This is a genomic window from Streptomyces yunnanensis (assembly GCF_029011865.1).
Classification (GTDB): Bacteria; Actinomycetota; Actinomycetes; order Streptomycetales; family Streptomycetaceae; genus Streptomyces; species Streptomyces yunnanensis.
In genome coordinates this window covers 5,480,458-5,594,082 of record NZ_CP095749.1, presented here as the reverse complement: position 1 = coordinate 5,594,082, position 113,625 = coordinate 5,480,458, and the positions used below count along the sequence as shown (strand labels likewise).

At 73.1% G+C, this 113,625-nt stretch carries 95 protein-coding genes, 1 tRNA gene and 6 pseudogenes (2 of these 102 cut by a window edge); 51 read left to right on the top strand and 51 right to left on the bottom strand.

Features of this window, described 5'->3' with window-relative positions:
• A protein-coding gene (locus MOV08_RS24480; RefSeq protein WP_039635604.1) for an NAD(P)/FAD-dependent oxidoreductase crosses the window boundary here: on the top strand, positions 1–192 show its final stretch. 1,053 nt of this gene lie to the left of the window's left edge; 192 of the gene's 1,245 nt are visible here — the last part of the coding sequence; the start codon falls outside the window, past its left edge; its stop codon occupies positions 190–192.
• 104 nt (positions 193–296) lie between these two features.
• Here MOV08_RS24480 and MOV08_RS24475 read toward each other — a convergent pair whose 3' ends face one another.
• Both MOV08_RS24475 and MOV08_RS24470 read right to left on the bottom strand, forming a co-directional pair.
• Positions 297–1,397 (bottom strand): MerR family transcriptional regulator, encoded by a 1,101-nt coding sequence (locus tag MOV08_RS24475; protein ID WP_275311872.1) that lies wholly within the window; start codon positions 1,395–1,397, stop codon positions 297–299.
• Between the two features lie 234 nt (positions 1,398–1,631).
• On the bottom strand, positions 1,632–2,885 hold the full coding sequence (locus MOV08_RS24470) for an amidohydrolase (RefSeq protein ID WP_039635599.1): 1,254 nt from the start codon (positions 2,883–2,885) through the stop codon (positions 1,632–1,634).
• A gap of 261 nt (positions 2,886–3,146) precedes the next feature.
• Between MOV08_RS24470 and MOV08_RS24465 the strand changes: the two genes are divergently transcribed.
• From MOV08_RS24465 to MOV08_RS24450, 4 genes are all read left to right on the top strand, one after another.
• Positions 3,147–4,178, top strand: a complete 1,032-nt coding sequence (locus tag MOV08_RS24465; protein WP_039635597.1) for a methyltransferase — start codon at positions 3,147–3,149, stop codon at positions 4,176–4,178.
• Between the two features lie 119 nt (positions 4,179–4,297).
• Positions 4,298–5,446, top strand: coding sequence for a low temperature requirement protein A (locus MOV08_RS24460; RefSeq protein ID WP_052286855.1), 1,149 nt, complete (start codon positions 4,298–4,300; stop codon positions 5,444–5,446).
• Positions 5,447–5,911: 465 nt separating this feature from the next.
• Positions 5,912–6,727 carry a L,D-transpeptidase family protein gene (locus tag MOV08_RS24455; protein WP_039635593.1) on the top strand — a complete coding sequence of 272 codons (816 nt, stop codon included), beginning with the start codon at positions 5,912–5,914 and terminating at the stop codon, positions 6,725–6,727.
• Positions 6,728–6,774: 47 nt separating this feature from the next.
• A complete protein-coding gene (locus MOV08_RS24450; protein ID WP_275308828.1) occupies positions 6,775–7,911 on the top strand; it encodes a P1 family peptidase in 1,137 nt (378 codons plus the stop codon).
• Between the two features lie 39 nt (positions 7,912–7,950).
• Here MOV08_RS24450 and MOV08_RS24445 read toward each other — a convergent pair whose 3' ends face one another.
• Positions 7,951–8,667, bottom strand: coding sequence for a VIT1/CCC1 transporter family protein (locus MOV08_RS24445; protein ID WP_039635588.1), 717 nt, complete (start codon positions 8,665–8,667; stop codon positions 7,951–7,953).
• Between the two features lie 190 nt (positions 8,668–8,857).
• Here MOV08_RS24445 and MOV08_RS24440 point away from each other — a divergent pair, with 190 nt between their 5' ends.
• Complete coding sequence (locus MOV08_RS24440; protein WP_275311871.1) at positions 8,858–9,454, top strand: Yip1 family protein; 597 nt, start codon at positions 8,858–8,860, stop codon at positions 9,452–9,454.
• Positions 9,455–9,499: 45 nt separating this feature from the next.
• Here the strand turns inward: MOV08_RS24440 and MOV08_RS24435 are convergent, their stop codons facing one another.
• Positions 9,500–9,775 (bottom strand): hypothetical protein, encoded by a 276-nt coding sequence (locus MOV08_RS24435; RefSeq protein ID WP_275308827.1) that lies wholly within the window; start codon positions 9,773–9,775, stop codon positions 9,500–9,502.
• 309 nt (positions 9,776–10,084) lie between these two features.
• Here MOV08_RS24435 and MOV08_RS24430 point away from each other — a divergent pair, with 309 nt between their 5' ends.
• Together MOV08_RS24430 and MOV08_RS24425 are read left to right on the top strand one after the other, a co-directional pair.
• Entirely contained in the window at positions 10,085–11,275 is a 1,191-nt protein-coding gene (locus MOV08_RS24430; RefSeq protein ID WP_275308826.1) for a CaiB/BaiF CoA transferase family protein, read from the top strand.
• A gap of 81 nt (positions 11,276–11,356) precedes the next feature.
• Complete coding sequence (locus MOV08_RS24425; RefSeq protein ID WP_039635582.1) at positions 11,357–12,685, top strand: L,D-transpeptidase; 1,329 nt, start codon at positions 11,357–11,359, stop codon at positions 12,683–12,685.
• An 89-nt stretch (positions 12,686–12,774) separates the two neighbouring features.
• Here the strand turns inward: MOV08_RS24425 and MOV08_RS24420 are convergent, their stop codons facing one another.
• Together MOV08_RS24420 and MOV08_RS24415 are read right to left on the bottom strand one after the other, a co-directional pair.
• A complete protein-coding gene (locus tag MOV08_RS24420; RefSeq protein WP_275298620.1) occupies positions 12,775–13,695 on the bottom strand; it encodes an NAD(P)-dependent oxidoreductase in 921 nt (306 codons plus the stop codon).
• A 188-nt stretch (positions 13,696–13,883) separates the two neighbouring features.
• Positions 13,884–14,144, bottom strand: a pseudogene (locus tag MOV08_RS24415) (hypothetical protein); the annotation flags it as partial.
• Between the two features lie 156 nt (positions 14,145–14,300).
• Here MOV08_RS24415 and MOV08_RS24410 point away from each other — a divergent pair.
• Positions 14,301–14,726, top strand: a complete 426-nt coding sequence (locus tag MOV08_RS24410) for a hypothetical protein (RefSeq protein WP_275308825.1) — start codon at positions 14,301–14,303, stop codon at positions 14,724–14,726.
• Between the two features lie 192 nt (positions 14,727–14,918).
• Here MOV08_RS24410 and MOV08_RS24405 read toward each other — a convergent pair whose 3' ends face one another.
• Both MOV08_RS24405 and MOV08_RS24400 read right to left on the bottom strand, forming a co-directional pair.
• The gene (locus MOV08_RS24405) at positions 14,919–15,107 is read right to left on the bottom strand and encodes a DUF397 domain-containing protein (protein WP_039635577.1); all 189 of its coding nucleotides are present in this window, start codon (positions 15,105–15,107) and stop codon (positions 14,919–14,921) included.
• A pseudogene (locus MOV08_RS24400) lies at positions 15,104–15,787 on the bottom strand (DUF5753 domain-containing protein); the annotation flags it as partial. The pseudogene MOV08_RS24400 and the gene MOV08_RS24405, both read right to left, overlap by 4 nt.
• A 403-nt stretch (positions 15,788–16,190) precedes the next feature.
• On the opposite strand from MOV08_RS24400, the gene MOV08_RS24395 reads away from it, so the two are divergent.
• The 3 genes from MOV08_RS24395 (at position 16,191) to MOV08_RS24385 (ending at position 17,632) form a co-directional block, all read left to right on the top strand.
• Positions 16,191–16,508, top strand: coding sequence for a hypothetical protein (locus MOV08_RS24395; RefSeq protein WP_275308824.1), 318 nt, complete (start codon positions 16,191–16,193; stop codon positions 16,506–16,508).
• 256 nt (positions 16,509–16,764) lie between these two features.
• The gene (locus MOV08_RS24390; RefSeq protein ID WP_159030880.1) at positions 16,765–17,070 is read left to right on the top strand and encodes a hypothetical protein; all 306 of its coding nucleotides are present in this window, start codon (positions 16,765–16,767) and stop codon (positions 17,068–17,070) included.
• A gap of 403 nt (positions 17,071–17,473) precedes the next feature.
• A complete protein-coding gene (locus MOV08_RS24385) occupies positions 17,474–17,632 on the top strand; it encodes a hypothetical protein (RefSeq protein ID WP_159030879.1) in 159 nt (52 codons plus the stop codon).
• A 754-nt stretch (positions 17,633–18,386) separates the two neighbouring features.
• Here the strand turns inward: MOV08_RS24385 and MOV08_RS24380 are convergent.
• From MOV08_RS24380 to MOV08_RS24365, 4 genes are all read right to left on the bottom strand, one after another.
• A complete protein-coding gene (locus MOV08_RS24380) occupies positions 18,387–20,039 on the bottom strand; it encodes a PTS fructose transporter subunit IIABC (RefSeq protein WP_420834205.1) in 1,653 nt (550 codons plus the stop codon).
• Positions 20,032–21,045 (bottom strand): 1-phosphofructokinase, encoded by a 1,014-nt coding sequence (pfkB, locus tag MOV08_RS24375; protein WP_275311870.1) that lies wholly within the window; start codon positions 21,043–21,045, stop codon positions 20,032–20,034. The genes MOV08_RS24380 and pfkB overlap by 8 nt, the downstream gene beginning before the upstream one ends.
• 133 nt (positions 21,046–21,178) lie before the next feature.
• Positions 21,179–21,949 carry a DeoR/GlpR family DNA-binding transcription regulator gene (locus MOV08_RS24370; RefSeq protein WP_039635574.1) on the bottom strand — a complete coding sequence of 257 codons (771 nt, stop codon included), beginning with the start codon at positions 21,947–21,949 and terminating at the stop codon, positions 21,179–21,181.
• Positions 21,950–22,281: 332 nt separating this feature from the next.
• Positions 22,282–23,283 carry a sigma-70 family RNA polymerase sigma factor gene (locus MOV08_RS24365; RefSeq protein WP_039635573.1) on the bottom strand — a complete coding sequence of 334 codons (1,002 nt, stop codon included), beginning with the start codon at positions 23,281–23,283 and terminating at the stop codon, positions 22,282–22,284.
• A gap of 186 nt (positions 23,284–23,469) precedes the next feature.
• Between MOV08_RS24365 and MOV08_RS24360 the strand changes: the two genes are divergently transcribed.
• Entirely contained in the window at positions 23,470–23,988 is a 519-nt protein-coding gene (locus MOV08_RS24360; RefSeq protein ID WP_039635572.1) for a GNAT family N-acetyltransferase, read from the top strand.
• Positions 23,989–24,125: 137 nt separating this feature from the next.
• Positions 24,126–24,698, top strand: coding sequence for a hypothetical protein (locus MOV08_RS24355; RefSeq protein ID WP_275308823.1), 573 nt, complete (start codon positions 24,126–24,128; stop codon positions 24,696–24,698).
• A gap of 121 nt (positions 24,699–24,819) precedes the next feature.
• On the opposite strand, the gene MOV08_RS24350 is transcribed toward MOV08_RS24355, so the two are convergent.
• A complete protein-coding gene (locus tag MOV08_RS24350) occupies positions 24,820–25,341 on the bottom strand; it encodes a pyridoxamine 5'-phosphate oxidase family protein (RefSeq protein WP_275311869.1) in 522 nt (173 codons plus the stop codon).
• Between the two features lie 310 nt (positions 25,342–25,651).
• On the opposite strand from MOV08_RS24350, the gene MOV08_RS24345 reads away from it, so the two are divergent.
• The gene (locus MOV08_RS24345; RefSeq protein WP_275308822.1) at positions 25,652–26,704 is read left to right on the top strand and encodes a questin oxidase family protein; all 1,053 of its coding nucleotides are present in this window, start codon (positions 25,652–25,654) and stop codon (positions 26,702–26,704) included.
• A gap of 418 nt (positions 26,705–27,122) precedes the next feature.
• A complete protein-coding gene (locus MOV08_RS24340; protein WP_039635569.1) occupies positions 27,123–27,620 on the top strand; it encodes a MarR family winged helix-turn-helix transcriptional regulator in 498 nt (165 codons plus the stop codon).
• 250 nt (positions 27,621–27,870) lie between these two features.
• Here MOV08_RS24340 and MOV08_RS24335 read toward each other — a convergent pair whose 3' ends face one another.
• Together MOV08_RS24335 and MOV08_RS24330 are read right to left on the bottom strand one after the other, a co-directional pair.
• Positions 27,871–29,412, bottom strand: a complete 1,542-nt coding sequence (locus MOV08_RS24335) for an MFS transporter (RefSeq protein WP_275308821.1) — start codon at positions 29,410–29,412, stop codon at positions 27,871–27,873.
• A gap of 367 nt (positions 29,413–29,779) precedes the next feature.
• On the bottom strand, positions 29,780–30,406 hold the full coding sequence (locus MOV08_RS24330) for a TetR/AcrR family transcriptional regulator (protein WP_235093572.1): 627 nt from the start codon (positions 30,404–30,406) through the stop codon (positions 29,780–29,782).
• A gap of 350 nt (positions 30,407–30,756) precedes the next feature.
• Here MOV08_RS24330 and MOV08_RS24325 point away from each other — a divergent pair, with 350 nt between their 5' ends.
• On the top strand, positions 30,757–32,175 hold the full coding sequence (locus tag MOV08_RS24325) for a M6 family metalloprotease domain-containing protein (protein ID WP_275308820.1): 1,419 nt from the start codon (positions 30,757–30,759) through the stop codon (positions 32,173–32,175).
• Positions 32,176–32,214: 39 nt separating this feature from the next.
• Here the strand turns inward: MOV08_RS24325 and MOV08_RS24320 are convergent, their stop codons facing one another.
• A complete protein-coding gene (locus MOV08_RS24320; RefSeq protein ID WP_275308819.1) occupies positions 32,215–32,856 on the bottom strand; it encodes a TetR family transcriptional regulator in 642 nt (213 codons plus the stop codon).
• 158 nt (positions 32,857–33,014) lie between these two features.
• Between MOV08_RS24320 and MOV08_RS24315 the strand changes: the two genes are divergently transcribed.
• The 5 genes from MOV08_RS24315 to recQ all read left to right on the top strand — a co-directional run bounded on the left by MOV08_RS24315 (position 33,015) and on the right by recQ (position 36,138).
• Entirely contained in the window at positions 33,015–33,179 is a 165-nt protein-coding gene (locus MOV08_RS24315) for a small hydrophobic membrane protein (RefSeq protein WP_039635563.1), read from the top strand.
• The gene (locus MOV08_RS24310) at positions 33,176–33,487 is read left to right on the top strand and encodes a hypothetical protein (RefSeq protein ID WP_275308818.1); all 312 of its coding nucleotides are present in this window, start codon (positions 33,176–33,178) and stop codon (positions 33,485–33,487) included. The genes MOV08_RS24315 and MOV08_RS24310 overlap by 4 nt, the downstream gene beginning before the upstream one ends.
• A gap of 97 nt (positions 33,488–33,584) precedes the next feature.
• Positions 33,585–33,657 (top strand) — tRNA-Arg (locus tag MOV08_RS24305).
• Between the two features lie 115 nt (positions 33,658–33,772).
• Positions 33,773–33,997 (top strand): cold shock domain-containing protein, encoded by a 225-nt coding sequence (locus tag MOV08_RS24300; RefSeq protein ID WP_275308817.1) that lies wholly within the window; start codon positions 33,773–33,775, stop codon positions 33,995–33,997.
• A 122-nt stretch (positions 33,998–34,119) separates the two neighbouring features.
• Positions 34,120–36,138 carry a DNA helicase RecQ gene (recQ, locus tag MOV08_RS24295; RefSeq protein WP_275308816.1) on the top strand — a complete coding sequence of 673 codons (2,019 nt, stop codon included), beginning with the start codon at positions 34,120–34,122 and terminating at the stop codon, positions 36,136–36,138.
• A gap of 23 nt (positions 36,139–36,161) precedes the next feature.
• Here the strand turns inward: recQ and MOV08_RS24290 are convergent, their stop codons facing one another.
• Positions 36,162–37,445: a sensor histidine kinase gene (locus MOV08_RS24290; RefSeq protein WP_275308815.1), complete on the bottom strand. Its 1,284-nt coding sequence runs from the start codon at positions 37,443–37,445 to the stop codon at positions 36,162–36,164.
• Positions 37,442–38,203: a hypothetical protein gene (locus MOV08_RS24285; RefSeq protein WP_239010123.1), complete on the bottom strand. Its 762-nt coding sequence runs from the start codon at positions 38,201–38,203 to the stop codon at positions 37,442–37,444. Before MOV08_RS24285 ends, MOV08_RS24290 begins: the two co-directional genes overlap by 4 nt.
• A 353-nt stretch (positions 38,204–38,556) precedes the next feature.
• Here MOV08_RS24285 and MOV08_RS24280 point away from each other — a divergent pair, with 353 nt between their 5' ends.
• Positions 38,557–38,841 carry a hypothetical protein gene (locus MOV08_RS24280; protein WP_275308814.1) on the top strand — a complete coding sequence of 95 codons (285 nt, stop codon included), beginning with the start codon at positions 38,557–38,559 and terminating at the stop codon, positions 38,839–38,841.
• A gap of 70 nt (positions 38,842–38,911) precedes the next feature.
• Here the strand turns inward: MOV08_RS24280 and MOV08_RS24275 are convergent, their stop codons facing one another.
• Positions 38,912–39,916: an isocitrate lyase/PEP mutase family protein gene (locus tag MOV08_RS24275; protein WP_078875864.1), complete on the bottom strand. Its 1,005-nt coding sequence runs from the start codon at positions 39,914–39,916 to the stop codon at positions 38,912–38,914.
• Positions 39,917–39,979: 63 nt separating this feature from the next.
• Between MOV08_RS24275 and MOV08_RS24270 the strand changes: the two genes are divergently transcribed.
• Positions 39,980–40,822 carry an ArsR/SmtB family transcription factor gene (locus MOV08_RS24270; protein ID WP_275308813.1) on the top strand — a complete coding sequence of 281 codons (843 nt, stop codon included), beginning with the start codon at positions 39,980–39,982 and terminating at the stop codon, positions 40,820–40,822.
• A 43-nt stretch (positions 40,823–40,865) separates the two neighbouring features.
• Here the strand turns inward: MOV08_RS24270 and MOV08_RS24265 are convergent, their stop codons facing one another.
• Positions 40,866–42,314, bottom strand: coding sequence for a glycosyltransferase family 39 protein (locus MOV08_RS24265; RefSeq protein WP_039635554.1), 1,449 nt, complete (start codon positions 42,312–42,314; stop codon positions 40,866–40,868).
• Between the two features lie 297 nt (positions 42,315–42,611).
• Positions 42,612–45,359, bottom strand: a complete 2,748-nt coding sequence (locus MOV08_RS24260; RefSeq protein WP_275308812.1) for a D-alanyl-D-alanine carboxypeptidase family protein — start codon at positions 45,357–45,359, stop codon at positions 42,612–42,614.
• A 262-nt stretch (positions 45,360–45,621) separates the two neighbouring features.
• On the opposite strand from MOV08_RS24260, the gene MOV08_RS24255 reads away from it, so the two are divergent.
• The 3 genes from MOV08_RS24255 (at position 45,622) to MOV08_RS24245 (ending at position 47,988) form a co-directional block, all read left to right on the top strand.
• Positions 45,622–46,386 carry a GOLPH3/VPS74 family protein gene (locus MOV08_RS24255; protein WP_275308811.1) on the top strand — a complete coding sequence of 255 codons (765 nt, stop codon included), beginning with the start codon at positions 45,622–45,624 and terminating at the stop codon, positions 46,384–46,386.
• A gap of 302 nt (positions 46,387–46,688) precedes the next feature.
• Positions 46,689–47,555, top strand: a complete 867-nt coding sequence (locus tag MOV08_RS24250) for a helix-turn-helix domain-containing protein (RefSeq protein WP_039635548.1) — start codon at positions 46,689–46,691, stop codon at positions 47,553–47,555.
• A 226-nt stretch (positions 47,556–47,781) separates the two neighbouring features.
• Positions 47,782–47,988: a DUF397 domain-containing protein gene (locus MOV08_RS24245; protein ID WP_039635546.1), complete on the top strand. Its 207-nt coding sequence runs from the start codon at positions 47,782–47,784 to the stop codon at positions 47,986–47,988.
• A gap of 148 nt (positions 47,989–48,136) precedes the next feature.
• Here the strand turns inward: MOV08_RS24245 and MOV08_RS24240 are convergent.
• Positions 48,137–48,574, bottom strand: a pseudogene (locus MOV08_RS24240) (hypothetical protein).
• 174 nt (positions 48,575–48,748) lie between these two features.
• Between MOV08_RS24240 and MOV08_RS24235 the strand changes: the two are divergent.
• From MOV08_RS24235 to MOV08_RS24220, 4 genes and pseudogenes are all read left to right on the top strand, one after another.
• Complete coding sequence (locus tag MOV08_RS24235) at positions 48,749–49,972, top strand: aminotransferase-like domain-containing protein (RefSeq protein WP_275308810.1); 1,224 nt, start codon at positions 48,749–48,751, stop codon at positions 49,970–49,972.
• 144 nt (positions 49,973–50,116) lie between these two features.
• A complete protein-coding gene (locus tag MOV08_RS24230) occupies positions 50,117–50,722 on the top strand; it encodes a DUF2690 domain-containing protein (protein ID WP_052286849.1) in 606 nt (201 codons plus the stop codon).
• A 131-nt stretch (positions 50,723–50,853) separates the two neighbouring features.
• A pseudogene (locus tag MOV08_RS24225) lies at positions 50,854–51,296 on the top strand (SDR family oxidoreductase).
• Between the two features lie 286 nt (positions 51,297–51,582).
• Positions 51,583–53,106 carry a sodium:solute symporter family protein gene (locus MOV08_RS24220; protein ID WP_275308809.1) on the top strand — a complete coding sequence of 508 codons (1,524 nt, stop codon included), beginning with the start codon at positions 51,583–51,585 and terminating at the stop codon, positions 53,104–53,106.
• 16 nt (positions 53,107–53,122) lie between these two features.
• On the opposite strand, the gene MOV08_RS24215 is transcribed toward MOV08_RS24220, so the two are convergent.
• The gene (locus MOV08_RS24215) at positions 53,123–54,244 is read right to left on the bottom strand and encodes an ADP-ribosylglycohydrolase family protein (protein WP_275308808.1); all 1,122 of its coding nucleotides are present in this window, start codon (positions 54,242–54,244) and stop codon (positions 53,123–53,125) included.
• Positions 54,245–54,475: 231 nt separating this feature from the next.
• Here MOV08_RS24215 and MOV08_RS24210 point away from each other — a divergent pair, with 231 nt between their 5' ends.
• Complete coding sequence (locus MOV08_RS24210) at positions 54,476–54,730, top strand: hypothetical protein (protein ID WP_039635538.1); 255 nt, start codon at positions 54,476–54,478, stop codon at positions 54,728–54,730.
• Positions 54,731–54,791: 61 nt separating this feature from the next.
• On the opposite strand, the gene MOV08_RS24205 is transcribed toward MOV08_RS24210, so the two are convergent.
• From MOV08_RS24205 to MOV08_RS24195, 3 genes are all read right to left on the bottom strand, one after another.
• A complete protein-coding gene (locus MOV08_RS24205; protein ID WP_275308807.1) occupies positions 54,792–57,455 on the bottom strand; it encodes a bifunctional FO biosynthesis protein CofGH in 2,664 nt (887 codons plus the stop codon).
• Positions 57,456–57,683: 228 nt separating this feature from the next.
• The gene (locus MOV08_RS24200) at positions 57,684–58,085 is read right to left on the bottom strand and encodes a VOC family protein (RefSeq protein WP_039635534.1); all 402 of its coding nucleotides are present in this window, start codon (positions 58,083–58,085) and stop codon (positions 57,684–57,686) included.
• Positions 58,086–58,345: 260 nt separating this feature from the next.
• Complete coding sequence (locus MOV08_RS24195) at positions 58,346–59,170, bottom strand: TIGR03619 family F420-dependent LLM class oxidoreductase (RefSeq protein ID WP_275308806.1); 825 nt, start codon at positions 59,168–59,170, stop codon at positions 58,346–58,348.
• 256 nt (positions 59,171–59,426) lie between these two features.
• Between MOV08_RS24195 and MOV08_RS24190 the strand changes: the two genes are divergently transcribed.
• A complete protein-coding gene (locus MOV08_RS24190) occupies positions 59,427–60,944 on the top strand; it encodes a CehA/McbA family metallohydrolase (protein ID WP_275308805.1) in 1,518 nt (505 codons plus the stop codon).
• A gap of 311 nt (positions 60,945–61,255) precedes the next feature.
• On the opposite strand, the gene MOV08_RS24185 is transcribed toward MOV08_RS24190, so the two are convergent.
• The 7 genes from MOV08_RS24185 to MOV08_RS24155 form a co-directional block, all read right to left on the bottom strand.
• Positions 61,256–62,842 carry an APC family permease gene (locus MOV08_RS24185; RefSeq protein WP_275308804.1) on the bottom strand — a complete coding sequence of 529 codons (1,587 nt, stop codon included), beginning with the start codon at positions 62,840–62,842 and terminating at the stop codon, positions 61,256–61,258.
• Between the two features lie 310 nt (positions 62,843–63,152).
• Complete coding sequence (locus MOV08_RS24180) at positions 63,153–64,634, bottom strand: aldehyde dehydrogenase family protein (RefSeq protein WP_275308803.1); 1,482 nt, start codon at positions 64,632–64,634, stop codon at positions 63,153–63,155.
• On the bottom strand, positions 64,631–66,370 hold the full coding sequence (locus tag MOV08_RS24175; RefSeq protein WP_275308802.1) for an N-acyl-D-amino-acid deacylase family protein: 1,740 nt from the start codon (positions 66,368–66,370) through the stop codon (positions 64,631–64,633). Before MOV08_RS24175 ends, MOV08_RS24180 begins: the two co-directional genes overlap by 4 nt.
• Positions 66,371–66,438: 68 nt before the next feature.
• Entirely contained in the window at positions 66,439–67,575 is a 1,137-nt protein-coding gene (locus MOV08_RS24170; RefSeq protein ID WP_275308801.1) for an LLM class flavin-dependent oxidoreductase, read from the bottom strand.
• A gap of 160 nt (positions 67,576–67,735) precedes the next feature.
• The gene (locus MOV08_RS24165) at positions 67,736–68,521 is read right to left on the bottom strand and encodes an SDR family NAD(P)-dependent oxidoreductase (RefSeq protein ID WP_039635522.1); all 786 of its coding nucleotides are present in this window, start codon (positions 68,519–68,521) and stop codon (positions 67,736–67,738) included.
• A gap of 114 nt (positions 68,522–68,635) precedes the next feature.
• Positions 68,636–69,586 carry a TIGR03619 family F420-dependent LLM class oxidoreductase gene (locus tag MOV08_RS24160; protein WP_275308800.1) on the bottom strand — a complete coding sequence of 317 codons (951 nt, stop codon included), beginning with the start codon at positions 69,584–69,586 and terminating at the stop codon, positions 68,636–68,638.
• A gap of 164 nt (positions 69,587–69,750) precedes the next feature.
• On the bottom strand, positions 69,751–71,046 hold the full coding sequence (locus MOV08_RS24155) for an amidohydrolase family protein (protein WP_052286848.1): 1,296 nt from the start codon (positions 71,044–71,046) through the stop codon (positions 69,751–69,753).
• Positions 71,047–71,590: 544 nt separating this feature from the next.
• On the opposite strand from MOV08_RS24155, the gene afsR reads away from it, so the two are divergent.
• From afsR to MOV08_RS24130, 5 genes are all read left to right on the top strand, one after another.
• Entirely contained in the window at positions 71,591–74,527 is a 2,937-nt protein-coding gene (gene afsR, locus MOV08_RS24150) for an SARP-family global regulator AfsR (RefSeq protein ID WP_275308799.1), read from the top strand.
• A gap of 212 nt (positions 74,528–74,739) precedes the next feature.
• On the top strand, positions 74,740–74,907 hold the full coding sequence (locus MOV08_RS24145; RefSeq protein ID WP_167739064.1) for a hypothetical protein: 168 nt from the start codon (positions 74,740–74,742) through the stop codon (positions 74,905–74,907).
• A 211-nt stretch (positions 74,908–75,118) separates the two neighbouring features.
• The gene (locus MOV08_RS24140; protein ID WP_275308798.1) at positions 75,119–75,283 is read left to right on the top strand and encodes a hypothetical protein; all 165 of its coding nucleotides are present in this window, start codon (positions 75,119–75,121) and stop codon (positions 75,281–75,283) included.
• A 167-nt stretch (positions 75,284–75,450) separates the two neighbouring features.
• Positions 75,451–77,031, top strand: coding sequence for a class I adenylate-forming enzyme family protein (locus tag MOV08_RS24135; RefSeq protein ID WP_275308797.1), 1,581 nt, complete (start codon positions 75,451–75,453; stop codon positions 77,029–77,031).
• Between the two features lie 130 nt (positions 77,032–77,161).
• Complete coding sequence (locus MOV08_RS24130; RefSeq protein WP_275308796.1) at positions 77,162–78,097, top strand: TIGR03619 family F420-dependent LLM class oxidoreductase; 936 nt, start codon at positions 77,162–77,164, stop codon at positions 78,095–78,097.
• Between the two features lie 157 nt (positions 78,098–78,254).
• On the opposite strand, the gene MOV08_RS24125 is transcribed toward MOV08_RS24130, so the two are convergent.
• Together MOV08_RS24125 and MOV08_RS24120 are read right to left on the bottom strand one after the other, a co-directional pair.
• Positions 78,255–78,995 carry a DUF4232 domain-containing protein gene (locus MOV08_RS24125; RefSeq protein WP_275308795.1) on the bottom strand — a complete coding sequence of 247 codons (741 nt, stop codon included), beginning with the start codon at positions 78,993–78,995 and terminating at the stop codon, positions 78,255–78,257.
• Between the two features lie 183 nt (positions 78,996–79,178).
• Positions 79,179–80,825: a FadD3 family acyl-CoA ligase gene (locus MOV08_RS24120; protein ID WP_275308794.1), complete on the bottom strand. Its 1,647-nt coding sequence runs from the start codon at positions 80,823–80,825 to the stop codon at positions 79,179–79,181.
• 112 nt (positions 80,826–80,937) lie between these two features.
• Between MOV08_RS24120 and MOV08_RS24115 the strand changes: the two genes are divergently transcribed.
• Genes MOV08_RS24115 through MOV08_RS24105 form a run of 3 tightly spaced genes read left to right on the top strand, consistent with a single transcriptional unit; the run spans position 80,938 to position 83,441 of the window.
• Positions 80,938–82,089 (top strand): lipid-transfer protein, encoded by a 1,152-nt coding sequence (locus MOV08_RS24115; RefSeq protein WP_275308793.1) that lies wholly within the window; start codon positions 80,938–80,940, stop codon positions 82,087–82,089.
• A gap of 6 nt (positions 82,090–82,095) precedes the next feature.
• Positions 82,096–82,656: a Zn-ribbon domain-containing OB-fold protein gene (locus MOV08_RS24110; protein WP_420834204.1), complete on the top strand. Its 561-nt coding sequence runs from the start codon at positions 82,096–82,098 to the stop codon at positions 82,654–82,656.
• On the top strand, positions 82,653–83,441 hold the full coding sequence (locus MOV08_RS24105) for an enoyl-CoA hydratase/isomerase family protein (RefSeq protein ID WP_275308792.1): 789 nt from the start codon (positions 82,653–82,655) through the stop codon (positions 83,439–83,441). The genes MOV08_RS24110 and MOV08_RS24105 overlap by 4 nt, the downstream gene beginning before the upstream one ends.
• A 36-nt stretch (positions 83,442–83,477) precedes the next feature.
• Here MOV08_RS24105 and MOV08_RS24100 read toward each other — a convergent pair whose 3' ends face one another.
• A complete protein-coding gene (locus tag MOV08_RS24100; RefSeq protein ID WP_275308791.1) occupies positions 83,478–84,050 on the bottom strand; it encodes a hypothetical protein in 573 nt (190 codons plus the stop codon).
• A 210-nt stretch (positions 84,051–84,260) separates the two neighbouring features.
• Between MOV08_RS24100 and MOV08_RS24095 the strand changes: the two genes are divergently transcribed.
• A complete protein-coding gene (locus MOV08_RS24095) occupies positions 84,261–84,992 on the top strand; it encodes a hypothetical protein (RefSeq protein WP_275308790.1) in 732 nt (243 codons plus the stop codon).
• 31 nt (positions 84,993–85,023) lie between these two features.
• Here MOV08_RS24095 and afsK read toward each other — a convergent pair.
• Positions 85,024–87,533 (bottom strand): annotated as a pseudogene (gene afsK, locus MOV08_RS24090) (protein serine/threonine kinase AfsK).
• A gap of 812 nt (positions 87,534–88,345) precedes the next feature.
• Here afsK and MOV08_RS24085 point away from each other — a divergent pair.
• Entirely contained in the window at positions 88,346–88,993 is a 648-nt protein-coding gene (locus MOV08_RS24085) for a TetR family transcriptional regulator (RefSeq protein ID WP_039635501.1), read from the top strand.
• Positions 88,994–89,322: 329 nt separating this feature from the next.
• Here the strand turns inward: MOV08_RS24085 and MOV08_RS24080 are convergent, their stop codons facing one another.
• Together MOV08_RS24080 and MOV08_RS24075 are read right to left on the bottom strand one after the other, a co-directional pair.
• On the bottom strand, positions 89,323–89,799 hold the full coding sequence (locus MOV08_RS24080) for a nitroreductase family deazaflavin-dependent oxidoreductase (RefSeq protein ID WP_275308789.1): 477 nt from the start codon (positions 89,797–89,799) through the stop codon (positions 89,323–89,325).
• Positions 89,799–91,133, bottom strand: coding sequence for an acyl-CoA dehydrogenase family protein (locus MOV08_RS24075; RefSeq protein WP_275308788.1), 1,335 nt, complete (start codon positions 91,131–91,133; stop codon positions 89,799–89,801). The genes MOV08_RS24080 and MOV08_RS24075 overlap by 1 nt, the downstream gene beginning before the upstream one ends.
• Before the next feature lie 158 nt (positions 91,134–91,291).
• Between MOV08_RS24075 and MOV08_RS24070 the strand changes: the two genes are divergently transcribed.
• From MOV08_RS24070 to MOV08_RS24060, 3 genes are all read left to right on the top strand, one after another.
• Positions 91,292–92,482: a thiolase C-terminal domain-containing protein gene (locus MOV08_RS24070; RefSeq protein WP_275308787.1), complete on the top strand. Its 1,191-nt coding sequence runs from the start codon at positions 91,292–91,294 to the stop codon at positions 92,480–92,482.
• 186 nt (positions 92,483–92,668) lie between these two features.
• Positions 92,669–92,857 carry a hypothetical protein gene (locus tag MOV08_RS24065; RefSeq protein WP_275308786.1) on the top strand — a complete coding sequence of 63 codons (189 nt, stop codon included), beginning with the start codon at positions 92,669–92,671 and terminating at the stop codon, positions 92,855–92,857.
• Between the two features lies 1 nt (position 92,858).
• Entirely contained in the window at positions 92,859–93,635 is a 777-nt protein-coding gene (locus MOV08_RS24060) for a pyridoxine/pyridoxamine 5'-phosphate oxidase (RefSeq protein WP_275308785.1), read from the top strand.
• Between the two features lie 94 nt (positions 93,636–93,729).
• Here the strand turns inward: MOV08_RS24060 and MOV08_RS24055 are convergent.
• Positions 93,730–94,207: pseudogene (locus MOV08_RS24055) on the bottom strand (N-acetyltransferase family protein).
• A 64-nt stretch (positions 94,208–94,271) separates the two neighbouring features.
• Positions 94,272–94,787: a Zn-ribbon domain-containing OB-fold protein gene (locus MOV08_RS24050; RefSeq protein WP_275308784.1), complete on the bottom strand. Its 516-nt coding sequence runs from the start codon at positions 94,785–94,787 to the stop codon at positions 94,272–94,274.
• 258 nt (positions 94,788–95,045) lie between these two features.
• Here MOV08_RS24050 and MOV08_RS24045 point away from each other — a divergent pair, with 258 nt between their 5' ends.
• Together MOV08_RS24045 and MOV08_RS24040 are read left to right on the top strand one after the other, a co-directional pair.
• Positions 95,046–97,316: an acetate--CoA ligase family protein gene (locus MOV08_RS24045; protein ID WP_275308783.1), complete on the top strand. Its 2,271-nt coding sequence runs from the start codon at positions 95,046–95,048 to the stop codon at positions 97,314–97,316.
• A 56-nt stretch (positions 97,317–97,372) separates the two neighbouring features.
• Positions 97,373–98,320 carry an enoyl-CoA hydratase/isomerase family protein gene (locus MOV08_RS24040; RefSeq protein ID WP_275308782.1) on the top strand — a complete coding sequence of 316 codons (948 nt, stop codon included), beginning with the start codon at positions 97,373–97,375 and terminating at the stop codon, positions 98,318–98,320.
• Between the two features lie 62 nt (positions 98,321–98,382).
• On the opposite strand, the gene MOV08_RS24035 is transcribed toward MOV08_RS24040, so the two are convergent.
• Positions 98,383–99,024 carry a hypothetical protein gene (locus tag MOV08_RS24035; RefSeq protein ID WP_275308781.1) on the bottom strand — a complete coding sequence of 214 codons (642 nt, stop codon included), beginning with the start codon at positions 99,022–99,024 and terminating at the stop codon, positions 98,383–98,385.
• On the bottom strand, positions 99,021–99,695 hold the full coding sequence (locus tag MOV08_RS24030; RefSeq protein WP_275308780.1) for an RNA polymerase sigma factor: 675 nt from the start codon (positions 99,693–99,695) through the stop codon (positions 99,021–99,023). The genes MOV08_RS24035 and MOV08_RS24030 overlap by 4 nt, the downstream gene beginning before the upstream one ends.
• A gap of 214 nt (positions 99,696–99,909) precedes the next feature.
• Here MOV08_RS24030 and MOV08_RS24025 point away from each other — a divergent pair, with 214 nt between their 5' ends.
• Positions 99,910–100,524 (top strand): flavin reductase family protein, encoded by a 615-nt coding sequence (locus tag MOV08_RS24025; protein ID WP_420834303.1) that lies wholly within the window; start codon positions 99,910–99,912, stop codon positions 100,522–100,524.
• A 71-nt stretch (positions 100,525–100,595) separates the two neighbouring features.
• On the opposite strand, the gene MOV08_RS24020 is transcribed toward MOV08_RS24025, so the two are convergent.
• The 3 genes from MOV08_RS24020 to MOV08_RS24010 all read right to left on the bottom strand — a co-directional run bounded on the left by MOV08_RS24020 (position 100,596) and on the right by MOV08_RS24010 (position 104,043).
• Positions 100,596–101,669 carry a Zn-dependent alcohol dehydrogenase gene (locus MOV08_RS24020; RefSeq protein WP_275308778.1) on the bottom strand — a complete coding sequence of 358 codons (1,074 nt, stop codon included), beginning with the start codon at positions 101,667–101,669 and terminating at the stop codon, positions 100,596–100,598.
• Complete coding sequence (locus MOV08_RS24015; protein WP_275308777.1) at positions 101,666–102,910, bottom strand: acyl-CoA dehydrogenase family protein; 1,245 nt, start codon at positions 102,908–102,910, stop codon at positions 101,666–101,668. Before MOV08_RS24015 ends, MOV08_RS24020 begins: the two co-directional genes overlap by 4 nt.
• A gap of 218 nt (positions 102,911–103,128) precedes the next feature.
• Positions 103,129–104,043: an SDR family NAD(P)-dependent oxidoreductase gene (locus tag MOV08_RS24010; RefSeq protein ID WP_275308776.1), complete on the bottom strand. Its 915-nt coding sequence runs from the start codon at positions 104,041–104,043 to the stop codon at positions 103,129–103,131.
• Between the two features lie 172 nt (positions 104,044–104,215).
• Between MOV08_RS24010 and MOV08_RS24005 the strand changes: the two genes are divergently transcribed.
• Complete coding sequence (locus tag MOV08_RS24005) at positions 104,216–105,142, top strand: cyclase family protein (protein WP_275308775.1); 927 nt, start codon at positions 104,216–104,218, stop codon at positions 105,140–105,142.
• Between the two features lie 261 nt (positions 105,143–105,403).
• Here the strand turns inward: MOV08_RS24005 and MOV08_RS24000 are convergent, their stop codons facing one another.
• From MOV08_RS24000 to MOV08_RS23990, 3 genes are all read right to left on the bottom strand, one after another.
• On the bottom strand, positions 105,404–105,889 hold the full coding sequence (locus tag MOV08_RS24000) for an ATP-binding protein (protein ID WP_039635478.1): 486 nt from the start codon (positions 105,887–105,889) through the stop codon (positions 105,404–105,406).
• 481 nt (positions 105,890–106,370) lie between these two features.
• Positions 106,371–107,330, bottom strand: coding sequence for an acyl-CoA dehydrogenase family protein (locus MOV08_RS23995; protein ID WP_275308774.1), 960 nt, complete (start codon positions 107,328–107,330; stop codon positions 106,371–106,373).
• Between the two features lie 7 nt (positions 107,331–107,337).
• Entirely contained in the window at positions 107,338–108,531 is a 1,194-nt protein-coding gene (locus tag MOV08_RS23990; protein WP_039635474.1) for an acyl-CoA dehydrogenase family protein, read from the bottom strand.
• A gap of 283 nt (positions 108,532–108,814) precedes the next feature.
• On the opposite strand from MOV08_RS23990, the gene MOV08_RS23985 reads away from it, so the two are divergent.
• On the top strand, positions 108,815–110,338 hold the full coding sequence (locus MOV08_RS23985; RefSeq protein WP_275308773.1) for a class I adenylate-forming enzyme family protein: 1,524 nt from the start codon (positions 108,815–108,817) through the stop codon (positions 110,336–110,338).
• A 102-nt stretch (positions 110,339–110,440) separates the two neighbouring features.
• Here MOV08_RS23985 and MOV08_RS23980 read toward each other — a convergent pair whose 3' ends face one another.
• Both MOV08_RS23980 and MOV08_RS23975 read right to left on the bottom strand, forming a co-directional pair.
• Positions 110,441–112,648 (bottom strand): protein kinase, encoded by a 2,208-nt coding sequence (locus tag MOV08_RS23980; RefSeq protein ID WP_275308772.1) that lies wholly within the window; start codon positions 112,646–112,648, stop codon positions 110,441–110,443.
• A gap of 185 nt (positions 112,649–112,833) precedes the next feature.
• On the bottom strand, positions 112,834–113,625 hold the 3' end of the coding sequence (locus MOV08_RS23975) for a serine/threonine-protein kinase (protein ID WP_275308771.1). The gene runs 1,329 nt beyond the window's last position; the window shows 792 of its 2,121 coding nt (coding positions 1,330–2,121); the start codon falls outside the window, past its right edge; its stop codon occupies positions 112,834–112,836.

Genomic DNA, 113,625 nt, shown 5'->3' with positions numbered 1-113,625 from the left:
GACGGCTACACCTCCTGCCCCCTCGTCACGGCACGGCACAAGATGCTGCTCGCCGAGTTCGACTACGACCTCCGCCCCGCCCCCTCGTTCCCGTTCCTCGACACCACCCGGGAACGCACCGACATGTGGTTCCTCAAGCGCTACGGCCTGCCGCAGCTCTACTTCCAGGGGATGTTGAAGGGACGGGCGTAGGGGCGGGTGCAGGACGGACGCAGGGACGGGCGTACGGGCGGGGCGGGGCGGGCGGGCGAGGGCGGCAACGCACGTCCCGCCCCACACCGCCCCGCCCGCCCCTGCTATGCCGCAGCCTCCCCCTCCACCACGTCCGCCACCACGCACCCCACGTTGTCCGGCGCGCCCGCCTCGCGGGTGCGCCGGACCAGCTCGGCGACGGCCTGCTGCGGGGTGGCCGCGCCGGCGAGGGCCTCCTGGATCGCCTCGGGCGGGACGACACCGGCCAGGCCGTCGGTGCAGAGCAGATAGCGCTCACCGGGACGGGCCTCCAGCAGTTGCAGGTCCGGGGCGAAGTCGGCGCCGCCGCCCAGCGAGCGCAGGAGCTGCGCGCGCTGCGGGTGCGACGGCGCCTCCTCGGGCGTGAGCCGGCCCTCGTCGATGAGGGACTGCACCAGGCTGTGGTCGTGGGTGATGCGGAACAGCCCGGAGTCCCGCAGGACGTACGCCCGCGAGTCCCCGATGTGCAGCAGCCCCAGCCGGGAACCGGAGCGCAGCAGGGCGGTCAGGGTGCTGCCGGTCTCCTCGCCGGCCGACCGCGCGGCACGGTGGGCGTGCAGGGCCGCCTCCTCCAGGACGGCCAGCAGGTCGGCCGAGGTCAGGTCCACGTCCTCCAGGACCTTCAGCGCCTCGATGGCGGCGGTGGCGGCCGGGGCCCCACCGGGGCCGTAGCCGTCGGCCACCGCCAGCAGACGCGGGCCGGCGTAGGCCGCGTCCTGTTGGACGGCGCGCACCAGTCCCTGATCCGTCAGGGCGGCGCAGCGCATCGCCAACGGGGCCGTGGGGTAGGTGGGTTCGGTCATCACGGTGTCCTTCCGTTCCAACTGGTCCACGAGGAAGGCGGCCAGGTCCCGGCGGGCCGCGACGTCGGCCTCGACCTGCGCCCAGTACGCCGCGACCGCCCCGGCCGCGGCGCCCGGCGCCAGCTCGCACACCTCACGGATGCCGGCCAGCGGCATGCCGAGCCGGCGCAGCCAGGCGACCAGCCGGGCGCGCTCCAGCTGGGCCGGGGCGTAATGGCGGTAGCCGCTCAAGGGGTCGACGTGGACGGGGGTCAGCAGACCGAGCTCGTCATACAGGCGCAGCGCCTTCGGCGAGAGCCGGGACGCCCGTGCGAACGCCCCGATCGTCAGCAGTTCCCCGCCCGCCCCGTCCACCGCGTCCATCCCGTCCTGTCCCCGTTCACCGCGGGCTCCGCCGCGCTCCGTCATCGGCGTCCGGCACCCGCCACCGGCGGACGGCGTCCGCCCTCCTCGTGCCGGGCACCGCGCCCGGCCCCACCGATGCTGGGCCTTCCCCCAGGGACAAGGTCAAAGGCCCCGGACGGCCGCCGGGTACCGGCCGGGCCACCGGCCCCGGAACCGCCCCGCCGCGCCCCGACGACGCCCTGCCCGCTCCCGCTACTTCCCTCCCAGCCGGCTCAGCGCCGCGACCGTCAGCGCCTGCACGCCCGTGGCGAGCGTCGGCCGCGCGACCGGCACGAACCGCGGCGAGTGGTTGGAGGGGATGTCCTGGGCCAGCCGCCCGGCGGCCAGCGCGGCGCGGAACTCGTCCGGGTCCCAGCCGCCCAACCACCAGTAGTACAGGGGTGCCTCCGCGGCGCTCGCCAGGAGTCCCGCGTCCTCGCTGCCGGTCGCCGGCTCGTACGCGAACACCCGCTGCTCGCCGAAGAACCGGGTGAAGTCCTCGTTGACCCCGGTCAGCACCGCCGTGTCGTTGACCGTCACCGGGAAGGAGTCGGCGATCTTCACCTCCGGCTCCCGCGGCGCGTCGGACGCCGCCGCCTCGGCCCGCGCGATCCGGTCGACGGCGGCCAGCACGGCGGTCCGCACGTTCGGGTCGAAGCTGCGGACGCTGAGCCGTACGACGGCCCGGTCCGGGATCACATTGGCGGTGTCCCCGGCGTGGAACGCGCCGACCGTGACCACCGCCCGCTCCTTCGCGGCGATCTCCCGCGAGACCACCGACTGCACCCGCTGCACGAACGCCGACGCCATCAGGATCGGGTCCACCGTCGTCTCCGGCCGCGACCCGTGGCCGCCGGTCCCGTGGAAGGTGATCTCCAGGCTGTCCGCGGCGGCCATGCAGGCGCCCGGACAGTACGCGATCAGCCCCGCGCCGAACGGGGCGACGTGCTGCGCCAGCACCACATCGGGCGTGGGCACCAACTCCTTGCTGTAGAGGCCGTCGTCGAGCATGGCGCGGGCGCCGTTGCCGGCCTCCTCGGCCGGCTGGAACAGCACCACCAGCGTTCCCGACCAGCCCTCCCGCCCCGCGGCGAGCAGGTCCGCGGCGCCCAGCAGGCACGTGACGTGGACGTCGTGCCCGCAGGCGTGCATCCGGCCCGGGACCGTGGAGGCGTACGGCACCCCGGAGTTCTCGCTGACCGGCAGCGCGTCCATGTCGGCCCGCAGCAGAACCACGGGGCCCGGGCCGTTGCGCAGCACCCCGGTGACGCCGGTGCCGCCGATGCCGGTCGTGACGTCGTAGCCGTACGCGGTCAGCCGGTGGGCCGCCTCCGCGGCCGTACGGGTCTCCTGGAAGGCCAGTTCGGGGTGGCGGTGCAGGTCTTCGTAGAGCGCCACGAGGTCCGCGAGGCGGGCGTCGAGCGGTTCCAGGACGGACGAGGGGAAGGGGATGTCACTGTCGCTCATACGCGCATTCGACCATGCGCGGGCGCCGCCGTCTGCCCCTCGGCGCGCCCGGTTCCGCCGCCGGCTCCGCGCCCGGCTCCAGGCGCGTTCCGTGCCCCTTCGCGCCCGGTTTCGTCCGCGCCCGCCGGGCCGCCCTCCTGGCCGGTACGCAGCGGGTCGCCGCCCCTCCCCCCGTGACACCACCGCCCCCGCCTGCAACCGTGGATCACCGTGCCTGCGACGTGGCGCAGGTCTGCCCAAGCCGACGACCGGAGGCTGACGTTGGCCACTTCACCCACCCGACCGGAGGACGAGCCCGGCGAGCTCGCGATCCACCTCATGGACCAGGCCATGGGCCACCTCTTCTCCGCCGCGCTGCGCACCGCCGCCCACTACCGCATCGCCGACCGCCTCACCGCGGGCCCGCGCACCCCCGAACAACTGGCAGCCGCCACCGACACCCACGCCCCGCACCTGCGCCGCGTCCTGCGCTATCTCGCCGCCCGCGGCATCTTCCGCGAGGACGCCTCGGGCGCGTACCAGCTGACACCGGCCGCCCGGCAGCTGCGCACCGACGTGCCCGACTCGCTGCACCCCGCCGTCATGATGCTCACCGACGAGCTGTTCCTCCGGACCTCCGCCGGTCTGCCGGAGACGGTGCGGCACGGCGACGCGGCCTTCGAACGGCTCTTCGGCGCGCCGCTCTTCGCCCATCTGGCGTCGGATCCGGCCAAGCGGGCGCTCTTCGACGACGGGATGGCCTCCTTGACCGCCTCGGTGGACGAGGCGGTGGCCGCCGCCTATCCGTTCCCCGAGGCCGGCACCGTCGTCGACGTCGGCGGCGGCCGGGGCGGCCTGTTGCGCGCGGTGCTCCGCCGCCGCCCGCAGGCGACCGGCGTCCTCTTCGACCTGGCGCCGCCGCTGTCCCACCACCTCCTGGACACCGACGACCTGAAGGGCCGCTGGCGCACCCAGGAGGGCGACTTCTTCACGGCGGTCCCCGAGGGCGGCGACGTCTACGTCCTCAAACACGTCCTGCACGACTGGCCGGACGACGCCTGCCGCCGCATCCTGCACAGCTGCCGCGCCGCGATGGCGGCCGGCCGCCGGCTGCTGGTCATCGACTGCGTCCTGCCGCCGGGGAACGCACCGCACTTCGGCAAGACCATGGACGTCGCCATGCTGGCGGTCCTGGACGGCCGAGAGCGGAACGCGGACGAATTCGCCGCGCTGCTGTCGGCCACCGGTTTCCGCCTGACCCGGGTACTGCCCAGCACGGGCTTCCCCTCGATCGTCGAGGCGGTCGCCGACTAGGGTCCGCCCGCCCACGACACGCCGCGCCCCGCTCGCCCCCCGTTGTCCCCGCCCCGCGCTCTACTGAGTGCCACCCACCAGCGGTCGACGAGAGGGGCTGGGGCAACGTGCCGGTTCTGATGCGTGCGCGCAGTCGTGAGGAGGCGCACCGCGCCGCCACCCCACTGGAGCTGTTCTTCGACCTCTGCTTCGTCGTGGCGGTCGCCCAGGCGGGCCGCCAACTGGTGCACGCCCTCGCCGAGGGCCATCCGGGCCACGGCGTCGTCGGCTATCTGATGCTGTTCTTCGCCATCTGGTTGGCGTGGCTCAACTTCAGCTGGTTCTCCTCGGCGTACGACACCGACGACGCGCTGTACCGGGTGGTGACCCTCGTCCAGATCTCCGGCGTCCTCATCCTGGCCGCCGGGGTACCGCGGGCGTTCGGTGCCGGCGACTTCCGCGTCGTCTGGTTCGGCTACCTGGTGATGCGGCTGGCGCTGGTCAGCCAGTGGCTGCGGGCCGCCCACGGTACGCGGGGCGCCGAACGGAGTACCGCCCTCCGCTACGCCCTCGGGGTGGCCCTCTGCCAGGTCGGCTGGCTGGCGCTGCTGTTCCTGCCGCCGGGCGACGCCCCGTGGGTGTTCCTGGTGATGGGCGCGCTGGAACTGTCGGTTCCGGTGATCGCCGAACTCCGCCGGCAGACCAGCTGGCATCCGCATCACATCGCCGAGCGCTACGGCCTGTTCACCATCATCGTGCTGGGCGAGACGGTCTCCGCGGCGACCGTGGCGGTGCAGTCGGCGCTCGACGAGCACCACGACCTCGGCACACTGCTGCCGATCGCGGCCGGCGGCCTCCTGCTGGTCTTCGCCGCGTACTGGATCTATTTCGCGGTCCCCATCCACCTCCACCTCCGCTCCAACCGCCAGGCGTTCCTGTGGGGCTACGGCCACTACCTGGTGTTCTGCTCGGCCGCGGCGATCGGCGCGGGGATCGAGATCGCGGTGGAGCAGTCGTCCGGCCGGGCGCACCTTCCGGCCTACGCGGCGGCGGCCTGCGTCACGGTGCCGGGTGCGCTCTACATGTTCACGGTGTGGCTGATCCACTCCCGCCACCAGAAGCGCGGACCGGCCCAGCAGCTGGTGTTGCCGGTCTCCGCCGGGTTGATCCTGGCCGGTACGTTCGCCGGGCCGGCGGCGGTTCCGGTGGCGGGCCTGGTGGCCGCCGCGACGGTCGCCGTGGGCGTCACCCTGACGGCCCGCCAGGGCACCGCTCTGGAGGAGGAGTAGCGCCCGCCGGTCGGCCCATCCCGGTTACGGGTGTGAGCGGTGGCCGGCCCGCGCGCCGTCCCCCGTAAGCGTGCCGAACGGCCGTACGCGCGCCCTCCCCGGCCGGCCGGCGGGGTGCGCACCGAGGGGCCGAAAAGGTCCGTGCGGCGCCAGCGCGGATTCCCGTCAACTGGCTGCGCACAGACTGGACTTGGGGCACATTCCGGCCAAGTTTGGGCGACCTCGTCGCGGGCTCCGCGACGGGCCCCATAGCGCGCGTGCAGCATCAATCGACGCATTCCCCTACCAAAGGTTCAGCCGGCGTGCGGCGTCATCCTCATGCCCTCTACCGTTCACCACAGCCCGCGGAAGCGGCTTCGCCGGAACGCGGTAGGGTGCAGATTGCCCTTTTTATGCCCGGGGGCTCTGCGGCCCCGGCAGCGACCATGGGCCGTCCGCCCGTCCGTACCTGAGGAGACGCCAGACATGGCAGCCCGCCACGCTCAGTCCCGTGCGCGCAGGAGACTGTCCCGGCGCAGCAAGGCCGTCGGCGGCCTCGCGCTCTCCACGCTGGTCGGCACCGCCCTGTGGGCCTGGCCGGCCTCGGGCGACGACCACAGCGGCCGGCCGGACGCCAAGAGCGGTGCGACCCGGACGGTCTCCGGCCCGAACACCCCCGCGCCCCACCAGGCGGCGCCGGAGGCGGCCCGCGGCCTGCGCGCCATCCCCGACCTCAGCGACGCCGCCCGAAAGCGCATACCGGCCAACGCCCGCCAGGTCCTGGTCGTCACCGGCAAGGACTCCGACTCGTACGAGTCCCGGGTCGTCCTCTACACCCGCGCGGAGGGCTCGGACCTCTGGGAGGCCGGCCCCAGCTGGGCCGCACACAACGCCGCCCACGGGTGGACCGCCCAGCACCACTACGGCGACCTGCGCTCCCCCGAAGGCGTCTACACCCTCACCGACGCCGGCGGCCGGCTGCCCGCGCCCGGCGGCACCAAGCTCCCCTACGACCACAACAGCAGCTTCGTCGCCCATGGCACCGGCGTCGAGGGCGAGCCGCTGGCCGGCGCCTTCGACTACGTCATCGCCATCAACTACAACCGCGTCCCGGGCACCTCCCCGTTGGACGGCCAGCGGCCCCTCGGCGACGACAAGGGCGGCGGCGTCTGGCTGCACGTCGACCACGACGGCCCCACCCAGGGCTGCGTCAGCCTCAAGCCCCAGGTGATGCGCGAACTGCTGCGCGCCCTCGACCCGAACCTCCACCCGGTGGTCGTGATGGGCCCGGCCGGCCACTGACCTCCGACCCTGCCGCCGGGCGGGGTCCGCGTGGTACGCATGGCGCCATGACTGACGCGCGGCAGCACCAGCGGCACCCGGGGGGCGAGGACGCCCCCCACCCTCCGGGCCCGCACGACGCCCTGACCGACGTCCCCGGCCTGCGGGTCGGGCACGCCCAACGCATCGGTGACGGCTGGCTCACCGGCACCACCGTCGTCCTCGCCCCCGAAGGCGGCGCCGTCGCGGCGGTCGACGTGCGCGGCGGCGGCCCGGGCACCCGGGAGACCGACGCCCTCGACCCCCGCAACCTCGTACAGCGCATCGAGGCCGTCGTGCTGACCGGCGGCTCCGCCTTCGGACTTGACGCGGCGTCCGGTGTCATCCACTGGCTGGAGGAACAGGGCCGCGGCTTCCGGGTCGGGCCCGACCCGGCCCAGGTCGTCCCCGTCGTCCCCGCCGCCGCCCTCTTCGACCTGGGCCGCGGCGGCAACTGGCAGGCCCGGCCGGACGCCGCCCTGGGGCGCGAGGCCGTGGCGGCCGCCGCCCGGACGGCCCCCGGCGCGCCCGTCCCCCAGGGCAACACCGGTGCCGGCACCGGCGCGACCGCCGCCGGCTTCAAGGGCGGCATCGGCACCGCCAGCGCGGTCCTGCCCTCCGGCATAACCGTCGCCGCGCTGACCGCCGTCAACGCCGCGGGCTCCTTCGCCGACCCGCACACCGGCGCCCTCTACGGCGCGCCCGGCCCACTGCCCTCCCCCGAGGTCCACGCGGCCGCCCGCCACCGCCTGACGGAGGCCCGGGAGACCTCCGCGGCCCGGATGGCCTCCTCGGTCCGTCCGCCGCTGAACACCGTCCTGGCGGTGGTGGCCACGGACGCCGCGCTCACCCGCGCCCAGGCCCAGAAGCTCGCCGGCACCGCCCACGACGGCCTGGCCCGCGCGCTGCGCCCCGTCCACCTCCTCAACGACGGTGACGCGATCTTCGCGCTGGCCACCGGTGCGCGCCCGCTCGCCAGCGCCGAGGCCCTGGCCGACCCCGTCTTCGGGGTCCACCGGGAAGCCGGCGCCCTGAACGAGATCTTCGACACCGGCGCCGCCGTCCTGACCCGGGCCATCGTCAAGGCCGCGCGCGCCGCCACCTCGGTGGACGGTCCCGGTGGCGTCTTCCCGTCGTACACGGACCTGTACGGGCCGGGCGAGTAGCCGGAGCCCGGGGCGGGGCGCCCGGGGCGCGCCATGCCGTCAGGCGCCCACCGCGCCGAGGAGCGTGCCCGCCACATAGGTGACGGCCATGGCCAGTGCGCCCCCGGTGACGTTGCGCAGCATCGCCGGGCCCGGTGGGGCCGTGCCCAGGCGGGCGCTGGTCCAGCCGCAGAGGGCCAGGGCCGCCAGTACGGCGACCACGGTGATCCAGAGGCGCTGGCCCGCCGCCGGGAGCACGATCGCCAGGAGGGGCAGCAGCGCGCCCGCGGTGAAGGCGAGGAAGCTGGCGCCCGCGGCGTGCCAGGGGTTGGTGAGCTCGTCGGGGTCGATGCCCAGTTCCACCTCGGCGTGGGCGCGCAGGGCGTCGTGCTCGGTCAGTTGCTCGGCGACCTCCTGGGCCAGTGCGCTGCTGAGGCCCTTGCCCTCCAGGAGTTCGGTCAGCTCCTGGAGTTCGGCCTGCGGTTCGGTGGCCAGTTCGCGCTTCTCCAGGGCCAGTGCGGCCTTTTCGGAGTCGCGTTGGGTGGAGACCGAGACGTATTCTCCGGCGGCCATGGACATCGATCCGGCCAGCAGTCCGGCGAGTCCGGCCGTCAGCAGGGTGCTGCGCGAGTCGGTGGCGCCGGCGACGCCGACGACGAGGCCGGCGGTGGAGACGACCCCGTCGTTGGCCCCGAGGACGGCCGCCCGCAGCCAGTTGAGGCGGCTGCCGAGCGCGCCGCTGTGTGCCTCGTCGTGCTCCGGTGTCTGAAGCGTCACCGGTCGAGCGTCTCATCCGGGTGGCGCGGTCGGGGGCATGCCCCGCCCGGTGCCCGCGCGTCGCGCCGGGGCGGTCGGTGGTAGAAACGGCCGTATGTCCGCATCGCCTCCCCCCACCCCGCCCCCGTCACGGTCCGGCCGGCGCGCCGCCGCGCCGCCGGGTGCGGAGCCGCCGCCTCCGCCGCCCACGTTGCTGCAGCCGGCGCCTCCTGAGCCCGCGTCAGTCCCCAGGGAGCCGATACGGCGTCAGCGGCTGTGGTGGCACCGGCTGATATTCGGACTCTGGTACCGGCCGGTGGACGTCTTCGACGAGGCGCGGGACCGCAGTGCGTGGAGCGCCGCGGTGCTGCTGTGCTTGATCAGCGGCGGGATCGGGATCGTGTCGGTGGACGCGTTCCGGGCGCAGTGGTCGGCCGGTCCCACGGCGGCGCTGCAGTTGGCGGGGATGGCCGAGGCGGGGGTGCTGCTGGCCAGTTTGGGGCTGGGGGCGGTCACCCACGCGATAGCGCGCACGCTCGGCGGGAACGGGCGGTTCGCGCCGACCGCGAGCTTGTTCGTGGTGATCTTCTGGGTGACGGACCTGCCGCGGTTGATCATCGCGGCGTGGCTGCCGGCGAGTTCCACGTTCGTCCAGGCCGCCACCTGGACGACGTGGGGGTTCGGCTACTTCCTCGCGGTGCTGCTCATACGTGGTCAGCACCATCTGCCGACCCACAGGTCGGCGGCCGCGGTGTCGGTCCAGATGCTGGCGGCGCTGGCGCTGCTGAAGTTGGGGCCCGTGCGCTGAGGCGGGCGGGCCCGCGGGGCGGTGCGCCGTCCGGCTGGCGGCGGCTCAACTACGGCTGGAGAGCTGCCGCACGAGGTCGTCGAACGCCTGCCGCTCGGCGGGGGTGAGGTCGACGTTCTCCGAGGCGGGGCCGCCGGGTCCGGTTTGGCGCGGGACCGCGTCGAGTCGGATCCGGGTCCGCGCCGGTCGCCGCCGGAAGGGGGTGGTCGTGCCGTGCTGCCCGCGGCGGGTCAGTCTGATCAGGCCGACTGCCCAGAGGACGACGATGACCAGCAGAACGCCGAGACCGATCTGCTGGAGAATCGAAACGGAGGGGAGCATGCTGTTCCTCCCGAACAAGTGGGCGCTGGGCTAGGCCCAGTAGACACCACACGTCAGGACTTCCAACAGGGGATCTTGGGCCATACATCCCGAAGTGACACATCTCCTATGACATTTCCCCGTATTCCCGACACCACACGTCTGGGCGGCGGCCGTCTTGTGGAGCCGCCGCGACGGGCCTTCGCCGGTGCACCACCGGCCGCACCGGCGCACTGCCGCCTCTCCCGTTGGACACCTCGGCGGCTTCCCTCCGGTGCGGGCCGTCGCGAACGATGACGGCGTCCCGTCCGCGACGTGAGGAGTACGCCCGTGCCCGACCCGCAGCACCGGACCGCCCCGCGCGCCCTCGACGGCGTGCTCGTGGCCGACCTCAGCCGCGTCCTGGCCGGCCCGCTGGCCGCCGCCACGCTCGCCGACCTCGGTGCCGAGGTCATCAAGGTCGAGCGGCCGGGCTCGGGGGACGACACCCGCGCGTGGGGGCCGCCGTTCGCCGCCGACGGCACCGCCGCGTACTTCGACGCGGCCAACCGCTCCAAGCGCGGGCTGGCGCTGGACCTGGGGGACCCGGGGGACGCGGCGGCGGCCCGTGAGCTGGCGCGGCGGGCGGACGTCCTGATCGAGAACTTCCGGCCCGGTTCGCTGGCGAAGTACGGCCTCGATCCGGTCGCGACGCGGGCCGCGAACCCGGGGCTGGTGCACTGCACGATCACCGGTTTCGGTTCGGGCGCGGGCGCCGCGCTGCCGGGTTACGACTTCGTCGTGCAGGCGGTGGGCGGGCTGATGAGCGTCACCGGCGAGCCGGGCGGGACGCCGCTGAAGGCGGGGGTGGCACTGGTGGACGTGTTGACGGCCAAGGACGCCGTCACCGGGATCCTGGCGGCGCTGCGGCACCGCGACCGGACGGGCGCCGGGCAGGTGGTGGAGGTCAATCTGCTCTCGTCGCTGCTGGGGGCGCTGGTGAACCAGGTGTCCGGGCAGCTGGCGACCGGGCGGGATCCGGGGCCGATGGGCAATCGGCACCCGAGCATCGCCCCGTACGAGACGCTGGCCTGCCGGGGTGGGCTGCTGGCCGTGGCGGTGGGCAACGATCGCCAGTTCCGGGCGCTGGCAGGGGCGCTGGGGGCGTCGGAGCTGGCGGAGGACATACGGTTCCGACGGAACCAGGATCGGGTGCAAAACCGTACAGACCTGGTCAAAGCGCTGGAAGATCGACTGGCCGCCGACACCCCGCGGGGCTGGACGGAGCGACTGACGGCGGCGTCCGTGCCGTGCGGGCCGGTCAACACCGTCTCCGAGGCGCTGGAGTTGGCCGGGCGGCTGGGGCTGGATCCGGTCGTCCCGGTCGGCGAGGGGCGGACACCCCAAGTCGCCAGCCCCCTGCGCCTGTCGGACACGCCGGTGGTGCAACCCACCGCGCCACCCCGCCTGGACGAAGACGGCACAGCACTGCGAACCTGGCTATCAGGGCCGGGCGACCGACCCGTGCCACCGCGCATGTGACCTTCGTCACAACACGGTCGTACCCGCAACCAAATCCGCCCGTAGGTGCTGTTTACCAGCACGGAATCACAACACCCCTGTATGGAGCAGCTCGTGACATCGCCGGACAACCCCGCGCCCGCCCAGTCCCGCACCGCCCACCAGCCGCTTCAGACCGAGCTGCGGGATTCCGCCGCGCCCCGACGCACCCGCAGGACGCGGCGCGTCCTCGCCCTCACCGCCCTGCTCGCCGCGGGTGCGCTGTCGCTGACGGCCTGCGGTGGCGACGCCGAGGCGGGCGGCCAGGGCGACGGCAAGAACGGCCAGGCCGGGGCGGACGCCGCGGCGGCCAAGGACGCCTCCGACGCCAAGATCAAGGTCACCTCGAAGGACGGCGCCACCGACGCCAGCATCAACGACACCGGGGTGAGCGTCACCGGCGGCAAGTTGACGGACGTGAAGCTCACCGCCGTCGACACCGGCAAGGACGTCTCCGGCGCCATATCGTCGGACGGCTCCTCGTGGAAGCCCGGGGCGCAGCTGGACCGCGGCACCAAGTACAAGCTGGTGGCGAACGCCAAGGACGCCAAGGGCCGTCCGGCGACCGAGAACGCGACCTTCTCCACGGTCTCGTCGGCCAACAGCTTCATCGGCTCGTTCACGCCCGACAACGGCAAGACCGTCGGCGTCGGCATGCCGGTGTCGTTCAACTTCGACAAGCCGATCGCCAACCAGAAGGACGTCCGGTCCCACATCACGGTGACCTCCAGCAGCGGCCAGCAGGTCGTCGGCCACTGGTTCGGCAACCAGCGGCTGGACTTCCGGCCGGAGGAGTACTGGAAGGCCGGCTCCAAGGTCACCATGAAGATCGACCTGGACGGGGTGAAGGGCGGCCCGGGCATCACCGGCGTGCAGTCCAAGACGGTGACCTTCACCATCGGGCGCTCGCAGGTCTCCACGGTCGACATGAACACCCAGACCATGACCGTCAAGCAGGACGGGAAGGTCATCAAGACCATCCCGATCTCCGGCGGCAGCCCCGACCACCCGACCTACAACGGCCAGATGGTGATCTCGGAGAAGTTCGAGCAGACCCGGATGGACGGCTCGACGGTCGGCTTCGGCGGCGAGTACGACATCAAGGACGTGCCACACGCCATGCGGCTGTCGTCGTCCGGCACCTTCATACACGGCAACTACTGGGGCAACTCGTCGATCTTCGGCCGCACCGGCACCAGCCACGGCTGCGTCGGCCTGCAGGACAACAAGGGCGGCGGCGGCGACACCCAGGCCAAGTGGTTCTACAACAACTCGCTGATCGGCGACGTGGTGGTCGTCAAGAACTCCCCCGACAAGACCGTCAAGCCCGACAACGGCCTCAACGGCTGGAACATGTCGTGGTCGGAGTGGACGGCGGGCAGCTCGTCCTGACGACCGGCAGCAGCAGCTGACGCACACGAGGCGGTGACCGTCCCCTTGAAGGAGGGGCGGTCACCGCCTCGTCGGCTACGGGGGCGGGGTCAGGCCCGCGCCTCCCGGGGGTGCACCAGTTCCACCACGCCCCCGACGCTCTCCGCGCCGTGGCCGTCCGCCACCCGCCGCTTCATCAGCTCCCACAACGGGGCGAACAGGTCCGTGCTGACGCCCTGCGCCCGGCTGACCTCGCCGATGGCGTCGTGCGAGACCTGCATGGCGAGATGGGAGCCGGTGGCGCCGTAATCCCCGGAGTCCACCTGCTCGGCCATCGCCGGCAATTGGCTGTCGGCCATCGCCCGCAGCCACGGGATCAGGAGTTCGGTGGTGAATGCGGTGACGTTTCCACCGGCCGAGCGCACCAGGCCGGCCGCGTGCAGAAATCCGCCGAACATGCCGTACATTCCGCTCAGCAGCGCGAGGTCGTTGAGCGGGGCCAAACCCGGGTCCGCGCCCAGATAAACGCTGCCGGCGAAAGCGTCGAGCACCTCGCGATGCGCCTCGAAGGCGTCCTTCGCACCGCTGTAGAGCACAACGGCCTGCGGCTGTCCGATGATCTCCGGCACGGCCATGATGCCGCCGTCGAGATAGTCCGCGCCGAGCCCGGCGACCCGCTCGGCCAGCTCCCGGGCCTCGGCCGGCGAACCGTTGGTCACATTGACCACGACCCGGCCCTTCAGCGCCGCGTCGGCCCCGTCGTCGGAGAGCAGCGGCGCGACGTCCGCGTAGTCCAGGATGCAGACGATCACCACGTCGCTCGCACCGATCGCCTCGGCGGGGGACGCCGCGCGCCGGGCGCCCTTCTCCACCAGCCCGTCGGCTTTACGAGCCGTGCGGTTCCACACCGTCACCCGATGGCCGGCCGCCAGGAGCGCCGCCGCCAGGGCCGTTCCCATGTCTCCCAGGCCCAGGACCGCGACGTTCCGCCGGGCCGCCGCACCGGTCGCGTTCCCCGCCGTATTTCCCACCGAATTTCCCTCCGCGTTTCCCTCCGCATTTCCGTCCACCTGGCCCACCGCACTGCCTGACGCATTGCCCGTCGCATTGCCCACAGAATCGTCCACCGACATAACGGAACCGCGCTCCCGCCTCGTTCTCACCGATTGCTTGTCGATCAGTCTTGGCGGGGGCACGGTTCCGGACAAGTACCCACTATTTAGTGCGTGGTTACCTCGCGGTGCGTACCCACCTCGGGGTGCGGGGCGTCGGTCGCCGCCGTCGTCTCCGCGTCCGATATCCGCGCCGGCCGGGCCCGGAACCGCTTGAGGAGGACGACCAGGGCGGCGCTGACGACGGTGCCGGCGGCGACGGCCAGGAGGTACAGCAGCGGCTGGCCGATCAGCGGGACGACGAAGACACCGCCGTGCGGGGCGCGGAGGGTGCAGCCGAAGGCCATCGACAGCCCGCCGGTGACCGCGCGCATGACGGCGGAAGGGCTCGCTGAGGCTCCACGGCTGGCGTCGACGCGCGCACTCTCCGAGGATCTGCACCGCGCGGTTCATGGCCGCTTTCGGGCTGATCACCCCACATTGACTCACACCCCGCCCCCGCGGATCCTGCGGAGACATGGTGCATGGCGCTGCTACCCGACGGTGTGTGGCGGCTGTCCGCGGCGCTTCATGAGAGCGCTCACGCCCTTCTTTCCTGGGTCATCGACCTCAGAGAGGCACGGGTGGTTCTGGCGAGGGACCGGCGCTCGCTCACGGGCGGCCTCACGACGGCCAGTGGCAATGCTGATGTGCAGCTTTGGTCGGCAATGTGGCTGAGTGCCGGGTACGTCCAAGCTGACTGGTTGAAGCGTCAAGGGTACATCCATCCCGAGCTGCTCTACTGCGTGCTGGAGATGGGGGCCTCTGGCGATAGTCAGGTCGTTGACTCCTATGTGGCTGATGGCTACGTGCTTGATCGGGATCAGGCCATCAGTGATGCCCTGCAAGTGCTCGCACTGCCCAGCGCGGCAGCTGCACTGTCCACGCTGGCCGGCGAACTGCTTCGATGAGGCGAACTGGAGATGGTGACGGTTGAGCGTGTAGCGATAGAGCATCAGGTTCCGAGGCCGGCGGTTCCCGCGATGTGGGTCCCGAGTCGCGTTCTGCCGCTCATCCCCGCCAGCCCGAAAGCCTAAGAACCCCCGTCGCTCATAGGGGAGAACGGCGGGGGTTCGGGTCCAGCGCGTGGTCTGGCGGGCTGGTCAGCCGTGGGACTTGGCAAAGGCGACCAGCCCAGCGAACGCCTCGGCAGTCAGGTTGAGGCGGGGGCCGTGCGGGTCCTTGCTGTCACGAACGGGGATGATGCCGGGGACGTTGGCGGCGACCTCGATGCAGTTGCCGCCGTTGTTGCTGTAGGAGGACTTGAACCAGCGGGGGGATTCGGTCGTCACGGGGTGCCCTTTCGTACCTCATTGATCATGGCCACCGATGCCGCCTGGGGCAGGGCTTCGGCCTGCAACTGATGGTAGGCCGTCAACAGCGGCAGCACGGCTGCCGTATCGCGCTCCAGGTGCCCCCGTAACTGGGATTCCGCGTACGCGATCACCGACAGATCCGGCATGGTCAGCAGATTCATTGGAAGGTCAAAGGGGCGACGCTCTCCTATGTCGTACGGAGCGATCTGGAGAACGGTGTTCGGCAGCTCGGCGAACGCCACCAGCCGATCGAGCTGGGCGCGCATGACCTCAGGCCCACCGACCCGCCTGCGAACGCAGCTCTCATCCATTACGACCAACATCGCGGGAAGGCGGGGGCGCTGTAGAACTGCCTGCCGCTTCACCAGGAACGAGACGCGTTCATCTGCCTGTTCGGCTGTGATGGTGCCCCGGCGTGCAGCGCTGTCTGCCAGTACCCGCGCGTACTCCGGTGTCTGAAGTAGTCCCGGGATGATCCCGGTTTCGTACAGCCGGATCTCTGCCGCCTTCCCTTCACGCTTGACGTACTCCGGGAAGCCTTCCAGCAAGTTGCCGTGTTTGATCTGTCGGTACTCAAGTTCGAACGAGGCGTCTGTGCCTACCACCCCCAGCGCCACATCAACACCCTTAGAGAACGGGAGGGTTGGAGGTTCCTGGTAGCGATCCCGCTACGGAGAGGAGTGGGTCATGCCGTTCAGTACCCCTGCCCCTCAACCCCCGCCCGCCCGCGTCTGGTTCGACAAGTGGGCACCGCTTCCCAAAGCCGTACCGCGCGGACCGTACACCGCTCCAACTCGGACCATCTTGGTGGCCGTTGAGGCGGGATTGCGGCGGCTGGTGGACCATGGCTGACGCCTTCTCCGAGTGCGATGAGGCGCTGTTCCGGTCTGCGCTCACCTACCCCCCTTGTCGCTGCGGCAGTGCGAAGTGTCCCGACGCAGCTCGCTCTGTTGGCGACGATCAGTCGGAGCACCAGCGGCCCGACGGTCCCCAGGACTCCCCCGTCTTGCGTGACCTGCGGTCCCGCGTGCGCGACAACAACGCCCGTCGGAGGTACTCATGACCAGCCACGGAACGCACAGAGCAACGGACGCCCGCCGTGTGCAGGATGCGGTGGACGCGGCGTGTGACCCGCTGCGTCATGCCCTTGCGGACATGGGCCTCCACCTCCCCGACTTGACCGTCACAGTCGACCGTAACCGCGTCGTGCTGGGAACGATCAGCCCTGGAACCGCCGAGCGTATGACCCGTGTTCTGAAACGGGCCGCACGGGGCCGGCGGTGGATGAACGGCGATGGCTGGGTGGTCGGCGGATTGCTCGCGCTCACTCTCGGCGCTGCCGTCGCGGCTGTGGTGTTCCTGCTCCTCGCCCGGTGATCTGCCCCGGCCCCCACATTCTTTGCATGGTGTGTGGCGGAGTGGGATGGACGCCAGAGCCGGTGCTATGGCTCAAACCAGACCACTCCGCCACATCAGTGATAGCGCGTCAAGGATGTTGGTCATGTGACAGAAAGGGCGCTTTCTGTCAGGCAAACACCAGGTGCGATGGAGTCCACAACGCGGAAACCTTCACCATTCCCGCTCATCGGGTTCCCCCTGTTTGACTTTCATTTCGTACCCAGAGAGGTAAGCGGTGCATCGGGAACTACTTCCCCTAGACGCTTCATTTTTTGACGATGAAGACCGTGAGGAAGCCGAAGCGGCGGGGCTTGCGTTCCTGAACGTGCTTCGCCGTATCGGGGTTGAGCTTGCAGATTTTCGGCTTCTGGCACCGTGCGAAAACTGCGACAATGAGTGGACTTTCAGCCTGGGGCAGGAAAGCTTGCAAGGCTTAGCGACGATGACTCGAAACGTCGTGCATCGGCTCGACATGTTGGAAGCCATCCATAATCAATGGCTGATTGATCACCCGCAGGTTGCTGAAGCAGACGATTCCTGAGGGGTGTCATGAAAGAGCAGGAAATCATCACGCCGGTCTATGTCACCCCAGCTGGTAAGCGCTACCACACTAGTAAGGGCTGCTACAGGCTGCTCAGGCGTGACCCGCACACTGTGCAAGTTACGTCGCTCCGGAAGGCGAAGACGTTCGGTAGATCGCGCTGCCAAGACTGCCCCAAGTAGACCTCCGGCACAGGAGGGTGCCGGGCGCGCTCCTCGCGGTGGGCCCTAATACCCCCATCGGCCCCGGTCCCTGTCGCATCAGCGGGGACAAAGTGGGGAGCGCTAAGCCACCTGGGCTTGTGAATGGGTGAGCCCAGGTGGCTCAAATTCCCTCCGCCCCGCGATTCCAGACAATGTCGGTTTCCCGGGGCTGGTTGCCAACAATGACAGGGAAAGGCGCAATGTCCAACGAAAAGTACACCGTTCAGGCGGCGAAAGAACGGCAAGAGGAAGACTCAAAGATGAGCGGTGCCGAGACTCCCAAAGAAAAGCAACAGCAGGTTTCAAACCACCTGCATGGGCGCGCCTACGATCAAGGCCAGCGCTGGTACGGCGGGTAATTGGCGAATAACACCCCCTAAAACTCCGCTCCCGTCGAGGATAATCGGCATTCCCCCGTTTCGTGATTCTCAGCGGGGCGGGCAAGAGCCCCGGCCACCCAACGGCCGTGGTGTGGAACCCCACCTATAACAGGGAGGACGCAATGACACTATTGTGCGCAGCACCACCCGAGATAGGCACCAAGATTGACCCGAGCCTGATTCCGACCTCCGGCCCGCAATGTCCGGTGTGCGGTGGGACTAACACCTACACCGAGACCGACGACAACATGGTCACCTGGACGGTTTGCATGGAACCCGGTTGCGGGGCGCGCTCCTGCTAACCCGGCTGTAACACGCCGCCGTCTGTCAGGGATTCGGCTGTTCGATTTAACGCTCCTATCGATTCGGCTACGGTGAGTGCATGAGCAGTGAAGACGGTGAACACCTCCACCGCATCCTCAAGTCCGCGAGGCAGGACTGGATCACTGGTGAGCCCGTGGTATGTGACCGATGCGGTAACCCGCTGACGTTCACCGGGCGGGAACGCGGCGGGATCGTGGTCGTGGCGAGCCACTGCCAGTCCGACTCGTGCCCGGGGCATGTTCTTCAACAACCGCAGCAGATAGGGGAGTAGCGCCCCCGATCAACGCTAGCTGGCCCCGTCTGTGCGCTACTTCCGTGGCACATAGGCGGGGTTTCCGCAGGTCAGCGACCGCACAGAGGCAGTTTAGGATCAGCGCCATGCCAGAGCAGATTAAGGGCTCAACTCGGCTTACCGTTGGACGACTTCTCTACGACTGGGATCACTGGGACTACTGCCTACTCGCGTACGCCAGCGACGGAGAACGAGGGGTTGTTGCCACCGTCCCAGATGAGGAAGGACACGCCCCTGATCTGTGGTCGATCGCTGCCCGACATGAGTCTCAGACCGCATCACAAGAAGGTCTCGCCCGCTACCGGTCAGCCAGCCGGTGAGGGCCTTCTGGAGGGCGGCGATCGGCTTGCCGACCACCAGGAACATCAGGAAGCCGACCACCGCCGAGGAGAGCAGCGGGATCACCACGACCGGCATGATGCCGCGCAGCACCGGCGGCACGTCGAGCCGTTGGATCGCCCGTACCACCGCGCCGGCCAGCAGACCGGCGATCAGCCCGCCCAGGAAGCCGGCGTTGACGGTGAGTGCGATCGCGCCGCCGACGAAGCCGGGGACCAGTCCCGGCCGGTCCGCCATGCCGTAGGCGATGAAGCCGGCCAGGACCGGGACGAGGAAGCCGAAGGCGGTACCGCCGACCTGGAAGAGCAGCGCCGCCCAGCTGGCCGACTCGGCCCACACGAAGTGGTCGGCGACCGACGGCGCCTTGTCGACGGTGTAGCCGCCGATCGCGAAGGCGAGGGCGATCAGCAGGCCGCCCGCGGCGACGAACGGCACCATGTAGCTGACGCCGGTCATCAGCCAGGTGCGGAGCCGGGTGGCGTAGCCGTCGGTGGCCTCGGCGCCCCGGTCCATGGGGGCGGAGGGGGCGGTGGGGCGCGCCGGTGCGTCGGCGGCCCCGCCGTGGGCGGCCTTCTCCCGTAGTTCGGCGAGGAGTTCGGCGGGGCGGTTGATGCCGGCCTTCACCCCGACGTCGACGACGGGCTTGCCGGCGAACCGCTCCCGGTCCCGCACCTCGACGTCGTGCGCGAGGATCACGCCGTCGGCGGCGGCGATCAGCTGTGGGTCCAGGCGCTGGAAGCCGGCCGATCCCTGGGTCTCCACGGTGAGTTCGACGCCGGCCGCCCGTGCGGCCTTCGCCAAAGACTCGGCGGCCATGTAGGTGTGCGCGATGCCGGTGGGGCAGGAGGTGACGGCGACGATCCGGAACGGGGCGGACGGTGCGGGTGCGGAGGGCGCGGGTGCGGGGGTCGCGGGCGCGGGTTCGGCCTCGGGGACGTCCGCGGGCCGGGAGGCGTCCGGCTCCGGTGTCAGCTCCCGCTCCGGCTCCGGTTCTTCGCCGCGGATGAGCGCCGCCGCGCGCGCCGGCTCGGACGCCGACCGCAGCGCGCCGGTGAACGCCTCGTCCATCAACTGCCGCGCGAGCGACGACAGGATCGACAGGTGGTCCGCGTCGCCGCCCGTCGGGGCCGCGATCAGGAAGACCAGGTCGGCCGGGCCGTCCGCGGCGCCGAAGTCGATGCCGGCCGCGCTGCGCCCGAAGGCCAGCGTCGGCTCCGTCACATGCGCGCTGCGGCAGTGCGGGATCCCGATGCCGCCGTCCAGGCCGGTGGGCATCTGGGCCTCGCGGGCGGCCACGTCGGCGAGGAAGCCCTCCAGGTCGGTGACCCGACCGGCGGCGGCCATCCGTTCCGCCAGCGAGCGGGCGGCGGCGTCCTTCGTTGCGGCGGACAGGTCGAGGTCGACCAGGTCCGCGGTGATCAACTCACTCATCGCGGGCTCCCTTGCGCGCGGTACCGCCGTGCGGGCGGTGGGGACGGGGTGCGGGGGAATCGGGCACCGGCTCCGTCAGGGCCCGGCCGAGCGGCACCTCGGCGGTCACCGCGACCCGCTCGGGGGCCAGGTCGGACGGCGTCGGCATGAGGCTGCCGGGCAGCTGCACGGCCGCGGCGCCGTGCGCCACCGCCGCCGCCAGCGCCGGGACGCCGGTGCCGCCCGCGGCGAGGAAACCGGCGAGCGAGGCGTCCCCGGCGCCGACGTTGCTGCGCACGGCGGCGACCGGGGCGCTGGCGAAGTGGGCGCCGTCGGCGTCGACCAGGAGCTGCCCGTCGGCGCCCAGGGAGGCCAGGACGGCCCGGGCGCCCCGGGAGCGGAGTTCCTCGGCGGCCCGGACCGCGTCGCCGACGGTCGTCAGGGGGCGGCCGACGGCCTGGGCCAGCTCCTCGGCGTTGGGTTTGACGATGTCGGGGCGTTCGCGGAGCGCCGCGGTCAGCGCCGGGCCGGAGGTGTCCAACGCGATCCGGGCGCCCACGCGGTGGGCCCGGGCGACGAGTTCGGCGTACCACTCGGGCGCCAGGCCGCGCGGCAGGCTGCCGCAGCAGGCGATCCAGTCGGCGCCCGCGGAGCGCTCGCCAACCGCGGTCAGCAGCGCCGCGGACTCCTCGGCGGTCAGCTCCGGGCCGGCCGCGTTGATCTTCGTGAGGGTGCCGTCGGGCTCGGCGACGGCGATGTTGGAGCGGGTCTGCCCGGCCACTGGGACGCCCGCCACGTCGATGCCCTCGGCCGTCAGCAACCCGGCCAGCGCCGCGCCCGCGGGGCCGCCCAGCGGCAGGACGGCGAGGGTGCGGTGGCCGGCGGCGGCGAGCGCGCGGGAGACGTTGACGCCCTTGCCGCCGGGGTCGATCCGGTCGCCGGTGGCCCGCAGCACAGCACCGCGCTCCAGCGCGGGGATCTCGTAGGTGCGGTCCAGGCTGGGGTTGGGGGTGACGGTGAGGATGATCATGGGCGTACCGGTCCGGCGGTGGGGGGCGTGGGGGTGCCCGCGGGAGAGCCGACAGGGGCGTCGACGGGGGTGCGAACGGGAGCGCCGACGGGGGTGCCCGGGCGGGCGCCGACGGTCGCGGTGGGCGGTGTCATGCGCGGATCACTTCGGTGCCGGCGCGTTCGATGGCGAGGGCGTCCTCGGGGCGCAGTCCGGTGTCGGTGATCAGCAGGTCCACGTCCGACAGGTCGCCGAAGCGGGCGAAGTGCTGCTGCTCGAACTTGGCGGAGTCGGCGAGCAGCACCACCCGGCGAGCGGCGGCGATCAGCGCCCGCTTCACCGCGGCCTCGGCGAGGTCGGGGGTGGTCAGCCCGCCGTCGAGGGAGAAGCCGTTGGTCGCCAGGAAGACCACGTCGGCGTTGATCTCGCGGTAGGCCCGCAGCGCCCAGTCGTCGACGGCGGCCCGGGTGCGGTGCCGGATCCGGCCGCCGACGAGGTGGAGGGTGAGGCCGGGGTGGTCGGCCAGCCGGGCGGCGACCGGCAGGCCGTGGGTGACCACGGTCAGCTCGGCCTCCAGCGGGATCTCGGCGGCGAGCCGGGCGGCGGTGGTGCCGGCGTCGAGGATCACGCTGCCGCGGCCGTCGCCGCCGGGCAGCTCGGCGAGCGCGGCGCGGGCGATGCGCTGCTTCTCGTCGGCGGCGACGGCGTCCCGCTCGGCGAGGTCCGGCTCGAAGTCCAGCCGGCCGGCCGGGATGGCGCCGCCGTGCACCCGGCGCAGCAGGCCGGCGCGGTCCAGCGCCTTCAGGTCGCGTCGCACGGTCTCGGCGGTGACCTGGAACTCCTCGGCCAGGGAGAGCACATCGACCCGCCCGCTCTCACGGGCGAGCCGCAGGATCTCCTGCTGGCGCTCGGGTGCGTACATCTGCGTCTGCGTCCATTTCATGCCCGAACCTGTGGTTTCCCCGGGATGCTACGTCCAGCATCCGGCCAAGTAAACAGATACGGACATTGAAGCGGACCTGAACGGGCATGATCGGGTGCGGAGATCCAGCGACCGGGGCCTTCGGGTCCTCCTGGCCGGCCGGGACACCGGACACAAAGGAGCCCCGACGCCACTACGGCATCGGGGCTCGCCCCTCACCACATCACCGCGCGCCCAGGGCACGCACCCCCGCGCTCCGGCGCACTCCGCACCGCGCACTCCGCACCGCGCGCTCCACATCACGCGCTCCGCCCCGGACAGGCGGACGCGGCTCAGGCCGCCGCGTCGAATCCGGTGTCGCGCGCCATCCGCTTCAGCTCCAGCAGCGCGTGCTTCTCGATCTGACGGATCCGCTCACGGGTCAGGCCGTGCTGCTTGCCGACCTCCGTCAGCGTGCGCTCGCGGCCGTCCTCGATGCCGTAGCGCGCCTTGATGATCGAGGCGGTGCGCTGGTCGAGGCGGTCGATCAGGTCCTCCAACTCCTCGCTGCGCAGCAGCGTGAGCACGGACTGCTCGGGCGAGGCGGCGGAGGTGTCCTCCAGCAGGTCGCCGAACTGGGTGTCGCCGTCGTCGTCCACCGCCATGTTCAGACTGACCGGGTCGCGGGCCCAGTCCAGGACGTCGGTGACCCGGGAGGCGGTGGAACCCAGCTCGCCGGCGACCTCCTCCGGCTCCGGGTCGCGGCCGTTCTCGCGGTTGAACTCGCGCTGCACCCGGCGGATCCGGCCGAGCTCCTCGACGAGGTGGACGGGGAGCCGGATCGTGCGCGACTGGTCGGCGATGGAGCGGGTGATGGCCTGGCGGATCCACCACGTCGCGTACGTCGAGAACTTGAAGCCCTTGGCGTAGTCGAACTTCTCGACGGCGCGCACCAGGCCGGCGTTGCCCTCCTGGATCAGATCCAGCAGGGGGAGGCCGGAGCGCGGGTAGCGACGGGCCACGGCGACGACCAGGCGGAGGTTGGACCGGATGAAGACGTCCTTGGCCCGGTCGCCCTCGGCGGCCAGCGCTTCGAGCTCCGCGCGGTTGGCGCCTGCGGCGTTGCCGTCGGTGAGCTCGCCGTCCAGGATCTGCTGGGCGTAGACACCCGCCTCGATCGTCTGGGACAGCTCCACCTCCTTGGCGGCGTCGAGCAGCGGCGTGCGCGCGATCTCGTCGAGGTACATGCCGACCAGGTCGCGGTCGGCGATGTCTCCGCCTGCTGCGCGAACGCTGTTGGCCTCGCCAGAGCCGGTGGTGCTGGCCTGACGACGGGCGACGGCACGGGTTGCCATGCGGGTGCTCCCTTTGCGCTGAGTCGGTCGCTGGACAGTGGGGCGGGTCGTCGATCCGTGGACCACCTGTGGCCGACCGGCTGACCCGTCCGAAGGAAACAACGGCTGGAATCCGGACAGAATTCCCAAGCCGCTCTTCAATTTTTCTGATCATGCAGTACCCTGCGCCGTCACCAAGGAGGACAGATGCCACCCGAGCACGGGGATATGCAGGTCAGAGCGGGCGCCGAGACGGACCTCACGGCCCTTACGGATCTTTACAACCACTACATCCGTGAGACGGCCATCACATTCGACACGGCTCCCTTCAGCCCTGCCCAACGTCGCCCGTGGTTGCTCTCCCACCCCAAAGACGGCCCGCACCGCCTTCTGGTTGCGCAGGGTGGCGACGGCGGCCTCCTCGGCTACGCGACCAGCAGCGCCTTCCGCCCCAAGGGCGCGTACGCCACCTCGGTGGAGACGACGGTCTACTGCGCGCCGGACGCCGCCGGCCGGGGCGTCGGCACGCTCCTGTACACGGCGCTCTTCGCCGCGCTGGCCGACGAGGACGTGCACCGCGCGTACGCCGGGATCACCCAGCCCAACGAGGCATCCGGCCGGCTGCACGCCCGCTTCGGTTTCCGCCCGATCGGCACGTTCACGGAAGTGGGCCGGAAATTCGGCCGCTACTGGGATGTCGCCTGGTACCAGAAGGATCTGCGGTAGCGCCGACGCGTGACCTCGGGCCGCTCCGGTTGACGCCGCCCACCCCCGGGTGTCGCCTGGACAGGAAGAGCGCGAAGGAACCGGAAGAGCCGGACGAGAGCGACAGCGAGGAAGAGGCCGCACGAGAGGAGCCCGTCATGGACCAGCACGCGCACGGCGACCCGCACGCCGGTGGAGACGGGCTGCCCGAGGCCCGCGCCGCCCGCTCCCACGGCACCGTCGAACCGGAACACGGCGCGACGCTCTCCGGCATCGCGGAACGGTCCGCTCCGGAGACGACGGGCCGCCGCATCCCGACCCCCGTGGCGCTCGCGGTCGTCGCGGCGATCTGCTTCGGCTGCTACACGATCTGGATGGACCACACCAACGGAGCCACGGGCGGCCAGGCCGCGCTCCTCGGACTGATCGCGGCGGTGGTCACCGGAATACTGGGCGTGACGCTGGTGCACTTCCAGTCGACCATGATCACCGAGACCCGGGCCCTGGCCTACGGCGCGCTCTTCGGCGCGTCGATGGGCTGGCTCTACTCCCTCGGCGGCAGCACGCCCTCGGTCCTCAAGTCGACGGGCTGGGGCCTGGTCATGTTCGCCGTGATGTTCGTCGTCTCGCTCTACGTCTTCCGCACCCACCGCGAACGCGAGCCGCACGGCCTGCACCGCCCGCACCCCCCGCACGCGAGCCGGCTGCACCTGCCCCACACCGCGCACTGACGCGGGGCACCGGCCTCGCACACCGCGGCGAGACACCCGGGACGGACACAACTGCCCGGTGGCGGCGGGAGGTTCCCCCTCCACCGCCACCGCACGCCCGCCCCGAAGCCCGCCCGAAGACCTACGGCGCCTCGAAGCCCCCGGATCCCTCCGAAGTCGGCCGCTCCGGGCCCTCCAGCAGCTCCGGGTCCTGTGACGTCCGCCGCAGCGTCCGCAGCGGTCGGTCCGGCCGCCAGATCTCCAGCTTCATGAACGGCGGCTCGACGGACGTCCGCACCACCTCCGTCAACCGCGCCCGGAAGAGGTGGAACGGCTCCGGCGGCTTGACCGCCGCCGCGTACCGCGCCTTCAGCCCGGGGTCGGTCACCTCGACCGCCCGCCCGGCGACCCGCACGTCACCACCGGCCAGGTCCGTCCCGCCGCCGGGGTTGGCGTGCAGCGCGAAACGGGGGTCCCGACGCAGGTCCAGCACCTTGCGCGAGCCCGTCATCATGCCCAGCCACAGCTCTCCTCGACGGAAGTCCGCCTCCAGGCCCGTCAGCCGCGGCGCACCGTCCGTGCGCAGCGTGGCCAGGACGTGATGCCGATACGCCCCGAACCGCTCCCGCACCACCGCGGCGAACTCCGGCACCGCCGCCTCCACGGCCGCCCAACTGGCCCCGCCGCCCCCGTTCGTCGCCCCGCCCGCGACCCGTCGCCGGTCGCCCCCGGCCCGTCGCCCGTTCTCGCTCGTCATGCCGCCAAGGTTCCCGCCCATACCCGACTCCCTCTGTCGAGATTCCCCCCACCGGTGCGCCCGCGCCCCCGCCCCCCCCCCGCGCTCTCCTGATGAGCGATCCCCGCCGCCGCGTCCGCGTCACCGCCGTACGACCAACGCCTTAGTCCCACGGTCCGGTTGAGGATCCGCCCGCGGCCCGTTACCCGGCGCCGGAGCGCGTACCTAGCCTCGGGCCATGGATACGACGAGCGGCACACTCGACGAAGCCCTGGAACGTCTCCACGCCACCGGCCCCGAGTTCGACGGATTCCTCAGCAACCACGGCCCGATGGCCGTGGAGGCCCTGATCCGGCACGGTCAGGCGCGCACCGTCCACCGCTGGCTCGACGACTACACCACCCGCCTGGAGGACGCACCGACCGCGCGGGCGCCCCTCACCGACGCCAACTGGCAGGAGGCGCTGGGCGATCCGCGCCGGGTCACCGACTGGACCGGGTACCTGACCCGCCAGGTCGCCGAACGCCCCTGGCGCGAGGTGCTCGCCACGTGGTGGCCCCGTCTGCTGCCCGGCATCGCGGGCGCCGCCACCCACCCGGTGATCCGGGTCGGCCACGCCGTGCGCACCCTCCTGGAGCAGGGTGAAGAGGCGCCGCGGATCGCCGAGTTGGCGCACGCGCTCGGCTACTGGGCGGCCCGGCACACCACCCTGCCGGTGTCGGCGCGCCCCAGCGGCACCCTCGCACCCGACGACGCGCTGGCCGCCCTCCCGCACGTCGCCGACCAGCGGACATCGGTCGTCGCCGGGCTGGCCCAGCTGCCCGACACGCAGGGATGGCCGGCCGCGGCCGCGGCGCTGCGCGCGCCGCGGAATCCCGACGAGGCGCGCGCGCAGCTGACCGCACTGGTGCGGGCCGCCACCCACCGCTACCTCGACTACGGCCACGGCGACGCGGTCCTGCTGGTCCACGCGGCCACCGCCCCGAACGCCGCCCTGCGCACCCTCCCGGCACTCCCCCGGGAGCTGTGGGCGCCCTCGCTCGCGGCGGCCTGGACGGCGAGCGCCGCGCTCACCTCCGTCTACAGCCCCGACGAGCCGCTGCCGACGCTCACGACCGGGCCGCTCACCCCGGAGGAGGTCTTCGAGCGGGCCGCGGCGCACGGCGACGCGCACGCGATCAAGCTGACCGACACCGCCCTCGACGTGGCCTCCTGGGCGGCGGACGGCGACGACCGCGCACTGCGGTCCGCGCTCCGCTCCCTGGAACTGATCACGCCGGGTGAGGACTGAGGGCCGGGAGGACCGAGGGCCGGGAGGGCTGATCAGCACCGGGGAGTGATCAGCCCTCCCCTCACCGGAGCCACGGGCCGCCGGAACACCGGCCCGACGGATCACCAACGTGATCTTGCTGACGATCTGGGAGATCTGGCGGAGGGGGCGGATCTGGCGGATCTGGCGGAGAAATATCGCCGGCATTGCCGACATATCGCCGCCGTGGCGGCAGACTGGCGTTAGCCGACGCCCCGCGACGATGCCCGCCACCCCGCGCAGCGCCGTCTTGCGCCCGATCCGGACCCGCCGCACCCGGATCCCCCGCCCGCCGAAGGCCCGCCGACCAGGGGTGCCACCCCAGCCGGAGGGCCGCTATCGGCCGAAGCTTTATTGTTAAATGTTCAATAACTCTCGAAGCGGTGAGAGAGTGGATGGCATGAGCAACGAACCCGCGACCGAGCCGCGCTGGCTCGACGACGAGGAGCAGCACGCCTGGCAGGCATACCTCCACGCCACCACGCTCCTGGAGGACCACCTCGACCGCCAGCTTCAGCGCGACGCCGGGATGCCGCACGTCTATTACGGCCTGCTCGTCCAGCTCTCCCGTGCACCGCGACGCCGGATGCGGATGACCGAGCTGGCCCAGAACGCCAAGATCACCCGGTCCCGTCTCTCCCATGCCGTCGCCCGTCTGGAGAAGAACGGCTGGGTCCGGCGCGAGAACTGCGCATCCGACAAGCGGGGCCAGAACGCCTACCTCACCGACGAGGGGCTGCGGGTCCTGGAGAAGGCCGCGCCCGGCCACGTCAACGCCGTCCGGGCCGCGATCTTCGACCGCCTCACCCCGGAGCAGATCGGCCAACTGGACGAGATCTGCTGCATGATCGCCGACGGCCTCCAACCGCAGGGCGCCGACCTCCCCTGGCTCCGCTGACCTCAGCGGGGCGAAGGGAGGCCGACGCACCGCCACGCGTCCGGGTGTTTCCGCAGTACAGGGCGGCCAGGAGGCGCGGGGGCCGGCAGAGAGCGGGGCTCGCGCACGGGGGCGCGGGCGCACGCGGCTCGCCAGCCCCGGCCCCCACGCCCCCTGCGCCCCGCCCGCCCCACAACCTCAGGGCGCGCAGCACCGCCACGGTCGACTCAGCGCACCGTCAGCGCAGCATCAACCCACCGCCGTGCACCCGTCAGTGCACCATCACCGGAATCTGCGCCTCGTCCTCAGCGTCGGCACCGGCACCGGCGTTCGCGCCCGCGCCGTCCTCCGACGAGGCCGCCGGCGAACCGCCGCCCGGTCGCCCGGTGTTGATGAGCGTGAAGGCGATCACCGCCGCCAGGGCCAGGATGCCCACCGCCCACCAGATGGCGGAGGTGTAGCCGTGCACCATCGACTGGAGCTTGAGCAGGTCCGCCGAGCGGGCGCCGGCCGCGTGCGAGGTGGCGTACGCGGTGGTGGCGCTGGCCGCGATGGTGTTCAGCAGTGCGGTGCCGATGGCGCCGCCGACCTGCTGCGAGGTGTTGACCATCGCGGAGGCGACGCCCGCGTCCCGCGGCTGGACCCCGTGCGTGGCCAGCGACATGGCCGGCATGAACGCCGTACCCATCCCCAGGCCCATCAGGACGAAGCCGGGCAGGATCAGCGCCGGGTAGGACGTGCTCAGGTCGATCTGGCTCAGCACCACCATGCCGAGCGCGGCGACCGTGAAGCCGGGCGCCATCAGCAGCCGCGGCGGGACGCGGGTCATCAGCCGGGCGCCGATCTGCGTGGAGCCGGTGATCATGCCCGCGACCATCGGAAGGAAGGCCAGACCGGTCATCACCGGCGTGTATCCCTTCACGATCTGCAGGTAGTAGGTCAGGAACAGGAAGAGACCGAACATGCCGATCACGGCCAGGCCCAGCGACGCATAGACGCCCGCGCGGTTCCGTTCGGCGATCACCCGCAGCGGCAGCAGCGGCGCGGCCACCTTGGACTCGACCAGGACGAACGTCAGCAGCAGCACGGCCGCCGCGGCGAACAGCCCCAGCGTCACACCGGCCAGCCAGCCGTCGGACTCGGCCCGGGTGAACCCGTAGACCAGCGAGACCAGGCCGAGCGTCGCCAGGACGACGCCGGGCACGTCCAGGCGGGAGGGGTTGCGGCCCTCGGCGGGCTCGCGAACGACCAGCGCCGCACCGGTCGCGGCGATCACGGCGAACGGGATGTTGACGAAGAACGTCCAGCGCCAGTTCATGTACTCGGTCAGCACGCCACCGAGGATCAGCCCGACCGCGCCACCGCCACCGGCGATCGCACCGAAGATGCCGAACGCCTTGGCGCGCTCCCGGGCCTCCGTGAAGGTGACCGCCAGCAGTGACAGCGCGGAGGGCGCCAGCAGCGCACCGAAGACGCCCTGGAGCGCCCGCGCGCCCAGCAGCATCCCTTCGTTGACCGCTGCCCCGCCGAGCGCGGAGGCCACCGCGAAGCCGATCAGGCCGATGACGAAGGTCCGGCGCCGGCCCCAGAGGTCGGCGATCCGGCCACCGAAGAGCAGCAGTCCGCCGAACGCCAACGCGTAGGCCGTGATGACCCACTGGCGGTTGGCGTCGCTGATGTCCAGGGCCTTCTGGGCGGAGGGCAGCGCGATGTTCACGATCGTCGAGTCGAGGACGACCATCAGTTGCGCGAGGGCGATGAATATCAGCGCTTTCCAGCGCCGTGGATCGACGTGCGCGGCGGTTTCAGACATGGGGAGATCCACCTAGTGGTGCGTAACGGAACGTGGCAGAGGTTCTGGAGCTGAACGGACGGAAGCGGAAATCCCGGCACCCGTGAGGAGCGCGTGCGTCGCACGACGCCCCGGCACCCGAGCGCCTCGGAGGAGGCCGAAGGCGACGGAGAAGACTCAGCGGACGGAGAAGACGGAAGGGCGGAGGGGGTGGAAGGGGCTGAAGCGGCTGAAGGGGGTGAGCGGAAGGGGATAACGGGAGGGGGGAAGGCAGGGCCGACGAGGAGGACTCAAGGAGAAGACCGACGGAGGGGGCCGGAGCCGAGGCATCGTCCCGACGTGCGGGGCGGACCGTGGCCCTCCCCTCACCGGCCGCCGCGGCTCGCGGTCAGCGGCGCCTCAGGTCCTCCAAGGTGACGGCGGAACCGGGCAGTTCGGACCGGGCGGGGGTTTGCAGGCCGTCCAGGAACAGCTGCAGATGCCGGTGCACGAACCTGTCGAAGTCCATACAGCCGCTGCCCGGCAGCGGGCGGGTGAGCTGGGTGAGCGCGACCATCAGGTCACCGACGGCGATGTCGGTGCGCAGCTGGCCGCTGTCACGCGCGGCACCCATGACGGCGGCCACGGCCGCGTCCAGGCGCTCACGCGCGGCGAGCAGATCGGGGTGGGCCGGGTCGACGCCGTCGGAGAGCAGCGGGCACAGCGCCCCGATCCGCTCCTCCACCGCATCGTGGACGAAGCGCCTCAGCGCTTCGAAGGCATCGGACTCCTCCACGAGGGCGCACTCCGCACGGTCCGCGATACGGGACATGACGGAGAGCGTGACGTGGTGGATCAAATCCCGGCGATCCGTGAAGTGACGGTAGAGCGTCGCATTGCCGACACCCGCGCGTCGAGCGATTTCGTCGAACGGCGCCTCGGCACCGAACTCGACCATCGTCTCCCGCGCGGCGGCGATGATCCGCTCCCGGTTGCGCACCGCATCGGCCCGCAGCCGCGGTGGTGCAGTCTGCACACGCCCCACTCCGGTCACGTCGGCGCACTCCCTTCGTCTTTCTCCCGCATCCACGAAACCGGGGAGCCACTCCCCGCTTCGTCCCACACCGAGCTAAACGGGGATCCGCTCCCCGGATATTTCCCTGCCGGGGTGTGACGTGGCCCACGCGGGCGCGGGGCGCGTCGACCGCGGCCGCCGCCAGGGCCGGCGCGTTTCCGGGGCGCCATCCCTCCGCACTACACCACGCCTCCATTTGACGCACCCCCACGCGCGGGCGACCATCCCCCGCCGCACGCTGAACACCATGAGGCAGAAGGCACGCGCCCGATGAACCGCACCACCGGCGCCCGCAAGCTCCAGGCCGAGCCATGCGCACCCTGACCCACAAGATCTGCGCCGCCCTGGCCGCGACCGCCGCCTGCGTGGCCGCCGCCACCGCCCTGACCACGCCGCCCGACGCCACCGCCGCCCCACCGCCCCCGATCGCCGCTCCCGTACCGCCGCCGCCCGGCGTGAAGCCCCTGCCGCCCCCCATCGGAGCCGTCGGCACCGCCAAGGCGACCTCAAAGACCACGGCGACGGCCACCGCGAACGCCTCCGCGGGGGGCTCCGCCCCGGTGCCCCCCGCGCCCCGCCCGCCGGCCGGCGCACGTCCCAGCGGCCCCTGCGCGCTCTCCGGCATCACCGAGGACGTCTCCGAGGCGGCGCCCACCCCCGCCGGCTTCGCGCACGCCTTCGGCACCGTGCGGGCCCTCACCCTCTTCGTGGACTTCCCGGACGCCCCCGCCGGCCTCTCCCCCATGGCCCGCTTCGCCGAGTTCTTCCCGGCCGTGACCGACTACTTCCGCACCAGTTCGTACGGCAGGCTGACGTACGTCCCCAAGCCGCTCTTCCGCTGGATCCGCATGTCGCACCCGCTGGCGGCATACGGCATCACCCGCGGCGCCACCTTCGACCCGCACTCGAACCAGGGCTACTACGCCCTGTCCCGGGAAATCGTGCACGCCGTGGACCCGCTCGTGGACTTCCGCAACTACGACGTCGTGAACGTCATCGCGTCCCCCAACGCGGGCCCGTCGGCGACCCGCTCCGTCCTGTCGGTCACCTTCAGCGGCAGCGAGCTGGGGCTGAAGACCGGCCGCGGGGCGGAGTTCCAGAACGTCTCCTTCATCTGGAGCCGGCAGTCGGGCCTGAGCGCCTTCCGGGTCCTCAACCACGAGAACGCGCACTCCTTCGGCCTACCCGACCTCTACTACACGGACGAGCCCAACGCAGCGACCCCGGTGGGCCACTGGGACCCGATGGACGAGGACTGGGGGCCGACCAACGACTTCCTCGGCTGGCACAAGTGGAAGATGGGCTGGCTCGCCCCCGGCCAGGTGCACTGCACACCGCCCGGCGGTGCCCCCACCGAGCACGTCCTCACGCCGATCTCCACCCCCGGCGGCACCAAGATCGTCGTCATTCCGACCGGTCCGCACGCCGCCTTCGTGGTCGAGGCCCGGACCAGCGGCCTCCTGGACCCGATCGTCTGCCGCCCCGGCGTCCTCGTCTACCACGTGGCCACCAACGTCCCCAGTGGCCGCGCCCCCATCCGCGTCGTCGACGGCACCCCGCACAGCAACGGCTGCTACAGCGACGCCCGCTACGTCGACGCGGACCTGACCGACGCCACCTTCCGCCCCGGCGACTCCTTCACCGACCGGGTGAGCGGCGTCACCGTCACCGTCCTCACCGAGAACACCGACGGCACCTACCGCGTCCGCACCACCCCGGCGCACGCCTGACCGCCCGCGCCCCAGGCCCCGCGCCCGCACCACCCCGCCTCAGGCGCCCTCCTCCTCCCAGTGCCGGCGCCCGATGCTGATCAACCGCAGCTGGCGGCGGGCGCGCCACACCACCCGCTCGACCGCCCCCTCGTCCCCCTCCTCCTGGGCATCGAGCAGTTCCCCTGCGGTGGTCACCAGCCGATCGACGTACAGCTCGGCCAGCATCCGGATGTCCTCGTCCCGCCAACCGCCCGACACCGGCTGCGACTTGAGCGCCTCGGCGACCTCCGCCGCGAACCGGTCCAGCTCCCCGGCGATGGCGTGCCGCACGGCCCGCACCCCGCCGCGCCGCTCGCGCGCCACGAACCGTACGTGCGCGGGGTGTTCGCGCACATGCCGCTCGACGACCGCGACCGTGCGGTCTATCCGCTCCTCCGCCGCGTCCTGCTCGGCGAGGATCGCGCGCACCATCGCGTGCAGACTGCCCAGCGCCTCCTCGACGAGCGCGACGCCCAGCTCCCCCAGATCCCGGAAGTGCCGGTAGAACGCGGTCGGGGCGATGCCCACCACCCGGGTCACCTCGCGCAACCCCAGGCTGCTCAGGCTCTGCTCCTCCAGCAGCCCGAGGGCCGCGTCCAGCAGCGCCTGACGGGTTTTCTGCTTCTGCGCCTGACGGACTCCGCCCACACTGTGACTCATGTCATCCAGTAAACAACCGTTCTCCGAACCGATCCACCCGCCGGCAGCCGTACACTGAAGAAGTCAGTGAACAACTGTCCTCTCAAATCTCTTCGGCCGCACTCCGCCACGGACCCGCACCGGGCCCCGCACCGGAACCGGCCCCGGAAAGGCAGACCATGCTCTTCCTCGTCGCAGCCCTCCTCCTGATGGGGATCGCGCTGGGCACCGCGGCGCACCTCCCCGTCCCGGTCACCCTCGTCGCCGCCGCGGTCATCACCGCCTGGCTGCTCGTCTTCTACCTGCGCGAACGCCGCCACCACACCGAGGGGACCGCCCGATGACCACCCTCACCACCACCCCGGCCACCGCGACCACCCCGGCGACCGCGGCGAAGTCCCCCACCGCCGCCCCGTCCCGCCTCCAGGCGGACGGCATGGCCATCGCCTCCTTCGTCCTCGGCCTCCTCGGCACCCTGGTCCTCAACATCGTCCTGGGTCCCTGCGCACTGGTCCTCGGCACCCTCGCGCTCACCCGCGGCACCACCCGCCGCGGCCGCGCACTCCTGGGCCTCGCCCTCGGCGCCGCCGACCTGCTCCTCCTCGCCGCCCTCACCGCCGCCGACGGCACCCTCAGCTGGCACCTCGGCTGACCCGCCCCCGGCACACGCCCCACCTTCCCCACACCCACCCGCCCCCACCCGCCATCCGCTACGCTTGTCGCCGGATCGGATCATCCCGATCAGCCCCGCCTCCGTAGCTCAGGGGATAGAGCACCGCTCTCCTAAAGCGGGTGTCGCAGGTTCGAATCCTGCCGGGGGCACCGGTGAAGAGGCCATCCAGGACGGTTCCTGGGTGGCCTCTCGGCGTTCAGGGGGCGTTGATCGTTGGTTGAAGGGAACTGCGCGGCCGGGGGGCGGAGTTCTAGGGTTCTGGCCATGGTGAAGGCGACTGTGCGTGAGTGGCATGAGGAGGAGGGGTGGGGGGTGCTCGACTCGGCTGAGACTCCGGGTGGGTGCTTCGGGCACTTCTCGGACATCGAGACGAGCGGGTTCCGCACGCTGTCGGCCGGGCAGCGGGTCGAGCTCGAATGGGAAGCCCCCGGCTTCCAGCAGGACGGGTACGACTACCGCGCGCTGCGCATCGTGCCCCGGCTCGGCTGACTCCCCGCCCTTCCCCCCCCCCGCGATGTCGACGTCGGCGGCGACCGGCGGGGGTGGAGTTATCCACAGGGTCTGCGAGGGGTGGGGTGGAGCTCGTAGGCTTTCGGGGTGGTTCGGCGGACGTGGGAGTGATCGTGGGCGTGGACGTGACGGCGGAAGGTGCCCCGGAGGCGGGCGAGGCGGTGCAGGTGCTGCGCCGGGTGTTCGGGTATGACGCGTTCCGCGGGGATCAGCAGGAGATCATCGAGCATGTGATCGGGGGCGGGGACGCGGTCGTCCTGATGCCCACCGGCGGCGGGAAGTCGCTGTGCTACCAGATCCCGTCGCTGGTGCGGCCGGGCGTCGGGGTGGTGATCTCGCCGCTGATCGCGTTGATGCAGGACCAGGTCGATGCGCTGCGGGCGCTGGGGGTGCGGGCCGGGTTCCTCAATTCGACGCAGGACTTCGAGGAGCGGCGGCTGGTCGAGGCCGAGTTCCTGGCCGGGGAGCTGGATCTGCTGTATCTGGCGCCGGAGCGGCTGCGGGTCGAGCAGACGGTGCAGCTGCTGGACCGCGGGAAGATCTCGCTGTTCGCCATCGACGAGGCGCACTGTGTGGCGCAGTGGGGCCACGACTTCCGGCCGGACTACCTGGCGCTGTCGATGCTGCACGACCGCTGGCCGGACGTGCCGCGGATCGCGCTGACCGCGACGGCGACGCAGGCCACGCACACCGAGATCACCTCCCGACTGCGGCTGGACGAGGCCCGGCACTTCGTGGCCAGCTTCGACCGGCCCAACATCCAGTACCGGATCGCGGCCAAGAGCGAGCCCAAGCGGCAGCTGCTGGACCTGCTCCGCGGGGAGCACTCCGGGGACGCCGGGATCGTGTACTGCCTGTCCCGGGCCTCGGTCGAGAAGACCGCGCAGTTCCTGGTGGACAACGGGATCGAAGCGGTGCCGTACCACGCGGGGCTGGACGCCCGGGTGCGCGCGGAGAACCAGGCGCGGTTCCTCCGGGAGGACGGCCTGGTCGTCGTCGCCACCATCGCGTTCGGGATGGGCATCGACAAGCCCGATGTGCGGTTCGTGGCCCATCTGGATCTGCCGAAGTCGGTGGAGGGGTACTACCAGGAGACCGGGCGCGCGGGGCGGGACGGCCAGCCGTCCACGGCCTGGCTGGCGTACGGGCTGCAGGACGTGGTGCAGCAGCGGAAGATGATCGAAGGGTCGGAGGGGGACGACGCGCACCGGCGCCGCCTGTCCGCCCACCTGGACGCGATGCTGGCGCTGTGCGAGACGGTGGTGTGCCGGCGGGTGCGGCTGCTGGCGTACTTCGGCCAGGAGAGCACCCCGTGCGGCAACTGCGATACGTGCCTCACGCCGCCGGAGACCTGGGACGGGACGGTGCCGGCGCAGAAGCTGCTGTCGACGGTCGTACGGCTCAAGCGCGAGCGGGGGCAGAAGTTCGGGGCGGGCCAGATCATCGACATCCTGCTCGGGCGGAAGACCGCCAAGGTCATCCAGTTCGATCATGACGCGCTGAGCGTCTTCGGCATCGGCGAGGACCTGCGCGAGGCCGAATGGCGGGGCGTGGTGCGGCAGTTGCTCGCCCAGGCACTGCTGGCCGTGGAGGGCGACTACGGGACGCTGGTGCTCACCGAGAAGAGCGGTGAGGTGCTGCGCGGCCAGCGCGAGGTGCCGATGCGGCGGGAGCCGGAGAAGCCGGCGCGGGCGGCCAAGGCGAAGGCCAAGGGCAAGCGGGCGCCGGTGGACCTGCCGGAGGAGGCGCTGCCGGTCTTCGAGGCGCTGCGCGGCTGGCGCGGCCGTACGGCCAAGGAGCAGGGCGTTCCCGCGTATGTGATCTTCCACGACGCGACGCTGCGGGAGATCGCGGTGACGCGGCCGACGAGCATCGCCGAGCTGGGCACGATCAGCGGAGTCGGCGAGAACAAGCTCGCCAAGTACGGGGAGCCGATTCTGGAGGTGCTGACCGGAGGCGGCACCGCGGACAAGGGCACGGACGACGGCACGGACGAGGGGGCGATCGAGCGGGCGTCGGGGACGGCCGGGGCAGCGTCGGCAGCGGCAGCGGCGACAGGCGCGGCGGGGGTCGAGGAGGACGAGGTGCTGCCGGAGCCGCCGGACGACATCGACTGGTGAGGGTCGGCGCCGGCGGCTCGCGGCTAGGGCGCTTCTGACGGGGGCCGGGGCGGGAAGGTCAGGACGGCACGGGCGCCGCCGTCGGGGGCGTTGCCGAAGTGCAGGTCGGTGCCGAGGACGGCGGCCTGTCCGACGGCGATGGTCAGGCCGAGGCCGTGCCCCCTGCCCCGGCCGGGGGCGTCGGTGCGGAAGCGCTGCGGGCCGTGGTGCAACAGTTCGGCGGAATAGCCGGGACCGTGGTCGCGGACCTCGATGGTGGGGGTGCCGCCGGGCGGGGCGTCGACGGTGACGGTGACCGGAGGCCGGCCGTGCCGGTGGGCGTTGAGGACGAGGTTGGCGAGGATGCGGTCCAGGCGGCGCCGGTCGGTCTCGACGACCGTGTCGGCGCGGATCCGCACGTCGGCGTCGAGGCCGGTGGCGCGTACGGAGCGCAGCACCAGCGGGCCCAGTTCGTAGGCGGCGAGGTCGGCGTGCTCGATGCCGCAGTCCAGCCGGGAGATCTCCAGCAGGTCCTCGGTGAGCCGGTGCAGGGCGCGCAGCCGGTCGTTGATCATCTCCTTGGGGCGGCCCTCCGGGAGGAGGGCGGCGGAGGCGAGGATGCCGGTGAGCGGGGTGCGCAGTTCGTGGGCCACGTCGGCGGTGAAGCGCTGCTCGGCCTGGAGGCGGCTCTGGAGGGTGGCGGCCATGGAGTCCAGGGCGGCTGCCACGGCGGCCAGCTCGTCCTGTGCCGCGCGCCCGCCGCGCGGGCTTCGACCTGCGGTTTCGCCGACCCTGGCGTCCAGGTCCCCGGCGCTGATCCGGCGGGCGACGGCCGCTGTGCTCGTCAGCCGGCGGCTGATGTGCCGGGCCAGGAAGAGGCCGGCCACCGCGACGGCCGCGGCGGCGAGCACGGCCGAGCCCCAGATCGCGGTGTCGAACTTGTCCAGGCTCCAGCGGGTGTTCCCGTAGGGCGACCAGACGGCCATGATCTGGTCGCCGGCGGGCGCCGCCGCCCACATGACGGGCCGTCCGCGATAGCTGCCGACCATGCTGCCGCGCCGCCCCTTGCGCACCAACTGCCGTAGCGCATCGGGGAGTTCGGGAGGATCGAGGACGGAGTTGATGCCTTCGCGCGAGGTGCCGTACTCGAAGAGGTCCAGGGCGGTGTCGAGGTCGGCGCGGGTCTCCTTGCGGACCTGGCCGACGGTCTGGCGGGCCACCGCGTTGTGGACGAGCACGCCGAGGACGGCGGCGACCGCGCAGCACACCGCCGTCACGGTCAGCGAGATCTTCCAGCGCAGGGAGACGGCGGGGCGGGGGCGCCTCACGGGGGATTCCCGGCGAAGCCGACGGCGGGGGCGGGGAGCGGCGCGGGGGCCGGCGAGGAGGGCTGGCCCTTGCGGGCCACGTCGAGGGTGAGGTCCCACAGGCCCATGGAGCGGCCGTCCCAGACGTAGTCGGTGACGCTGACGTAGCGCGGGTCCTTGGTGGGTTCGCGGATCGCGAGGTGACCGGCCGCGAGCGCGACGCCGGCCAGCACGCCGCGCAGGGCGAGGATCCTGGTGACCACCGCGTGCCGGACGGTGTAGACGCGCAGCTCGCTGGTGCGGCGGTCGAGGTCGACGACGGCGATCAGGTCGGGCTTGCCGTCGTCGGTGAGGTCGTGCAGCTCCGGGCGGCGCACGGAGTCGGGGCGGGGCGGGGTGCCGCCGGAGGAGGTGAAGTCCGCGTCGAGGACGGTCAGCGGGTCGGCGTCGGCCATGGTGCCGCTGGGGATGCGGGGGAGGGCGGGGAGCGGCTTGAGGGCGGCCGGGTTCTCGTTCTCGCGCAGCGGGGCGGGCGAGTGCTGCGGCCAGAGGGCCAGCGGCGCGTTCACCCGGCGGGCCCGGCCCTCGTCCTTGAGGCCCTCGGGGCTGGCGCATCCGGCGAGGAGAGCCGGGGGGAGGAGCGCGAGGGTCAGCGCGAGCGGGGCGGCGAGGGCGCGCGGGACGGGCGCCGGGGTGCGGGGGCGGGCGGCCGGCGCGCGTCCTGCGGGGCGGAGCGCGGGACGGGAAGCGGGGCGAACGACGGGTCGAAATAGGGACATAGCCTGACCAAGCTACCCAAGATAGAGGGCCCGGGAATCTTCGGGACGGCCGTTCCGGCGGTGTGCACGGACGGTTGGGCCGGGTGGCGGGCCGGACGGTGGCCCGGGCGGGAAGGTGGCCCGGGCGTCGGGCGGGGGCGACGCACCCGTACGGCCGGTCCGTACGACCGGTCCGGGCGCCCGGTCCGTGCAGCCGGCCCGGGCGGCAGTTCGGCGGCTCCGTCACACGACTGTCCGGAGAGGTGGGGCTGGCTGTTACACAACCTACGGATCACCGTTATCGACCCTCCGTAGCGTGCTCTCACGTACCGCATCCCCGGGCAGCCGCCGGCCGCCCCCGTCGAGGAGTCCCCATGCGTGGTCCGCACCGCTCCGTGATCCGTTCCGCCACCGTCGCGACCGGTGCGCTGGCCGTCATGCTGCTCCCCTCGGGCGCCGCATTCGCCGCCGACACCATGGCCCCGACGGAGAGCCGGACGTCGATCATCCTTCCCGACGAGGGGCTGGCCGGGCTCGCGGAGAAGGCCGGGCACCTGCCGAAGGCGGGCCTCATCGGTGGCGCCGCCGCGCTGGGCGCGGTCGGCGTGGGCGTCGCGCTGCAGCGCCGCCGGCAGGAGTCCGCGGAGCGGGCGCACTGACCACACCGGCCTCACTGACCGCACCGGCCACCGCGTACCGGCCCGAGCCCCCGCACCGGCCCCCGGCCGCCTAGGGCCTGTCGTCGCCGACGGACCGGTCGCCTCCTCCCCCGGCCAGGTGCTGCACCTCCCCGTAGGCCGGGACCTCCCCGTACACCGGCCCCCCGTCGACGCCGTACCCGGGCGACGCACCGCCGCCGTCCGCCGGCGACTCCCCCGGGCCACCCCCTGACGCCGCGCCGGCCCGGATCGCGTCCGCCGCCGCACAGGCCGCCCCCAGGGCCGTACGGAACAGCAGCGAGCCGGTGCTGATGCGGCGCACGCCGAGGTCGGCCAGCCGGCGGACGGTGTGTCGGCCGGGCGCGAAGAGGATGTTCAGCGGTGCGGCGACGGCACCGACGAGCACCGTGATGTCCGCGTCGGCGGTGACGCCCGGTACGAAGATGCCGTCCGCGCCGGCGGCCACATAGACCTCCGCGCGGGCGAGCGCCTCCGACAGCGGCGGCGGACTGTCCACCAACCAGTGGGTGTCGATCCGGGCGTTGACGAAGAGGTCCGGGGTGCGCTCCTTCACCGCCGCGATCAACTCGGCCTGGCGGGAGGGGTCCTGCAGCCCTCCGCCGCCGGGCCGCCCGTCCTCCAGATTGATCCCCGCCGCGCCGTGGCGCGCCAACTCGGCCGCCAGGTCGGCGACATGGCCGGGCCCGCCGCCGAATCCGCCCTCGATGTCGACGGTGTACGGGCAGGGCAGCCGGCCCGCGAGCCGGCGCGCCAGGGCGAGGGTGGCGGCCCGGACCTCGGGGCGGCCCTCGCCGTCCGGGTAACCGTGCGCGGCGGCGACGCCCAGGCTCGTGGTGCCGATCGCGGGGTGTCCGGCGTTGGCGAGGGCGACGGCCGAGGCGCTGTCCCAGGCGTTGGGGAGCAGCAGCGGACGGCCGGGGGCGTGGTGCAGGGCCCGGAACCCATGGAAGACGGCGGAGGCGGCGGAGGCGCCGTCGTCCGGGGTGCGGGAGGCGGCGGGGTGCGGGGCCGGCCGCGGCGTGCCGTCCCTGTGCTGGCGCGGGTCACTGGTCATGCGGGCACCGTAGAGCGATGACGTATCGGTGGTGGCCGAAGTGTCGCGGCGGACAATGGAGCCATGACGTCGCCGAAGCGGACATCGGAACGGGCACCGGCCGCCGCACCGGAACGTGCGGAGCCCCGGGGGTGGGATCCCGGGCGGCAGGCGGCGGCCGGGACGGCGTCGGCGCGACCGGGCCCCCCGGCGGCCCCCGACCACAGCCATGAACTGTCCCGGTTGGCCGCGCTGCTGGCGGACCGCACCCGGGCCGCGTTCTGCCTGGCGCTGCTCGACGGGCGGGCCTGGACGGCCGGCGAACTCGCCGCCTACGCGCGGGTGGCGCCCTCGACGGCCAGCGAGCACCTGTCCCGGCTGATCGACGGCGGGCTGCTCGTCGAGCGGCGGCAGGGCCGGCACCGCTACGTCCAGCTCGCCGGGCCGCGCGTCGCCGAGCTGCTGGAGTCGGTGACCGCCCACCTCGACCCGCCGGCAACGGCACCGCGCGGGCTGCGGGCGGCCACCGCCTCTGCGGCGCTGGCCCGCGGCCGCACCTGTTACGACCACCTGGCCGGGCGGCTCGGCGTCGCCCTCACCGACGCCATGACCGTGCGCGGCCTGCTGGACCAGGACGGCGGTTTCGCGCTCACCGACACCGGCCGGGAGTGGTTCGAGGGCGCACTGGGGATCCCGTCCGACGCGCTGCACGCCGGCCGCCGCCCGCAGGCCCGGGGCTGCCTGGACTGGACCGAGCGCCGTCAGCACCTCGCCGGCACGGCCGGCGCGCGGCTGTGCGAACGGCTGCTGGAGCGGCGCTGGATCCGCCGGATCGGGACCGGGCGGGCGGTCCGCCTCACCCCGGAGGGCACGACCGCGCTGCGGGAGCTGCTGGGGCTCGACGAGGAGGCGGCGGGGCTGGCGTGACGGGTGGCGACTCCCGCGGCCGGGCCGGCCGGGGCCCGCGGGCTCAGCAGCGGTCCCCGCCCCCGGGGTGGCCCACCCGCGCGTAGAGGGTGATCCGCGCCCCGGGCACCGCCGCGCTGCGGCAGACCGCGAACGCCGAGCGCAGCGTGGCCCGTTTGGCCAGCTCCTGGTCGCTGGTGTCGAGCGGCTGCCCGGCCGGATCGCCGGCGACCACGATCCGACGACTGGTCAGCATCCGGTCGCGGATCTCGTCGCCCGACACCTCCGTCCCGTAGAGGCTGTGGGACGCCACCGGGCTCCGCTCCAGGGCCAGATCGCGCAGTCCCCGGAAGTCGTGCGGCCGAGTCGCGCGCCAGATCCGGCGGCGGGACGGCGTGAAGAGCAGCCCGTCGCCCGGCTCGGACATCCGGCGGACGGCCTGCGCGATCGCGGTCACGTCGTCCTCCCGGCTGTCCGGGCTGCGCAGGTGGACGTCCACGGGCAGCAGCGCGGCCAGCGCCAACGCCACCGCGGCCGGCCACCGCAGCCGCCGGCCGCGGGTCCCGCCCGCCGCGCCGGCCGGCCGCAGCAGTCGGGCCAGCGCGGCGCCGGCGAGCAGCGCGAAGCCGACGACGTAGTAGAGGACGTAGCGGTCCACGTAGGCGGGCTCGACGTTCGACAGGAGCAGCAGCAGGGCCGTGGGGAGGAGCAGCAGCGGGAGGCCGAGGGCGCGCAGGCCGATCGGGCCGCGGGAGCACACCGGGACGCGGGCGCAGAGCGCGCCGAGCGCGGCGAGCAGGGCGAAGGTGAGGAGCTGCACCGGGTCCGGCCACATGAGCCAGCTGATCTGCGCCGACTGGCGGGTGCTGAAGACGGCGACCGGGGCGAGCAGCACCAGGACGGCGCCGGCGGCGCACGTCCAGGACCGCCGGTCGCGGCGGGGCAGCCGGGCCAGGACCACGGCGGCGCCGTGCGCGGGCAGCGCCAGTGCCGCGAACTCGTGCAGCAGACAGGCGCACAGCATCAGCCCGGTGTAGCCCAGCCACCGCGCGCGGCACGGCCGGGACACGGCCAGGACCAGCAGGTACGACGCCCAGACGACCAGCGCGCAGACCGCCGCGTACGAGCGGCCCTCCTGCGCGTACTGCTGGACGACCGGGATCAGCGCGAAGGTCAGCCCCGCGCACAGCCCGGCGCGCCGGCCGACCAGGCGCTGCCCGAGCAGGGCCACCCCGGCCGCGGCGGCGGTCATGGCCACGACGGACGGCAACCGCAGGCCGATCACCGCGCCGAGGGCGTCGCCGAGGGTGACGTCGTAGACGGCGAACCAGCAGTGCATCAGCGCGTAGTACAGGCCGTGCACGCAGTCGACGTGCAGCAGCGTCGCCCCCAGGTCGGGCAGGCCGCGGTGCGCCATGTCGTAGGTGACCGCCTCGTCCCGCCAGACGGCGTCCTGGCGGCGGATCCCCCATGCGCCCAGGAACAGCATCAGCCCCGCGGGCCCCAGCACCACCGCGCTCCGCGCGGCCCGAGCCGGGCGGGCGGCGGCGAGGAACCCGGCGGCGGCAGCGGAGGGGTGCGGCGGGAACGCGAGGGCCGCCCCGGCTCCGGCGGACGACGGTAATGCCCGGTGCGCCGGGTGCGGCTGCGACGGCTGGTGCGGCTGCGGCGCTTGCGACGCGTCGATGGCGGGCTCCGGTCACCTCGGGGGCAGCGCGGCCGGACGGCCGCCGGGCGAACAGGCGAAACGGCCGGACCGCCGGAGGGATGCTAGCCATCCTCCCGGCGGTCCGGCCGTCATGCCGTCTTCTCAGCCCAGTCGCGTCAGCTTCGCCCCGAAGGTGGGTTCGACCAGGTCCTTCTGGAGGGCCACCGGCACCCGCTGGGCCTCCGCCCCGGTGCCGACGATCAGCTCGCCGACCACGGTCCCGGCCTTGGCCTCGTGCGGGACGGTCTTGCCGCCGGCGTCGACCTGCAGCCCCAGCTTCTGACCGGGGACGCCGATCGCCGTCAGGTCCTTGGTGGCCACGACCGGGGTCTGGCCGCCCAGGCCGTCGTCCACATAGCCGACGACCTGGCCCTTCTTCACCGCGGTGGCCGAGGTCAGGGCATCGCGCACCGCCTGGATCACCTTCTTGCTGTTGTCCTGGACCATCCTCAGGCTGTTGCTGCCGTCAGGGTCCAGGCCCGTGAAGTGCTGGTCCATCATCGTGCCCAGGATCAGCCGGTCCTTGCCGTCGACCGTCTTGTACGCCGCCCACGACAGCGTGCCGCCGGCCGCCGAGCTGGAGCCGGTCTTGATGCCCTTGACGCTCAGCCCGGCCAGGATCAGACGGTCGTTGTTGTTGTTGATCCGCTTCGGCAGCCCCGGGATGTCGGCGTTGGGCATGGCGACTATCGGCCGGAAGGCGTCGAACTTCATGACCGCCTCGGCCAGCTTGAGCTGGTCGACCGCGGTGCTGACGGTCTTGGAGTCCAGGCCGCTGGGGTCGGTGTAGGTGGTGTTCTTCATGCCGAGTTCCTTGGCGGCGTCGTTCATCTTCTTGACGAACGCGGCCTCGGAGTCGGAGTTGCTGTCCCAACGGGCCAGCAGCCGGGCGATGTTGTTGCCGGACGGGATCATCAGCATCTTGAGCATGTCCTGCTCGCTGAACTCCATGCCCGCCGTGAGGCCCTCGATGCGCGACTCGTGCTCGGAGTTGCCCTGCTCCACCGCCTTGGCGTCGACCTTGATCTGCGGGCCCTTGTCGTTCTTGTCCTTCAGGGGGTGGTCCCGGAGGATCACATAGGCCGTCATGATCTTGGCGACGCTCGCGGTCGGAACGGGCTTCTCCTCGCCGAACGTCCCCACGGAGCCGGACCCGACGACCTTCACGGCCGCCTGCCCCTTGTCGGGCCACGGGATCGAGAGCGTGCCGCCCTCGAAGGTGTACGACGACTTGGCGTCGCCCACGGTCAGCGTCGGGCCGGGCAGCGGCCGCACCGCCTGGACGACCGCGAAGACGACCACCAGCAGCACCGCCAGCGGCGTCCAGATCTTGAACCGCCGGACGACGGTGCGCAGCGTGGTCTCGGGCGGCGGCGGGGTGTTGGTGAGCTTCGCCAGCAGGTCGAGCGGCGGCAGCGGCTGCTGGCGGGTCCGCTCGGACTCGACCTCGGCCGCGGACGTGCCGGGCGCGTCGGAGGCACCGGCGTCGGGCTTCCGGTCGGACGCGGCCGGCGCGGCGGCCGGCATCGCACCGGGCGCCCTGCCCGCGGCCTTCTCGGCAGCCTTCTCGCCAGCCTTCTCAGCGGCCTTTTCGGGAGCCTTCCCGGCGGCCTTCTCGGGGGCCTTCGCCGGCGCGCTGCCCGGCGCCTCGCCCTTGGCGGCGCCGTCCGCCGCTCCCCCGTCCTGCGCCGGCCCCTTCTTCTGGTCCTGGTCCTTCGGGTCCTTCTTCTGGTCCTTCGGGTCCGCGCCCGGGGTGCCGCCGGGCTTGCCCAGCGGGGCCTTGGGCGCGGTCTTGCCGATCGACCGCCCCGCCGAGCCGTCGTCCGCCGACTTCAGCGCCACGAACTGGCTGGTCCGCTCGGCGTCCCGCTCATCGGCGTCGGCAACGCCCTTCGCGGCATCCTTCGCGGCGTCCTTGCCCTTGGGAACGTCCTTCGCCTTCGCGTCGACGTCCTTGGCAGCGGCGTCCTTGCCGAGCTTGAAGACGGCGGTGGCCTGGTCGACGGGGCCCTCCGCGGATCCCTCGCCGGACTCCGCCGGCTTCTTGACCTTCGCTACGGCAAACACCCGCGTCGCGTCATCGGCCGGCGTCTCCTCGGCGCCCGCGCCCTTCTCCGCGTCGCCCTTAGCGGCGCCCTTCGCGTCGCCCACCTTCGCCGTCTTCGCGCCAGACTTCTCGGCCTCGGCCTTCTTCGCGTCGGCCTTCTTCGGCGTGACCGTCTTGAAGACGGCAGTCGCCTGATCGACGGCCTTGTCGTCGGAAGCCTTGTCGACGTCGGAGGCGCCGTCAGCGTCGGAGGCACCCGCAGCCGACGAGCCCTCCGCTGAGCCCTTCCCGGAGCCCCCCTCGGAGCCCTTCCCGGACTCCTTCACCGCGGCCTTCGCCCCGTCGGCCGCCCCGGCCTTCGCGTCCGCCGGCGCGTCGGCCCGCAGACGGCCTTCGCCGTCCTTGGCCTGCCCTTGACCCTCGGCACTGCCCTTCGCGGCCTCCTGGGCCGCCTCAGGCGCCTTCACGGGCTCCTTCGCGACCTTGGCCCCGTCGGCCTCGCCGGACGCCCGCTCGCCGGAAGCCTCCTTCGACGCCCCCTCGGCGCCCTTCTCGGAACCCTTCCCGGCATCCTCCGCAGAACTCTCCTCGGAAGCCTTCTCGGAGCCCTTACCGGAGCTCTTCGCCGAACTCTTCCCGGAGTCCTTGCCTGAGTTCTTCCCGGACTCCCCCGCGCCGTCCCGTTCCCCCCGCTCCTCGCGGAGGACCGCCAGCCGCGGGTCCCGTTCGGTGCGCGCCGTCTCCCCCGACGACTGCTCCTTGCCCGACTTCTTGTCCGACTTGTCGGGGGACTCGCCCGCCACCGATGTCTCCTTCACTACGTCGCACTGCCCTGCCTGGTGCCAGCTGGTACCGAACGGAACCAGTGTTCCCAAGTGTCCTGTGTCCGAACTGCCGCTTCCCACTGCCACGCGAACCGGTCCCGGCCGCGCCTCTCGGAAGACGTCGCCGACCCGCTAGACGAGAACGACATACCTACCGGTTCCCTACCGAACCCCCCAGGCACCCTCGACAGATGAATGTGAGAGGGGTCACCCTGTCATTCATCCACGCGGGGAGGCTTGGATGGGCAGGAGCCGCAGAACAATTCCGGAGGAGCTTCTGCTGCTGGCTTTGGACCCGGCCACGGGCACCACAGCGCAGCCGCAGTCGCTCGACCTCGGCCTGGCCGGGGCCCAGCTAGTAGAGCTGGCCCTGGCAGGACGGATAGCCCCAGACGGGGATCGTATCGCCGTGGTGATGGCACGGCCGACAGGAGATCCGACTCTGGACTCCGCGCTCGAACTGCTGCGCCGTCGCGGCAGTCCGGTGCGCGCGGTCCACTGGATCGGCGGGCCCCGACTGGGGCTGCGCCAGACGTACCTCACCCATCTCGAACGGTGCGGCATGGTGCATGCCGTGGCCGGCCAGATGTGCGGGGTACTGCCGACGACGCGCTACCAGGCGACGGAGACGGCCATCAGCCGGGAGATCAGGGCCCGGCTCGACAACGCGATCCGCACCGGCGTCCCACCGGACCCGCGGACCGCGGCGCTCGCCGCACTGGCCCACGCGGTCGGCCTCGGCAAGCACCTCTACCCCGGGAACGAGGGGCGGTCATCGCGCTCCCGGCTCCGGGATCTGATCCGCCACGACCCGATGGGCGGGCTGGTCGCACACGCCGTCATGGACGTGCAGAACGGCGTCGCGGCGCAGCCGCGGCGGGGCTCGGCACCGGGCAACAGCCCGGGGGCCCGCAAGACGGCCCGTTCGACGACCGACGCGGCCGGCGTACCCGGCCAGTCGCGGCGACACGGGCACGGCAGCATGGCCCGGGTCGGCGCCCACTGAAGGCCACCGGTACCGCAACACGCGGACCGGATGCCGTCGCGCACCACCGCACCACCAGGGCCGCGCCCCGCACATCCGGGTGCACCCGCCAGCGCCACGCACCACCCCTTCCCGGACCCGTTCGGGAGCCGCAGTAAGAGGCGCGGGGTGGCGGGCCGAGCCGTTCGGACGACGGCTCGGCCCGCCACCCCGTGCGCATGTGCGCTCGCCTTCTGTGTTCATTTGACTGCGCGGTGTCCACGGAAAGTGGCAGTCTGCTCAAGAGGAAATGACAGCAGTGCGGAGCCGGAGGTGCGCGTACCGTGGCGTCCAACGTCAACCCGACCGTCAGGCGCCGTCGATTGGGCCAGGAGCTGCGCAGGCTCCGGGAGGACAAGGGCCTGACGGCGGAGCAGGTGGCCGAGCGGCTGCTGGTCTCCCAGTCGAAGATCAGCCGACTGGAGAACGGCCGCCGCAGCATCAGCCAGCGCGACGTCCGCGACCTGTGCGGGGTCTACGAGGTCGAGGACCGCCGGATAGTGGATTCGCTGATGCAGATGGCCAAGGATTCGCGCCAGCAGGGCTGGTGGCATGCCTTCGGCGACATTCCGTACAGCGTCTACATCGGCCTGGAGACCGAGGCCGCGTCGCTGCGGACGTACGAATCCCTGCTGGTGCCCGGTCTGCTCCAGACGCCCGGCTACGCCGAGGCGGTGATTCCCGGCACCATCCCGGAGCTGGCGTCGGAGGATCTGGACAAGCGCATCCAGGTGCGGATGCGCCGCCAGGAGCGGGTCCAGGACGGGGAGCGTCCGCTGCGCCTGTGGGTCGTGCTGGACGAGAGTGCACTGCGCCGGGTGGTCGGCAGCCACCTGATCATGCGCGAGCAGCTGGAGCACCTCGCCGAGCTGAGCAAGCTGCCGCATGTGACGGTGCAGGTGTTGCCCTATGGCGCCGGTGCGCACGCCGGGATGTCGGGGACGTTCTCGATCCTGGAGTTCGACGACGCCGCGGATTCCAGCGTGGTCTACATCGAGGGGGTCACCAGCGATCTCTATCTGGAGAAAACCAACGATGTGCACAAATACACCATCATGTACGAGCATCTGCGGGCGCAGGCATTGAGCGCGGAAGCGAGCCGCGAGTTCATCGCCGAGGCCGCGAAACGGCATGCGGACGCCATGAGTTGAGGACGAGGGCTCGGGATGCCGGTGCGGATGGCACAGACGGCACAGACGGCGCGGAATGTTGAATTCCGATGAACGAGGCCGCACGGTACACCTGAGCCACCGCGCCTGAAAAGAGATCGCGGAATACGCCATTCGGACGAGTGAACGACCCTCTGCGGCCGGTGATGTTGGCGCGTAGCGTCGTTCTCACCGAATCCGCGGTAACTCAGAGTAAGGTGAAGTCACCATGGCCGTTCAGCCCAATTCCGCGTTCTCCTGGACCAAGTCCTCGTACTCCGGTGCCAACGCCTGCGTGGAGATCGCCGTGCCGACCTCTGCGGCCATCGCGGTGCGCGACTCCAAGGACCCCGAGGGCGTGCGCCTGACGTTCGACAACTCCTCCTGGAGCAGCTTCGTGTCGGACGTCGCCACGGGCGCGTTCGACCTGTCCTGATCTGAGGCGTCACCGACTACCGTCCGTGTGACACCAGCGCGGATACGAGCCCTCTCGACTGGATCGCCGTCCCGGCCGAGGGGGCTCGGCCATGTCCGCACGACGACGGATGCCGGGGACCACCGCGGGCGGTCATCGGCTGCGCCGCTCAGCGGAGTTCGGCTACGTAGCGGTCCGTACCGGGGATGGTCGGGATGAAGGGGGCCACCAGCTCGAATGGGAGGTACCCCCATCCAGACGCGGCGCGGGTCCTCCTCCAGGAACCACAGCAGGGTCAGCCGGGTGTCGACGCCCTCGACCTGCTTGACGTAGGGCATCCGGTCGCCGGACAGCGGGGGCCGGCGAAGATCCGGGGCATGGCCATCGCGCCGGCGATGAAGTGGTCGTCCTCGTACCAGCGGTTGTCGGCGTGCTCGTGGCCGGGATGCGGCTCGACCATGGTGATCAGCGCGTGGCCGGGGCGGACGCCGTAGGGGCCGGTGGTGGGCAGGGCGGCGTAGGCGGCGAGTTCGTCGGCGGTGGGGGTGACGGCGATGGTGTGCGGGGGTCCGGCTTCCCGCTCGGGGTGGGGCGCGTCGGTCGTCATGACGGACAGCTCACTTCTGACGTGGCGTCAGGAGGGGAGGGCGAGGGCGGGGCGGATCCCGGAAGGGCGGCCCAGTATGCGAACAACCCTGCACGGCTGGCCGAAAAGTGTTTAAGCTGCCTGGCGTCTGCAGCTAACGATGGTTAACGCAGCGCACGAGCGATTGGAGCTGCCATGTCGGACCAGGCCCCACCCCTTGCCTCCGCACCCGTCCCCGCGCTCGCCGCGCGGGCGGCCCGGACCGGCAGCTCGCCCGTACGCGACATCCTGGCGCTGACCGCCCGGCCCGAGGTGATCTCGTTCGCCGGTGGGCTGCCGGCGCCCGAACTCTTCGACGCCGAGGGGATATCCGCGGCCTTCCGGGAGGTGCTGGCGCAGGCGCCGCAGCGGGTCCTGCAGTACTCCACCAGTGAGGGCGACCCGGAGCTGCGGGCGGCCGTCGCGGCGCGCACCACGGCCCGCGGGCTGGCCACCGACGCCGACGACCTGCTGATCACCACCGGCTCCCAGCAGGGGCTGACGCTGCTGGCCACGGCGCTGTTGGAGCCGGGCGACGTGGTACTGGTCGAGGACCCCTGCTATCTGGCGGCGCTGCAGATCTTCTCCCTCGCGGGCGCCCGGGTGGTGGCGGTGCCGACCGACGACGAGGGGCTGGACCCGGCGGCGCTGGACGAGATCGCCGCCCGCGAGAACCCCAAACTGCTCTACGTCATCCCGACGTTCCAGAACCCCACCGGGCGCACGCTGAGCGCGGAGCGGCGGGCCGCGGTCGCCGAGGTCGCCGCCCGGCGCGGGCTGTGGATCGCCGAGGACGACCCGTACGGCGAGCTGCGCTTCGAGGGGGAGCCGCAGCGCTGGGTCGCGTCGTTCCCCGGGGCCGAGGACCGGACGGTGCTGCTGGGCTCGTTCTCCAAGGTGATGGCGCCGGGGCTGCGGCTGGGCACGCTGCGGGCGCCGGCCGGGTTGCGGCGGGCCTGCGTCATCGCCAAGCAGGCCGCCGACCTGCATACCTCGACCGTCGACCAGGCGGCCGCTGCACGGTACTTGACGGCCTGCGACCTGGACGCGCACCTGGCGCGGGTCCGCGGCGCCTACCGGGAGCGGCGGGACGCCCTGCTGGCCGGGCTGTCCGCGGCGCTCCCCGAGGGGTCGCGCTGGAACCGCCCGGCGGGCGGGATGTTCGTGTGGGCGACGCTGCCGGCGGGGTACGACGCGACCGCGCTGCTGCCGGAGGTGGTGCGGCACGACGTGGCGTACGTGCCGGGGGCGCCGTTCTTCGCCGGGCGGCCGGACCCGGCGGCGATCCGGCTGTCGTTCGTGACCCATGGGCCGGCGGAGATCGGCGAGGGGCTGCAGCGGCTGCGTGCGGGGATCGCGGCGGCGCGGCGGGCCGGGTAGGCCGGACGGCTGCCCAACGGGCCCGTCCGCGGCGGAAATTCCGCTTCCCTCGGGCCCGGCCCTGCCGGACACTGGAAGGTCCACGGCATCTGTCCCGGGGCGCGCCCCGCGGGCACATGGACCAGGGACCTCCCAGGAGGCCGGATGACCAGTGGCCCCGATGTGCGGGATCCGGCGGATCCCCCGACTCCCCCGTCCCCCTCTCTCCCCCGGCGTCTGCGGGCCCGGCTGCGCGACGTCGGCTGGCGGCTGCGCGACGCCGGGCGCTGGCTGCGCGCGCACGCCCGGCACGCCCTGGTGGTGGGCGTGGCGACCTCCGTCGTGGGCGCGCTCGCCACGTTCGCCGTCGACCAGCTGCCCAAGCTCTACCAGGACCCGCCGCCCCGTTGCCCGGGGGCGGGCTGCGAGGGCAAGGACCCGCAGTCCACCGGGTGCGGGGTGGAGGCGGCGACCTTCGAGCCGGCGGTGGGCAACCCGGTCCGCCTGCACCTGCGGTACAGCAAGCGCTGCGGTGCCGTCTGGGCGCGGATCGTGGCGGGGACGGTCGGGGACTCGGTGACGGTGAGCGTGACGGGCGGTTCGTCCCGCAGCGCCTTCATCGCCTCCAACCACGATGTGTTCACGCCGATGACGTCGGTGGGCGACACCTTCCGGGTGCGGTTCTGCGCGGTGCCCACGACCAACCCCAACCGCTCGCGCTCGTGGGTCAAGTACTGCTTCGAGGCGACCGAGGCGTCGCCCTGGGAGTGAGGCGCGGGGCCGGCGCCCCCTGTGTGCGCCGGCCTTCCCTTCCTCGTCCGCCGCGCCTACCGTGACCACCCGCGGCACCGATCTGACACTTCGTCAGATTTTGGTGGGCCCGGACGGCAGGAGGGTGCCGCATGCTGCTGCGCGACAGGACCGTCATCGTCTCCGGCGTCGGTGCCGGGCTGGGGCACCAGGTCGCGGCGGCCTGCGCACGGGACGGCGCGCGGGTGGTGCTCGGCGCGCGCACGGCGGCGAACCTCGTGGCGACGGCGGGCCGGATCGACGCCTCGGGCGAGCGGACGGCCTGGCGGGTGACCGACATCGCCGACGAGGCGCAGTGCGCGGCGCTGGTGGCTGGATGTGGGGCCCGCCGGTGGCCGAGTACGTCCGGCACACGGCGCGGACCGAGGGGGTGCCGGAGGCCGAGGTGCTGGGGCGGCTCACCGGGCGGATGGCGCTGCCGGAGCTGGCGACGGACGCGGACGTGGCGGAGGCGGCGGTCTTCCTCGCCTCGGACCGGGCGCGGGCCATCACGGGGCAGTCGCTGCCGGTGAACGCGGGCGAGCTGATGCGGTAGCGGGCGAGCGGCGGCGCGGTCCGGCGCACCGGCCGTACGGGTCCCGTATCCGTACGGCCGTTTTCGCTTGTCCGCCGCGCCGTCCCACGCCCTCCGCGAGAACGGGAGAGCCCGGGCCGAAGTTCGTCCCAGTGACCTGTGTTCATATGCATGACCGGCGTGCCAGCCGAACGGTTCAATCCCGGGAGTTTCCCGTTGCCGAGTGGGTACTTGGCACCGCAGGACCGCAGCACGGCGAAGTGATTCCACATCTGGATCGTTCACAAGGCGGACCCCTGGAGGGGGCATGAACAGTCTCGACTGGGCCGTGCTCATCGGCTACTTCGGTGTGATGGTCGCGATCGGGGTGTGGTCGCACCGGCGGGTCTCGGACGTCGGCGACTTCTTCACCGCCGGGGGCCGGATGCCGTGGTGGCTGTCCGGCGTCTCGCACCACATGTCCGGCTACAGCGCGGTGATGTTCACCGGTTACGCGGGCATCGCCTACCAGTACGGCATCACCTCCTACGTGACGTGGTCCTTCCCGATCGCCGTCGGGATCGCCATCGGGGCCCGTCTGTTCGCCGGCCGGCTCAACCGCCTGCGGTCCCGGCTCGGGGTCGCCTCGCCGCTGGAGTACCTCAAGAGCCGCTACGACCTGCGCGCGCAGCAGGCGCTGGCCTGGTCGGGCGTGCTGCTGAAGATCGTGGACGTGGGGGCCAAGTGGGCGGCGATCGCGACCCTGTTGTCGGTCTTCACCGGCATCCCGCTCGACCAGGGCATCCTTGTCACGGGGGCGATCACCGGTGGCTACTGCACGGTCGGCGGGCTGTGGGCGGACGCCCTGACCGAGCTCGGGCAGTTCGTCATCCAGCTGCTGGCCGGGGTCGCCATGCTAGTGACGGTGGTGCGCGCGCTGGGCGGCGTCAGCGGGCTGTGGACGGTCTGGGACCGCCTGCCGGACGGGCACGCCCAGCCGACCGCCGGCCCGTACACCGTGACCTTCCTGCTGGCCTACCTCTTCATCAAGACCTTCGAGTACAGCGGCGGGATGTGGAACCAGGCCCAGCGCTACATGGCCACCCGCGACGCCCGGTCGGCGCGCCGGTCGGCGCTGCTGTCGGCGGGGCTGTGGCTGGTCTGGCCGGCCGTCCTCTTCTTCCCGATGTGGGCGGCGCCGCTCCTGGTGGCGAGCGGGCGGCCGGACGCCTCGGACGCCTATGCGCTGCTGGCCGAACGGCTGTTGCCGCACGGTCTGTTGGGGCTCGTCGTGGTCGGGTTCTTCTCGCACACGATGGCCATGTGCTCCTCGGACGCCAATGCCGTCGCCGCGGTCTTCACCCGGGACATCGCGCCGGCGGTGTCGGCCCGGGCCCGGGCGTGGCCGCATCGGGCCGGGCTGCTGGCGGCGCGGCTGTCGACGGTGTGTTTCCTGGCGCTGTCGATGGCGATCGCCACGCAGGTGGACTCGCCGGCGTTCAAGGGCATCATCTCCGTCGTCATCACGTGGGTGGCCGGGCTGGTCGGGCCGGTGTCCATCCCGTTCCTGCTGGGGATGGTGCCGGCGTTCCGCAGGTCGGGGCCGGTGGCGGCGCTGGTGTCCTGGGCGGCCGGCCTGTTCGTCTTCTGGCTGACCGACTACGGGCTGGCCGACGTCCCGCTGCAGATCCGGATCGCGGCGCCGGTGGCGACCTCGCTGGTGCTGTTCTGCGTGCTCGGTCTGGTGCGGCCGGAGCCGAGCGCCGAGCGGGACGCGCTGCTGGCCCGGATCAACGACGGGGACGAGGGGGCGGAGGCGGCCCGGGAGACGGCGGTGCCCGGCGGGCGGTGACGGGCGGGGCCGCCCCTCAGGCGCGCGGGTAGCGGGCCAGCCAACCGGGGGCGGAGCCCGCGGGCCCGTGGAGGGCGGGGCCCTGGGTCATCTCCATGGCGAAGTCGTCGGCGAGTTGGAGGATGGTGGGGCGGCCCTCCACCTCCACCAGCCAGTCCGGGGGGAGCGCGGTCTCACCGTGCAGGGTGCCCAGGAGGTTGCCGCAGATGGAGCCGGTGGAGTCGCTGTCGCCGCCGTGGTTGACGGCGAGCAGCAGGCCGTGCCGGACGTCCTCGGCGACCAGGGCGCAGTACACGCCGATGGACAGGGCCTCCTCGGCGGTCCAGCCCTCGCCCAGCGACTCGACCCGGGCGGGGGTCGGCATGCCCTGCCGGACGGCGCCCAGCGCGCGCTTGAGGGCGTCGGTGGTCTCCTCGTGGTCGGGGCGGGTGGCGAGGTGGGCCAGGGACTTCTGCACGGCGCTGTCGAGGTCCTCGCCGCGCGCCAGGGCATGGCTGATCACGGCGAACGCGCCGGCCGCGAGGTAGCCGGTGGGGTGGCCGTGGGTCTGCGCGGCACATTCGGCGGCGAGCTGGAAGACCAGTTGCGGCTCCCAGCCGACGAGCAGGCCGAACGGCGCGGAGCGCATCACCGCGCCGCAGCCCTTGGAGTCCGGGTTCTTCGGCTGGTCGAGGGTGCCCATCACCTCGTCGCCGAGGCCGCTCAGGCAGGCCCGGCCGGGTGCCCGGCGGGCGTAGAGCCACTCCTCGCGGGCGAGCCAGCCGTCCTCCTCCTTGCGCTCGTCGGGGCCCCAGTCGCGCTGGGTGGCGGCCCAGCGGAGGTAGGCGCGGTGCAGGTCGGTGGGCGGGTGCCAGGCGCCGGTGTCGCGGCGGACCTGGGCGCGGATCAGGCCGTCCACGGTGAAGAGCGTCATCTGGGTGTCGTCGGTGACCGCGCCGCGGCGCCCGAAGGCGGGCACCAGGGTGGTCACGCCGTCCTGGCCGTGCGCCTCGCGGATCGCGTCCAGCGAGTCGAACTCGACGGCCGCGCCGAGCGCGTCGCCGATCGCGCCGCCCAGCAGGCAGCCGCGCACCCGGCTGCGGAAGTCCTGCTGCTCGGCGCGGCCCCAGATGGCGGCGCCGCCTGCCGCTGCGCTCATGTCCACACCTCGCTCCGCTCGGCCTCGACGGTCCCGGGGCCTGGCGGACGCCCCTGGCACAGCACTGTATCGACCGAGAATGATCGAAACTGGGCCGGGTTTGCATCAGGTTCGTATCGTGATGTGACGAAAGAGACGGCCCACCGCCCGTCCCGGCACGGCGGCTGGCGGGTTTCTTCTCCGACCGGGCGTTCGATGATGGCCGTGCCGTCCACTGGGCATGCTCTCACCATGTCCGAGTACGAGTGGGATCGCACCACCATGGCCGTCGTCGCCTCGGCCCTGTCCGGCGACAGCGACGGCGCGGTGGAACTCCTTCGGCCGCTCCCCCAGCGCGATGTGTGCCATGTCGCGGTGCGACTGGCCGCGATGGCCGCGGATGCCCTGATCGTCGCCGCCCAGGACGCCGGCGGGGACCGCGCGGAGGCACTGTCGCAGTGGCAGCAGTGCATCCTCCAGCACGAGGCGGAGCACAGCGGGGAATGAGCCGTGGGGCGGCCGGGCGGGGTGCGACTCCCCCGCCCGGCCGGATCCGGGCCCGCCGCCGCTACTCCACGACGGGCAGCAGCTCCGGCAGGTGGCCGTCCGAGGCCAGTGCGGCGGCCTGGCGCTCCTCGGGGACGTCGCCGTAGGTCGTCGTCCGGGGGCGGGCCGGGCGGCCGGCGAGCTCGGCGATGCCGATCAGGTCCTGGAGGGAGCGGTAGGAGCCGTAACTCGAACCTGCCATACGGGAGATGGTCTCCTCCATCAGGGTGCCGCCGAGGTCGTTGGCGCCGGAGCGCAGCATCTCCGCGGCGCCCTCGGTGCCCAGCTTCACCCAACTGGTCTGGATGTTGGTGATGTGCGGGTGGAGCAGGATCCGGGCCATCGCCGTCACCGCGCGGTTGTCGCGGGTGGTGGGGCCGGGGCGGGCGATGCCTGCGAGGTAGACGGGGGCGTTGGTGTGGATGAAGGGCAGGGTGACGAACTCGGTGAAGCCCTCCACGCCCTTGGCCTCCGCGGACTGCTGGATCTGCGCCAGCAGCCGGAGGTGGCCGAGCCAGTGGCGGGGCTGGTCCACATGGCCGTACATCATCGTCGACGAGGAGCGGATGCCCAGCTCGTGGGCGGTCTTGATGACCTCGACCCAGGTGGCGGTGGGGAGTTTGCCCTTGGTGAGGACCCAGCGGACCTCGTCGTCGAGGATCTCGGCGGCGGTGCCGGGGATGCTGTCCAGACCGGCGGCCTTGGCCTCGGACAGCCACTCCCGGATGGACAGGCCGGTGCGGGTCGCCCCGTTGACCACCTCCATCGGCGAGAAGGCGTGCACGTGCATGCCCGGGACCCGCTCCTTCACGGCGCGGGCGATGTCGAAGTACGCCGTGCCGGGCAGGTCGGGGTGGATGCCGCCCTGCATGCAGACCTCCACCGCGCCCACGTCCCACGCCTGTTGGGCGCGGTCGGCGACCTGGGAGAGGGAGAGGGTGTAGGCGTCGGCGTCCGTGCGGCGCTGGGCGAAGGCGCAGAAGCGGCAGCCGGTGTAGCAGACGTTGGTGAAGTTGATGTTCCTGGTGACGATGTAGGTGACGTCGTCGCCGACCGTGGCGCGGCGCAGGTCGTCGGCGATCCGGCAGAGCGCGTCCAGCGCCGGACCGTCGGCGTGCAGCAGGGCGAGCGCCTCGTCGTCGGTGAGCCCGGTCGGGTCGTCGGCGGCCTGCGAGAGGGCCAGCCGGACGTCGGCGTCGAGGCGGGAGGGCACCATGCCGGGCGCGGCGGCCTCGCGCAGCGCCTCCCAGTCGCCGTAGACCTCGTCGAAGTCGTCCCGGCGGTCGGCCGTGCGGCCCTCGGTGTCGATGGTGCGGTGCAGGTCCGTGCGCCCGGAGGAGACGAAGCCCTCGTCGGGCTCCTGCCAGGGGAGGCCCGCCACCACGGCGTCCTCCCGGGCCAGCCCGGTCTCCGGGTCGGCGAGGGCGGTGACGTGCGGCCGCAGCCGGGGGTCCAGCCAGGGCTCGCCGCGCTGGACGAACTCCGGGTAGACCGCGAGGCGTTCGCGCAGGCGGAAGCCCTCGGCGGTGGACTTCTCGGCGAGCGCGTCGATCTGGGGCCAGGGGCGCTCGGGGTTGACGTGGTCCGGGGTGAGCGGGGAGACGCCGCCCCAGTCGTCGATGCCGGCCCGGATCAGCCGGCCGTACTCCCCGTCCACCAGGTTGGGCGGCGCCTGGAGGCAGGCGGACGGGCCCATGATGTGCCGGGCGACGGCCACGGTGGCGACCAGCTCGTCCAACTCGGCGTCGGGCATCCCGCGCATCGCGGTGTCCGGCTTGGCGCGGAAGTTCTGCAGGATCAGTTCCTGGATGCCGTGGTAGGCACGGGAGATCCGGCGCAGCGCGAACAGCGATGCGGCGCGCTCCTCGTAGGTCTCCCCGATGCCGATCAGCAGGCCGCTGGTGAACGGCACGGAGCTGCGCCCGGCGTCCTCCAGGACGCGCAGCCGGACGGCGGGCTCCTTGTCGGGCGAACCGTAGTGCGGGGCGCCGGGCTCGCTCCACAGGCGCTCGGCGGTGGTCTCCAGCATCATGCCCATCGACGGGGCGACCGGCTTGAGCCGCTGGAAGTCCGTCCAGGACATCACGCCGGGATTGAGGTGGGGCAGCAGCCCGGTCTCCTCCAGGATGCGGATCGCGATGGCGCGGACGTAGGCGATGGTGTCGTCGTACCCTTCGGCCTCCAGCCACTCGCGCGCCTCGGGCCACCGCTCCTCGGGCTTGTCGCCGAGGGTGATCAGGGCTTCCTTGCAGCCGAGTTCGGCACCGCGGCGGGCGATGGCCAGCACCTCGTCCGGCGACATGAACATCCCGTGGCCGGCCCGGCGGAGCTTGCCGGGGACGGTGGCGAAGGTGCAGTAGTGGCACTTGTCGCGGCACAGGCGCGTCAGGGGGATGAAGACGCTCTTGGAGTACGTGATGACGCCGGGGCGACCGGCGGCCTCCAGGCCCGCGTCGCGCACCCGGGCCGCCGAAGCGCACAGGTCCGTGAGGTCCTCGCCGCGCGCCTGGAGGAGCACCGCGGCCTCGGTGACGTCCAGCGCCACGCCGTCCCGGGCCCGCTTGAGCGCCCGGCGCATCGCGTTGGCGGTCGGCCGCGGGGCCGCCCCGCTCTGGGCGCCCCGGCCCGATGCCTGGTCAGATCCCCGGTCGGGCCCCTGGTCAGATCCCTGCGCGCTGGAAGTCATGCCCCCGAGCATACGAGCGCCCACCGACAACTCGGCCGCCGGAGACGGAGCCGGTGATGTGCCGCTGGTCACGTGAAACGGAGGTTTCCTCCGGGGGGTTCGCGGCGCCTTCGGGGCACCATCCGGCGGCCGCCCGTGGGCACCACCTGCCGGCCGCCCACGGGCATGCCGGCGAACCGGCCCGGGCGAGCCGGACCGGTCGGGCGTGCGCGGCTGTCGGCGGCGCGGTCAGAGGGAGGTCAGCAGTTCCTCGGAGTAGGTCCGGGTCAGGAACTCCATGCTGTGGCCGTCGGGGTCGTCGACGTACAGGCCCCGCCCGCCGTCGTGGTGGTTGATCTGCTGCGGCTTGGAGTGCAGCGGGTCGGCCCAGTAGGGCAGATCGCGCTCCTGTATGCGGGAGAAGATCCCGTCGAACTCCTCCTCCGTCACCAGGAACGCGTAGTGCGTGGCGACGAACTCCCGGCCGCCGGCGACGTGCTCCGCGAAATCGAGGGTCACCCCGTTGTCCAGTTTGAGCGCCGCGAACGGGCCGAACGCCTTGGGTTCGGGGGCGTCCATCAGGTCCGCGAGGAAACGGGCAGAGGCGAAACGGTCCTTGCTGTGCACGATCGTGTGGTCGAGGCTGGGCATGGCGTCTCCTAGGTCTCCGAGAGCTCGACGGAACGCCCTCGGGAAGCGGTCCGTAGTGCCTTCACCCACGACGTTACGCCCGGCGGCACCGGGCCGGATCGGTCTGCGGTACCGCCCCTGCGGGGCACGCCGTAGGCCGATGGTCCTAGGGCGGCCCGGTGGATCAGGGCCGGGGCCAGGGTCGGGGCCTATCGGGATGGCCCCGTGCGGTGCTTACCCGGGGTGGCCGCGGCTCACGGGGAGTGGGCGGGGCGCGCCCCTCACAGATACTGCGCGAAGTCGTCCAGGGTGCGCAGGATCTCCGCCTCGCCGGCCGACGGCAACTGGAGGACCACCTCCGGCAGCCCCAGTTCCTGGTAGTGCGCCAGCTTGCCGGGCGTAGGACGGACCGCGTACGGCACCACCTCCGGCTCGCCCGCGCGCCCGGCGTCCTGCCAGGCGCGCCGCAGGGCCGGGAGGGCCTCCGACAGGCCACGGCCGCCGACGGGCAGCCAGCCGTCCGCGGCGGCCGCGATCTCCGCCAGGAGCTTGGGGCCGGCCGCGCCGCCCAGCAGGATGCGCGGCGCGCCACCGGCCGGCTTGGGGTGGGCGAAGGAGGCCCGCACGGAGCCGAACGCGCCCTCGTAGGCCGTGGGTTCGTCGGCCCACAGGGCGCGCATCAGCGCCAGCCGGTCGCGGACCAGCGCCCGCCGGGTCGACCAGTGCACCCCGTGGTCGGCGGCCTCCTCGACGTTCCAGCCGTAGCCGACGCCGAGGGTGAGACGACCGTCGGAGAGGTGGTCCAGGGTCGCGACCTGCTTGGCGAGGTCGATCGGGTCATGCTGGGCGACCAGGGTGATGCCGGTACCCACGCGGAGCCGTTCGGTGACCGCGGCGGCCTGGCCGAGGGCCACGAACGGGTCGAGGGTGCGGCCGTACTCACGGGGCAGCGGCTCGCCCATGGGGGCCGGGGTGTCCCGGGAGACGGGGATGTGGGTGTGCTCGGGCAGATACAGCCCGTCGAATCCGCGCTGTTCCAGCTCGTGGGCCAGCCGGACCGGCCGGATCGTCTCGTCGGTCAGGAAGATCGTGGTCGCGATCCGCATGCTGGCGTACCTCCGCGTCGGGCGTTGGGGGCGGTCGGGCGGTTGGAGTGACCGCATGTTGCCGCACCGTCGACGAGTTATCCACAGGGCTTTTGCCGCGTGTCACACGCGCGTAGAACAGTTTTCACACCGCGGAACGACGCGGGGTGACGACACGAGGGCGGCACGCGGCGGACGGCTGGCGCGCGCACGCACCGCGTTCCGCGGCGGACCGGCCGCGGCGGGAAGGAAGCTCGACGACGGCAGGGGGACGGAAATGGAACGACGCGAGGTGCTGAAACTGTCGGCGGCGGCCGGCGCGGCGGGCGCACTGACGCTCGGCCGGGTCAGCTTCGCCGAGGCGGCGCCGGCCGCCGGGCCCACCGGCGGCGGATCGGCCGAGCAGACCCGCACGGTCACCGGCCATCTGCCCGTCGGCGCACCGGACTTCGTCTATCTGCCGGTGGACATCCCGCACGGCGTACGGGAGATCGCGGTCGCCTACCGCTACGACAAGCCGACCGTGCCCGAGGGCACCGCGGGGAACGCCTGCGACATCGGCATCTTCGACGAGCGCGGCACGGAGTTGGGCGACGCGGGCTTCCGCGGCTGGTCCGGCGGGGCGCGGACGGAGTTCTTCCTGCGCGCCGACGACGCCACCCCGGGCTACCTCCCGGGCCCCGTCAACGCCGGCACGTGGCACATCGCCCTCGGCCCGTACACCGTCGCCCCGCAGGGCCTGGACTACGAGGTCACCGTCACCCTGCGGCACGGCGCCCCGGGGACGACCCCGACGCCCGTCCACCCGCCGGAGCGGGCCCGGGGCCGCGGCCGGGCCTGGTACCGCGGGGACAACCACCTGCACTCCGTCTATTCGGACGGCAAGCGCACCCCGGCCCAGATCGCGGCGCTGGCCCGGGCCGCCGGGCTGGACTTCATCACCACCACCGAGCACAACACCACCGCCGCCCACCGCGCCTGGGAGGGGCTGTGGGGCGACGACCTGCTGATCCTGACCGGCGAGGAGGTCACCACCCGCAATGGGCACGTGGTGGCGATGGGCACCGATCCCGAAGTCTTCATCGACTGGCGCTACCGCGCGCGGGACAACGCCTTCGGCCGCTACGCCCGCGCCATCCGCCGGGCCGGCGGCCTGGTCATCCCGGCGCATCCGCACGCCACCTGCGTCGGCTGCAACTGGAAGTTCGGGCTGAACGACGCCGACGCGGTCGAGGTGTGGAACGGCCCCTACGGTCCGGACGACGAGATCACCCTCGCCGAGTGGGACAACACCCTGGTCGCCCACGCCAGGGGCGGCGGCGCCTGGCTGCCCGCGGTCGGGCACAGCGACGCGCACCGCGATCCGGATGTGGTCGGCCTCCCGCAGACGGTCGTGCTGGCCGACGACCTCTCGCGCCGCGCTCTCCAGGACGGCATCCGGGCGGGCCGGGTCTGGATCGCCGAATCCTCCGGGGTCGACCTTGCGCTCACCGTCTCGGGAGAGCGCGGCGAACACACCGGGATCGGCGAGCGCCTGGCGGTGCCCGGGACGTCCGCGGTCACCGCCCGGCTGACGGTCTCCGGCGTGCCCGGCTGCACGGCCTCCTTCGTCACCGACCAGGGCCGCCGCCACACCGCCCCGCTGCCGCCCTCCGGCGCGGGCACGATCACCTGGCGGACCACCCCCGACAACGCCGCCTACCTACGCGCCGAAATACGCCACCCGTCGTCGACCACGGACCTCCCGGGCCCGATGGCGGCGCTCACGAACCCGATCTTCCTGGGACGGAGGTGATCGAACGGCCGTCGATGAGCTGACCTTGGGAAGTGGCCGGGTTCGATGGCCCCGGTGCTGACCGGTCCGGGGCGTCCCAGTGCCGGCCTGGACGGGCCCGGCCGACTCGGGGCGGTCCTTGACGCCGAGGGTGCCGTGGGTGCCGTGGGTTCTGTAGGTGCCTGCGCCTTGAGCTGCCGTGGGGTGCCTTGAGGTGCCTTGAGGTGCCGTGGGGTGCCTTGGGCTGGTCCGAACCTGCCCGGTTCCTCGGGCTGAGGTGGGGTGGGGTGGGGAGGGGGCGGGGTGGGGGGAGGGGCCCCGGCCCCCTCCGGCTAGTCCTCGACCACCAGCGCCGGCGTGGCCCGGGTGAGGATCTCGCCGCGGAAGAAGGCCGGGTTGCGGCGTTGCATGGCCAGCATGAGCACGACGCCGAGGAGGAGCAGGCCGACGCCGATGAGGAACACCGAGCCGATGCCGAAGACCGAACTGCCCGATCCGTATGCGGGGTTCCACATGTCGAGCAGCGTCTTGGCGAAGACCGACGCCAGCAGCAGTCCGCCCAGCAGCGGGAAGACGCCCTTGAGGAAGAGGTCGCGGACGGAGTTGCGCAGCTCGCGGCGGAAGAACCAGGCGCAGGCGAAGGCCGTGATCGAGTAGTAGAAGCAGATCATGAGGCCCAGCGCGTAGATGGTGTCGATCAGCACGTTCTCGCTGATGAAGCTCATCACGGCGTAGAAGACGCCGGTGGCGGCGCCGGCGGCGACGGTGGCCCGGCCCGGGGAGCGGAAGCGCGGGTGGATCGTGGCGAAGGAGGCCGGCAGCGCCTCGTACGTACTCATCGCCAGGACGGTCCGGGCGACGGGGATGAAGGTGGTCTGCAGGCTGGCCGCGGCCGAGGCGAGGACCGCGACGAAGAGCAGGACGCCGAGCACGGTGCCCATGACGGGGTTGGCGAGGGCGGCGAAGACGTTGTCGGCGGTGCGCGGGTTGCCGAGGCCGAGTCCCTTGCCGCCGACGCCGGCGAACATCTGGGAGCCCACGGCGGTGAGCAGGTAGGAACCGATCAGTACGAGCATCGCGAGCAGGGCGGCGCGGCCGGGTGTCTTCTCGCTGCCGGCGGTCTCCTCGTTCACCGTCAGGCAGGTGTCCCAGCCCCAGAACATGAAGATCGAGAGGGAGAGTCCGGCGGTGAAGGAGGAGAAGGACTTGACCGCGAAGGGGTCGAGCCAGCTCCAGGAGAAGTGCAGGGAGCCGGTGAGGTCCCCGGAGCGCGCCTTGGTCACGGCCATCGCCACGAAGACGGCGAGGACGGCGAGTTGGAGGCCGACGAGGGTGTACTGGACGCCCTTGGTGGCGGTCATTCCGCGGTAGCTGATGGCGGTGGCGATGGCGATGAAGGCCAGGCAGGTCAGGACGTGGGCGATCCGGTTGTGGTCCAGGGCCGCGACGGTGGGCGAGCCGGTGAGTTCGCCGAGCAGGAGGTAGAAGAACGAGGTGGCGACGCCGGCGAGGTTGGAGAGCACGATGATCGTGGCGATCACCAGGCCCCAGCCGCACATCCAGCCGACCCGCGGCCCGAATGCCTTGACGGTCCAGGTGAAGGAGGTGCCGCAGTCGGGGACGGCCTTGTTCAGCTCGCGGTAGGCGAAGGCGACCAGCAGCATCGGCAGGAACCCGGCCAGGAAGACGGCGGGCATCTGCACGCCGACCTCGCCGACGGTGGGGCCGAGCGTGGAGGTGAGGCAGTAGACGGGAGCGACGGTGGAGATGCCGATGACCGCGCTGCCGAGCAGGCCGACGGAGTTGCCGCTGAGGCCCTTGCTCCGGGTGTCGCCGGCGCCGCCGTGGGGGCTGCTGGTGGTAGCGGCGACGCTCGTTACCGTGTCTCCGGTCTGGGGCCGGGGGTCTACCTGAACCATGAACAGGACGTTAAGTGCTGCTGTTTTCGCATCCGGAAGATCGCCCTCCGGTCCACTCGACTTCACTCCGCAGGAAGATCTGCCGCCCTAGACGTCCATTCACAAGAAGAATTTGAGTTGAACCTTGGACTTCACGGGCGGGACGAAAGCCTTCCGCATTGCGAGAACCGCAGCACCGCCCGTTTTGCCCCGGTTCTAAATTTTCCCGTCCGAATTTCGAACGTCACATTCCAGCCACCGGACCGTCACCCGAGCCCCACCACCGTCCGCACCGCGTCGCCTCCCCCGGCCGCGGCCCCGGAAGGAACCCTCACCCCGGCCAGACGATCGCCTGGAGTTCGCTGTACGCGTGCAGCGCGTACGAGCCGACGTCGCGCCCGACGCCACTGCGCTTGAAGCCGCCGAACGGCGCCTCCATGTTCCGCCCGACGGTGTTGACGCCGACCCCGCCGGCCCGCAGCCGGCCCGCCACCCGGAAGGCACGGGCCACATCGCCGGACCAGACGTAGTCCAGCAGCCCGTAGTCGCTGTCGTTGGCCAGCGCGATGCCCTCCTCCTCGTCGTCGAAGGGGACCACCGTCACCACCGGCCCGAAGATCTCCTCGCGGACCGCCCGCATCGCGTTGGTGCAGTCCGCGAAGAGCGTCGGCGCCACATAGAAGCCGCGCTCCGGCCCCGGCCGCTCGCCCCCGGTGACCAGCCGCGCGCCCTCCTTCACCGCCAGCGCCGTGTACGCCTCGATGCGGTCCCGGTGCGCGGCGGAGATCACCGGGCCGACGACCGTGGCCGGATCCCGCGGGTCGCCGACGGTCAGCTGTTCCGCGTACCGCGCCAGACCGGCCACCAGGCGCTCGTAGATCCCGCGCTGGGCCAGTACCCGGGTCGGCGCGGTGCAGATCTGGCCACTGTAGAAGGAGAAGGTGGTGCCGATCCCGGACACCGCGGACGCCAGGTCGGCGTCGTCGAAGACCAGCGCCGCGCCCTTGCCGCCCAGCTCCATCAGCTGTCGCTTCATCCCGCGGCCGCACTCCTCGGCGATCCGTCGGCCGACCGCGGTGGAGCCGGTGAAGCTGACCATGTCCACGCCTTCGGCGGCCACCGCCGCCTCGCCGACCTCCGGCCGCACCCCGCTGACGACGTTGACCACCCCGGGCGGGGCCCCGGCCTCGGCCAGCGCCTCGGCCATCCGGTACACCGACAGCGGGTCCTGCGGGGCCGGCTTGACCACCACCGTGTTGCCCATCGCCAGCGCCGGCGCGACCTTGCCCGCCGGGTTGGCCCACGGGTTGTTGTACGAGGTGATGCAGGTGACGACGCCCACCGGGCGGCGCACCGCGACCGCCCCGAAGACGCCCCCGCCCCCTATCGGCCCCGCCGCGTTGATCTGCGGCGGCACCGCGCTCTCGACCGGCTCCAGGGCGCCGCGGGCATACCGTTCGAACCGGGCCGCGGACACCCCGACCTGGAGGGCGCGCGCCGTCCCGGTCGTCGCGCCGCTCTCGGCCTGCGCCAGCTCCGCGTAGCCGGCGAACTCCCGGCGGATCACCCGCGCCGCGCGGTCCAGGACGGCCGCGCGCTCCTCGGGCGCGGTCCGCGACCAGCCGTCGAAGGCGTCCCGGGCCGCGTCCACGGCCGCCGCCACCTGCGCCGGGCTCGCCTCCGGGGCGGGCGCGACGACCTCCTCGGTGGCCGGGTCGATCACGTCGTAGTACCCGCCCTCGGGTGCCACCCACTCCCCGCCGATGAACAGCCGCTGTTCCGCCGCCCCGGTCGTGCGCGCGTCCGTGCTCACCTGGTGCTCACCGTCCTCGTGTCCCGCCCCGAGCGCAGTACGGTCCCGGGCACCGCGCCGGTCACCACGTCGTCCCGGATGGTCTCCACCCCGTTGACCCGTACGCTGACCACTCCGATCGCGCGGGAGTCCAGCCGCGGGCTGTCCCCGGGCAGGTCGTGCACCAGTGTCGCGGCCCCCGCGTCGATCCGCTCGGGGTCGAAGAGCACCAGGTCGGCGTGGTGGCCCTCGGTGATCCGGCCCCGTTCGCGCAGTCCGAACAGCCGGGCCGGGTCGTCGGTCAGCATCCGCACCGCCTGTTCCAGTCCGACGAGCCTGCGTCCGCGCAGGCAGTCGCCGAGGAAGCGGGTGGTGTACGGGGCGCCGCACATCCGGTCCAGGTGCGCGCCGGCGTCCGAGCCGCCGAGCAGGACGTCCTCGTGCTGCCAGGTCTGCCGGCGCAGGTCCCAGCTGTCCGGGTCGTTGTCGGTCGGCATCGGCCAGAGCACGGTGCGGAGTTGGTCGTCGGCGCAGATCTCGACCAGGCAGTGGAAGGGGTCCTGGCCGCGCTCGGCGGCGATGTCCCGCACCACCCGTCCGGTCAGCCCCTTGTTGGCGGCGGAGTAGGTGTCCCCGATGACGTATCGGGCGAAGTCGGTGAGCCGCCGGAAGACGCCGGCTTCCTTGCTGTGCGCGCGGCGCAGCATCGCGGCGCGGACGTCGGCGTCGCGGAGCCGGGCGATCCGCTCGGGCACCGGGAGGCCGAGGATCTCGCCCCAGCCGGGGATGAGGTTGAGGGCGCAGAAGGTGCCCAGCGACATGTTCATCGGGGTGAGGATCGGCATGGTCAGTGCCACGATGCGGCCGCCGGCCCGGCGGGCCCGTTCGCTGGCGACGAGTTGGCGGGGCACGCGTTCGGGGACCGCGGCGTCGATGGTGAGCACGTTCCAGTTCAGTGGGCGGCCGGCCGCCGCGGACATCGCGACGAGCAGGTCGATCTCGTCGTCGTCGAACCGGTCCAGGCAGCCGGCGACGATCGCCTCCAGTTGGGTTCCCTCGTGTTCGGCGACGGCGCGGGAGAGCGCGAGCAGTTCGTCGGGGCGGGCGTGCCGGGAGGCGACGGGTTTGCCGTCGCCGTCGGAGTGGGTGGCGGACTGGGTGGTGGACAGCCCCCAGGCCCCGGCGTCCATCGCGTCGTGGAACAGCCGGAGCATCGCGTCGAGTTGGGCGTCGGTGGGCGCTCCGCCGATCGCGTCCGGGCCCATCGCGTGGCGGCGGAGTGCGCAGTGCCCCACCATGAAGCCGGCGTTGACCGCGATGCGGCCCTCCAGGGCGTCGAGGTATTCGCCGAAGGTGTGCCAGTTCCAGGGTGCGCCCTGTTCGAGCGCGACCAGCGACATGCCCTCGACCTTGCTCATCATCCGCCGGGTGTAGTCGGCGTCCTCGGGCCGGTCGGGGTGGAGGGGGGCGAGGGTGAAGCCGCAGTTGCCGCCGGCGACGGTGGTCACGCCGTGGTTGAGGGACGGGGTGGCGTAGGGGTCCCAGAAGAGTTGGGCGTCGTAGTGGGTGTGCGGGTCGATGAAGCCGGGGGCGAGGACCAGTCCGTGGGCGTCCTCGCTCGTGCCGGCCTCCTCGGTGACGGTGCCGGGTTCGGCGATCACGGCGATCCGCCCGTCCCGGATGCCGACGTCGGCCGCGAAGGCGGGCGCGCCCGTGCCGTCCACGACGGTCGCGGCCTGGATGAGGTGGTCGAGCATGGCGTGCGTCCTCTCTCGGGTGCGGGGCGCGTGCGGGACGGGCGGGTGGCGCGCGGGGCGGGTCGGGTTCAGCCGGCCGTGGTTCCCGCCGCCTGCCGGAAGCGGGTGGTCCGGTGCACCGGGTCGGTGTCGATCTTCGGGATGACGTGCTCGCCGATGAGCTTGATGGTGTTGACGGTGTCCTCGTAGGAGACCCCGATCGGCAGTCCGAAGGAGAGCTGGTCGGCGCCGGCCTGTTCCCAGCGCTTGCACTGCCGCAGCACCTCGTCGGGGTCGCCGCAGATCATCAGCTCCTCGGCGATCAGCAGCTCGATGATCTCCTCGGTGTACTCCGGGAGCAGTTCGGGCCACTGCGGGATGCCGTCGGGCCGCGGGAAGGTGTCGTGGTAGCGGAAGAGCAGCGACTGGAGGTAGTTGAGTCCGCCGCCGACCGCGATCCGGACGGCCTTCTGGTGCGTCTCGGCGCAGATGGCGGTGGAGGTCACCATGACGTTGTCGTTGACGAAGTCGCCGACCGGTTCGGCGTCCTTGACCGCGTTCTTGTAGGAGTCGACGACCCACTCCATGTCGGCGACCTTCTGGACGCTGAAGCCGAGGACGCCCAGTCCCTTCCTGCCGGCCATGGCGTACGAGGACGGCGACCCGGCCGCGTACCACATCGCCGGGTGCGACCTCCCGTACGGCTTGGGCAGGACCTTGCGGGGCGGCAGCTGCCAGTGCCTGCCCCGGAACCCCTGGTACTCGTCCTGGAGCCACATCTTGGGGAATTCCGCGATGGTCTCTTCCCAGATCTCCTTGGTGTGGTTCATGTCGGTGATGCCCGGCAGGAACCCCAGGATCTCGTGGCTGCCGGCGCCCCGGCCGGAGCCGAACTCGAACCGCCCGGCGGAGAGGTGGTCGAGCATGGCGACCTTCTCGGCGACCTTCACCGGGTGGTTGACCGGGGCGAGCGGGTTGAAGATGCCCGAGCCGAGGTGGATCCGTTCGGTCGCGTGCGCGAGGTAGCCGAGGTAGACGTCGTTGGCGGAGAGGTGGGAGTACTCCTCCAGGAAGTGGTGCTCGGAGGCCCAGGCGTATTTGAAGCCGGACTTGTCCGCCTGGATGACGTACTCGGTCTCCTCCATCAGTGCGTGGTGCTCGGCCTCCGGGTCGGCCTGCGCACGCGCGGCGGGCACGTAGCCCTGCACAAAGAGCCCGAATTCCAAGGGGGTTCACCGTCCCTTATCCGCTGCTGCGGCTGTTTCTGACGTACCGTCAGATTTCACTGTCCCGACTGTTCCAGCGGCACCGGAACCCGTCAATACCCGCAACCGGCAAACCTGACGCCTCATCAGTTAAGGCGTCGACGGGCACCGCCCGGCAGGCTCAGAACGGGCTCACCCCCGCCAGCCACCCCCCGTCGATCACGAACGGCTGCCCCGTGATGTACGACGAGTCCTCCCCCGACAGGAACAGCGCCAGCCGGGCCACCTCCTCCGGCCGTCCGATCCGCCCCAGCGGCACCAGCTTCCGGTACAGCTCGTCCACCGCCCGCGCGGCCTCCTGCGGGTCCGCCGACGGATCCAGCGCGGCCGGATTGGTCATCGGTGTGTCCACCGCCCCCGGGCACACCGCGTTCACCCGTATCCCCTGGGCGGCCAACTCCAGCGCCGCCACCCGGGTCAGCCCCACCACCGCGTGCTTGGTGGCGGCGTACGCCCCGACGAACGCCATCCCGGTCAGCCCCGCGTACGAGGCGGTGTTGACGATCGTCCCGCCGCCGGCCGCCGCGATCCGGGGCGCCACCGCCCGGATCCCCAGGAAACACCCGGTCTGGTTGACCGACAGCACCTGCTGGAACTCCTCCAACGGGGTGTCCACCAGCGCGTTGAACCGCAGGATCCCCGCGTTGTTCACCAGCCCGTCGATCTTCCCGAACGCCTCCTCGGCGGCCTCGACGAGCGCCGCCCAGTCCCCCTCCTCCGCCACGTCCAGCGGCACGAACCGGGCCCGCTCCGCGCCCAGTTCCGCGGCCAGCGCCTGCCCCGGTTCCTCCAGCACATCCCCGAGCACCACCCGCGCCCCCTCCGCCGCGAAGAGCCGCGCCTCCTGCTCCCCCTGGCCGCGCGCCGCCCCGGTGATGACGATGACCCTGCCGTCGAGCTTGCCCATGCCTGCGCTCCCGTGATGTCGGTACGAAGGGCGGCCCGCGCACACACCCGCGCGTCCGGCCGCCGCCCAGCCGTTCAGCCGCCCAACCGCCCAGCCGCTCAGTCACCCAGCCGCTCAGTCGTTCAGCAACGGCCCGACCTCGGCCCCGAAGGCCGCGATCTGCGCGACCAGTTCCGCGCGGCTGCGGCTGCGGAACCGCACCTGGATCTGCCGCACCCCCATCGCCGCGTACTCGCGCAGCGACCCGGCGATCCGCTCCGGCGTCCCGGCCAGCGTCCGCCGCCCCACGTCCCACCCGGGCTCGCCCACATACACCGGCTCCGCGATCGCCCCGATCTCGATCGGCTCGACCACCCCGGCCTCCGCCCGGACCCTCCGCAGCGTCGCGATCTGCCGCGGCAGCCGATCCCGCCGGTCCCCCTGCGGCAGCCAGCCGTCCCCCCGCATCGCGGCCCGCCGCACCGCCGCCGGGGACGAGCCCCCCACCCACACCGGCGGGCGGGGCGTCTGCACCGGCCGCGGCGCCTGCCCCAGCCCCTCGAACGCGAAGTGCTCCCCCTTGAACTCCGGGAACTCCTCCTCCCCCAACGCCACCTTCAACGCGTCGATCGTCTCGTCCAGCAGCGCCCCCCGGCGCGCGAAGTCCACCCCGACCGCCTCGAACTCCTCCCGCACGTGCCCGGCGCCGACCCCGAGGATCAGCCGCCCCCCGGACAGCCGGTCCAGCGTCGCGTACTGCTTGGCGCCGAGCAGCGGATGCCGCAGCCCGACCACCGCCACATGGCTCAGCAGCCGCACCCGTTCCGTGGCGGCGGCCAGGTAGGAGAGGGTGGCCACCGGGTCGTACCACGCGGTCCCCATCGCCCCGGCCAGCCGCCGCGGGATCGCCACGTGCTCACAGCAGGCGACGTACGCGAACCCGGCCCGGTCCGCCGCCCGCGCCACCGCCACCAGGTCCTCCGGCCCGGCCGACGCCTCCCACCCCTCCGCGAAGAGCGTGCTCCGCGCCTGCACCGGAAGCTGCATCCCGTACGCCAACCGCCCCTGCGGCAGCACCTGCACCATGACCGCACCCACCTATCTGACGGCTCGTCACCTATCGATCGGTGCGGTCATGGTGAGGGCTGACGCCCCATCGCACAAGGGCCGGGAGCACCCACCAGGCGCCACGCCGCCGCGGACACGGGGCGTCGCGCAGCCGGGGACACGAGGCGCCGCCCCGCCGGGGATCAGCGCGTCGGCGCCGACGGCCCCCAGAGCCCCTCACCCGTCAGCCCCAGCAGTTCGATCGCGTTGCCGCGGACGATGCGCTCGACGACGTCGGGGGCGAGGTGGGACATCTGGGCCTCGGCGACCTGCCGCGACTTCGGCCAGGTGGAGTCCGAGTGCGGGTAGTCGGTCTCGTAGAGGACGTTGCCCACGCCGATGGCGTCGAGGTTCTTCAGCCCGAAGGCGTCGTCGAAGAAGCAGCCGTGGACATGGCCGGCGAAGAGCTCGGACGGCGGACGGAGCACCTTGTCGGCGACGCCGCCCCAGGCGCGGTTCTCCTCCCAGACGACGTCCGCGCGCTCCAGGATGTAGGGGATCCAACCGATCTGCCCCTCGGCGTACATGATCTTCAGGTCCGGGAAGCGGTCGAACGTGCCGCTCATCAGCCAGTCGGTCATCGAGAAGCAGCAGTTGGCGAAGGTGATCGTGGAGCCGACGGCGGGCGGCGCGTCGGCCGAGGTGGACGGCATCTTCGAGGACGAGCCGATGTGCATGGCGATGACCGTGCCGGTCTCGTCACAGGCCCGCAGGAAGGGGTCCCAGTAGTCGGTGTGGATGCTGGGCAGCCCCAGGTGGGGCGGGATCTCGCTGAAGCAGACGGCACGGACGCCGCGGGCCGCGTTGCGGCGCACCTCCTCGGCGGCCAGCTCCGCGTCCCAGAGGGGCACGAGGGTCAGCGGGATCAGCCGGCCGCCGGCCGCCGGGCCGCACCACTCCTCGACCATCCAGTCGTTGTAGGCGCGCACCCCGAGCAGCCCCAGTTCGCGGTCCTTGGCCTCGGTGAAGGTCTGACCGCAGAAGCGGGGGAAGGTGGGGAAGCAGAGGGCGGACTGGACGTGGTTGACGTCCATGTCGGCCAGGCGTTCGGGGACGCTGTAGGAGCCGGGGCGCATCTGCTCGTAGGTGATGCCCTCCAGCCTGATCTCGTCGCGGGAGTAGCCGACGGCGGTGTCCAGACGGGTCAGCGGGCGCCGCAGGTCCTCGTAGACCCACCAGTCGGCTATCGGGCCGTCGTCACCGGGGGAGCCCATCGTGGGGGCGAACTTGCCGCCGACGAAGGTCATTTCCTTCAGTGGCGCGCGGACGATGCGGGGGCCGGTGTCGTGGTACTTCGACGGGAGGCGGTCCCGCCAGACGGTCGGGGGCTCCACGGTGTGGTCGTCGACCGAGATGATCCGGGGGAAGGCCCCCGCGGACCTCTTGGCCTCCTCGGGTTCCTTGCCTTGCCTGGGTTCCGTAAGCCGCTTGGTCTCCATGGGCGTCACGGTAGCGCCGATCTGACGGTCCGTCAGCAATGCCGCCGAGGGAGGTGACGGGGCGAACGGACGTGTGGGAAGGGAGGGAAAGAGGAGAACCGCCGGTCTCCCGGTGCATGGAGGCAGACGGGTCGGACGGCCGGTACCGGTCCACTGGCAGAAACAAACCAGCCAGTCGGGGATGTTGCACGAAGGCCCGGGTAGAGGGGCCACGGTGTGTGGCCGGTGCACAGGAAGGGCGGCGGACGAACGGACCGGCGGAACAGGGAAACAGGCGGCGAGCGGGACGGAACACCGCGTGGAGCAGGGCGAACGTGCCGGCCGGCCCCCCGGACACGGTCGACGGGAAGGAACGGAGGGCTCCCCTCCACGGAGCCTGCGGGGCGCGGCACCACCTCCACCACACCGCACGGGGAGGCTTTGTGCACGCTCCGGACCCCTACTGACGTAGAGGGCCGCGACAAGGCAGACTGACCGTTGCGCACAGCGCAAACGCACGGACGACCAGACAGCGCGGACGGACGGGACACGGCAGGGGGACACCATGGACGACGGTCCGGGACAGGTGCGGGAGCGGCTCCGCTTCACCGTGCTCGGTCCCGTGCGGGCCTGGCGCGGCGAGACGCCGCTGGCGGCGGGTTCCCCGCAGCAGCGCGCCCTGCTCGCGGCGCTGCTGCTGCGCGGCGGCCGGACCGCCACCGCGCCCGAGCTCGTCGACGCCCTGTGGGGCGACGAACCGCCGCACGCCGCGTTGGCCGCACTGCGGACATACGCCTCCCGGCTCCGCAAGGCGCTCGGCGCCGACGCGGAGGCCCTGGTCAGCGAGTCCGGCGGGTACGCCCTCCGGCCCGTGGACGGCCACCCGCTGGACCTCGACCACGACACCGCCGAGCAGTTCGCCGCCGAGGCCGAGAAGGCCAAGGCCGTCGGCGACCGCGGCCGGGCCCGCGAACTCCTCGACGCCGCCCTGCACCTGTGGGACGGCGAGCCGTTGGCCGGGGTCCCCGGCCCGTACGCCGAGAACCAGCGGGTCCGCCTCCAGGAGTGGCAACTGTCGTTGACCGAGGCCCACCTCGACCTCGACCTGGAGACCGGCTGCCACGCCGAGGCGGTCTCCGAGCTCACCGCGCTGACCGCCGCGCACCCGCTGCGCGAGCGGCTGCGGGAGCTGCTGATGCTGGCCCTCTACCGCAGCGGCCGGCAGGCCGAGGCGCTCGCCGTGTACGCGGACACCCGCCGGCTGCTCGCCGACGAGCTGGGCGTGGACCCCTGCGCCTCGCTCTCCGAACTCCACCAGCGGATCCTGCGGGCCGACGCCGAACTGGACGCCCCGGCCACCGCCGACCCCGGCTCGCCGGAGGCCACCTTCGTCCGGCCTCGTCAACTTCCCGCCACGGTCGCCGACTTCACCGGCCGGGCGGCCTTCGTCACCGAGCTCAGCGACCAGCTGGCCACGGCCGAGGGCAGCGTGATGGCGGTCTCCGCGGTGGCCGGCATCGGCGGGGTCGGCAAGACCACCCTGGCGGTGCACGTCGCGCACACCGCCCGGGAGCACTTCCCGGACGGCCAGCTCTACGTCGACCTCCAGGGCGCGGGACACAACCCGGCCGAGCCGGAAGCGGTGCTCGGCGCCTTCCTGCGCGCCCTGGGCACCGCGGACTCCGCCATCCCGGACGGGTTGGAGGAGCGGGCGGCGCTGTACCGCTCCGCGCTGGCCGGACGGCGCGTCCTGGCGCTGCTGGACAACGCCCGGGACGCCGCCCAGGTCCGGCCCCTGCTGCCCGGTACGGCGGGGTGCGCGGCCCTGATCACCAGCCGGTCGCGGATGATCGATCTGGCCTCGGCCCACCTGGTCGACCTCGATGTGATGAGCCCCGAGGAGGCCCTGACCCTCTTCACCCGCATCGTCGGCGAGGAGCGCGTCACCTCCGAGCGGCAGGCCGCCATGGCGGTCGTCGGCGCCTGCGGGTTCCTGCCGCTGGCCATCCGCATCGCGGCGTCCCGGCTGGCCGCCCGCCGCACCTGGACGGTCTCCACCCTCGCCAGCAAGCTCGCCGACGAGCGCCGCCGGCTGGACGAACTCCGCGCCGGCGACCTGGCGGTGAAGGCCACCTTCGAACTGGGCTACAAGCAGCTGGAGCCCGCGCAGGCCCGCGCCTTCCGGCTGCTGGGCCTGGCCGACGGCCCGGACATCTCGCTGACCGCGGCGGCGGCGCTCCTCGATCTGGACCCCGTCTCCACCGAGGACCTGGTCGAGTCCCTCGTCGACGCCTCCCTCCTGGAGTCGGCGGCGCCCGGCCGCTACCGCTTCCACGACCTGGTCCGGCTCTACGCACGGGCCTGCGCCGAGCGGGACGAGCACCCCCCGACGGAGCACGAGGCGGCACTGTCAAGGCTGTTGGATTTCTACCTCGTGACAGCCTCGCGGATGTACGAGCTGGAACGCCCGGGCGACCGCCTCATCGCGCACATGGAGCGCGTCACCCATCCAGGGCTGGAATTCCCGGACCGTGCCTCGGCATTGGAGTGGCTGTTCAGCGAGGCGGGATGCATCTTGGCCTGCGCGCAGCAATCGACGGGCCCCCGTGCCGTGCGGCGTGCGGTGGACCTGCTGCTGCTGACCCGGGACCTCGCCGAATCGGGTGCCGACGCGCTGCAGTACGAGCAGACCAACATCGCCCTCCTCGCAGCCGCCCGCGACGCCGGCGACCAGCGCGCCGAGGCACGCATCCACACGGCACTCACCAACGTCCACACCCTGGCCGGCCGCTTCGACGAGGCCGAGGAACACGCCAAGTCGGCGATGCTCCTGGGGGTGGCCTCGGAGGACCCGTTCTCCTCTTCCTACGCGCCGAACGACCGGGGCATCATCGCGACCACCAAGCATCGTTACGACGACGCCGAGGCATACCTCACGCAGGCACTCTCCGCCTTCCGTGACGACGGCAACAAGCAGTCCGAAGCGAGCGCGCTGTGCAACCTCTCCCGCCTCCACATGGACACCGGACGGCTGGACAGCGCGATCCGGCTCGCCCAGACCGGTATCGCGATCTACCGCGAGCTCGGGGCACAACGGCGGCTGGCGAACGGCATGTACGCGCTGGGGCTCGCGTTCGCCCGCGCCAAGCGCATGGACGAGGCGACCACGCAACTCACCGACGCCTTGACGATATTCCAGGAGAGCAGGCAGCGGTTCTGGGTGGGGATGACGCACTTCCGGCTTGCGGAGATCTCCCTCGCCGACCACCGCCCCGCCCAGGCCGCCGCCAGCGCTGAGCAGGCCCTCACCGCGCTGCGCGGCCTGGGCGGCGGGTGGTGGCGAGCCAACGTCCTGCTGTTGCTCGGCCGCACGCTCCACGAACTGGGACACCTCAGGCGGGCGCGGGCCTGCTGGGAGGAAGCCCTCGCCATCTACGAAAGACTAGGTGTTTCGGAGATCGCTGAAGTGCAGGATCTCCTGCGTCACGCGACGGTGGCCTGAGCACCGCCGGAGACATTGCAAAGGACGTTTATCGATCGTTCATCGCGGCGGGCCACTCTTCTATACATCGAACCGCCGCCTCGGGGGGCAAGCGGCTCGGTGACGCGGCCCCACCGTAAGGTGTTCGGCCCAGGCATGCCCGTCCGGCAACCAACGGGGGAGTTGCCGGCCGGGCGTGGCCTCCAAGCGCCCATACACAGGAGTTGATCGACGTGGCCACCGAGAACAAGGCTCCGGAAGCAAACGAACGAGACATCGTCAAACCGATGGACAACCACACGCCCATCGCCGCTCCCGGCCTCGGCAAGAAGAAGGCACCCAGGAAGCCCGGCGAGATGCTGCCTGCGGACAACCACACACCCATCATCAATCCGAGGTAACGCCGAAGCGGACCTATGTCACCGGGGGACCGCAGGGGCCGTTTCGATGGCTGGAGGGGAGCCATCGATGACGGCCCCTGCGGCATTTCCAGATTTCCCGCCGATCCAGCCAGACTATGACAAATACTCGCCGTTCGGTCGAACATTCGACTCAATGAACACTAGCGTCACTTGATGCGCTAGCACCCCGCATCAAGTCAAAGGAGTAGACGTGACCCGCGCCAAGAGATTCCTCACCGGCCTCGCCCTCGCGGCGGCCATCGCCGCCGGCGCCTCCGCCCCCGCCATAGCCGACGACCACCAACCGACCCAGTCCGACTTCGCACCCCTCGATCACCACCAGCCCGCGGCACCGGCGGACCACCACCAGCCCTGATCCCGCGTGGCATCCACACCCTGTGATGCGACGGCAGTGCGGGCCATGCGCAGACATGGCCCGCACTGCCGCTTCATGTGAGCAACAGACATCGCATATCTGACGCCGCGTCAGTTCTGCTGCTACAGTCACGCCGCACCCCGCCCATCCACCCCAGGAGGCGCGCCGTGTTCGAAGACGCTCGTATACGCACGTTGTGGGAGCTGGTCGAGTACCGGGCGCGGGCCTCCGGGGGCGCGCCGATGTTCTTCGACGGGGATGGCGGGCGGGCCGTGGCCTTCGGCGAGGTGCGGGATGCGGCGCTGCGCGCGGCGGCCGGGTTCCGGGAGTTGGGGATCGGGGCCGGGACGCGGGTGATGTGGCAGCTGCCGACGCGCATCGACACGGTGATCGCGTCGCTGGCGCTGGCCCGGCTCGGGGCCGTGCAGACCCCGGTGATCCCGCTGCACCGGGCCCGGGAGGTCGGGTTCGTGCTGGCGGAGTCGGCGGCGGAGTTCGTCCTCGTGCCCGGGGTGTGGCGGGGGTTCGACTTCACGACGATGGTGCGCGACGCGGTCGGGGAACGCGCCGACGTGCGGGTGGTCCCGTTGGCGGACGGGTTGCCGGACGGGAATCCGGGCGGGTTGCCGGCGGCCCCGGAAGGAGACGACGACGGCACGCGCTGGGTCTACTACACGTCCGGGACGACCTCCGCGCCCAAGGGCGTCGAGCACACCGACGCCTCGCTCGTCGCGGGCGGGGTGGGGCTGGCCACCGCGCTCGGCATGTCGGCCGGCGACATCGGCTCGATCGCCTTCCCGTACGCGCACATCGCCGGGCCGGACTACGTCATCGCCATGCTGGTCAGCGGGTTTCCGGCGGTCGTGCTGGAGGCGTTCGACGCGGACCGGGCGGCCGAGGTCTACCGCCGCCACGGGGTGACCATGGCCGGCGGCAGCACCGCCTTCTACCAGGCGTTCCACGACGCGTCGCGGCGCCGCCGGGCGGCCACGCCGGACGCCGGCCGGCTGATCCCCTCGCTACGACTGCTGTCCGGCGGTGGCGCGCCGCTGCCGCCCGAGCTGTACCGGGCGGCCGGGCGCGAGTTGGGCTGCGCGATCGTGCACGGCTACGGCATGACCGAGTGCCCGATGATCGCGATGGGGACGCCGTACGACACGGACGAGCAGCTGGCGCACACGGTCGGCAGGCCGGTGGCGGGCGCGCGGGTGCGGATCGTCCGGGCGGACGGGAGCGCGGCGGCGACCGGTGGGACCGGCGAGGTGACGGTCTCGGGGCCGATGGTGTTCCGGCGGTACACCGATCCCGCCCTGACGGCCCAGGCGTTCACCGCGGACGGCTGGTTCCGTACCGGCGATCTGGGGCACCTGCGCGCCGACGGGCATCTGGTACTGACCGGGCGGCTGAAGGACATCATCATCAGGAAGGGCGAGAACATCTCCGCCCAGGAGATCGAGGACCTGGTGCACACCCATCCGGCAGTGGCGGAGGCGGCGGTGATCGGGCTGCCGGACCGGGAGCGGGGGGAACGGGTCTGCGCGGTGGTCACGCTCGCCGGGGCGGCGGACGGGGCGGCGGACGGGGCTGAGGCGCCCCGGCTCACCCTGGCCGACCTCACCGCGCACCTGCGGGCCGCCGGGCTGATGACGCAGAAGCTGCCGGAGCAGCTGGAGATCGTCGAGGTGCTGCCGCGCGGCGGTCCGCTGAACAAGGTGCTGAAGACGGCACTGCGGGAGCGCTACGGCTGACGGCGACGCGCGGTGAGCGGCGTCCGGTGAACGGCGCCCGGTGTCCCGGCACTTGACCCTCACACCCGTGTCAGGGCTTAGGAACGGGGGTGTCCGACCGAGTCACCCGTTTCGGGAGCGGAGGCCCCCCATGAGCGACGCCGTCACCACGCAGCACCCCACCGCGCACCCCGCCGTCCCCGGCACGGCCGCCGGGCGGCCGGACCGGATGCGGCTGCACGTCGTCCTGCCGTCCGAAGCCGGCACGATGCCCGCCCCGCAGCTGGTGCGGCTGGCCCGGGAGGCCGAGGAGCTGGGGTACGCGGGGGTCTGGCTGCCGGACCACCTGCTGCCGCCGGGCCCGTACGGGCGTCCGCCGGAGGGCTACGGCGGGGTGTACGAGGCGTTGACCACGCTCGCCTACCTGGCCGCCGCGACCGAGCGGATCACGCTGGGGACGTCGGTGCTGATCGCGCCGCTGCGCGAACCGCTGCTGCTGGCCCGGCAGTCGGCGACGCTGGCGCGGCTGAGCGGCGGCCGGTTCGTGCTGGGCGTCGGCGTGGGCTGGCAGCCGTACGAGTTCGCCGCGGCCGGCGTCGGCTTCGGCGACCGGGGTGCGCGGACGGACCGGACGCTGCGGCTGGTGCGGCACCTGCACACGGGGGCGGGCGGGCCCTACGAGGACGGACAGGTGGCCTTCGACGGCCGGGCGGTGTTCGAACCGGTGCCGCAGGAGCCGGTGCCGTTCCTGATCGGCGGCAACTCGGACGCGGCGCTGCGGCGCGCCGCGGAGTTCGGCGGCCACTGGCAGGGGGTGGGACTCACCCCCGGGCAGTTCGCGCAGCGGGCTGCGGAGTTGGCCCGGCGGGCCGCGGAGCGGGGGACCCGGGTGACGGCCGGCACCCGGATCGGCTGGGACGGCCCGGACCGCACGGTGGCGGACGTGGCCGCCGAGGTCGCGGACTGGGAGGCGGCGGGCGCGGCGGACCTCGGGGTGTGGTTCGGGTCGGCGGACGGTGGGTTCGCGGACCGGATGCGGGCGCTGGCGGAGCGGACCGGGGTCACCGGCGGCCACGTCGCACGGTGAGGCGCTGCGCACGGTGAGGCGCTGCGCACGGTGCGACGCCGGTGGCGATTCCGCTGCGCCGGTGGCTATCCCGTTGCGCCGGTACTGTGATCGGCCGTTCCGGGCGGGTGCGTCGTCGGACGCCCGGCCGCGGAACGGCCCTCCGGGGACGGGGGCGTCAGCCGATGGGGTTGACGAAGGTGGCCGGGTGGGTGGCGCTGCGCTGGTCGACGAGCGTGCCCCAGGGCCACTCGATCTTCAGCGCCTTGGTCTCGTTGGGCGGGGTGACCTCCACCCAGGCGGGCTGGTAGAAGCCCTCGTTCTCCTTGGTCAGGGCGACGTTGAGGGTGAAGTCGGTGCTGTCCCCGGGCGCCAGGGTGATCGAGCCGAACTTGGCGGACGAGCGGACCAGCGACCACCGCTCGCCGCCGTTGACGGAGGTGAGGTCCACGCCCGGGAACCCGCCGATCTTGCAGGCGCGGCTGCCCTTGTTGGTCAGGTTGATGCTGGTGGTCGTCGCCCCGCTCGCGTTCGGGTCCGGGGCCGCGTCGCCACCGGTGTTGAAGGACGCCTTCAGGCCGGAGGTGTGGCAGCGCTCGACGCCCGAACCCGACCCGCCGCCGGTGTGCGCGCTTCGCGACTGCTTGCCCGCGGCCTCCGGCTTCGTGCCGCCCCCGGTGCCCGCGCCCGCCTTGGCGCCGGTGTCCGGCGCGCCTGCGGCGGTGCCGGAGCCGGCAGTGCCGGCAGCGTCCGCACCGGCCGCGCCCACCGCTCTTTCCGTGCCACCCGCGGCCTTCGCACCGGGGGTGTCCGAGCCGGAGCAGGCGGTCAGGGTCAGGCCGGCGACCGCGGTCAGTGCCGCGGCGGCGACGCGCAGGGTGCGGCGACGGGCGTTGCGGGAAGCGGTGTTGGAGCGCATGGCAGGTCCCCCGGGACGGTCGGTGTCGTGGTCTCCTCGGTACGACACCTACTCTGTCCGGGCCCCCTGTCGCCCGGCTGCCGCTCCGCTAACGCCCCGCTAATACCCTCGCGGCCGTGAAGGCCGTGAACCGCACGGCCTTCCGCCGCCGGCCCCGTGACCGCTCCCCGGCCCCGTCGGCCGTCAGCGCGCCCCGTCCCGCTCGGCGCGCGGACTGCCCCGCCGCAGCTGCCCCTTGACCACCTTGCCGCTGGCGTTGCGCGGCAGTCCGGCGACGAACTCCACCTCCCGGGGCACCTTGTAGTTCGCCATCTCGCGGCGGGACCAGGCGATCAGGTCGTCGGCGGTGACCCGGGAGCCGGGGCGGCGGACCGCGTACGCCTTGCCGACCTCGCCGAGGCGGCGGTCGGGGACGCCGATGACCGCGACCTCGGTGATGTCCGGATGGCGGGCGAGGAGTTGCTCTATCTCGGCGGGATAGGCGTTGAAGCCGCCGACGATGTACATGTCCTTGATGCGGTCGGTGATGCGGAGGTTGCCGGCCCGGTCGAGGACGCCGACGTCGCCGGTGCGCAGCCAGCCGTCGGGGGTGATCGCGCGGGCGGTGGCGGCCGGGTCCTCGAAGTAGCCGGACATCACGTGGTAGCCGCGGACCAGGACCTCGCCGGGCGCGCCGGGCGGCTGCGGGCGGCCGGCGGGGTCCACGACCCGGACCTCGGTGTCCGGTATGGCGCGGCCGGACGTCGCCGCGATCACCTCGGACGGGTCGCCGCGGCGGCACATGGTGACCACGCCGGTGCTCTCCGACAGGCCGTAGGCCGTCAGGACGGTGGCCACCTTCAGCTCGCCGCGCAGCCGCTCCACCAGCTCCAGCGGGACGACGGCGGCGCCGGTGACGACCAGGCGCAGCGCCGAGAGGTCGTGCGCGGCGCGGTCGGGGTGGTCCAGGAGCTGCTGGTGGAGGGTGGGCGGGCCGGGGAGGACGGAGATCGCCTCGGCGGCGATGTTGGCGAGCGCGGTCTCCACGCTGAAGACCGGCTGCGGGACCAGCGTGGCGCCGCGCAACAGGCAGGCGACGATGCCGGCCTTGTAGCCGAAGGTGTGGAAGAAGGGGTTGACGACGAGGTAGCGGTCGCCCTCCTCCAGGCCGGCCAGTGCGCTCCAGACGGCGTAGGCGCGCAGGGTCTGGCCGTGGGTGATCACGGCGCCCTTGGGGTGGCCGGTGGTGCCGGAGGTGAAGATGATGTCCGAGGGGTCGTCGGGGCCGAGGGCGTCGGCCCGGGCGCGGACCGTGGCGGGCGGCACCGCCGCGCCGCCGGCCAGGAAGGCGCGCCAGGTGGTGAAGTCGGCGGGGGCGTCGTCGGCGAGCACCACGACCCGTTCCAGGTGCGGCAGTCCGGGCAGCGGGCCGCGGCCGTCGCCCTGCTCTGCGGCGCGGCGCAGCGAGGCGACGTAGGACGTGCCGAGGAAGGTGCCGGTGACGAAGAGGATCTTGGCGTGGGTGCGGCGCAGGACACCGGCCGCCTCGGCGCCCTTGAAGCGGGTGTTGACCGGGACGAGGATCGCGCCGGAGGTCACCGCGCCGAGGGCGGAGACGATCCAGTCGAGGGTGTTGGGCGCCCAGAGGGCGACCCGGTCGCCGGGGGCGACCCCGGCGGCGATGCAGGCCGCGGCGGCCCGCTCCACCCGTGCGCCCAGCTCGGCGTAGGACACCCGGGTGCGGCCCTCGACGACGGCCTCCCGGGGGCCGTACCGCGCGGCGGCCGCACGCACCAGACGGCCCAGCGAGCCGTACGCCAAGTCCGCCCGCACATCGAGCTGTTCGCCCATCGCACTGCCTCCCGCTCCTGGCAAATACCCCGCACCGCACTAGCTGACTGTCCGTCAGATTAGCGGTACCCTCCTCCGCTGTCAGCAGTGACGACCGACCACGGAGGTGGCGATGGGGGCGACCCTCAAGGACGCTACGGCGATCGTCGGCATCGGACAGACCCCTTTTGCCAAACGCCTCCCGGAATCCGAGAAGCGCTTGGCCTGCCGGGCGATCGTCGCGGCCCTGGACGACGCCGGCATCGCCCCCTCCGAGGTGGACGCCTTCGCCTCGTACACGATGGAGGAGACCGACGAGGTCGAGATCGCCAAGTCCATCGGCGCCGGCGACGTCACGCACTTCTCCAAGGTCGGCTTCGGCGGCGGCGGTTCCTGCGCGACGGTGGCACACCTGGCCGCCGCCATCACCACCGGGCAGGCGAGCGTCGGCGTGGCCTGGCGGTCCCGCAAGCGCGGCTCCGGACCGCGGCCGTGGACCAACACCCGCGTCCAACTGCCCACCCCGGCACAGTGGACCCGGCCCTTCGGCCTGCTCCGCCCCGCCGACGAGATCGGCATGCTGGCCCGGCGCTACATGCACGAGTACGGCGCCACCCGCGACCACTTCTTCAACGTCGCCCTCGCCTGCCGCAACCGCGCCAACCAGAACCCGGCCGCGATGATGTACGACCGCCCGCTGACCCGCGAGATGTACATGACCGCCCGCTGGATCAGCGAACCGCTCTGCCTCTTCGACAACTGCCTGGAGACCGACGGCGCGCTGGCCTGCGTCGTGGTCTCCGCCGAGCGCGCCCGCGACTGCCGCCGGCGCCCCGTCTACGTCCACGCCGCCGCGCAGGGCCTGCCCGCCCAGCACCACGGCATGGTCAACTACTGGAACGACGACCCGCTCACCGGCCCGGCCCAGGCCGCCGCCCGCCACCTCTGGAAGGGCGCCGACCTGGGCCCGCAGGACATCGACGTGGCGCAGATCTACGACGCCTTCACCCCGCTGATACCGCTCTCCCTGGAGGGCTACGGCTTCTGCGGACGCGGCGAGGGCGCGGCCTTCACCGAGGGCGGCGCCCTGGAGATCGGCGGCCGACTGCCCCTCAACACCGGTGGCGGCGGCCTCTCCGAGGCGTATGTGCACGGCTTCAACCTCATCACCGAAGGCGTCCGGCAACTGCGCGGCACCAGCACCGCACAGGTCCCGGACGCCGCCACCTGCCTCGTCACCGCGGGCGAGGGCGTGCCCACCTCCGCACTGCTGCTGAGGAGTTGATACGTGATGCGCGCAGAGCGCTCCCCGCGCGGGACCACCGCCGGGACCGAATCCATGACCGTCCGTGATGCCATGAACACAAGCCTGCCACCCGCCACTGACACTCCCCCCGACCCCGACCCCGACGCCGACGCCGACCTGCTGCGCCCCATCCCCGACGACGACGGGGCGCCGTTCTGGGAGTACGCGGCCCGCGGCGAACTCCGCGTGCAGACCTGCTCCGACTGCGACGAACCGCGCTTCCCGCCGCGCCCCTGCTGCCCGCACTGCCAGTCGTTCACCGCCCACTGGCAGCGGATGAGCGGCCGCGGCCGGATCTGGTCCTACGTCCTGCCCCACCCGCCGCTGCTGCCCGCCTACGCCGCCCAGGCCCCCTACAACGCGATCATCGTGGAGCTCACCGAGGCCCCGCGGATCCGGCTGGTCGGCAACCTCGTCGCCACCCCCGACGCCGCCCTGAACTCCGTGGACCCGGCCCGGCTGCGCATCGGCGCCCCGGTGAAGGCGGTCTTCCACGCCCTGCCCGGCGGGCCGACCGTCCCCCGCTGGGTCCTGGAGCGGCCGTGACGTCCCCCGGGGTCCGCACCGAGACCGACGGCGGGGTCGCCCTGGTCACCCTGGACCGCCCCGCCCGCCACAACGCCCTCGACCTGGCCACCGCCGCCGAACTCACCGCCCTCTGGCGGGAGTTCCGCTTCGACGACACCGTACGGGCGGCGGTCCTCACCGGCGCCGGCGGTCGCGCCTTCTGCACCGGCCTCGACCGCTCCGCCGACGTGCCCCAGCCGTCCTCCCCCTACTCCCTCGACGACCCGCTGCTCCGGATCGGCCCGAAGACCAACGACCTGTGGAAACCGGTGCTCGCCGCGGTCGAGGGGATGGCCTGCGGCGGCGCCTTCTACCTGCTGGGCGAGGCGGAGTTCATCATCGCCGCCGACGACGCCACCTTCTTCGACCCGCACACCACCTACGGGATGGTCAGCGCCTACGAGTCCATCCTCATGGCCCAGCGGATGCCCTACGGGGAGATCGCCCGGCTCGCCCTGATGGGCACCGCGGAGCGGCTCGGCGCCCGGCGCGCCCACGCCGTCGGACTGGTCTCCGAGCTGACCCCGCCCGGCGCCGCGGCCGAGACCGCGCTGCGCCGCGCCGCGGTCCTGGCCGCGCAGCCCACCGAGGCCGTCCAGGGCACCGTCCGCGCCCTGTGGGCCGCCCAGGAGGCGACCCGGGCGCAGGCGCTGGCGCACGCCCCGCAGCTGATCGCGCTCGGCAACCTGCCGCCGGACCGCCAGGCCGCGCTGTTCACCGCCCGCCCCCGGGGCACCGGGGCCGCCCCGCCACCCGTCAGGTGACCACCGCCCACCGGACGCGGCACCGCCGGGCCCGGGTCACATCTTGGACTTGGTGGCCCGGGTGATCTGGCAGGTGTACCAGAACGCCTGCCAGGAGGACTGGTTCAGCGTGTACTTGGCGGTGTAGGTCTCGGTGGCGCCGGGCGCCACCACGACGCTGCGCTGGTGCTCCCCGTAGGAGGAGCCGTCGGCCGGCTTGTCCTTCATCCAGTCGATGCGCATGTCGTAGGAGAACGTGCTGGTCGTCGACGGGTTGGTGATGGATACCGTGTAGGTGAACTGACGCAGCGAAGCGGAGAAGTCGCAGCCGCTGCCACGGACGTCGGACCGCCCGTCGGGGCTGTAGGTCTCCTGCGTCGGGGACGGCGAGTAGGTGTCGTAGCTGGGCGTGTACGACGGCGTCGGGTGGTACGGGTCGTAACTGGAGGAGGGCGACGCGGTCGCCCAGTCCGGCGGCGGCACATTGATCTTGGGCCGGCCGAACGCGCAGCCGGCGAGCGCGGCGAGCGAGACCGCCGCCAGCCCGGTCGCGATGCCCGCCCTGATCCCCTTCCGGACCCGGTCCCCGGTGACTCCGGCGGGCCTGCCCGTGCGCGTGCGCTGCTCCATGTCCTTCGACCATCCCCCGTTGCTGCGTCCGAGACGCGCCACCCCGAGGGTTGACGCGTGCACGGCACCCTAGCAAGGGCCGGAGACGGTCCGTGCGGGGCCCTCGGCGGAGTCGGGCCGCATCCGGCCGAGCTTGTCTAGCGGGGGCAGACGGGCAGGCGTAGCGTCGGTCACGAGGCCGACAGGACGAGTCGAAGCGAGGCGACGCCGGTGGTGCGCAACGTTCTCGGCTCCCTGATCGCCCTCGTCGGAGCGACGGCCGCCGTCTGGAGCCCCTTCCGTCCCTGGTACGACGGCCGTCACGGCAGCGACGTCCGGATCGAGGACCTCTTCAACGGCCTCACGGACAACGGCGCCACGCTCTTCGGCTCCCTGGTGCTGCCGATGGTCTTCGCCGGGCTGCTGACACTGGCCGGCGTGGTGCTGCGCTCCCGTCTGCTCGTCACCCTCGCCGGGCTGGTGGTCCTGGGCTTCACCGTCCTGTGGATGGTCCGCCAGGGCCAGCACTCGGGCGAACTCACCGCCGGCACGCACGGGCTGGGCGTCGGCGTCGCCAACGCCCTGGGCGGCGGCGCCCTGCTGATCCTGGGCGCCCTGGTGATGCGCGGGCGCACCCGCCGGGTCCCCGCGCACGAGGACGACGAGTACGGCGACGCGTACGACGACAGGCAGCCGTCCCCGTACACCCCGCACCGGCCGCCGCCCGCCCCCTGGGACCCCGGCCCCCCTCCCACCCAGGAGTGGCACCCGGAACCGTACGGGCCCGCGCCCGGCGCCCCCGGGCCGCACACGCCGACGCCGCCCGTGGAGTGGGGTCGGGACCAGCCGCGGCCGGGCCCGGAGCCCGGCCAGGACGACCGGCCGACCTGGCCGGGCGGACCGCAACCGCCGCCGAACGACCCGCCGAACGACCACGGGCCGACCGGACCGGGCCGGCCCTAGGGCGCTCCTGGGGCGCTTCTGACGGCCCGGCCTATGGGCGCCGGGCCAGGCCCGTCCCCTTGGCGGCGTCCAGCGCGTACACGCAGCGGTCCTTGCTGCAGGCGTAGACCACGCCGCCGACCGCCACCGGCGAACCGGTGATCTCCCCGCCGGTGGCCAGCTTCCAGCGCAGCTGACCGCCCATCGCGTCGAGGGTGTACAGGCAGTGGTCGGCCGACCCGAAGTGCACCCGCCCCTCGGCGACGACCGGGGAGCCCACGACCTCGGCGCCCGCCTGGAAGCGCCAGCGCGGGGTGCCGGTGACCGCATCGAGGGTGTAGAGCGCCTTGCCGCTGCCCAGATGGACCGCGCCGTGCGCGACCAGCACCGGCTCGGAGGACTGCCGGGCCTCGGTGGCGATCCGCCAGCGGTCCCGGCCGTCCGCCGCGTCGAGGGCGTAGACCGTGCCGAGGTAGTCGGCGAGGTAGAGGCCACCGCCGGTGACGGCGGGGCCGGGCGCGAAGGCGGGCGGGCTCAGGAAGGCCGCGGGCGCCTCGAAGTGCCAGCGCACGTCGCCGCGGGCGGCGTCCAGCGCGAGCACCCGGGTGCCGGCGACCACGTACACCACGCCGTCCGGCGCGGGCAGCAGCCGCACCGGGACACCGCCGCAGGACGCCGCGTCGCCCACCGGGTACGACCAGCGCTCGGCGCCGGTGCGCGCGTCCAGCGCCTTCAGCCGGGCCTCGGCCCAGACGTAGACCGTGCCGTCCTGCTGTACGGGCGCGGCGTCGGGGTTCTCGAAGTCGGTCTGCGCGCCGGTGAGCTCCCACAGCAGCTCGCCGGTGGCGGCGTCCCGGGCCTGGACGCCGCCGCCCCGGGTGCTGGTGACGACGGTGCCGCGGTCGGCGGTCAGCGCATAGACCCAGCCCTCGCTGCTCAGCCGCCAGCGCTCGCTGCCGTCGTCGGCGTCCAGTGCGTAGAGGGTGGGCCCGTCGGAGGCGTGGATCCGGCCGTCGGCGACCGCCATCGCCCAGGCGACGTCGCGGGTCTTGAACTTCCGCCGCCCGCTGGCCACATCGAGGGCGTGCACCTCGAACGACGTGACGTAGAGCAGCTCGCCGGAGACCACCGGGGTGCCCCAGACGTCGTTCGACATCCGGAACCGCCAGGGACGCCAACGGCCCGGCTCGGCGGACGGCGCCTCCACCGGGGCGGCCGGGGCGGCCTCGCCCTGGCCGCTGCCCGTGGGCGCGCCCTGCTGCGGCACACCGGCCGCCGGGGCGCCGGCCGGCGGCCGGACCCAGTTCGTCGCGGCGGCCGCGGCGCGCTGCTGGGGGCGTCGGCGGCGCGCGGCCCGGGCCCTATCGGGGCGTGCGAACCACCGAGCCGCACGGGACCGCCGGCGCCCTCGGGAGCCTGCGGAGCGGACGGCGGGGTGGCGGCGGCCACCGGGGCCGGGGCACCGCGCGGGTCGGCGCGGTGCGCACCGGGGCCGGCGCCGATCCGGCCGGGCCAGCCCTCGGCGGCCGGCCGGCCGCCCTCGGCCCGCTGCGGCACGGGCTGCGGCGGGGCCTGCGGCATCGGCGGCGCGGCCACGGGTTCCTGACGGCCGGCGTCGCGGGGCGCGGCGGCCGGCCGCGGGGTGCTCTGGGCGACGGCACCCCGGCCGCCGCCGCGCCGCCGCTCGATGAGCGCCACGGCACCGGGCGGCAGCCAGGCCGAGGCCGTGCCGCTGTCGTCGCTGCCGGAGCTGAACAGGTGCGGCGCCAACTGGGACTGCAGGTCGGCCGGGGACGGCCGGTGGGCCGCCTCCATCTGCATACAGGAATCCATCAGCGGCCGGAGGTCGTCCGGCAGCCCGGCCAGGTCGGGGCCCTCCCGGAGCAGCATGAAGACCGTCTCGACGGGGTTGGCACCGTGGAACGGCGCGTGCCCGGTGGCGGCGAAGACCAGGGTGGAGCCGAGCGAGAAGATGTCGCTGGCGCCGGTGACGCTGCGGGAGTCGCGGGCCTGCTCCGGCGACATGTAGGCCGGGGTGCCGACCGCCACGTTGGTCATCGTCAGCCGGGTGTTGGACACCCCGGAGGCGATGCCGAAGTCGATCACCCGGGGGCCGTCCTCGACCACCAGGACGTTCGACGGCTTCAGGTCGCGGTGGACGAGCCCGGCGCCGTGGATGGACTGCAGCGCCTCGGCGATCCCGGCGGCCAGCCAGCGCACCGCCTGGACCGGCAGCGGACCGCACTCATTGACTATCTCCTCCAGGGAGGGCGCGGGGACGTACGCCGTCGCCAGCCAGGGCACCGCGGCCCTCGGGTCGGCGTCGACCACGGCCGCGGTGTAGAAGCCGCTGACCGCGCGGGCCGCCTCTACCTCGCGGGTGAACCGGACCCGGAACAGCTGGTCCTCGGCGAGTTCGGAACGGACCGTCTTGATCGCCACGCGCCGGCCGGACGCCGACCGCGCCAGATAGACCAGGCCCATGCCGCCGGCCCCGAGACGACCGAGCACCTCGAACGGGCCGATCCGCCGGGGATCGTGCTGCGTCAGCTGCTCCACCACTTGCCTGCCACCTCCCCGTGGGGCATAAAACGAGACTCTCCATAGCCACGAGCCGCCGAGAACCACTGCCCCGGGCAGCGTCTCCCCGCCCGCGGCCAGGGCTGCCGAAACGGCCGTACGCACCCTGATTCTTCCTGGCCGGGCCGGCGGTTGCGAACCCGGGGCCTGTCGGCCGTGTCACGACTCACCCCCTGCGATACGCAACAAGGCCATTACCCGGCGTATTCCACCCCGCCCTGACGTGCGTCGATACGTCCGGGGACGGGCGATTGCCGACGGGTTACCGGCCGGTTGCGGGCCGCCTAAGAGCAGCCTGCGCGGAATTTCCGCCGCCCATCGCCCCATCCGGACGGACGGATTCCGTGCGCATGGGTCGACGACGGGGCCTCCGCCGGCCCGTCAACACCCGGTGGGCACCCGGACCCACGACCGGTCCGCCGTGGCCGAAATCGTTCCATTTCCCCGCCCATATCCGTACGCATGCCTTCCCCCGCGGCCCGCTGTGCGTCAAGGGATCAATTCTGCGCCGCCCACGGCCATTTCGCGGCCAGGACACCGCGCGTGGCGGGCGGATTCCCGCCTCGTCCCCGACGGGCGCCCGCAGCCCCCGCCCCCATCCGTTGCCCACCAAAGTTGTCCACAGGCTGTTGATAACAACATTCACTGGATCGGACCAATGGCCGCGCACCCGGCTCCGGCCGCGATCCGACCCGCAACCAGGGCGGCAACGGGCGCCTGACGACCCGAACTCCCCGGTCCCCATTTGCAGGCAGCCAAATCGCGCTCCGATCACCCCTCGGTAAGCTGACGGCATGACAGGACAAGTTCGAACCGTCGACGGCAGAGTTGCCGGCCGCCGCGGACAGGCGACGCGGCAAAAGCTTCTCGACTGCCTCAGTGAAATGCTCAGTTCGTCCCCCTATCGGGACGTCAAAGTCATCGATGTGGCCCGAAAAGCGGGCACTTCACCCGCGACGTTCTATCAGTACTTCCCGGATGTGGAAGGCGCGGTCCTCGAAATCGCCGAAGAGATGGCGAAAGAGGGCGCAAGCCTGACCGATCTGGTCGCCGAGCGTTCCTGGGTGGGCAAGTCCGGATGGCAGGCCGCCGAGGAACTGGTCGACGGCTTCCTCTCCTTCTGGCGCAAGCACGACGCGATCCTGCGCGTCGTCGACCTGGGCGCCGCCGAGGGCGACAAGCGGTTCTACAAGATCCGCATGAAGATCCTCAACGCGGTCACCAACTCCCTTACGGAGTCGATCCAGGAGCTCCAGACCAAGAACAAGGTCGACAAGGACGTGAGCGCGGCGGCCATGGCCGGCTCCATCGTCGCGATGCTGGCGGCGGTCGCCGGCCACCAGAAGGGCTTCCAGAGCTGGGGCGTCAAGCAGGCCGAGCTCAAGCCCAACCTGGCGCTGCTGGTGCACTTCGGCATCACCGGCAAGAAGCCCATCAAGTAGCGGGCCTCCCCGCGTCCGGCCCACGAGTCCGCGTCGGGCCGCCGCGCCACCGGGAACGCCGTACGCCCTACGGCCGCATCGCCGGTGCCGCCGAGCCGGGAGCGCTGAGCCGCAGCGTCGCGCCTCGGCCTCCACTCTGTCGCCGGGGAAGCCGGAGCTTCCCCGATGTCCCGCTGTCTCCGGGACAGTTCGCCCTCCGTCCTGTGTTCGTCCTGCCATAGCTGTACCGCACACACAGCGGGTGCCGACCGCCCCCAGGGGCCGCGACGGCACCCGCTGCGCGTGCGCGACCGCCGGCCACCGCACCGTCAGTGCCGGTCCGACCGGTCCTACCGGTCCCTCCGGTCCAACCGGAACAGCCGGATCTCCCGTTCCACCCGGGCCTGATAGGCCGCATACGGCGGCCAGAACGCAACCGCCGCCCGCCAGGCCCGTTCGCGCTCCTCCCCGGTCAACAACCGGGCCCGCACCGGAATGTCCCGGCCCCGCCAACTCACCTCCGCCTCCGGGTTCTTCATCAGGTTCCCGGTCCAGGCCGGATGCCCCGGGCGGCCGAAGTTGCTGCCGATCAGCAGCCAGCCGCCGTCGTCCTGCGGCATGCAGGCCAGCGGGGTGCGCCGCGGCCGCCCGCTGCGGGCACCGGTCGCGGTCAGCACGACACCGGGCAGCATCCGGGTGCTGAGCAGCGTCTTTCCGCCGGACAGCCGGTGCACGGCACGGTCCAGCGCGGGGATGACGTGCGGCGCGACCCGTGCGAACGCCCGGGTCGAGGAGATCTTCTGCACCAGCCGTGCGCGACCGTCCATCAGGCGCCGACCGCCGCGCGCACCGCCGGGCCGACGAGGGCGCCCGCATCCGCCCCGCCCCCGGACACGAACAGCCCGGCCTGCTCGGCCGCCCGGGCCCGCAGCCGGTGCACCGGCCCCAGCAGCAACTCGTCACAGGCCGCCCGCTTGAAGTAGAGGTGCGCCGCGTGCTCCCAGGTGAAGCCGATGCCGCCGTGCAGTTGCACCGCCTCGGCGGCCACCGCGCGCAGCGCCTCCAGCGCCTGCGCCAGCGCCAGCGCGCCCGCCCCGGGCTCGGGGACGGCGCGCCCGCCGCCCGCCGCCCAGGCCGCGTAGTACGCCGCCGAGCGCGCCGCCTGCACCGCCACGTACAGGTCGGCGAGCCGGTGCTGCACGGCCTGGAAGGAGCCGATCGGCCGGCCGAACTGGGTGCGCTCCTTGACGTAGCCGACCGTACGGGACAGCGCCGCGTCGGCCGCGCCGACCGCCTCGGCCGCCAGGCACGCGGCGGCCGTCGCCCCGGTGGCGGCCAGCGCCGCGGCCACCGCGTCCGTCGCGCCGTCGCCCCCCGAGGGGTCCTCGCCCAGCAACTCGGCAGCCACGTCCCGGAGTTCGATGCGGGCCTGCGGCCGGGTCTCGTCCATCGCGGTCTGCCGGGTGCGCAGCAGCCCGGGCGCCTCGGCGCCGTCCGGCCCCTTGGCCCGCACGGTGAAGAGCAGGGTCCGGCTGCGCGCGAAGCCGCCGGCGTGCGCGGCGACCACCAGCACGTCCGCGGCGTGCCCGCCCAGGACCTGCTCGGCCTCCCCGTAGAGGCGCCAGCCACCGCCCGCCCGTGGTGCCCCCGGACTCCGTCCGGGGGCACCCCCACCGTGCTCCTGTGACCACCGCGCCTGGATCCCGCCGGCCCGGCCGCCGCCGGCCCAGTCGCCGTCGTTGGGCCCGGTCAGCGCCAGTGCGGTGCCCAGTCGCCCGCCCGGCACGACGAGCGCGGCGGTCGACTGCCCGGCCGCGAGGGCGGGCAGCAGCTCGGCGCGCCGGCGCTCCCCGCCCAGCGCCAGGATCAGCGGGGCGGCGAGCACCGCGGTGCCGATCAGCGGCGCCGGGAGGACGGCGCGGCCGGTCTCCTCGCAGGCCAGGGCGAGTTCGGTGGGGCCGCAGCCGGCCCCGCCGTACGCCGCGGGCAGGGCCAGGCCGGGCAGTCCGAGCTGTTCGGCGAGCTGCCGCCACAGCGCCTCGTCGTAGCCCGTCGGGGTGCGGACCGCCGCCCTGACCTCGTCCGGGCCGCAGCGCTTGTCCAGCAGCGCGCGCAGGGTGCGGCGGATCTCGTCCTGCTCCTCGGTGAACGCGGCATCCATCGGCGGGCTCCTCCCGGCCGTGCGGCGACACCCGTCCGCCCGGACGGGGTCCGCATCTGACGGTCCGTCATAGTAGGCAGGAGGAGCGAACTTTCCCAGTGCGGAGCGCCGGAGACTCCCCCTGCCCACCCCAACGAATCTGATGTACCGTCAGATTCATGTCGCTGACGTCAGGGACCTCCGCCGGACAACGCAAGGTCGCCGTCGCCGGAGTCGCACTCTCCGACTGCGGGCGGGTGGACGAGGCCACCCCGTACGCCCTGCACGCCCAGGCCGCCCGCCGGGCCCTCGTCGACTCCGGGCTCGACCGGTCGGTGATCGACGGCTTCGCCTCGGCCGGCCTCGGCGCCCTCGCCCCCGTCGAGGTCGCGGAATACCTGGGGCTGCGCCCCACCTGGGTGGACTCCACCGCGGTCGGCGGGGCCACCTGGGAGGTGATGGCCGCGCACGCCGCCGACGCGATCGCGGCCGGGCACGCGAACGCCGTCCTCCTGGTCTACGGCTCCACCGCCCGCGCCGACATCAAGGCCAAGCGCCGCACCGCCAACCTCTCCTTCGGCGCCCGCGGCCCGCTCCAGTTCGAAGTCCCCTACGGGCACAGCCTGATCGCCAAGTACGCCATGGCCGCGCGCCGCCATCAGCACCAGTACGGGACCACCCTGGAACAGCTGGCCCAGGTAGCCGTCCAGGCGCGCGCCAACGCGGCCGGCAACCCGGACGCCATGTACCGCGAGCCGATCACCGTGGACGAGGTGCTGTCCGGGCCGATGATCGCCGACCCGTTCACCAAGCTGCACTGCTGCATCCGCTCCGACGGCGGCTGCGCGGTGCTGCTCGTCGCCGAGGACCACGTGCCCGACCTCGCCAAACGCCCGGTCTGGGTGCTCGGTTCGGGCACCGCCGTCTCGCACACCACGATGTCGGAGTGGGACGACTTCACCGTCTCCCCCGCCGCCGTCTCCGGCCGGCTCGCCTTCCAGCGCGCCGGCGTCCGCCCCGCCGAGATCGACCTCGCCGAGATCTACGACGCCTTCACCTACATGACCCTGGTGACGCTGGAGGACCTGGGCTTCTGCGCCAAGGGGGAGGGCGGCGCCTTCGTCGAGCGGGGGCGGCTGCTGCGGGACGGCGAACTCCCGGTCAACACCGACGGCGGCGGGCTGGCCGCCTGCCACCCCGGCATGCGGGGACTGTTCCTGCTGGTCGAGGCGGTCCGCCAACTCCGCGGTGAGGCCGGACCGGACCGCCAGGTCCGCAAGCCGGGCGGCGCCCTGCCACAACTGGCCGTCGCCTCCGGCACCGGCGGCTGGTTCTGCTCGTCGGGGACGGTGGTGCTGGGGGCGGGGTAGCGCCGGCGGGGCCGCGGGGGTGGCGCCCCCACCGATCCATACATACGTCATGGACGCTTGTCATAGACAGTTGTTGTCTATGACGCTTGTACAGTCGGGCGAGCGCCACCGGTCCAGGAGCACCAGGGCCTTTGCCTCTGCCTCGAAGGGAACCGGCATGCCCGCCTCAGGCAGATCCGGCTGCGGATGCTGATGCTCCGGATGCTGCCGTACATGCCCTGGAAGGACGCCGTGGCGAAGAAGATCGCCGAGGAGGTGCAGCGGGCGGCGCGGGCGATCACGCTCAAGGACTACGCGCCGGCGGCGCACGGTGCCGCCGGCCGTCCCGCCGCGGCCTGTGGTCCGCGCCCCGGACACCGCGCGTACGCTGCCTGACATGCCCGATCACACGGATCACCGCACCGCCGGAAGCGCCCCGGAACCCGGCATCGAAGCCGCCGACACCGAAGCCGAGGCCGCGGACAGCACCGGGGCCGCCGGGCGTGCCGACGCCGAGGCCCGCGCCTTCCGCGAGGTGCTGCGCGGCCTGCGGGTCTGGCCGGGCGAACTGCCGTCCTTCGCCCCGGAGCAGGCACCCGCCGAGCCGCTGCCGCTCTTCCGGCAGTGGCTGCGGGAGGCCGCCGAGGCCGGCGTTCCCGAGCCGCACACCATGTCCCTGGCCACCGCGGACGCGGCCGGCGACCCGTCCGTGCGCATCGTGATGCTGCACGACGCGGACGAGCGCGGCTGGCACTTCGGCACACACCGCGACAGCCGCAAGGGCCGCGAGCTGGCCGCCCGCCCGCGGGCCGCGCTGGCCTTCTACTGGGCGGCGGTCGGCCGCCAGGTGCGGGTCCGGGGCACGGTGACCGCCGCGGGCCCGGAGGAGAGCGCGGCCGATCTGCACCACCGCTCCACGGGCGCGCTGGCCGCCGCCCTGGTGGGCCACCAGAGCGAGGTGCTCGGCTCGGCCGCCGAACTGGCGCGCGCCGCGGACGCCGCCTGGGAGCGCGCCCGGCGCGAACCGGACGCGCCGGTCCCGAGCTGGACGCTGTACGTGCTGCGCGCCGAGGCGGTCGAGTTCTTCCAGGGCGACCCGCACCGACGCCAGCACGTACGCCTCAACTACCGCCGGGCGGAGGGTGGTTGGGAGCGGGAACTGCTCTGGCCGTAAAGGCGGAAGACGCACGGCCGGACGACCACGGGCCACCGGTCATCGGCCACCACCCACCGGCCACCAGCCACCAGCCACCAGCCACCAGCCATGCCTACAGCCGCTGGTACATGATGTGCAGCCCCACGTATCCCCGGGTGGGGTGGTGGAAGCCCTCGGGGATGGTGGTCATGATCTGGAAGCCGAGGGATTGCCAGAGGGCGACCGCGCCGGTGTTGCTCTCCACCACGGCGTTGAACTGCATCCCGCGATAGCCCTCGGCGCGCGCCCAGGCCAGCGCGTGCTCGCCCGGTGCCGCGCCGGCGGTGCCGCGGGTCCACCATGAAGCTGGCACTGGCGATGTGGGCGGCGTTGCCCATCTGGTTGGGGTTCATCTTGGCCGAGCCGAGCACCGTCCCGGAGTCGTCGACGGCGACGACCGTACGGCCGGGCGGTGGGAGCATCCAGAGCGCGCGGGCCGCCGGCTCGTCGATGTCCGGGGGATAGGAGTAGGTCTCGCCGGCCCGCACGACGGACCGGAAGAAGGGCCAGACAGCGGGCCAGTCGGCCGCGTTCGCGTCTCGGATCAGCACCGGGAGAGCCTCCCGTGCGCACGGCCCGGACCGCCACCCTATTTGTCGGCGGCGCCCGGCGCCTTCAAGCCGGCCGGAACACCGCTGTCGCGTACCCGGCGCCCTCGCCCTCCGCCGCCGGACCGCCGCCGGTCCGCTCCGTCGGCTCGGTGCGGAAGTGCACCGCGAGCGGCATCCCGATCCGCAGGTCCGACTCCGCGCAGTCCGTCACCTCGGTCATCATCCGGGGCCCTTCGGCGAGTTCGACGACCGCCGCGACGTAGGGGACGCGGTCGCCGAAGGGCGGGAGGTCGTTGCGGTGCACGACGGACCAGGTGTAGAGGGTGGCACGGCCGGTGGCCGGCTCCCAGACGACGTCCTCGCTCCAGCAGCGCGGGCAGAACTCGCGCGGATAGTGGTGCGCCGCGCCGCACCCCTCGGCCCGGCACCGGCGCAGCAGCAGCCGCCCTTCGGCCGCCGCCGCCCAGTACGGCCGGGTGAAGGCGTCCACCTCCGGCAGATCGAACCGCACCGCCGCGCGCCCCGCCGCGCCCGGGCCCCGCTCCGCACCCCCGGCCTGCGCCGCCTCCCGCACCGCCATCCGTACAACACCCCCATCGACGCCCCGCCATGTTCTGACGGTACGTCAGTTCAGCTCATCGGCGGTGCGGGCGCAAGAGGGCGGGCGTCCCGCCCCTACCGCCCGCCGCCCGCCGCCCGCCGCCCGCCGCGAAGCTTTACCGCGCACACCCATTCCTGACATGACGTCAGTTCAGTAATCTGACTATGCGTCAGCTACTGCTGAACGCGGTAGGGCGCGCAGTCCACGAGAGCCGTCACACAGGAGCGGGCGTCTGCGATGCTTGGATCGACTCACGGCACCCTCACCACGCACTCCCGGCCGGCCCGCGTCGTGGCCTGCGGGGAGCGCCCACCCCACACCGTCCACGGCATCAGCGACCCCGGCGCCGACGGTGCCGGCGGCCCGGGCACCGCGGCCGGCCCGGTCGTCGCCGACCAGGACGTCAGCGGTCGCCCGCTGCACGCGCCCGTACCGGACCTGGACCGTTTCTTCCGGCCCGAGTCGGTGGCGGTGATCGGCGCCTCGGACAGCGAGGGCCGGCCCAACACCGGCATCACCCGGCAGCTGATCGCCTGGGCGGAACGGGTCGGCGCCCGGCTCCACCCGGTCAACCCCGGACGCGAGCGGGTCTTCGGCCTGCCGTGTCACGCCGGTGTCGGCGAGCTGCCGGAGACCGTCGACCTCGCGGTGCTGCTGGTCGGCGACCCGCTGCCGGTCATCGGGCAACTGGCCGAGGCCAAGGTGAAGTTCGCGGTGGCCTTCGCCTCCGGCTTCGCCGAGACCGGCGAGGACGGCGCCGCCGCCCAGGCCCGGCTGGCCGACGCCGTCGCCCGCTCCGGCCTGCGGCTGCTCGGGCCCAACACCAACCTCAACGCCTTCGAGAAGTTCCGCGACGACCTCGACGGCCCGGCCATCGCCCTGATCACCCAGTCAGGCCACCAGGGCCGGCCGGTCTTCACCCTCCAGGAGCTGGGCATCCGCCTCTCGCACTGGGCCCCGACCGGCAACGAGGCCGACCTGGAGACCGCCGACTTCCTCTCCTACTTCGCCTCCCGTCCCGAGGTCGGCGCGATCGCCGCCTATGTGGAAGGGCTCAAGGACGGCCGCAGCTTCCTGCTCGCCGCCGACCGCGCCGCCCGCAACAAGGTGCCGGTCGTCGTCGTCAAGGTCGGCCGCACCGAGACCGGCGCCCGGACCGCCGCCTCGCACACCGGCAAGCTCACCGGCGCGGACGAGGTGGTGGACGCCGCGATGCGGCAGTACGGCGTGATCCGGGTGGACGGCCTCGACGAGCTCCAGGACACCGCGGCACTGCTGGCACGGGCCAGGAAACCCACCGCCGAGGGCGTCGCGGTCTATTCGATCTCCGGCGGCACCGGCGCGCACTTCGCCGACCTGGCGACCGCCGCGGGCCTGACCCTGCCCACCCTGTCCGACGCCAAACAGACCGAGCTCCACCAGTGGATACCGGGCTACCTCAACGTCGCCAACCCGATCGACAACGGCGGGCACCCGGTCGGCGACTGGCGCGGCCGCAAGATCATCGACGCGCTCCTCGCCGACCCGTCCGTCGGCGTCCTGATCTGCCCGATCACCGGCCCCTTCCCGCCCATGAGCGACAAACTGGCACAGGACCTCGTGGACGCGGCGGAGCAGTCGGACAAGCTGGTGTGCGTCGTCTGGGGCTCGCCGGTCGGCACCGAGGACGCCTATCGCCGCACCCTCCTCGGCTCCTCCCGGGTGGCGACCTTCCGCACCTTCGCCAACTGCATCACCGCCGTCCGCGCCTATCTGGAACACCATCGCTTCACCGCCCACTACCGCTCGCCCTTCGACGACGCCCCCCGCACGCTCTCGCCCTCCGCCCGCAAGGCCCAGGCCCTGCTGCGCCCCGGCCGGCAGCTCAGCGAGCACGCGGCGAAGCAGCTGCTGCGCGCCTACGGCATCCGCGTACCGCGGGAACAGCTGGTGACCAGCGCGGCGGCGGCCGTCCGGGCGGCGAGCCTGGTCGGCTATCCGGTGGTGCTGAAGGGCTCCGGCCCCGAGCTGGCCCACAAGACCGAACTCGGCCTCGTCAAGGTCGGACTGACCTCGGCCAGCCAGGTCCGCGACGCCTATCGGGAGCTGACCGAGATCGCGCGCTACGAGGATCTGCCGCTGGACGGCGTCCTCGTCTGCCAGATGATCGAACGGGGCGTCGAGATGGTCGTCGGCGTCACCCCCGACCCGCTCTTCGGGCCGACCGTCACCGTCGGACTCGGCGGGGTGCTCGTGGAGGTCCTCCGGGACATCGCGGTGGGCGTGCCGCCCTTCGGGGAGGCGCACGCCCGCGCCATGCTCCGCGAGCTGCGCGGCCACGCCCTCCTGGAAGGCGTCCGCGGAATGCCGCCCGCGGACACCGACGCCCTGGTCGAGACCGTGCTGCGGGTGCAGCGGATGGCCCTGGAACTCGACGGCGAACTGGCCGAGTTGGACATCAACCCGCTGGTCGTCCTGGAGCGCGGGCAGGGCGCGGTGGCACTGGACGCCCTGGCGATCTGCCACTGACCGCCGGCCGCCGTGCCGGCTCCCCCTTCCGTCCACTCCCCTGGAGCCGCTCCCCCATGACATCCGCACCGTCCCCCCGCCCCGCCGCCGGCGCCCCCTCTCGACCCACCGGACCCACCGGACCCACCGGCCCCGCCGGACCTGCCGGACCTGCCGGACCCGCCGATCTCACCGAACTCGCCGAACTCACCGAACTCGCCGAACTCACCGAACCCGTCGACTCCTTGATACTGCACGCCACTGACAACGGCGTCGCCCAGCTCACCCTCAACCGTCCCGACGCCCTCAACGCCCTCACCTGGGACATGCGCGAACGCCTCATCGGCCTGCTCGCCGACGCCTCCGCCGACCCCGACGTGCGCGCCGTGCTGCTCACCGCGACCGGCAAGGGATTCTGCTCCGGCGCCGACCTGCGCGGCGCGCCGACCGTCGGCGACCGGGTCGCGGGCGATGTCGCGCGGATGATCCGCGGCGGCGCCCAGCGGTTCATCGCCGCCGTGCTGGACTGCGAGAAACCGGTGATCGCGGCCGTCAACGGCACCGCCGCCGGGATCGGCGCACACCTCGCGTTCGCCTGCGACCTGGTGCTGGCCGCCGAATCGGCCCGCTTCATCGAGGTGTTCGTGCGCCGCGGCCTGGTACCGGACGGCGGCGGCGGCTATCTGCTGCCGCGGCTGATCGGCCCGCAGCGCGCCAAGGAGCTGATGTTCTTCGGCGACGCCGTGCCGGCCGCCGAGGCCGCGCGGCTGGGGCTGGTCAACCGGGTCGTCCCGGACGGGGAGTTGGCCAAGGTCGCCCGGGAGTGGGCCGAGCGCCTCGCCGCCGGCCCCACCCGCGCGCTCGCCCTCACCAAAGCGCTGGTCAACGCCTCTCTGGACGGCGACCGCGGCGCGGCCTTCGCGGCCGAGGCCACCGCCCAGGAGATCAATATGACGACGGCGGACGCCCAGGAAGGCATCGCGTCCTTCGTGGCGCGCCGCCGGCCCACGTACCGGGGGAGGTGACCGGGGCACCGCCGCCCCCAGAGGCGCGCGCCGCCGCCTCCCGCCCGTTCACCACGGGCGGCTCATCCGCCGTCCGCCGGGCACTCGGGGACCTCCCGGGTATTACGGGTCCGCACCCCCGGCAGCCATCCCTGTGCGCCCTCCCCGGTGCGCACCCGGTACCACCGGCTGGAGGTGATCCCCTCCTCGTCCCGGACCAGTTGCCCGTCCGTCACCACGCAGCGGGCCGCCAGCACCTCCCCGTGCCAGACCCGCCCAGCGGAGTTCCCGCGCGCCGCGTACGGCCGGTGCGGGTCCTTGGCCAGCCGCAGCGCGCACTCCAGGGTGTGCGGCGTCCGGCAGGCGGCCTCGCTGTTGTAGACCGTGAGCGGCACCGTCCGCGGCGGCCCGGCCGGTCTGACGTCCACCGCGCCCGGCCGCAGCAGCACCCACCAGACGCCCAGGACCACCACCGCCACTGCTGCCGCGACGCCCAGCACCACGGCATACGGGCGCCGTCGCGACAGCCAGGCCACGGCGGCGCCGCCCCCCGGCGCCGGGGCCGTCGCCCGGCCGTCCGCCGCGGGCTCCCTGACCCGCTCCCACAGGCCGCCGGGCGTCTCGATCTCCTCGTCGGCCGCCCGCAGCTTCGCGCGCAGCAGCGCCTCGACCTCGCCGTGCCCGCCCGCGCCGTCCCGTGGCCCCGCGCCCACCGTGCCGCTCACCTCCCGGCCTGCCCGTGCTCCGATTCAACGAGGTACGCGCGCAGCCTGTCCAGGGCCCGGGCCCGATGGCGGGCGGCGGTGCCGCGGTGCACCTTCATGATCTTCGCGGCCTGGTCGATCGTGTACCCGTCCAGGTCCACCAGGATCACGATCCCCGCCTGCCGGTGCGACAGCCGGCCCAGCAGCCGCACCGCCTCCAGCTCCGCATGCCGTCGCGCCATCCCTCCGTCCCACTCGCCGGATCCGCCGCCGGCCCCCGGCCCCGTGCCGGCCCCGGCCGCGTCCCACTCGTCCACTTCCTCCACCAGCACCTGCCGCCGCTCCTTGCGGTAGGCGTCCCGGGCGACGCTGAGGACGGCGGTGAAGGCGTAGGCATACGGCTCCGGGTGCGCCAGGAGACGCTGGGGACGGGCGGCGAGCTTGAGATACGCCTCGTGCACCACGTCCTCCGCCGACTGCCGGGTCCCGGCCAGCATCACCGCCCGCCGGTAGAGCCGCGGCAGCAGCCCGCAGAAGAGCTCGTCGAACGCCGCCGACGCGGTGCCCCCGGGGCCCGGTGGCCCGGAGGAACCGGACCGGCCCGAGGGTGGGGACGGACTGCCGGGCCCGCCGGGTCGGGCCCTCTGGGAACCAGCGGCCGACCACGAGGTCGGCGATGTCGCATCGGCCATGTACCGGAACACTCCCCCGTGCTTGGCTACGGCGCGGCCGAGGTGGAAGGTACCCGTGCGCTCGGCGACCAATCAGGAACGCGGCCCCAATCTCCCCCCAACCACCGTGATCCGGCCCGGCCTTCCGCGCCAAACCACCCTTGTGAGTGGCTCCCGCCCCTTCCCATCTGACGCTCCATCAGATTCAATCACCAGCATGATGGGACACGCCGGAATGGCGGCCACCGCCATCCGCTACCTCCGCTCCGTCGGGGCCCCCACCGCCGCCGCGCCGCCAGCCCCGCACTCCCGCTCCGTCGGCGCGCGCCCTCCATTGCGCGCCGTACGCGAAGACGAACGCGCCCCCTTGGATCCGGCTGAATTCCGCTCCGTCCTGGGCCACTTCGCCAGTGGCGTCACGATCATCACGGCCCCCGCCGAGACGGGCCCGGCGGGCTTCGCCTGCCAGTCCTTCGCCTCCCTCTCCCTGGACCCGCCGCTGGTGGCGTTCATGGTGGGCCGCACCTCGACGACCTGGCCGCGCCTGGCGCGGGCCGGCGTCTTCTGCGTCAACGTCCTCGGCGCCGCGCAGGGCGACCTGTGCCGCGCGTTCGCCGTCAGCGGCGCCGACAAGTTCGCCGGCGTCCCCCACAGCCCGGCCCCGGTCACCGGCTCGCCCCGGCTCGCGGACGTCCCCGCCTGGATCGACTGCACGATCCACGCCGTCCACACCGGCGGCGACCACCTCATCGTCGTCGGCCGCGTCGAGGCCCTGGGCACCGACCCGATTGCCGCGGCCCACGGCCCGCTCCTCTTCCACCGGGGGGCGTTCGGGCGGTTCACCTCCTAAAAGGAGCGCCCGCCGGGGCGGGTCGGGCGGGCCACGAGCCGCCCGAACCGCCCCGGCGGGTCGACGACGCCCTACTCCCCGAAGCGCAGGACCGCCCGCGCCACCCGTCCGTGGTGGGCGTCGTCCGCCGCCTTGGCGAAGTCCGCCACCCCGTACGTCGCGGTCACCAACTCGTCCAGCAGCAGCCGCCCTTCGCGGTAGAGCCGGGCGTAGAGGGCGATGTCCCGTTGGGGGCGGGAGGAGCCGTAGCGGCAACCGAGGACGGACTTGTCCAGATACAGCGAGGAGACGAGGAAGGACGCCTCGGCGGTGGCCGGCGGCACCCCGAGCAGCACCGCCTGGCCGTGCCGGTCCAGCAGGTCGATCGCCTGCCGGATCAGCCGGGTGCTGCCCACACACTCGAAGGTGTGGTCGGCGCCGGTCGGCAGGATCTCCTTCACCGCCCTGACGGTGTCCGGCACCGCCGACGCGTCCACGAAGTGGGTGGCCCCGAACTGCCGCGCCGCCGCCTCCTTCGCGGGATTGGCGTCCACCGCCACGATCACCGACGCCCCCGCGATCCGTGCGCCCTGGAGCACGTTGAGGCCGATCCCGCCGGCCCCGATCACCACCACCGAGTCGCCGCGGTCCACCCGGGCGCGGTTCAGCACCGCGCCCACACCGGTCAGCACCCCGCACCCGATCAGCGCGGCCGAGGTCAGCGGAATCTCCTTCGGGATCTTGACCGCCTGCACCGCCTTGACGACCGTACGCTCCGCGAACGCCGAGTTCGAGGCGAAGTTGAACAGCTCCGTGCCACCGCGCCGGAACGGCTTCGCCGGCATCCCGATCGCCTTGCGGCACATCGTCGGCCGCCCCCGGTCGCACTCCGCGCACGCCCCGCAGTTCGCCAGCGTCGACAGCGCCACGTGGTCACCGGGCGCCACATGGCTCACTCCCGCCCCGACGGCCTCGACCACCCCCGCGCCCTCGTGCCCCAGCACCACCGGCACCGGAAACGGAATCGTCCCGTCGATCACCGACAGATCGCTGTGGCACAACCCGGCCGCCCGGATCCCCACCAACACCTCGCCCGGCCCCGGATCCCGCACCTGGAGATCGTCCACGACCCGGGCCTGCTCACCATCGAATATGACGCCCTTCATTTCCGCTCCGCTCCGGGCATTTCCCGCTCCACTCTGGACATTCCCCGCTCCGCTCTGGGCAGGCCGAGCACCCGCTCGGCGATGATGTTGCGCTGGATCTCGTCCGAGCCGCCGTAGATCGTGTCGGCCCGGGTGAACAGGAAAAGTCGTTGCAGCGCGTCGAGTTCGTACGGCGCCTCCGGGGACCAGTCCACCGGCCCCACGGTCGCCGCCGCGCCGCGCACCCGCATCACCAGCTCACCGAGTCGCTGGTGCCACCCGCCCCACAGCAGTTTCGCCACGCTCGGCGCTCCCCCGGCGCCTCCTGCGGCGCCCAGGGTCCGCAGCGCGTTCCACCGCATGACCTGCAACTCCGCCCACTGGCGCACGAGGTGCTCGCGCAGCACCGGATCGCGGACCGCGCCGCCACGGACCGCCGCGCCGACCACCTCCGCCAGCTCCCGCGCGAACCCGACCTGCTGGACGAGCGTCGACACCCCGCGCTCCAGGGCCAGCAGCCCCATCGCCACCCGCCAGCCGGCGCCCGCGCCGCCCACCACGTGGTCGGCCCGCGCCACCGCCCCGTCGAAGAACACCTCGTTGAACTCCGCGGTCCCCGACATCTGGCGGATCGGCCGCACCTCGATCCGCCCCGGCTGAGCCATCGGAACCAGCAGGAACGACAGCCCCCGGTGCCGCCGCTCGGCCGGATCCGTCCGCGCCAGCACGAAGCACCAGTCAGCCTCCCCGGCCAGCGAGGTCCACACCTTCTGCCCGCTGATCCGGTACCCGGCCCCGTCCCGCACCGCCACCGTCCGCAGGCCGGCCAGGTCCGACCCGGCCTCCGGCTCGCTGTAGCCCTGGCACCACAGCTCCTCGCCGCGCGCCACGGCCGGCAGGAACCGCTTCCGCTGCGCCTGGTCCCCGTACGCGAGCAGCGTCGGCGCCAGCAGGTTCTCCCCGATGTGCCCCACCCGCCCCGGCGCGCCGGCCCGCGCGTACTCCTCGGCCCACACCACCTGCTGCGTCAGCGACCCAGCCCGGTTCCCGTACTCCCCGTGCACCCGGTCCCACCCCAGCCCGATCCAGCCCCCACCCCCCAACTCCCGCTCCCAGGCCCGCCGGACCTCCACCCCTATGTGCTCGCTGCCGGGACCGCCAGCCGCCCCCAACGAGGCGAACTCACCCACCAGATGCCCCGCCAGCCACTCCCGGGCCTCCGCCCGGAATCCCTCATCCGCCGTTCCGAACCCGAACTCCATTCCGCCCTCCCAGGCACGCCCCCACCGGCCCCACAACCACCCACCCACGGGAGGGGACGGGCCGGAGGTGCGGGGTGTCCGGACGTCAAGCGAAGCAGTCCGGACACCCCCGCGCCGGAGGCCCGTCACCGCACCCGAAAGCCCCGCGCAGCGGACAACTCAATGCGCCGCAGGCGCAACAAGCAAGCCCCGCACGGCGGGAAAGCCGACAACGTGGACTACGCGTTCGGCCGCTCCGCGGCCTTCGCCGCGCGCGCCATCTCCTCCAGCCGCGCCAGCATCGGCATGGGGTCGATCCCCACCGACCCCGCCACCACGTCGGCGACGCGCTCGGGCGTCCACCCGCCTTCGTCGGCGTAAACGGAGCGCAGCTCCCTCGGCTGGGCCCACACCGCGATCTTCGGCCCGGCCACGGTGTAGACCTGGCCGGTGACCCCGTCGACCCGGGCCCGTTCGCTCAGCAGGTAGACGACGAACGCCGCCACGTCCTCCGGTTCGCCGATCTCCTTCAGTTCCATCGGCACATTGGCCGACATCCGCGTCCGGGCGACCGGTGCCACCGCGTTCGCGGTCACCCCGTACTTGTGCAGGCCCAGCGCCGCGCTGCGCACCAGCGAGATGATCCCGCCCTTGGCCGAGGCGTAGTTGGCCTGGGCGACGCTGCCCTGGTGGTTGCCGCTGGTGAAGCCGATCAGCGTGCCGGACTTCTGCCTGCGCATCACCGCCGCGGCGGCCCGGAAGACCGTGAAGGTGCCCTTGAGGTGGGTGGCGACGACCGGGTCCCACTCCTCCTCGGACATGTTGAAGAGCATCCGCTCGCGCAGGATGCCGGCCACGCACACCACGCCGTCGACGCGCCCGTACTCGGCCAGCGCGGTGTCCACGATCCGCTGGCCGCCGGCCATCGTGGAGACGTCGTCGGCGACGGCCGTGGCGGTGCCGCCCGCCGCCTCGATCTCCTTGACCACCGCCTGTGCCACCTCGCTACGGGGCTCGCCGCCCTCGATGGAGACGCCGTAGTCGTTGACCACCACCTTCGCGCCCTCGGCGGCGGCCGCCAGGGCGACGGCCCGCCCGATGCCGCGGCCGGCCCCCGTGACGGCGACCACCTTGCCGGCCAAGAAGTTCCCCATGCCGCGCCCCTTCCCACGGTTTCTGACGGACCGTTAGATTTTTGAGCAGACGCGGTACGAGCACAAGACCCCGGACGCAACCCCGGACGCACGGCTCGAACCCGCACCCGGACGACGGCGCCCGTCCCCACCGGCCCCACCCGTCACCCACCACCCGCCCCGAGGAGCGCCCATGCCCCTGCCCCAGGAGTTCCACGACATCGCCCGGCGCGTGAACAACTGGGGCCGCTGGGGCCCGGACGACGAGCTCGGCACCCTGAACCTGATCACCCCGGACGTGGTGCGCGCCGCCGCCGCGACCGTCCGCACCGGCCGCCGCATCCCGCTGGCGCTGCCGCTCCGCCAGGACGGCGTGCAGACCGGCGCGATCCCGGGACGGGGCAATCCGCTGCACACCATGGTCGCGATCAACCACGAGATCTTCGGCCCGGGCACCGTCGCCACCTCCGACGACACCGTCACCATGGGCCTGCAGGCCGCCACCCACTGGGACGGCCTGACCCATGTCTCGCACTCCGGGCGGCTCTACAACGGGCGGCCGGCCGACACCGTCACCGCGCACCGTGGGGCCACCGCGCTGGGCATCGAGAAGGCCACCCCGATCCTCTCCCGCGGGGTGCTGCTGGACGTGGCCCGGGCCCGCGGCACCGACCGCCTGCCGGGCGGGCACGCGGTCACGCCGGAGGACCTGGAGGCCGCCGAGGAGTTGGCCGGGACGGCGGTCCGGTCCGGCGACGTCGTCCTGGTGCGGACCGGGCAGTTGCGGCACTACCTGGCCGGCGACCGGGAGGCGTACGCGTTCCCCTCCCCCGGGCTCTCGGTGCGCACCCCGGAGTGGTTCCACGCCCGCGAGGTCGCCGCGGTCGCCAACGACACCCTGACCTTCGAGATCTTCCCGCCGGAGATCGAGGACCTGTGGATGCCGGTGCACGCCCTCCACCTGGTGGAGATGGGCATGCTCCAGGGCCAGAACTGGAATCTGGAGGAGCTCTCGGCGGCCTGCGCGCAGGAGGGCCGCTACGCCTTCCTGCTGTCCGCGGTGGCCGAGCCGTTCGTCGGCGGCACCGGCAGCCCGGTCGCGCCGGTGGCCGTCCTGTGAGGTGCGACGCCGCGCCCCCGGCACGCGAGCGACCCCGGACCGGCCAGGCGGCGGCGCGCGCTGCGCGCCCCGAGCACGGCACCGCGGGCCGCCACCTGGCTCCGGGCCGCGATCCGCACTCGACAAGGCCGCGGGTCATCGACCCGGTACGCCCTTGCCGTCCCCTCACGGCGCATCGCTTCCCCAAGAGTGATCACCGGGGAACGCCACGTCAACACCTGGTCTGGACTAATTCCGCGTCAGGCGAACCGATTCAGCGATTTATGACCGGTTTGTGGTGACGCTCGTTACGGCGCAAGCAGGGTCATATGCCCCCAGGTCCGCACCGGCCGCCATCAACAGCGGCTGCCCGCGGTCCACTTCGCACCAGATCCGCTTGCCGGCCCCCTCCGGCTGCCAGCCCCAGCGGTCCGCGAGGCCGTCGACCAGCTCCAGACCGCGGCCGTTGGTGTCCTCGCCGTCCGCGTGCCGGGGGCGCGGCGGGCGGGCGCTGACGTCCACCACTTCGACCCGTACGGTGCCCACCACGGCGCCCGTCCCGGAGAAGCACATCCGTAGCCGGGCCGCCGAACCGGTGTGCACCACCGCATTGGTGACCAGCTCGGAGATCAGCAGGATCAGCGTCTCGGCGAGCGGTTCGTCCGCCCCTATGCCCGACCCCGCGAGCCTCGACCTGGCCCACCGCCGGGCCCGCCCCACTTCCGCGGGGTCGGGCCGCACTTCCAACTGCACCTGAAGCACCTGCACCGCTCACACCATCCGAACCGGCGGAAACATCGCCTCGCGCCTCCACGGAGTCACGGTGCGTGACTCCGGCGAAGCACAGCATGGTTGACGTTCAGTCACCGCAACAACCGCTTCGGGCATATTCCAGCGCAAGGGAGTATGCGTGCGGCATACTGTGCGACGCACAGCGCGGGGAGTCGAACATGGGGGGTCGTCGGGGCCTCGCCCGGGGCGAGCGGCGCGCAGTCGATGCCCCGGAGCCGTCCTTCCGACGGCACCGTGACATTTGCGCCACAGAACCACTCGCACCCCACGGAGCGTACCCGAGCGCAGCGCCGACTCCCCCGTGTGACGAGTCACGCCTAGGACACAACCCGATATCGACCCTCCGTGACCGCTTATGCGTGAGGGACCCGACATTCCGCACACGGGTTGCCAGAGTCTGACATCGACGGCGCGGCCGGCACGCTCCGTACGCGTCCGCGGACGCCGGCGCACCCCCTCACCCCGCCAGCGCGTCCGCCAGGCGCTCCTCCGCCTCCCGCGCGCCGCCCCACCGCTCGGCCCGCAGCCAGGCCCGTTTGAGGTGCAGATGGACATCGGCCTCCCAGGTGAAGCCCATGCCGCCGTGCACCTGGAGGCAGTCCCGGGCATTGCGCACCGCGGCCTCGTCCGCCAACAGCTTGGCGCCCACGACGTCCAGGGCGTCCTCGGTCACCGCCGCCGCGTAGACCGCGACCCGGGCCAGCTCGGCGCGGACCAGCATCCCGGCGCACAGGTGCTTGACGGCCTGGAAGGAGCCGATCGGCGCGCCGAACTGGGTGCGCTGCCGGGCATGCGCGACCGCCATCTCGACCGTCCGGGCCGCACTGCCCAGCTGCTGGGCCGCGGTCAGCAGGGCCGCCTCGCGGCGCAGCCGGGGCACGTCCAGGCCGGGCTGCGGGACGGTGCGCGCAGGGCCGGTGACGCGGGCGAGCGGGGTGAGGGGGTCCACGGAGGCGAAGGGGGCGCGGGCGACGTCGGCGGGTGCACTCCGGTACGCCCGGGCCGCGTGCGCCGGCGCATCCCCGTCCAGGAAGATCAACGCGTCGCAGTCGGCCGGGTGCTCCCACAGCACCGGATCGGTCGCGCCGTCACACAGCGCGACGATCCGCTCGCCGGACGCCACCCCGTCCACCGCCCCGGCCAGCAGCTGCCCGGCCACCAGCGGGCCCGGCAGCAGCGCCCGGCCGGCCTCCTCGAAGACCAGGACGGCCTCCGGCAGCCCCAGCCCGACGCCGCCGTCCGCCTCCGGGAGCCGCAGGGCGAAGAAGCCGGCGTCGGCCAGCTCCCGCCACAGCCCGCGGTCCAGCGCCGGGGCGTCGACGGCGGCACGCAGCCGGTCCCGGTCGAAGCGGCCGGCGAGCAGTTCCCGGGTGCCGTCCCGCAACGCCCGCTGGTCCGCGGTGAGTTGGAAGTCCACCGGCCACTCACCGCCCCTTCGGCAGGCCGAGGATCCGCTCGGCGACGATGTTCCGCTGGATCTGCGAGGTGCCCGCGGCGATGGTGTACGCGAGGGCGGAGAGCCGGTCGGCGACCCACGGGTGGTCGGCGTCCAGCGCCCGTCCGCCGAGCACCTCGGCCGCCGCGTCGTAGAGCTCCTGGCGGGCGTGCGAGTAGCGCAGCTTGAAGACCGAGCCGCCGACGCCGGGGACGCCGCCGGCACTCCCCCTAGGTCTCGAATCCACTCGCCCAGGGGGGACCCCCATCGCCTCGCTGACGTTCCACTGGGTCAGCCGCCACAGCGCGGCGAACTCGGCGTTCAGCCGGCCCAGTCGGCGGCGCAGCACGGGGTCGTCCCAGCGGCCGTCGGCGCGGGCGGTGCGGGCGAGCTCGGCGAGCAGCCGGCGGCAGGCCACCACCTCGCCGACGAAGGCGGTGCCGCGCTCGAAGGAGAGCGTCACCATCGTCACCCGCCAGCCGTCGTCCTCGGCCCCGACGCGGTTGCCCACCGGTATCCGGACCTCGTCGAGGAACAGTTCGGCGAACTCGGTGGAGCCGGCCAGTGTGCGCAGCGGCCGGACGGTCACCCCGGGGGCGTCCATCGGCATCGCCAGCCAGCTGATGCCGCGGTGCCGGGGGGCCTCCGGGTCGGTGCGGACGAGCAGTTCGCACCAGTCGGCGACCTCGGCGTGCGAGGTCCAGATCTTGCTGCCGGTCACGACGTAGTCGTCGCCGTCCCGGACCGCCCGGGTGCGCAGCGCGGCCAGGTCGGAGCCGGCGTCCGGTTCGCTGAAGCCCTGGCACCAGATCTCCTCGCCGCGCAGGATCGGCGGCAGCCAGCGGGCGCGCTGGGCGGCGGTGCCCTCCGCGGCGATCGTCGGACCGGCGTGCAGCAGCCCGACGAAGTTGGCGCCGACGTAGGGGGCGCCGGCCCGCTCGGTCTCCTCCAGGAAGATCAGGTGCTGGGTGGGGGTGGCCCCCTGGCCGCCGGCGTCGGCCGGCCAGTGCAGCCCGGCGTACCCGGCGTCGTGGAGCATCCGCTGCCAGGCCGCGTCGTGGGCCCGTCGGCCGGGCCAGTCGGTGGCGGCGGGCGGTGGCGGCAGCTTGGGCAGCACCTCGGCGAGCCAGCTCCGCAGCCGGGCCCGGAAGGCTTCCTCCTCTTCGGTGTAGGCGAGGTCCATCAGCGGTCCCGGTGCGCTGCCGGGAGGCGGGCCCCGCGGCGGGCGGCGGGCCCGCGCGCGGGGTCCTGGACGCCGGTGCCGCGCGGCGGCTCGGTCGGGTTCGCCATCGTTCCCCCTCGCCCGTGCCGGTCGCATCGCACCCGGATGCGCCGGGCACGCCAGATTCCTGATGACCCGTCAGATTCCAGGCTAGCCGCGGACCCTCTGGACCGACAAGGCGCCGACCCCTAATCTCGGGGCCTCATCTGACGTATCGTCAGCAGATGGAGCGGAGGGGATCCGCATGACCGGCAGCACCCTGTGGGACCTCGTCGCCTGGCGGGCCGCCCGGACGCCCGACGCCACCGCCCTCGTCCAGGGCGCGGAAAGCCCCCGGGACGAGCGCCGGATCAGCTTCGGGGAGCTGCGCGAACGCGCCGAAAGGGTCGCCGCCGGGCTGTCCGCACGCGGCGTCCGCGCCGGCAGCCGGGTGGTCTGGCAACTGCCCACCCGGATCGAAACGGTGCTGGTCAGCCTGGCCCTGGCGCGGCTCGGCGCGGTGCAGAGCCCGGTCCTGCCGCTCTACCGCGAGCACGAGGTGGGCCAGGTGCTGCGCCGCACCCGCGCCGCGTTCGTCGTGGTGCCCGGCGTCCGGCGCGGCGTCGACCACACCGCGATGGCGCGCCGCCTGGCCGCGGAACTGCCCGCCCCGCCGACCGTCGTCGAGGCGTACGACACCCTGCCGGACGGCGACCCGACCACCCTCCCGGCACCGCCCACCGACCCCGACGAACCCCGCTGGATCTACTGGACCTCGGGGACCACGGCCGCCCCGCGCGGCGTCCTGCACACCGACCGCAGCCTGCGCACCGCCGGCGGCTGGCTGGCCGCCGCGCTGCGCCTGGGACCGGACGACGTCGGCTCGATGGCCTTCCCCTACGCCCATGTCGCCGGACCCGACTACACCGTCATGCTGCTTGTCCACGGCATCCCCGCCGTCCTGCTGGAGCACTTCGCACTGCCCGGCGCACTCGCCCCCTACCGCCGCCACCGGGTCACCCTGGCCGGCGGCTCCACCGCCTTCTACTCCCTCTTCCTCGCCGCCCAGCGCGCCCTCCCGCCGGGCCGCCGACTGCTGCCGTCGCTGCGGCTGCTCGCCGGGGGCGGCGCGCCCAAACCGCCCGCGCTGTACCACGAGGTGGTGGCCGAACTGGGCTGCCAACTCGCCCACGGCTACGCCCTCACCGAGGCCCCGATGGTCACCATGGGCGATCCGCACGACAGCGCCGACCTGCTGGCCACCACCGACGGCCGGCCGCCGGCCGGGATGGAGGTGCGGATCGCGCCGGAGAGCGGGGAGATCCTGCTGCGCGGCCCGGTCGTCTGCCGCGGCTACCTGGACGAACCGGCCCCGTTCGACGCCGACGGCTTCCTGCGCACCGGCGACCTCGGCCACCTCACCCCCACCGGCCACCTCGTCATCACCGGCCGCCTCAAGGACATCATCATCCGCAAGGGCGAGAACATCTCGGCCCGGGAGATAGAGGACCTCCTCTACCGCCATCCGGACATCGCGGACGCCGCGGTCGTCGGACTGCCGGACCCCGAGCGCGGGGAGCTGGTCTGCGCGGTGGTCGAACAGCCGCCGGGCGCGGACGCGTTGACGCTCGACGCGGTCACCGCGCGGCTGCTCGCCCAGGGACTCGCCCGCCACAAGCTGCCGGAGCGGCTGGAGGTGCTGCCCGCCCTGCCGCGCGGGGCGACCCTGCGCAAGGTGCTCAAACAGGAGCTGCGGGAGCGGCTCGGGGGCGACGGCGGAGGTGCGTGACACGGCCGGGGACGGGCGCAGGGCGGGGCGCCCGACCGCGGGCCCCGGCGGCTCCCGGCCCGCCGGCCACCCCGCGGACGCGGCTAGGGCGTTTCTGACGCCCTAGCCGGGCCGGTACGAGCTGCTGGCCTGGGTGTACAGGCGGTCCACCTCGGTGCGGCCGGTGTCCGGGCCGATGACCAGGACGCAGTGGTAGCGGCCGTCGCGGATCATCGCGAGGTTGCGGGCGTAGACCTGGCGACCGCTGCCGTCCTTCCAGGTGAAGGCGCCCTCGGCCATCGCCGTCTGCCCGACGTCTATCCGCCGCAGCCCGGAGACCGACGACCAGCCGGAGGCGCGGAACGCCGCCAACTCGGGCTCCCTGTCCTGCTGGTAGGCCATCGGATCGGGGCCGAACCGCGCGGTGGTGTCACGGCCGGGCACCACCAGCAGCTCGAAGTCGCCGCCCGTGTAGCGCACCTGACCGCGGTCCGCCCCGGCGCCGCGCTGCCAGCCCTCGCGCACCGCGATCCGGAAGCCCGCGGGGTCGGTGCGCAGGGCGAAGCCGGCGACGACGCCCCCGGAGGCGGTGGTCCGCGGCGCACCGGTGCCCGGCGCGCGGCCGGTGCCCTTGCCGTCGCCGCCGTCCCGGCCGGGCGAGGCGGCCGGGCTTCCGCCGGGCGTCACGCCCGAGGTGCCCGAGAGGCCCCCGCCCGGCGGCCCGCCCGCCGCGTCCGCCCCGGACTTCGGCAGGAACATCACGGCGTAGGCGATCCCGGCCACCATCAGCAGCAGGATCACGGTGAGCAGCACCCGGCCCAGGCTGCGCGGCCCCCGACCGGCCCGCGGTCGCGGCGGCACGGGCCCCACCCCGACGTGCCCCGACAGCTCCGACGGCCCCTGCCCGGCACCGGACGGACGCCCGGCGGAGCGCGCGGACCCGGCCGGCCGGAACGCCGCGGGCTCGGCCGAGCGCGGCGGAGGCGCGCCCGCCGCCCGGCCCGCGGGCGCGGACCGCGAACGGGCGCGGAGCTTCTTCGGCCGCCCCCGGCGGACCAGTTCGCCCCGCCGGCGGAGGATCGGCAGCCGCCGCGGATCGGCCGGCCCCGTGAGCGCGGGCAGGGCCACCGTCCGGCGGCCCAGATCCGGCTCCGGCGCCGTCCGCACCAGCGCCCGCAGCCGGTCGCGCAGCTCCTCGGCTGCCGGCCGCCCGGCCGGGTCCTGGCACAGCAGCGCCGCGACGACGGGCCGCAGCGCCCCGCCCTCCACGGCCTCGGCGGGCGGCCACGCCCGCACCCACCGCACCAACTCCGCGGCGCTCTCCTCCGGATACGGCGGATGGCCCTGCACCGCGCGGAACAGCAGCGCGCCCACCGCCCACAGATCCACCGCCGGCCCCACCGGCGCCGCGCTCCCGTCCGCCGGCCCGGCCTGCTCCGGCGCCCAGCGCTCGGTGACCGCGCCGACCACCTGGAGCCGCGCCTGCCGGGCCCGCTCGGCGGCGAGCCCGGTCGGCCCCGCGCCACCGGGCGCCTGGCCCGCCGCCTCCGCGGCGCCGCCGCCGGCGCCCGCCTTGGCCAACGAGACCGCCGCGGCCGGCTCCTCGGGCACCGGGTCGTACCCGCACAGCGCCTCCTGGGCCGCGCCCACCGCCAGCCCCGTCAGGATCGCCCGGCCGTCGTCGCAGACCAGGACCGTGCGGGCGGTGATGTTGCGGTGCAGCCAGCCGTGCGCGTGCAGGGCGCGCAGGGCGGTGAGCAGATCGACGGCGATCTCCGCGGCGCGGTGCGGGCCCAGCGCCCGCGCGGCGAGCAGCGCGGACAGCGGGCGGGCGGGCAGGAGTTCGCCGACGATCCACAGGCTGCCGTCCTGCGCGAAGACGTCGAAGACCTGGTCGAGCAGGGGGTGGTCGGGCAGTTGGGCGGCGGCCGTCGCGGCCTGGAGGGCGTGCTGGACGACCGGGTCCCGGGGGCTGCGGTCGGCGCCCTGGGCGGCCGCCCGGCCGCGGACCGCCGCCGTCCGGCCGCCGCTGGCGAAACCATCCTGCGCACGCCCGTGCGCAGGATGTCCGTCCGCGCCGGAACCGGCCGGCAGCCCGGATCCGTCCGCCGCCAGCAGCTCCGCGTCCACCACCTCCGGCAGCGGCACCTGACGGATCAGCACTTCCTGGCCGCTGTAGGTGTCGAAGGCCCGGGTCTCGCCGAACTGGTCGGGGCAGGAGGCGTCATAGGGGTCGCCGGGGGTGTCCGCCGCGGCGCCGGGGTCGTCGCCGAACGGCCGCGCCGGCAGGCGGTAGCGCTCGGCGAGCACTCTCCCCGCGTACTCGTCCACGACGCGCCTCCCCTCAGCGTGCGCCGCGCCCGCCCGGGGCGGATGCGTACGACTGTGGACTTCTCACGATACGGGGCAGCACCGACAGTTGAGCCCGTCGGACCGCGACGCGCGCCGTGTCCGTCCGCGGCGGCCGGGGAGCGGGCGGTCCGGCCCCGCCGGGCCGGCCCACCGCCCGCGTCGGGTCAGTCCTTGATCGCGAAGGTCCGGAAGGCGGTGTCCCGCAGTTCGCGGCACTCCTCGTCGTCCCAGCCGTCCGCCTTGCAGGTGATCATGATGGCGTAGCCGTGGTGGTCGTCGGCGCGGAAGCCGCGGTTGAGCACCCGCACGTCCTCGCCGCCCTGACGGCGGGTGAACGCCCAGTCCGCGACGGTCGGGTAGCCGCGCCAGCCGATGGCCTTGATGCCCAGCAGGTGGTAGTCGTCGCTGGAGCCGGCCACGTTGGGCTCCAGGCTGCGCCAGGACGCCGCGGCGTCCTTGCCGGGCGAGTCGTTGTAGTCGACCTGTATGCGCGGGAAGCCGCCGTCGGCGCTGTATATGGCGCCGGAGTTCTGCCCTGCCGTATCGGTCTGCTTGAACCCCTTGGGCATCACCATGGTGAAGTGGAACCCGCCGTTGGTGACCTGCGCGAAGCCGTCCGGGATCGCCGCCCCGTCCTTCTTCCCGCCCTCGCCGCCGCCGGCGCCGCCGGCACCCTGCGTGCCACCCTTGCCGCCACCCGGGGTGCCACCGCCCGGGGTGCCGCCCGACTTCGCCCCGCCCGGCGTGCCGGCGCCGTCCGTGGCCGGATCACGGCTCGCGTCGGCCGACCGGCTCGCGGCCCGGCTCGCGTCCGTGCCCTTGCCGGCCTTGCCGGCGGCGGAGTTGCTGTTGTCGCCGCTGCTGAACAGCAGTGCCAGCAGCGTCCCGAGGACGACGACCAGCACGGCCGCCGCGATGATCAGCGTCCGGCGCGGCACGACGTCGGTCACCGAGGC

Excerpts from the sequence above, each read along its gene's own strand:
- MOV08_RS23985 (WP_275308773.1), top strand. The coding sequence starts at position 108,815 with ATGACCGGCAGCACCCTGTGGGACCTCGTCGCCTGGCGGGCCGCCCGG.
- MOV08_RS24450 (WP_275308828.1), top strand. The coding sequence starts at position 6,775 with ATGACTGACGCGCGGCAGCACCAGCGGCACCCGGGGGGCGAGGACGCC.
- MOV08_RS24125 (WP_275308795.1), bottom strand. The coding sequence starts at position 78,995 with ATGCGCTCCAACACCGCTTCCCGCAACGCCCGTCGCCGCACCCTGCGC.
- MOV08_RS24475 (WP_275311872.1), bottom strand. The coding sequence starts at position 1,397 with ATGGACGCGGTGGACGGGGCGGGCGGGGAACTGCTGACGATCGGGGCG.
- MOV08_RS24335 (WP_275308821.1), bottom strand. The coding sequence starts at position 29,412 with ATGTCTGAAACCGCCGCGCACGTCGATCCACGGCGCTGGAAAGCGCTG.
- MOV08_RS24280 (WP_275308814.1), top strand. The coding sequence starts at position 38,557 with ATGCGTGGTCCGCACCGCTCCGTGATCCGTTCCGCCACCGTCGCGACC.
- MOV08_RS24075 (WP_275308788.1), bottom strand. The coding sequence starts at position 91,133 with ATGGATGCCGCGTTCACCGAGGAGCAGGACGAGATCCGCCGCACCCTG.
- MOV08_RS24460 (WP_052286855.1), top strand. The coding sequence starts at position 4,298 with ATGCGTGCGCGCAGTCGTGAGGAGGCGCACCGCGCCGCCACCCCACTG.
- MOV08_RS24470 (WP_039635599.1), bottom strand. The coding sequence starts at position 2,885 with ATGAGCGACAGTGACATCCCCTTCCCCTCGTCCGTCCTGGAACCGCTC.
- MOV08_RS24010 (WP_275308776.1), bottom strand. The coding sequence starts at position 104,043 with ATGGGGAACTTCTTGGCCGGCAAGGTGGTCGCCGTCACGGGGGCCGGC.
- MOV08_RS24210 (WP_039635538.1), top strand. The coding sequence starts at position 54,476 with ATGTCCGAGTACGAGTGGGATCGCACCACCATGGCCGTCGTCGCCTCG.
- MOV08_RS24070 (WP_275308787.1), top strand. The coding sequence starts at position 91,292 with ATGTCGCTGACGTCAGGGACCTCCGCCGGACAACGCAAGGTCGCCGTC.
- MOV08_RS24255 (WP_275308811.1), top strand. The coding sequence starts at position 45,622 with ATGGGCAGGAGCCGCAGAACAATTCCGGAGGAGCTTCTGCTGCTGGCT.
- MOV08_RS24115 (WP_275308793.1), top strand. The coding sequence starts at position 80,938 with ATGGGGGCGACCCTCAAGGACGCTACGGCGATCGTCGGCATCGGACAG.
- MOV08_RS24190 (WP_275308805.1), top strand. The coding sequence starts at position 59,427 with ATGGAACGACGCGAGGTGCTGAAACTGTCGGCGGCGGCCGGCGCGGCG.
- MOV08_RS24235 (WP_275308810.1), top strand. The coding sequence starts at position 48,749 with ATGTCGGACCAGGCCCCACCCCTTGCCTCCGCACCCGTCCCCGCGCTC.
- MOV08_RS24100 (WP_275308791.1), bottom strand. The coding sequence starts at position 84,050 with ATGGAGCAGCGCACGCGCACGGGCAGGCCCGCCGGAGTCACCGGGGAC.
- MOV08_RS24065 (WP_275308786.1), top strand. The coding sequence starts at position 92,669 with ATGCTGATGCTCCGGATGCTGCCGTACATGCCCTGGAAGGACGCCGTG.
- MOV08_RS24345 (WP_275308822.1), top strand. The coding sequence starts at position 25,652 with ATGGATACGACGAGCGGCACACTCGACGAAGCCCTGGAACGTCTCCAC.
- MOV08_RS24030 (WP_275308780.1), bottom strand. The coding sequence starts at position 99,695 with ATGGCCGATGCGACATCGCCGACCTCGTGGTCGGCCGCTGGTTCCCAG.
- MOV08_RS24025 (WP_420834303.1), top strand. The coding sequence starts at position 99,910 with ATGGCGGCCACCGCCATCCGCTACCTCCGCTCCGTCGGGGCCCCCACC.
- MOV08_RS24040 (WP_275308782.1), top strand. The coding sequence starts at position 97,373 with ATGACATCCGCACCGTCCCCCCGCCCCGCCGCCGGCGCCCCCTCTCGA.
- MOV08_RS24425 (WP_039635582.1), top strand. The coding sequence starts at position 11,357 with ATGGAGCAGCTCGTGACATCGCCGGACAACCCCGCGCCCGCCCAGTCC.
- MOV08_RS24080 (WP_275308789.1), bottom strand. The coding sequence starts at position 89,799 with ATGGACGGTCGCGCACGGCTGGTGCAGAAGATCTCCTCGACCCGGGCG.
- MOV08_RS24185 (WP_275308804.1), bottom strand. The coding sequence starts at position 62,842 with ATGGTTCAGGTAGACCCCCGGCCCCAGACCGGAGACACGGTAACGAGC.
- MOV08_RS24325 (WP_275308820.1), top strand. The coding sequence starts at position 30,757 with ATGCGCACCCTGACCCACAAGATCTGCGCCGCCCTGGCCGCGACCGCC.
- MOV08_RS24300 (WP_275308817.1), top strand. The coding sequence starts at position 33,773 with ATGGTGAAGGCGACTGTGCGTGAGTGGCATGAGGAGGAGGGGTGGGGG.
- MOV08_RS24365 (WP_039635573.1), bottom strand. The coding sequence starts at position 23,283 with ATGGCAACCCGTGCCGTCGCCCGTCGTCAGGCCAGCACCACCGGCTCT.
- MOV08_RS24175 (WP_275308802.1), bottom strand. The coding sequence starts at position 66,370 with ATGCTCGACCACCTCATCCAGGCCGCGACCGTCGTGGACGGCACGGGC.
- MOV08_RS24005 (WP_275308775.1), top strand. The coding sequence starts at position 104,216 with ATGCCCCTGCCCCAGGAGTTCCACGACATCGCCCGGCGCGTGAACAAC.
- MOV08_RS24050 (WP_275308784.1), bottom strand. The coding sequence starts at position 94,787 with ATGGCGGTGCGGGAGGCGGCGCAGGCCGGGGGTGCGGAGCGGGGCCCG.
- MOV08_RS24285 (WP_239010123.1), bottom strand. The coding sequence starts at position 38,203 with ATGTCCCTATTTCGACCCGTCGTTCGCCCCGCTTCCCGTCCCGCGCTC.
- MOV08_RS24060 (WP_275308785.1), top strand. The coding sequence starts at position 92,859 with ATGCCCGATCACACGGATCACCGCACCGCCGGAAGCGCCCCGGAACCC.
- MOV08_RS24220 (WP_275308809.1), top strand. The coding sequence starts at position 51,583 with ATGAACAGTCTCGACTGGGCCGTGCTCATCGGCTACTTCGGTGTGATG.
- MOV08_RS24275 (WP_078875864.1), bottom strand. The coding sequence starts at position 39,916 with ATGACCAGTGACCCGCGCCAGCACAGGGACGGCACGCCGCGGCCGGCC.
- MOV08_RS24020 (WP_275308778.1), bottom strand. The coding sequence starts at position 101,669 with ATGAAGGGCGTCATATTCGATGGTGAGCAGGCCCGGGTCGTGGACGAT.
- MOV08_RS24360 (WP_039635572.1), top strand. The coding sequence starts at position 23,470 with ATGCCACCCGAGCACGGGGATATGCAGGTCAGAGCGGGCGCCGAGACG.
- MOV08_RS24165 (WP_039635522.1), bottom strand. The coding sequence starts at position 68,521 with ATGGGCAAGCTCGACGGCAGGGTCATCGTCATCACCGGGGCGGCGCGC.
- MOV08_RS24385 (WP_159030879.1), top strand. The coding sequence starts at position 17,474 with ATGTCCAACGAAAAGTACACCGTTCAGGCGGCGAAAGAACGGCAAGAG.
- MOV08_RS24045 (WP_275308783.1), top strand. The coding sequence starts at position 95,046 with ATGCTTGGATCGACTCACGGCACCCTCACCACGCACTCCCGGCCGGCC.
- MOV08_RS24270 (WP_275308813.1), top strand. The coding sequence starts at position 39,980 with ATGACGTCGCCGAAGCGGACATCGGAACGGGCACCGGCCGCCGCACCG.
- MOV08_RS24435 (WP_275308827.1), bottom strand. The coding sequence starts at position 9,775 with ATGCTCCCCTCCGTTTCGATTCTCCAGCAGATCGGTCTCGGCGTTCTG.
- MOV08_RS24315 (WP_039635563.1), top strand. The coding sequence starts at position 33,015 with ATGCTCTTCCTCGTCGCAGCCCTCCTCCTGATGGGGATCGCGCTGGGC.
- MOV08_RS24320 (WP_275308819.1), bottom strand. The coding sequence starts at position 32,856 with ATGAGTCACAGTGTGGGCGGAGTCCGTCAGGCGCAGAAGCAGAAAACC.
- afsR (WP_275308799.1), top strand. The coding sequence starts at position 71,591 with ATGGACGACGGTCCGGGACAGGTGCGGGAGCGGCTCCGCTTCACCGTG.
- MOV08_RS24230 (WP_052286849.1), top strand. The coding sequence starts at position 50,117 with ATGACCAGTGGCCCCGATGTGCGGGATCCGGCGGATCCCCCGACTCCC.
- MOV08_RS24195 (WP_275308806.1), bottom strand. The coding sequence starts at position 59,170 with ATGCGGATCGCGACCACGATCTTCCTGACCGACGAGACGATCCGGCCG.
- MOV08_RS23990 (WP_039635474.1), bottom strand. The coding sequence starts at position 108,531 with ATGGACCTCGCCTACACCGAAGAGGAGGAAGCCTTCCGGGCCCGGCTG.
- MOV08_RS24155 (WP_052286848.1), bottom strand. The coding sequence starts at position 71,046 with ATGGAGACCAAGCGGCTTACGGAACCCAGGCAAGGCAAGGAACCCGAG.
- MOV08_RS24205 (WP_275308807.1), bottom strand. The coding sequence starts at position 57,455 with ATGACTTCCAGCGCGCAGGGATCTGACCAGGGGCCCGACCGGGGATCT.
- MOV08_RS24120 (WP_275308794.1), bottom strand. The coding sequence starts at position 80,825 with ATGGGCGAACAGCTCGATGTGCGGGCGGACTTGGCGTACGGCTCGCTG.
- MOV08_RS24410 (WP_275308825.1), top strand. The coding sequence starts at position 14,301 with ATGGCGCTGCTACCCGACGGTGTGTGGCGGCTGTCCGCGGCGCTTCAT.
- MOV08_RS24340 (WP_039635569.1), top strand. The coding sequence starts at position 27,123 with ATGAGCAACGAACCCGCGACCGAGCCGCGCTGGCTCGACGACGAGGAG.
- MOV08_RS24370 (WP_039635574.1), bottom strand. The coding sequence starts at position 21,949 with ATGTACGCACCCGAGCGCCAGCAGGAGATCCTGCGGCTCGCCCGTGAG.
- MOV08_RS24110 (WP_420834204.1), top strand. The coding sequence starts at position 82,096 with ATGCGCGCAGAGCGCTCCCCGCGCGGGACCACCGCCGGGACCGAATCC.
- MOV08_RS24085 (WP_039635501.1), top strand. The coding sequence starts at position 88,346 with ATGACAGGACAAGTTCGAACCGTCGACGGCAGAGTTGCCGGCCGCCGC.
- MOV08_RS24215 (WP_275308808.1), bottom strand. The coding sequence starts at position 54,244 with ATGAGCGCAGCGGCAGGCGGCGCCGCCATCTGGGGCCGCGCCGAGCAG.
- MOV08_RS24245 (WP_039635546.1), top strand. The coding sequence starts at position 47,782 with ATGGCCGTTCAGCCCAATTCCGCGTTCTCCTGGACCAAGTCCTCGTAC.
- MOV08_RS24395 (WP_275308824.1), top strand. The coding sequence starts at position 16,191 with ATGACCAGCCACGGAACGCACAGAGCAACGGACGCCCGCCGTGTGCAG.
- MOV08_RS24200 (WP_039635534.1), bottom strand. The coding sequence starts at position 58,085 with ATGCCCAGCCTCGACCACACGATCGTGCACAGCAAGGACCGTTTCGCC.
- MOV08_RS24130 (WP_275308796.1), top strand. The coding sequence starts at position 77,162 with ATGAGCGACGCCGTCACCACGCAGCACCCCACCGCGCACCCCGCCGTC.
- MOV08_RS24310 (WP_275308818.1), top strand. The coding sequence starts at position 33,176 with ATGACCACCCTCACCACCACCCCGGCCACCGCGACCACCCCGGCGACC.
- MOV08_RS24380 (WP_420834205.1), bottom strand. The coding sequence starts at position 20,039 with ATGAGTGAGTTGATCACCGCGGACCTGGTCGACCTCGACCTGTCCGCC.
- MOV08_RS24160 (WP_275308800.1), bottom strand. The coding sequence starts at position 69,586 with ATGGTGCAGGTGCTGCCGCAGGGGCGGTTGGCGTACGGGATGCAGCTT.
- MOV08_RS24015 (WP_275308777.1), bottom strand. The coding sequence starts at position 102,910 with ATGGAGTTCGGGTTCGGAACGGCGGATGAGGGATTCCGGGCGGAGGCC.
- MOV08_RS24355 (WP_275308823.1), top strand. The coding sequence starts at position 24,126 with ATGGACCAGCACGCGCACGGCGACCCGCACGCCGGTGGAGACGGGCTG.
- MOV08_RS24455 (WP_039635593.1), top strand. The coding sequence starts at position 5,912 with ATGGCAGCCCGCCACGCTCAGTCCCGTGCGCGCAGGAGACTGTCCCGG.